Source organism: Fusobacterium varium (assembly GCA_021531615.1).
Taxonomy (GTDB): Bacteria; Fusobacteriota; Fusobacteriia; order Fusobacteriales; family Fusobacteriaceae; genus Fusobacterium_A; species Fusobacterium_A varium_C.
On record JADYUE010000001.1, the window covers coordinates 57,672 to 171,483 of the forward strand.

The following is a 113,812-nucleotide window of genomic DNA, read 5'->3' on the forward strand; positions in this document are numbered from 1 at the left end:
TGTTTTTAAATTATATTTTTCTGCTGTATCCTTTCTTACTGCAAGTCTATAAGTGTTATTAAATGCCCATTCCTCTCCAACATTTACACCAAACTTTTCCTTTATCTCCTTTTGAGAGATTTCAAATACCTCCCTTGAAGTTACTTGAGATTCAAGAGGATTATGTTTAAGCATATCTGAATAAAGAGTTCCTGTATACTCCATATAGATATCAACTTCTCCAGCTTTTAAAGCTCCAAAAGCAACTTGTGTTCCTCCAAGAGCTAGTTTTCTTTCAACCTTATAATCTGTTTTCTCCTCAATTAGATCTGCTAAGATATTTCCTATAATCTCTTGTTCTGTATAGTCTTTACTTGCTACAACTATGGTTTTGTTATTTGTTGTAAACTTGCTAATTCCTGCATTTATAAAAGTATATAGTGTAAGAATTAAAACTGTTGCCATAACACCTTTTTGAAATAGACGCCCTTTTTTACTGCTTTTATTCTTTAGATTTATTCCTTCAGGAACAACTGCTTTTTCAATAATAGATGCTAGCAAATCAATAAACAGTGCTAATAAACAAGCTGGAATTGCCCCTGCCAATATTTGAAAATTATTTGCTGTTCTTATTCCTGAGAAAACAAGGTAACCTAAACCTCCTGCTCCAATAAATGCTGCCATTGTCATAAGTCCAACTGCTGTAACTGCTGATATTCTCACTCCTGCCATTATTACAGGAAGTGCCATAGGAATCTGTACTTTAAATAAAATTTGAAATTTTGTCATTCCTATTCCCTCTGCTGCCTCTATAACTTGTGGATTTATTCCTGAAATACTTGTAAATGTATTTTTTATTATTGGGAGTAGAGAGTATAGAACTACCATAAATACAGATGGAATTACTCCTATTCCTAAAAATGGTATCAAGAATCCTAAAAGAGCCATACTTGGCACAGCTTGAATAACATTTGCCAGTATCATTATAGGTTTATTTACCTTTGAAAAATGACTGATTAATATTCCTAAAGGTACTCCTATTAATATTGCTAAACTTACTGAAAGAATTGTCAAATTCACATGTTCAACAAGAAGTGTCAATATCTGCTCTCTGTTTGCTATTAAATAATTTAAAAAATTCATACATTTGCCTCCTTTTATTTTTCCCTATTTTTGGGTATAAAAAAAACACCATGAAAAGTCATGATGTCTATTAATCAAAAATTACAAAAAATATAAAAACATGGCTTCTCAATCAACGCTGACGAGGTTAGCTGACGGGCTCGGACTGAAAGAGTTGTCCTATTCTCAAATGAGAAATACGCCCCAAAAGGTGGGTCCCCCGCTTTATTTTTAAAATAAATTAAGCGATTTCGTATTTTTTGAAAATTATAACACTAATATTTCAAAAAAGCAAATTTATTTTTATTTTTTACATTTTCTTAACATATATTGTTTATCTTTCATTTTTTAATTATCATTCTTTTTACTTTATAAAAATAGCTCAGGCTCTCTTCTAATTTTTCCATACTCATCTTCAAGCTCATGTTGATGATATAAATAATTTTCATCATCATAATATTTAGCTCCAGTTGGGCATCTTTTTACACATGCACAGCACTTCATACAAATTCCAAAAACATCACTTGGGTCATCAACATTTATTGAGCCTAAAGGGCAAATTGCAATACATAATCCACATCTATCACAAAGATTCATATCTGTTTTTGGTTTAACTTTTCTAATATCTATGGGGTTACCCTTTGAATCTCTTGGTTGATAATAAAAACGAAGTGGAGTTTCTCCTTTTACTTCAACTAATTTTTCTGGATCAAAATCCTTTTCTATAATTTTTTCAACTATCTGCTCAGCAAAATTAGAGGCAATCTCCATATCTTTAATATCTGGTCTCCCAGCTCCCAATATTTTTGAAAATGAATGTTCCCCTATAAAAGCTCCCCCTGCAATTGGTTTCATATTTTTATCTTTTAAAATATCTCTAAGTTCTATTAGAGCATCATCAAAATTTCTATTTCCATATAGAACCACTGGTACAGCTAAAGCTCCATTTCCCTTTAAAATGCCTAAATATTTTAAAAGCAAATTAGGAACTCTTCCTGCTATAACTGGTGTACCAAAAACTACTAATTCTTCTTCTGTAAAACTTTTTTCTATCTCTCTTGTTTTTGGCAAACTAAAATTGTAACTTTCATACTCCACTCCTAATTTTTCAGCAATCTTTTTACCTATATGTGTTACAATTTTTTCTGTTGTCCCTGTTCCTGTAAAATACATACCCCAAATCTTTTTTATCATATGCTCTCCTTATCTTTATTTTTTTAAATCCTCTTCTCCCTTTGAAATCTTTTCAATAGTATCTTTTCTAATCTCCTCTCTTAATGCAGACATATACTCTGAAAAAGTTACTCTATCATTTGCATAAGTTAGATTTAGATCAAATTCATTTTCAGACCATGTTGAAATATCTGAAAAATTATGTTGTATTACAGCTTCTAAACTATCAATCGCCTTATAGATTTTAGCCTCTAAAGTTTTTCTCTCTTTCATCTCCTTGTATAAACTTAACATCTCATCTCTAGTATTTTTAGGTAGAGATTCAACCCAATTATTGAGAAGATTTTCCTCTGAAACCTCATGATCTTTTGTTTTTAAAAAAGTTGGAATATCTCCAGTAAAACACTCACCTAAATCATGTATAATACACATTTGAATTACCTTATTAATATCTGCCTCAGGAAACTCATTTTTCATAAAAAATGCCATTAAAGTCATTTGCCAACTATGTTCAGCAACACTTTCATGTCTCCCCTTTGATGTATAACAATGTCTTGTTGTATCTTTTAATCTCTCTGCTATGGTCAATGCTTGTAATAGTTCTCTTGGACTCATTATATCTCTCCTTTACTTGTAAATTGTTATATATATTATAAGATATAGCAGGTTAAAATTATAGTTTTTTATCAAAAAAATTAATATAAATATAATAAAAATTTTATCAAATAAAATATTGTTAAAAACATTTTTTTATATTATACTTATATTAACTAAAATCATTAAATATTTTAAACTCTGTAATAGAGAGGTGATGCTTATGACATTAATTGTTTTTTGATAGATCAAAGAGCTATTTTGTCATGAGCATTTTTTTATACAAAAATTTCAGGAAAAGGATGATAGTTATGAGCAATCCAATCAGTGATTTATATATAAAGTTTATGGAAAATGCAGACCCTTATTTAAGAAGATACCCATATCTTATAGGAGTGATAGGAGGAGGTTTATTTTTCTTTGGAGCGATTTTTAATTGGAAATGGATTTGTAATCCTACAGGTTCAAAAAGATTTATGAGAACTGTATATGAAATTTTTGGTGAGAGAGGTTTTAGATTTTTTACAGGAGTGTTTGGAGCTATAATAGTGATTTTTTCTTTATCTTTATGGTTAAAAAATTAAGGAGGTCAATATGAATTTAAAATACAGATGCCCAGAATGTGGAACACCTTTAGGTTTTGAAGGTTTATGTTGGAGATGTAGAGCTAAGAAACACAGAGATGAAGTTGATAATTGGAATGATAAAGAGATAGAAGAAAAGATAAATCAAGTGATAAAAAAATTAAAAGTTTCAACAGAAGATAACTTTTATAAAACTGATGAGCGTGATATTTTTCAAGATTTGATGACAAAGGGAATATATGTAGAAGAATTTTCTAAAATAGCTTGTGAAAGAGAGATTTTTTATCCAAGTGAACTATATTATAAAGCAAGTGATGAAGTAAGAGATAAATTAATAGAAAAAATTTTAAATACAAAATCTTCTGATGAGGGAAGTTGCCTTTTACAATGCCTTGCTATGATAGGAGATAAAAAATCACAAGATACTTTATATGAATTAAAAATAAATCCTAGACCTTGGAGAAAAAAACTTTATGTAGATTCAGATATTTATGCTGAAGAAGGTGGTTGGACTTTTGACAGTGATAATAACTATATAAAACTTAATTATGATAAATGTTTCTCTTTTGAAAAGGGAGAGAAAAAAGATGAGAATGGAACTTTTATTGCTAGAAAAAGAGGGGAAAAATGTCCACACTGTGGTGGAGAGATAATAGATATTCTAGTGATAGATGGAAGAGATGAAAGATTTTCATTTTTAGGTTTAGATGGAATTATCACTACAAGTTGTTGTCCTAACTGTGTAACTTTAAGCGAAGGGATTTCAAATAGATTTAATCTTGATGGAACAAATGAGATCTTAGAATATGAGGGAGAAGAGGAAAATTATTTTAGAGATGAGATAATAGATGAGATGGTAAATAATAATTTTGTTGTTTCTGCTAAAGAAAAACCACTATTTTATGGTGCATTTACAGATGATGTAAATACAATCGGTGGATTTGCTAGTTGGGTGCAAGATTGGGAGTATAGAGAGTGTCCAGAGTGTGGAAAGAAGATGAAGTATCTTGCTCAAATACATTGGGATACTATAATGGATAGTGCAGAGGGAACTTTATATATAGAGATATGTCCAGAGTGTAAGATAATTACTATGTTTCATCAACAAACTTAATTTTTAAGGAAACAGTGATAATATGAAAAACTTTGATATAGTGGCTCTTGTGTGTAGAGCAATCGTCATTTATATGATAATCGGCTGTACAATTTTTATTTTAAAACAACTTAAATATAATCTAAAATTTACAGTGATTATCTTTATATCAGTAGTAATTGGTTTAGGACTTATCTGCCTTTACAATTACTTTAAAAATTTTTAAAGTGGAGGTGCAATATGATTAATTTAAAAAAGAACAATTCTCTTGTTAGAAAAATAGGTTTTCTCTTTATTCTTGCTATTTTATTACAAATACCTATATTTTTTATTCATACAATAGTTGATGATAGAGGTTACTCATACAATAATATGGTAGAAGAGATTGGAAATGAGTGGGGAAGAAAACAAACTATTGCAGGAGTTTTTCTTACAATTCCCTTTGATGATAGTGAAACATATTATGATAATTCAGGAAAAGAGGCAAAAAGAAAGATTACAAAAAATTTGGTAATTCTTCCTGATGATTTAAAAGTAAAGGTTTATTTAAAAGATGAAATTAGAGAAAGGGGAATTTATAAGACAACTGTATACAATGGAGATATTATTTTAGAGGGTAGTTTTCCAAGTATAAGAAATTCTGTCCCTGCCAATATTTTTCCATACAATATTGGTATTGGGCTTGGGATAACTGATACAAAATCTATTATGAAAGTTGAGGAATTTATAGTTGAGGGGGAAAATATAGAGCTTGAATCAGGAACAGGAGTTACACAACAGGGGATAAATACTGGAATTTCAGGGACTATAAGACAAAATCTAAATCAAAAAGAGAAGATAAATTTCTCTGTAAAATTAAGCTTAAGAGGTAATGAGGGAATAAATATTCTTCCATTTGGAAAAAATAACCATTTTGAAGTAAGTTCATCTTGGAAAGCTCCAAAGTTTTATGGAATTTTACCAAGTGCAAAGGTAATTGATGAAAATGGATTTAAAGCAGAATGGGAAGTTTCTTCCTTTGTAAGAAATTATAAGCAAAGTTTTGTAGATGGGTTCTATGATATTACAGAGGGAAAAATCGGAGTAGATTTATATGAGGGGGTAACTCATTACAGGCAAGTTATGAGAGCTGTAAAATATAGTATGTTATTTATACTTTTGAGCCTTTTTGTAGTATATATTTTTGAGGTAACAAGCAAAAGATTTACCCACTATGTTCAATATGGAGTGGTGGGATTCTCACTTACAATGTTTTATTTAGTTTTACTTTCAATGTCAGAATATTTTAGCTTTAACTTAGCTTATATCATAGCCACTTTGATGGTGGTAATTCCAAACTCATTGTATATAAAAGCTGTAACTAAAAACAGTAAATATGGAGTTGGAATGTTAGTATTTTTATCTGGAATCTATGCTGTATTGTATTCTATTTTGAAGATGGAGCAATATGCACTTATAACAGGAACACTTTTATTGATGTTAGTTCTTTATGTAATGATGTATATTACTAGAAATATTGAGGTTTTAAAGGAGGATTAAAGTATGGCAAAGAAAAAATTAAGTGAAGAAGAAGTAAAATTCAACAATGAAATCAAAAAAATTGTTTTAGATATTTTAGAAAAAAATAAAAAGCCTATGATTGAGATTAGTTTATCAGATGAGAAACCAAATCTATTCCAAAGTAAATTTGGTGGAGTTCCATACTTACCTAAAGATAAAGAAGTGCCTAAAAATAAAGAAAATGAGCAACTTACTTTACTTGCTCAAATAAATATAGATGAGTTGCCAGAGAATAATATCTATCCTATTGAAGAGGGAATGTTACAATTTTGGATATTAAATGATGATGTACTTGGACTTGATTATGATACAAATTTAGGTGATGGGTATAAAATTATTTACTACAAAGATATTGATAAAAGTGTAACAGAGGAAGAAATTTTAGAAAAATATAAACCTTACAAAGATGAAGATAGTTATTTTCCAGTAGAGGGAGAATTCTCTTTAAGCTTTAAATTGACAGATGGATATTTTTCAGATAGTAATGATGATTTTAGAGAGATAGTAGATAGAGAGATGAAAAAATTTTATGATGAAAATAAAGAGAAATATAGTAATATATTAAAAATATATGATAAGGAAAATCAATTAAATTACTGGGAGATATGGGATATTTTAGAAGAAGATAAGGAAATTGGAGAAAAATTATTTGGAGCAGGACATAAGATAGGTGGATTCCCTGATTTTACTCAATCTGATATTAGAGAAGTCGGAGATTATGAGATACTACTACTTCAAATAGATAGTGATAGAACAGAGAAAAATGAGATTATGTGGGGAGATTGTGGAATTGCTAATTTCTTTATAAGGGAAAAAGATTTAAAAGAGCTTAATTTTGATAAAGCAATATATAATTGGGATTGTTGTTAAGGAGGTATATTATGTTAAAAATTGAAGATATTTTAAGAGAAGATTTTGATTGGGAAAATATAGAAATTGATGAAGATGAGTTTGATGAATTAGAAACAGCTTTAATTATAGATTACTTAAAGAAAAACTCTCCAAAAGAGAGACAACTTTTAGCAATAGATTGGAATTTTGATAATTCTAAAGAAGTTATTAAATGGATAGCAGAACAACCAGATACTGACAAGGGAACAGCTTTATTTTTATATTGGTATATGAATCCTCAATTCTTTAAAAAATATAAAGATAGAGAAGAATGTGAAGAGGAGAGTGATTGGGTTTTAGAAGATTATGATATTGTGGAAACTCTTGAGAAAAATTATATTTCAGGATTTTATAAAAATCAAAAATATGCTTTTAATCCTAAAAATGATGTATATTCTGGCTATGATTGGATAAAGGAAGTTGATGAAGATGAGATGAAAGCTGAGATACCAAAAAAGATGTATATAGCTTTAGAAGGAGAAGTTTTAGAAAGTCCAGGTTGGGGAGAAGGAATACCTGATGAAATTATTCCTATTTTTGATAAACTTTGCGAAGCATTAGATGAAGAGTAGGAGGTAAATTATGAAAAAATTAAATTCTGATTTTGTTTATTTGAAAGATATGTATAATGATGATTATTATCCAAGATTTTTAGTAGATAAAGTAAAAGATTGTATAGTGGAAGTAGTTGAGTTTTTAGAAAAGGAAGAATATGAGGATTTAGAAGAAGTCCAAGAAAAACTTGATGAGATGACAGAAAAAATTAATGATTTGCAAGATGAGTTTGATGAAAATGATAGTGAGATTGAAACAGTGGCAAGAGATAGTATTGGGGTAACTGTTGAAGATATACTTGATTATTTTGGAATAGATATTGATATAGAGGAAGCAATAAGGGAAAGAGATTGGTAAAATTAAATAAAACTTAAAAAGAGGTGATGCTTATGACATAAATTGTTTTTTGAAAATTCAAGAAATGGTTTTGTCATAAGCAGTTTTTATATTTTATAAAAGGTGGTTATATGGAAAGATATAATTTATCAGCAGAGCATCTAGTTAAACTATTATATAGAAAAAAGATTAATAGGGTAACTACCACAAACTCAGAAAACTTTTTTAATAGCCCTATTTTTGCAGAAGTCTTTGGAAATAATTCTTCAAATAATAATTATAAAATAAGTTGGGAAGAGATAAACAGAACAGAAATCAGATTAAAAACCAATCTTCCTAAAGTTTTAAGAAGATATTATCATGAGTGTGGAGATTTTGATATAAATAGATGTTTAAGTAGTATTTTAAATTTAGATGAGATTGGATTTTCTCATGATTGGGAAAGAGAAGCTTTAGAGGATGATGAAACTCCTAAAGATGAGATAGAAAAAACATTAAAAGAGATAGATAATTTTTTAATATTTTGGACAGAAAATCAAGGTGTATGGAATGCAGGAATAAAAAAAGAGGATCTATCTTTGGAAAATCCCCCTGTATATATGACAACTAATGATGATTTATATTCTTGGGAAAAAGTAACAGATGATATTGATACTTTTATAATAGTACAAATCTTAGATAATTTGGAAAGCAGTGGATTTTATTTTTTAACTTTTGATAGTGAAGAGATAGATTATCTTTTACTAGATAAAAAAATCTCAAAAGATGAACTGTTAAAAAATCCATTTAAGATAAAAGAGAGAAATTTAAAGTTTCCCATTTATTTAAACTATGATTATAAAGGAGATAAAATCTATATTTTCCAAATGAAAGATGATAAGTTTGAGAAATGCTTTTTAATAAAGCCAAGTGTAAAAAAAGATGAAACTTCTTATGCTGATAAAATTTTATTAAAAATAGCTGAGATTTTATCTTTTAATGATAGAGAGGTAGTAAAAAAACTAGAAATTATTCTTGAAGACTTTTGCAATTATCTAAGAAATAATATAAATTTCAGATATAATGATAATGAGATAAATGCCCTTTCTAATAGAGAAAAGATTGAATTAAAAGTTGTAGCTATGGTTTGGCTTTTGAGTGAAAGTGGATATATTTGCTATCTTGATTGGAAATGTGAACTAGAAGATTTTCAAATGATTTTTAATGTGATGAAAAAAGTTGGTATAGATGAAAATATCTGTAATATTGAAGATTTAATCCTTGATGAAGATGATGATATAGAGGTTTGGAGTGAAGAGTTTAATAAAGTATTCAGTAAAAAAGATATTTTCATTGGTAATATAGATACTAACTCTGATAGCTACTCTATTTTTCCTGTAAATAAAGAGAATTTTAAAAAATTAAGAGAATTAGGAAATAGAATTAATATGAAGATAGATTTTTTAAATTATTCAGAGGAGGAAAAAACTATGTGGCAGGAGATGTATGAGAGAAATAAAGAGAAATTTAGATGTAAAGTAGATTTAGAAAGTTATTTTATTGAAAAGAAGATAGGAAAAATGGAAGTTGATACTTTAGATATTGAAGAAGTTAATCTGCCTACTGGGGAAATTTTAGCTTGTGATCCATTAGTAGAACTTGGAGAGGTAAGAACATATCTTCAAAAAACTCCTCTTGGAAAATTTCCTGTAAAAATAGCTGTGGTATTAAGTGAAGATTATGGAGATAGATATGCTTGTGTAAAAGTTGAATTTAGTAAAAATAAACCAATAGTTTATGAATTAGCTGTCACAAGAACTGAAGAAGGAATGGACGAGGCTAAGGAAGATGAATATTATGGTTTTGGTGTAGATGCAGGAATGGGTTGTGTAGCAGATAAAAAAGCTCAAGAGGAATATTCAAAATATTGGAAAAAACTTGAAGAGGAAGGGGCAGACAATCCTTATGATGATATTTTTGAAGAACTGTTAGAAGAAAGTTTTAAAAAATTCCCTAAATATCAAAGAGATGGTGGAGATTGGGCTAATTTTATAATTCCTGACAGTGATTTAAATATCCCTGTTTTTGCTTCAGGTTGGGGAGATGGGGTATATCCTTGTTATTTTGGATATGATGAAAAAGGAGAACTTTGTGGATTCTATATTCACTTTATAGATATTGAAAGAGAGTATTCTGACGAAGAGGAGGAATAATTATGTTAGATAAATTATGTGAAAGAAAAGCTGGTTATCTAAGTTTTTGGGTAGGAAATTTTGAAAATATAGAAGATTTTTATAAATATATTCAATCATTTTACTGTATCTTTGAGGAAGATGAAGAGGAAGAAGAGTACAATCCTGAATATAATTTTTTAGAAAAAGATTTTAACAAAGAGTTAGAAAAAATATTTTCAGTGAATAAAAATTGGAGAAAAGATTTTGAAGAGATGTTTGAAGAATATTTTAATAGATTTGAATATGATTTTGGAGTAACATTTGATGAAGATTTTCAAATATGTGGAAATAGTGAAGAGCCAACTGATGAACTAGAAGTCTTATTTAAAGAATGGAAAGATTTAATAGAGCCTGTGAAGAAATTTTTAGGAAAAGACAGATTTGATAAAAAGTATAATTGTTTCTTTGGAATACCCTCTTGTAAATATGGAGGAGCTGTGAAAAAAATCTCTAATGAATGGGGAGAACTTGAGTTTTTAGGAAATGTAGAGGAAGATTTTTATTCAAATGATATAGCTGAAGAATATAATTCTTAATAAAAGGAGAGATAATTTATGAAAGAAAGAGTAAAAAATATTATTAAAAATTGGATTTTAAGAATAGATGAAGAGGAGACTCTTCCAAAAGAGATAATAGCTTTAAATTTTGGACTTTTTGAACCCTATGGAATAGAACTTACTGGCTCAGAGCTTTATAATTTTTATGATGACGACTGGGCTTGTGATGAAGATTTTGAACCTGCTGAAAGAACTTGTCCAGACTTAAATATTCCTGAAGAGATGGATTGGAAAGATGTTTTAGAAATGATTAGTGAAATTTTAGAAGAACTAGTTTCAGAATTAGATGATTTGGAGATATTGCAAGTGCCACATATTACAACAGGTTTTTGTGACAGTGATCTTGTAATTGTAAAGGGATAAAGGAAGTGATAATATGGCAATAATGAGGGATTTAGCAAAGGATTTTGTAGAATTTTTCGATTGTGAATATGAATACTTTCCTAATAATACATATGAAGAAATTATGGAAAAATTTGAAAAATATAGCAAAGAGGGAAAAGAGAAAGGATATTTTCCTGTGATTGTAACTGTTGATGAAACTCTTTTAGAAAGTTTATCTTTCAATATATCAGATAATGAAGAGTTTAATATAGAAGATGTAAGAGATTATAGAAAGAGATATATTTCATCTATTTTTTCAGAGGGTGGAAAAAATATTTTAAGAGATTTAATAGATAGAAGAAAAGCTGAGGCAGAAGATGACGAAATCTCTTTTAGTGAAGATATAATTGGAGAGTTTGAAGAAAGTGAAGAAGAAAAGCTTAATTCTCCAATAGGATTTTTAAATTATAGAACAGATAAGCCTGAAGAACTGTTTATAGTAAAAGTTCCTGTAAAAAATCCTTGGGAGATATTTGCTTGGTTTCCTATGGGAAATTGGAATGAGTGTCCTAGCACATCAGAGCATATGGCAATATCAAGATATTGGTTTAAGAAATTTGGAGCTGTACCTATTACAATAACTCACGATGTATTGGAATATAAAGTTGAAAAAATTATTACTGATAAAGAAACAGCTATGAAAGTAGCAATAGAGATGTATGGATATTGCCCTGATGTAGACCAAAGTTATGAAACTCTTGGACAACTAGCAGGAAGTTTAGTTAATTCTAGTGTATGGTATTTTTGGTGGGATTAGAAGGGAGTTTTATTACGGCTCTGCTCCTATAAAATATGGCAATGATGAAGTTAAAAAATCTATAAAAGAAAATGCAAAAGATTGGATTTTACTTATGCAAATGAGTGAATTAGAAATTGGAGATTATGGATTGTATTTTGGAGACAGTGGAAAAATATATTTTAATATCAGAAAAGAAGATTTAAAAAATAAAAACTTTGATAATGTTTGGTTAATTCTTCAATGCTATTAAACGAGGGAGGGAAGTTATGAAAAGAGCTTTTGAATTTATTGATGAAAAATCTCATAAATTTTGGTGGATAGAAAGTTTGGAAGAAAAATTTGTAGTAAATTATGGAAAAATAGATAGCATTGGAAAATACGAGATTAAAGAGTGGGATAGTATAGAGGAGTGTGAGAAACAAGTTGAAAAACTTATTAAGTCTAAAATAAAAAAAGGGTATAAAGAGATAAATAATTTTGATTTTGAAAATCGTTATTACTTTGATGATATAGAATATGATATAGATTTTCTTACTTCACACCCTAATTTTAGAAAGCATTTTACTGATGAACAACTTTATTGTAATTGTGGAGACGAAGAAACTCCTTTTGGAAGTGATACAGGAAATGATGTTCTTCATATAATAGAGGAGAAAATAAGAAAAAATAAAAATTTTAGTTTTTCAGACTTCCCTAAATATTTAATAGAAAAAGAATGGGGAATGGAATATTTTGAACCTGTACCTATAATTGATGAAAAAACATTTGCAGAGGAATTGAAAATAAAAGATAAAGGTCTAAGCAGAGAAGCTATAATTAATCAAAGTGATGAAGTAGTAATAGCCACAGCCTTTGCACAGATAAAAATAACTGGAAAAATCAATGAAGATTTAAAAGAAAAAGCATTGTTATCTTTAAAAAGAATGAAGCTAATAGCTAAAATTTGTGGTTATGGAGAATCTGAAATTAATAAACAACTATATAATGATTTAGAAAAATTTTGAGGTGGATTATGGAATATATGAGAGAGTTTTTAAAAAATGAAGATAGAAAAAGTTTTGATAATTTTTGGGAAAATAGCCAAAAACTTGTTTGGATAGATTGGAGAGAATATGATGAAGATATAATAAATTATATAGAGGGAGTAATCCAATCTGGAAAACTTTCAGGAAAAAATAAAGATGCTGACAATGAAATGGGATTTGATATATTTATAGAATGGAAAGGAAATGAATATAAAATATCTTATCCTGATAAAGAGGGTTCTGATAGAGATACAACTATTAAAACTTTAAATAAAATTATCCAACCTGAATATGAGATAAGATTATTTATGGAAAGTTTAGGAAATGATACTCTGGCTTTTGTCCCTCTGCTAAAAAGTGAGTGGGAAGAATTAGAAAAAAAGTTTGGAGATGAAAAAGTAAATTATTATTTTTCTAAGATAGATGATGAAAGCAAGATGTTTGATTTAGATATGGACGAACTTTTTAAAATTTTGGATAAAAGAAAAGAGATAAAAAATTTCTTTGATTAGAGGTGGAATATGAAGAAAATATTAATAGATGATTTTGAAATAGAGAAAAATGATTGGGGATATTATTTTACTGCCAATATTGATTTTTTAGGACAAAACTCAGAACTGCTTTTAAACTATGATACAGAAGAAGAGATTTCTGAAGTTGAATTAAAAGATATTTTAAATAAATCTCTAGAAAAAATAAATAATATGCTTGAAAAAGCTGAAAAAAACAGATCACAACTTATGAAACTTTTAAAAGAAAAAGATTATATAAATCTTGCAACTGAATGGGTAGAAGGTGCAGAGGAAGTTGAGGAAGAAGAAAATTGCTATCTTATAGATGACAATAAAGTTTATACTCCAATAACTGAAGAAGATTTTGAAAAGAGTATGAATTTTGGAGAGATTGCAACAGATATTTATTCAGACGGAGAAACAGAGGATATGTCAGTCTATATTACTTTTGAACCTGATTATTTTGCAGGACATTGTATAGAATGTTATATTGATAAAAATGGAAACTTTTTAGTTAATGGATTAGCAGGATAAGGAGGTAAATTATGAAAAAAGAATTACCATTTTTTAAATATCACCCAGACCCTTTAAAAACAGGAACTTTTGAAACAAATGAAACTGTAGTTTGTGATTGTTGTGGAAAAGAAACTGATGTATATTATTCTGGACCTTTTTATTCAGTTGAAGATGTTGAATATTTATGTCCTGAATGTATAGCCAATGGAGAGGCAAGTAAAAAATTTGACGGAGATTTTATAGATATTTATTTTGGAGAAGTTAGTGATGAAAATAAAATAGATGAATTAACTCACAGAACTCCAAGCTATTGTGGTTGGCAACAAGAAATTTGGGTAACTCATTGTGATGATTTTTGTGCTTTTCTTGGTTATGTAGGAGCTAAAGAACTGAAAGAAATGGGAGTTTTAGAAGAAGTTATTGAAAATGGAAGTCCTGAATTTAATGCTGAATGGAGTGAAGAACAGGTAGAAATAATAAAAAATATGGTTGATGGAGGACATGTTCAAGGATATTTATTCAAATGTCTTCATTGTGGAAAACATTTCCTATACTATGATGTTGATTAGAGGTAAAATTTATGAAAAAGTTAATTTTATCAGTTCTATTCTGTTTTGTGAGTTTTTATTCTTTTGGTTACCAAATAGATGAGAATTTTACAGGACAGGTTATTAAAAAATATAAAGATGGACAAGTAGAATCTATTGAAAATTTTAAAAATGGAAAACTTAATGGAGAGTTTAAAGAATTTTTTGAAGATGGAAGTTTGTCTCAAATAGGAACTTTTAAAAATGGTGAAATGAAAAGTATAAGAGTTTTCTATGAGAATGGAAATTTAAAATTTGAGCAAAATTTAAAGGATAGAAAAGGAAGATATAAAGGATATTATCCCAATGGACAACTAGAAGAAGAAGGAGAAGTTTTTCAAGGGGAGAAGATAGGAGTTTGGAGATATTATAATGAAGAGGGAAAACTTTCTTCAGAAGTTACATATTAAAAATAACCCCCTTAAGTTGTAGCCTTTAAGGGGGTTAAGTTATTAGTTAAAGTATTTTTTAATTAAAGCATCATATGTTCCATTAGCTTTTATTTCAGCAAGAGCTTTTTCTACTTTTTCAAGAAGAGCTTTATCATTTTTTCTTAAAGCAATTGCATATTCCTCTTGTTCAGCATCAGCTTCAGCAAGAACTAATCCTGGGTTTTGTTTTACATAGTTTTTAGCTGGTTCAGAATCAAGTACAACAGCTTCAACTTTATCAGCTTGTAATGCCATTATTCCAGCATAAGCAGCATTAAATCTTTCAATATTAACTCCTTCAATTTCACTAACAATAGTATCTCCAGTGAATCCAAGCATAACAGCAACTTTTTTACCTTTTAAATCATCAAAAGATTTTATTGAGTTATTTCCTTCTTTTACTATAATAACTTGACTAGCTGTATAATATGGTTGTGTAAATGATACAGTTTTCTTTCTTTCTTCAGTAGCTGTCATCCCTGCAATAACTAAATCTACTTTTTTCATTTGAAGAGCTGGTAAAAGTCCATCAAAAGACATATCTAAAACTTTTACATCTGCATCCATTACCTTTCCAAGCTCATTAACTAATTCAATATCAAATCCTGTAACTTCCCCTTTATCAAGATATTCAAATGGTGGAAACTCTGCATTTGTTCCAACAAAGATTTTGTCCTTTGCCATAGCTGAAACTGATAAAGATAAAACTAATGCTCCCATAAGTAAACTTTTAACAAATTTTTTCATAATCATTTCCTCCTGTATTTATATATTTATATTGCTTCATTAATTAATGTAGTAAAATTATTTATTTAAAACTTTATCCAAGAACTCTTTTGTTCTTTCATGTTTAGGATTTTCAAAAAGTTCGATTGGTGTAGTATCTTCTAAAATATTTCCTCTATCCATAAAGAAAACTCTATTAGCAACATTTTTAGCAAATCCCATCTCATGTGTTACAATAAGCATTGTCATTCCCTCTTTAGCTAGATCTCTCATAACATCAAGAACCTCTTTGATCATTTCAGGGTCAAGAGCTGATGTAGGCTCGTCAAATAGCATAATTTCTGGTTCCATTGCTAAGGCTCTAGCAATAGCTATTCTTTGTTTTTGTCCTCCAGATAGTTGGTTTGGATAAACAGCAGCTTTATCTTTTAATCCTACTTTTTCAAGGAGAACTAAAGCTTTACTTTCAGCTTCAGATTGTGAGTAACCTTTTATCTTCATTGGAGAAAGAGTTAGATTTTCAAGAACTGTTTTATGAGGAAATAGGTTAAAGTGTTGAAACACCATTCCTACTTTTTCACGAATTTTGTTAATATCTGTATCTACTCCCATAAGATCTTTATTGTCTATATAAATATGTCCAGCTGTTGGCTCTTCAAGTTTATTTAAACATCTTAAAAATGTAGATTTTCCACTTCCTGAAGGTCCTATTATAGCTATAATATCACCTTTTTTAACCTCTGTACTAATATTTTTTAAAACCTCTAATTTCCCATAATTTTTATATAAATTTTCAACCTTAATCACTTACTTTCAACCCCTTTTCTACATTTCTCATAACTTTAGTAAATAATGCTGTTAATACTAGATAGATAAGTCCAACTGCTAATAGTGGCTCAACTCCTCTATATGTTTGGCTTGTAATTATATTTGCTGATCTCAATAGATCTACTCCACCGATAAATCCAACAATTGAAGTTTCTTTTAAAAGAGTTATAAACTCACTTACAAGAGCTGGAAGAATTTTCTTAATAGCTTGTGGTATAATAACCTCTTTCATTGCTACTCCATAAGGCATTCCTAAAGCTCTAGCAGCTTCCATTTGTCCTTTATCTAATCCCTCAATACCTGCTCTTATTATCTCAGCAACATATGCTCCAGAGTTAATTCCAAATGAAAGTCCAGCTATAACAAGGATAGGTGTATCTCTTAAAACTCCAACAAATATTAAGTTTGCTAAGATCATCAATTGTACAACTGCTGGAGTACCTCTAATTATATCTACATATCCAAAAGCTAAAGAAGATATTGGGTTGAACTTTTCCCAACCTTTTTTATGCTTTAATGGATAAAATTGTGAAAGCTCCATAAGTGCAATTAAGATACCAAGGATAATTCCTATCATAGTAGCTAACAGTGTTGTTCCGATTGAAAAAGCTAGACCATTTAAGATATACATGTATCTATCTCCTCCAATAAAAATATCTTTCAGTAAAACTAAGTAATCCATTTGTTTCCCCCTTTATAATAATTAAAATTTTATTACTTGATTATAAAAAAAATGCAACCTCTAAAAAGGCTGCATTAAACTTTTAATAAAAAAATCAATAGAATAAATCTATTGATCACATTTCACTCTATGCTCATGGAATAAAAAATATAAATAGAAAAATTATAATCTATATTTTATACCCAATCTTTTCAAGAAAGTTTAAATTTGATCAACCAATTTTAAAGAATAAGGTTTAGTATTTAATTTTTGATTTTTCCTTATCCTAAATCTCCTGATCATTTTTCCCCTCCTCGTTTGCTTTTTTGATTTGCCTAATTGTACAACCTAAAAAAATAAAAGTCAAGCATTTTTTTAGATAAATTATTTTTATTTATTTAAAAAATAAAAAAATATTTCAATTTAAAGAGGTGGAAGTATTGACTTTTTTGAATAATAATGCTATTATAAAAGACATTAATACTATATTGAAGGAAATTATAATTAAGGACGTGGTAAAATGAGTTACAAATCAAAATTAGATCTTAGACAAACAGAGGTTGCAATAAAGCAAGTAAAGGACTTCTTTGAAAGAGAGTTAGCAAAAGAGCTAAATCTTACAAGGGTATCAGCTCCATTATTTGTTAAACCTGAATCAGGATTAAATGACAACCTTAGTGGAATTGAAAGACCTGTAAGCTTTATAACAAAAGCAGGAGACAAAGCTGAAATAGTTCATTCTTTAGCAAAATGGAAGAGAATGGCACTTCATAATTATAACTTCAATATAGGTGAAGGGCTTTACACAGATATGAATGCAATTAGAAGAGATGAAGATACAGACTTTATACATTCATACTATGTTGACCAATGGGACTGGGAAAAAATTATAGCAAAAGAGGATAGAACAGAGGAAACTTTAAAGTCAATAGTTGAAGGAATTTTTGGAGTTTTAAAAAATACTGAAGATTATATTTGTGGACTTTATCCAGAACTTTCAAGAAAAGTTCCTGAAAAAATTACATTTATAACTACACAAGAGCTAGAAGATAAATACCCTCTTCTTACTCCAAAAGAGAGAGAACATGCAGCAGCTAAAGAGTATGGAGCAATATTTATTATGAAAATAGGTGGAGTTTTAAACTCTGGAGAAAAACATGATGGAAGAGCTCCTGACTATGATGATTGGGAACTAAATGGAGATATTATTCTATATTATGAGCCTTTAGGAATTGGATTAGAACTTTCATCTATGGGAATAAGAGTTGATGAAGATTCTCTAGCTAAACAACTTAAAATTGCTGGTTGTGAAGATAGAAAAACTCTTGAATATCATAGAATGCTATTAAATAGAGAGCTTCCATATACAATTGGAGGAGGTTTAGGACAATCTCGTATCTGTCTATTCTTCCTAGATAAACTACATATTGGAGAAGTTCAAGCTTCTATGTGGCCAAAAGAGGTTCATGAAATTTGTAAAAAATTAAATATTCATCTACTATAATAGAGATATATTATTGCACTTAGACTATTTTTAGTTTAGGTGCAATTTTTTTAAAAATATATCGACACATTCAGATATATAATTATATAATAATTAAAAAATATAAGGAGAGAATAAAGTAATTATGAAAAAAATTGGTTTTATATGTGTTCACAACTCTTGTAGAAGCCAAATTGCTGAAGCTTTAGGAAAATATTATGGAAGTGAATATTTTCAAAGTTACAGTGGGGGAACAGAAGTTAAAGCTCAAATTAATCAGGATGCTGTAAGAATTATGAAAGAGATATATAATATAGATATGGAAGAAACTCAATATTCTAAACTTATTTCTGATCTTCCTAAATTAGATATTGTAATAACTATGGGTTGTAATGTAAACTGTCCATATCTTCCCTGCTCACACAGAGAGGACTGGGGGTTAGAAGATCCTAGTGGAAAATCTGATGAAGAGTTTAAAATAGTTATAAGAAAAATAGAAGAAAAAATTAAAAAATTAATTGAAGATATAAAGGAAAATAAAATTATCACTCTTTAAATAAAGAAAATTATATATTCTAAAAGATATTTTTACTAAGTAAAATTAAACTTATAATATATTTAATAGTTTAAATTAGAAAAAATCTATTGTATAATATAATCAATATAAAATATAGTGAGGTGGAGTATGTTTAAACTTATTAAAAATGTAGAGATTTACAATCCAGAATTTAAAGGAGTTCAAGATATTCTTTTTTGTAATGATAAAATTGTAAAAATTGATAAAAATATCACTTGTGAAGGATTTGAATGTGAAGTAATAGATGGAACAGGAAAAAAAGCTGTACCTGGATATATAGATCAACATATTCATATAACTGGTGGTGGTGGAGAGGGAAGTTTTAAAACTAGAGTACCTGAAGCTCCTCTATCAAAAATTGTTGAAGCTGGAGTTACTACTGTGATTGGAGTGTTAGGAACTGATAGTACAACAAGAAATGTAGAAAATATTGTAGCAAAGGCTAAAGGTTTAAAAGAGGAAGGAATCTCTTGCTATGTAACAACTGGTGCTTATGAATTTCCATCACCTACAATTACTGGAACAGTAAAAAGAGATGTAACTTTTATTGAAGAGATTATTGGAGTAAAACTTGCAATATCAGATCACAGAGCATCATACATTGATGAAGCTATTCTTGAAGATTTAGCTTCTCAAGTTAGAACTGCTGGAATGTTCTCAAATAAAGCTGGAGTAGTTGTTCTTCATATGGGAGATGGAGACAGACTTCTTTCTCAAGTTATGAATGTAATAGAAAAATCAGAAATTCCTATTAAACACTTTTTACCTACACATGTAAATAGAAAGAAAGAGGTTTTTGATTCAGCTATTGAATTTGCTAAAAAAGGTGGATATATAGATATTACTGACTCTTTTGCTGAAGAAGATTATGCTACTGCAGCTAAAGGAGTAGTTATGGCTAAAGAGGCTGGAGTTGATTTAAGCCACATAACATTTAGTTCAGATGGATATGGAAGTTTCTCTGACTATGATGCAGCAGGAAACTTAATTAGAATAGGGGCATCGCCTATCAATGTTCACCAAGCTGAAATCAAAAGACTTATCAATAATTATGGTTTCACTTTAAGTGAAGCACTTCAATTTTTAACAATAAACCCAGCTAAATTCTTAAAACTTTATCCAGCTAAGGGAGTTTTAGCAGAGGGAAGTGATGCTGATATGGTATTACTAGATGAAAATCTTGATATTACAGATGTTTTCGCTCTTGGAAAACAATTTGTAAGAAATAAAAAAGTTATTAGAAAAGGAACTTACGAAGATTAATCAAAAGAAAGATGGTGAAATCTAATGGAAGAAAAGGAAAATATAAATCTTGAAAAAGAGGAGTATAAAAAAGAGTATAATGAGAAAAATTTTCTTGATAAATTGAAGAAAGTTTTAAAAATTATAGGTGTTAAAGGTGTTTATATGCTTTTAATTTTATACAATACTTTACAGAGAAAGGATATTCCACCTAAAGAAAAATCTATAATTATTGGGGCTTTAGGTTACTTTCTTCTTCCATTAGATGCCTTACCTGATATTACACCAATAGTAGGTTATAGTGATGATATCTTTGCTTTGGGAATGGCTATTTTAAAAGTGATGCCTTTTATTGATGATGAGATAAAGAAAAAATCAAAAGAGCAGATAAAAAAATGGTTTAAAATTCCTGAAGTTGAATTAGATCTTTTGATAAAATAGAACTAAAGAAAAGAATAGTTTATATGAAAGAGGACTGTTGCAAATTAAGATACAACAGTCCCTTTTTTTAGTTTGTAATATTGTATTGCAAACTCCACAACCCTTGCAATAATTTATTTTCATATCAGAAATATAAATTTTCTCTGTATTATGTCCACTTTCCTTTGCTCCTTTTATAAATTGTTCACATAAAATATCTGAATTTCCATTTTTTCTTGGACTTGATGATAAAATTAAAATATTTTTCATAGTTAATCTCCTTTTAACTTTAATCTCTATATTTTTACTATATCACTTAGAGTTAACTCTAAGTCAATATTTTTATGTAAAATTTTAAAGAGTATTTGATAATTTTTTAAAAAATATCTAATCTTTTTATAATATTCATTTGTTTTTAAAACTTAAAGTAATTTCTAACTTAATTTTGGTAAAAAATCATCATCTGATTTTTTTAGCTGTTTTTTTACTAATTTTAGGTTTTCCCTTACCTTGTATTTGATAATCTTTTTTGTTATCCTTGTAATTGAAAGATATTTATTAAGTTTTGGAGGAGATAAAATGAGATACTACGATTATTTAATGCCTAGTGTTAATTTCTTTGGACCAGGATGTCTAGAAGTTATTGGAGAAAGAGCTAAAATATTAAATGGTAAAAAAGCTCTAATTGTTACAGATAAATTCTTAAGTTCTTTAAAAGGTGGAGCAGTAGAAAAATCTATTGAATACCTTGCTAAAGCTGGAATTGAAACTGTTGTTTTTGATCAAGTTGAGCCTAATCCAAAAGATGTTAATGTTTATGCTGGAGCTAAAATATACAAAGAAAACAATTGTGATATGATAATTACTATTGGTGGAGGATCTCCTCACGATTGTGGAAAAGGTATTGGAATTGCTGTAACTCATCCAAAGGATATTTGTGAATATGCAGGTATAGAAACATTAGAATTTCCATTACCACCTATTATAGCTGTAAATACAACTGCTGGAACTGCTTCTGAAGTTACAAGACATGCTGTTATCACAAATACTAAGACAAAAGTTAAATTTGTTATTGTGAGCTGGAGAAATCTACCACAAGTTTCTATAAACGATCCTATTTTAATGATTGGTAAACCATCAAAATTAACAGCTGCTACTGGAATGGATGCTTTAACTCATGCTGTTGAAGCTTATGTTTCAAAAGATGCTAACCCTGTAACTGATGCAGCAGCTATTCAAGCTATCAAATTAATTGCTACAAACCTTAGACAAGCTGTTGCTAATGGAGAAAATTTAAAAGCTAGAGAGAATATGGCATATGCTTCATTATTAGCAGGAATGGCATTTAACAACGGAAATCTTGGATATGTTCATGCTATGGCTCATCAATTAGGTGGACTTTATGATATGCCTCATGGTGTTGCCAATGCTATGTTACTACCACATGTTTGTCGTTACAATATGCTTGCTAATCCAGAAAAATTTGCTGATATAGCTGTATTTATGGGAGAAAATGTAGATGGATTATCTACAATGGAAGCTGCTGAAAAAGCTATTGAATCACTATTTAGATTATCTTCAGATGTTGGAATTCCTAAGAGTTTAAAAGAAGCTGGAGTTAAAGAGGAAGATATAGAGATTATGTCTATCAATGCATTAAAAGATGGAAATGCTTTCAGTAACCCAAGAAAAGGAAATGAAAAAGATATAGCTGAAATATTTAGAGCTGCTATGTAATATTATTAATTTAGAGGTTGAGAATCTGATCAGCCTCTTTTTATATTTATAGTGACTATTTTATTCCACTTTGATATAATAAAAATATATTATCTATAAAGTGGTGATAAAATGTTAAGGAATTTTAAAGATGAATTGCTGTTGATTCAAAAAGATTTAATGACTCTTACCAATATGGGGATTGTAATTATTGATATTGAAGGGGAATATATTACTGAAAAAACTAATTATTCAGGGTTTTGTAAACTGTTTCGTAAAAGCTCAAATCTTAGTTTATTTTGTGAAAAATGTGATTTAAAAGCTTTAAATAAGGTTTTGTTATCAAGAACTCCATATATTTATAAATGTCACTCTGGTTTGATTGATGTGATTATCCCTATTTTATATGAAGGAGAGATTATTGGAGCTTTTTTAATTGGACAATTTTTAATTGAAAATAGTGAGGAATTTGAAATAGAAAGAATTTTAAAGGAAAATAGTGAAAAAAATATAGATTTAAAATTACTTCAGGAAAAATATCAAGAGTTGACAGTTATTAGCTTAGAAAAACTTGAAAGCATAATTAGAATTGTAACTTATAGCACCTATTATATAGCTGATTGTATAAAAAATAATAGATGGTTGCATGTAAAAAGTAACATATCTAAAACCAAAATAGAGTTAAGCAATTCTAAAATAGCACCAGTTATAAAATATATAAATGAAAATATCCATGAGAATATATCTTTAACTTTAGGGGCTACCCTTTGCAATATGAGTCAATCTCAATTTGGAAGAACATTCAAAAGAGAAACTGGAAAAACTTTTAAAGAGTATATTTTATTAAAGAAGATAGAAAGAGCTAAGTTTTACATTAAAACTACTGATAAATCTTTTAGTGAAATATCAGATCTCCTTGGTTTTGAAGATAGTAGTTACTTTACAAAGTTATTTAAGAAATATGAGATAATTACACCAAAGGAGTATAAAAATAGATTAAAAAATAATTTATCATAAATAGTAAGTATCTACTTTTCTATTACTAATAAATATATAAAAAGAAAAATTCTATCCTAATATCAACTAAAGCCGTAATTCACTAGAGAATATTAGAATCCCTTAGCGAAATGGAGTTAAGAAAATGCAACGTGTTTGAGACGAAGTTGAGTTCCAAAAATAGAGAAGCTTTTAGCGACTACTATTTTTGAGATGCAGGAGTAGAACTCCTGCGATACCCATAGTGAATAAGCTTAGGGATTCTTTATTCTTTAGTATGAAGGCTAGTTGATATTAAAAATATAAGTTTTGAAAACTAAACTTTAAAAGATAATCTAGTATCATGTAAATTAAACTTTAAACTAGATAATTTTATTTAACTTTTGAATCAAAAACATATTTACCATTTTCTATTTTTAAAACAGTAACTGCTTTTACAGGATTATTATGATCATCAAAAGTTAAATATCCAGTTACCCCATCATATTCAATACCTTTTAAAGCATCTACAACTTTTTGTTTATCAGTAGTTCCAGCTTTTTCAATAGCAGTTTTCATCATATAAACAGCATCATATCCCAATGCAGAGAAAGCAGATGGATCTTCTTTATATGCTTCTCTATAATCTTTTAAGAAATTTTGAATCTTTTCAGATTGATCTTCAATTGAGAAGTGATTAGTAAAATATGAGTTTTCTATTGCAGCATAAGAACTTTTATCAAGAGTTTTAGCTATTCCATCCCAACCATCAGAACCTACAAATATTGAATTAACTCCAACTTCTCTCGCTTGTGTAGCAATTAAAGCTGCTTGTTCATAATATTCAGGAATAAGAATAACATCAGGGTTCATAGCTGCCAATTTAGTAAGTTGAGGTCTAAAATCTTTATCTCCATCAGAATATCCCTCTACTCCCATAACTTTCATGCCCAACTTTTCAGACTCTTCAATAAATGCTTTAGCTATTCCATCTGAATAGTCACTTGAGTTATTTAACATAACAGCTACTGTATCTGCTCCTAATCTTTCTTTAGAAGTGATTGCTAAAACTTTTCCTTGGTATGGATTAGTAAAACAAACTCTAAATACATTCGGTCCAGCTTCTGTAATATCCACTTGAGTTCCAGTAGGTGTAATTAAAGGCATATTATCTTGAACAGCAACCTCAGCCACTGCTAAAGTAGGCTTTGAAGTAACCTCTCCAATTATTCCTGCTACCTTTTCATCAACTAATTTATTGTATGCCATAACAGCTTCAGTAGAATCCCCCTTAGTATCAAGCATTACATATTCTATTTTTTTACCTAAAACCCCACCATTTTCATTTATCTCTTTAACTGCAAGTTCTGCTCCATTAGTAGTTGTAACTCCATAAATTGCCAAAGCTCCTGTTAATGGTGCCATTCCACCAATTTTTATAGTTTCAGGCTTAGCCACCTCTCCAGACTTACCACAACCACCTATTAACATCATAGCTCCAACAATAAACATATTAATCTTTCTCATAATTATTCCCCCTTAATTGTTATTTATATTTATTTTTTTATAAAAAAAAGACAACCTGCTAAGGTTGCCTATCAATCAAATTATTATTCAAATAAACTAATCTTTCTATTTTTAGATAACACAAAATAAACTTATGCTAAAAATAGCTAAAATTAGCTTCCTTTGAAGTATATTTAGATAAAAGACGAAGAATATAATTATTCCATACCCTAACAATATTATTTCTGTATTCAGTTTTAAGCATAAAGAGCAGTAGTGATAACAGTAATAATAAGTTAAGTAGTAATAACATATATTCAACCTCCTTTTAGTTTAATTTTTATCTTGTGTTGAGTATACTTCTATTTTTTAAAAAAATCAAGTATTTTTTTCATTTTTTATTTTTTTAAAAATTTACAGTTCATAAATTCAGTTTTTAAACTACTTCTATAAGTACAAGTTCCCATAATCTTTTTACATTTTATTGATATATAATCATCATAATCAATTCCAAAAGCATGTTCACATTGAAGAACTGGAAACTTCTCTAAATAACTTTCTTTTTCAATTTTTGTAACAATATACTTTTCCATAATATTTTAACTCCTAACTATTTTTAATAACTTAATATACTAAATATTCTTTTCTATGTCAAGTTCTTCTATATAGCTAGTTAAAAATATTAATCTAATAATATTTTTTTATAGAAAAGACTATTTTTTCCTTCCATCTCTTGTAATAGTTACTATTTGCCATGGAATAAATTTTCCACTTGTTTTTAAAGCTTCTACACAAGCTCTTTCAATTCCACTACAACAAGGAACTTCCATTTTTACAACAGTTAAAGATTTTATATTATTTAATTTTAAAATATCTGTTAACTTTTCCTTATAATCTCCTGAATCAAGTTTAGGACAACCTATAAGAGTTATATGATCTTTAATAAATTCATTATGAAAATTTCCATAGGCAAAAGCTGTACAATCAGCAGCTACTAAAAGATTAGCATCTTCAAAAAAATTAGCATTGCTTGGAACTAATTTTATTTGAATAGGCCATTGGCTTAATTTACTTTTTAATAAACTTGAGGCATATATTTCTTCTTCTAACTCATCTTGAGAATTATTTTTAAAAACCTCAATTTTATTTCCTAAACATGAATGATTAAAACTATTTTTAGACTTAGCCATTACAGCTTCTTCATCATATGGAAGGGCTTCTCTCTCTTCAAAAGTTATTGCTTCAGCATGACAACTAGGGAGACAATCTCCAAGTCCATCACAATAATCATCTCTCAATAACTTAGCCTTACCATTAACTAAACCTATAGCTCCTTCATGACAAGCTTTTACACAAGCCCCACACCCATCACATTTTTCTGTATCTATTTTTATAATTTTTCTTATCATAATACTCCTCCTTAAATTTCATAAGAGTATTATAGATAAAAAATCTTTAAAAATATGTTGCAATTGCAACAAAATATCTATTTTAAAATAAAATAATTTTTCTTATAATCAATTAATCCATCTTTTTTCATAGAACTAAGTTCACGAGATAGAGCACTTCTCTCTACAAAGAGATAATCTGCTAACTCCTGCCTATCAAATTTTATAAAAAATGAGTTACTTTTATTTTTTTGTGCCTCTGCTGAAAGAAACGATAGTAACTTTTCTCTTATAGATTTTTTGCTAATATATTCTAATTTTTCAGTAAATAGAATATTCTTTTTTAAAGAAATTTTAAAAATATTGGATAAAAATTTTAAGATCTCATCAGGATTTTTTTCACTATCTATTGAAAAGTTTTTTAGATCTAAAAATAAAATTGTACAATTTTGTGAAGCTTCAACCACTATATTTAAAGAAGTCTTTGAAAGAGCTAAAACTTCACCAAAAATTTCTCCACTTTTAAATTTATTTAAAATATTTCTATTCCCCCAAAAATCCTCTTTTATTATATTGATCTCTCCTGATAAAATTATCCCAATCTTATCTATTTCTTTCCCTATTTCAAAAATAAAATCATTCTTTTTAAATGATTCCTTATAAGAATTAAAAAATTTTAAAACAAAAATAATCTCTTCCTCAGTTAAATTAAAAAATATTGGAAGTTTTTTTAAAAATTCTATTTTTTCCATTGAATACCTCCTAAACAGATTATAACATGTACATCAGTTGCTTGTGCAACATAAAAAAAGATTATACTTAAGATACAAAATTATAGAAGGAGATAAAAATGTAAAATAAAATATTTTCTCTTCCAAAATGAGAAAATTTGCTCTCTTATTAAAGCTTAGATATAAAATATATAGATTTGACTTTTTTTAGAGAAAAATATATAATAATACTTGTGTTAAAAATAAGCCCTCGAAAAAAAAGAGGGCTTTTAATCTGTCAAGAGAAAAATTTTTCAAAAAGTTTTTAAAGAGATAAAAGAGAAGAATTTAACATTCTTCTAACACAATATCTAGTAATAATATAAAAAATAAATTGAAGATAGATAATTTTTTTATAAATCCTAGAACTCAACTTTTATAAGCAGTTGAAGAAGTCAAGTAAAAGTCAAATAAATATTATACATATTTTAAAATAACAATATATATGAAAGATATTTGAATTAATCACAATATATTGTATAATAATGATGGAAATAAAAAAGAAGGGGGCAGCTAGATGCATAAGATAGAAGTTATAAAAAGAAATGGATCTATAGTTGAATTCGATAAAAATAAAATTGAAAGAGTACTTGAAAAAATAGATAAAGAGGTTGAATATCTAGGAAAAGTCTCAATTAAAGAGATGATGGATGACATCATGAAGAAAATAAATGGAAGCACAAGAATATCTGTTGAGTCAATACAAGATATTGTGTTTTATGCTTTATGTGGATATGGGCTTTTTGAACAAGCAAAAGCTTTCCAAACATACAGAACTCAAAGAGCAGAGCAAAGATTCCAAGATGCAAACAGTGTATTTAGACACATGACTGATATAGTTGATATTGGAGATAGAGAGAACAGTAACAAAAACTCAATGTTACCATCAGTACAAAGAGACTTAATTGCTGGAGAATATTTCAGATATATACTTGAAAGAAACATTGATAAGGAACTTTGGTCAGCACATAGAAAGAAAACTATCCACTGGCATGACTCAGATGTTGATACAAAATTAACAAACTGTTGTCTATTTAATATAGAAGATATGCTTAGAAATGGTACTAGAATAACAAATGCTGATGTTTGTCAACCAAACTCTGTTGGAACAGCAATGAACATAGCTATGCAAATAATGGCTAGTATCAGTGCAAGTCAATATGGTGGTGTTTCACTTCCTAATTTCAACGAAGTTTTTGCTGAATATGCTAAGAAAAACTTTAAAAAGAACTTTGTAAAAGCATATAATGATAGATTATCAACTGAAGCTGGATTATCAAAGATTTCAACTGAAGAGATTGAAGCTATATATGGAAAAATCGACTCTGATAATCAAAAATTAAAAGAGGAGAAACCAGTTGAATTTGCAATTGCTAAAGAGAGAACTGCAAAGGATATTTATGATGCTTGTCAACTATTTGAGTACCAAACAAACTCAATTTTAGGATCAGCTTCTCAAACTCCATTTAGTACTATAACTTTTAATATCCCTACTTCTTGGGAGTCTGAAGAGATTATCCTATCTTATTTAAAAGTAAGACAAACAGGGCTTGGAGAAAAACATATACCTGCTATCTTCCCTAAACTTTCATATATGGCAGTAGATGGATACAATTTAAGAGAGGGAGACAAATATTTCTATATAACTAAAGAAGTTTCTAAATGTATAGCTAATACATATTATCCAGATATTTTATTCTATTCTAAAGAGGATTATGATGCTGGTAAATACTATGCAAGAATGGGTTGCAGATCAAGAGTAAACCATGAATATCAAGAAAATGGAAAATATCAACACTATGGAAGATTTAACTATGGAGTAGCTACTTTAAATGTTCCTCAAATCGCTTTAGATGTTTTAAAACAAGAACAACATGATAAGATATCAGGAAATAGACTTGAAAGATTCTTAGAAATTTTAAACAAGAGAAAACATCTTATGAAAAAAGCTATTGAAACAAGATTTAATAATGTTAAACATCTTCAAGCTAAAAAAGCTCCAATTCTTTTCCAATATGGTGGAATTGCTAGACTTGATCCTGAAGATACAATAGAAGCATTATTAAAAACAGATAGAGCTTCTGTGTCATATGGTTTCTTAGGGCTTGATGATGCTGTAAGAATCCTTTCTGATGATAAAGAGAATATCTCAACTCAAGCAGGACATGAGATGGGAATGACTATAATGAAGGCTATTAGACAACAAGCTGATGAGATAAAAGCTGAAACAGGTTTACCAGTATCAGTTTATGGAACTCCTGCTGAAAGCTCAATAGCAACATTCTTCAATAAAGATGTTGAAAACTATGGAGATATTATGCCTGAATGGTTAAGAAAAAGAGAATACTATACAAACTCTTTCCACTTCTCATCAGAGCTTCCAATAGATTGTTTTGATAAGATAGATGTAGAAGCACCATTTATTAAATACTGTAATGGTGGAAATATAATGTATGTTGAAAATGGTGGAAAAACATATAATAGTGATGCTATAATCGAACTTATTCAATATGCTCATGATGCTGGAATTGAGTACTTTGCAGTAAATACAATTTCAGATGTATGTTATGATTGTGGTTACACTGGAGAGATCACATATAATGAAAAAACAGCTAGTTACAAATGCCCACAATGTGGAAATGAAGATGGAATGAAAATGAAAATTCAAAGACGTTGTTGTGGATATATTTCAAACTACAATATAACTCATGCTCTTGAAGGTAGAATGAAAGAGATAAAAAATAGAGCAATCCACGTGAAATAATTATGAAGATAATATCAATAGTAGAAAATGACCCAGTTAATAGTATGACTGGGTTTACATTAACTTTTTATTTTGCAGGTTGTTCTCATGGTTGTAAAGGCTGTTTTTCAAAAAATACTTGGAATTATGACAGTGGAACAGATTATACTCTTGAAACTATTAAAAATATGATTTTAAATTCAAGATGGAAAAATGTAACTTTTCTTGGCGGAGATCCTCTTTTTGAAAAAAATCGTGAGGAAGTTTTAGAGCTAATCCATTTTATTAAGGAAAATACAAATAAAAAAATCTATCTATGGACAGGTTTTCTAAAGGAAGATGTGGAAAAATGGATAGATGTTAAGTTGATAGATTACTTAATAGATGGTAAATTTGAAATTGAGAAGAAAGATTTGAGATTGAGATTAAGAGGTTCGTCAAATCAAAGAGTATTTAAAAATGGAATTGAAATAGAAGTATAAATAGAAAAGGCTGTTAAAGATTGATAATTAAAATATCAACTTTAGCAGTCTTTTTATATGATATAAATTATAGTTTATCTAATTCTCTAGCATATCGCTAGGTTTTGGCAAAGTACCTTTATTTTTAGCGATTATTAGTCAAGTTAGTTGTCTAAACTAAGATTTTAAATACAAAAAGAGCTGAACATTTATTTGCTCAGCTCTTTAAATTTATTTATTAGTCTGGATTTACAACATACTCTGTAAGTTCGTTTACAAACTTAAGTGTCTTATCGTTTTTATCATTAACTGGGTTAAATTCTACTATATCAACAGATGTGATTGAGTAGTTTTTAAATAGATACTTAAATGTTTGGAAGATCTCATCAGTAGTGAATCCATTTCTTACTGGAGTACTTACCCCTGGTGCTAATTCAGGGTTAACTGAATCAACGTCAAAACTGATGTGAAGGTTATCTATTTGTAAGTATTCTCTTATTTCTTCAAGGATATTATCAAGTCCTTTTTGTAGTACTTCATCGTGATAGATTACTTTTACTCCAAGTTGATCAATAATCTCTCTCTCTTTAAAGTCAAGATCTCTTGCACCTAGTATAACAACATTTTTACTATCTATTTTAGCCCCTTCATAGAAACAGTTTACAAGATCTCTATCCCCTGCTCCTTGTAATAGTGCTAAAGGCATTCCATGGATATTTCCAGTAATAGTTGACTCATCAGTATTCATGTCTCCGTGAGCATCTATCCAGATAACTCCAATCTCTTTTTCAAGTGAAACTCCTGAGATACTTCCTAGAGCGATTGAGTGGTCTCCACCAATAACTATAGGTCTATATCCATCTCTTACAGCTTCATTTACTGCAGTTGCAAGTTTTTCACAAGTGTTAAGAATTGTATTCTTATATTTTAAGTTCCATTCATTGAAGTTTTCTTTTTGTTTTTCAACTTCAATAATTTCCATCTCATCAAATGTATCTGGGAATGCTTCACATAATGTATCTGGTCCAAACTCGATTCCAGCTTTGTTTGCTCCTAAGTTCATAGGCACACCAAACATCATGCTCTTCATCTTTTCTGTATATAGGTAGATAGCGTCTTCTTCTTCAATTACATTGATATTAATTAATTCAGGATCTGCCATACCTTGAATATGAAGTTGAGCTTCTTTTAAATCTTCTACATATTCAATAATCTCTTCAGTAATTCTTTCTCCTGGAGTGATAATAGGAATTCCAGGTGGATAAGCCATTATCATCTCTCCACAGATCTTACCAGCACTTTCTTTAAATGGAATAGTGTTCTTTTCACTGTAGAATGCTTCCCTTGGAATTAGAACTTGCTCAGGGATTCCTGGCATTCTAATTATATTTCTCTTAATTTTATTTCCTTTTCCATAGTATCTATTGCTAATATCTTTAAGAGCTGCAATAAATTTATCTATACTTTCATCAGTATCTCCTATTGTAATAAGTCCTAAAACATTATAGAAGTCTGAAAGTTCCATTTGAATATTGTAATCATCAACAAGTAGAGTTTCTAACTCTGCCCCTGTAAGTCCTAATTCTTTAGCTGTAACAGTTACTTTTGTAGGGTCAAAAGCGAATACTCCTTCTCTTCCTACAATCTCTTCACCAAAACAAGACATTCCAGGTATTTTATTTACTTCACTTCTAAATCTTTTAGCAAGTTTAATAGCTTTATCTAAAAGAGCTGTTCCTTCAGTTGCTATTTGTCTTCTAGCACAATCTAATGATGCCATTAAAGGATATGAAGGTGAAGTTGTATGTAATAAACTTAGTATTTGTTGAACTTTATTTACATCAATTCTATCTGAATTTACATGTAAAAGTGACATTTGAGTCATAGCTCCAATAATCTTATGAGTACTTTGAGTACACATATCTGCTCCAGCATCTACTGCTGAAATAGGTAGATCATCATGGAAGTGAAGATGAGGTCCATGAGCTTCATCTACTATTAGTGGAATATCATAGCTGTGAACAATATCAGCTATCTTTTTAATATCAGTAGCAACTCCATAATAAGTTGGGTTGATAATAAGTACAGCCTTAATATCTGGATGTTGCTTTAACATATTTTCAACAGTTTGAGGTCTGACACCATGAGCTATTCCTAACTCCTCATCAATCTCTGGGTTCATATAGATAGGTTCAGATCCACTTAAAATAATTCCTGCTGAAACTGATTTATGAACATTTCTAGGAACAAGAATTTTATCTCCAGCTTTCATTACAGACATAATCATTGCTTGAATTGCCCCTGAAGTTCCGTTTACTGCAAAGAAACTTTTCTTTACACCATAGGCATCTGCTGCCAGTTCTTGTGCTTCCTTTATACAACTTTTTGGTTGGTGTAATCCATCTACCATTTTAAAAATAGTTACATCCATGGAGAAAGGTCCATTCCCCATAAAATCATAAAATTCTTTATCTACTCCTTTTCCTCTTTTGTGTCCAGGAACATGAAATGGAAGAATATCTCTACCAACATATTCATTTTTTAACACTGAGAATAGTGGAGTTTTACTTTGGTCTAGCTTTGACATCTTACCTCCTTATAGTTAAATTTTTTATTTTATATATTTGTAGCATAATGCTATAATAAATATTATCCAAATTCTGTAATTCTTCAAATACGATGTATTGTAAGACTTTTTATAAAATTAGTCAATCATTTTTAATTTTTTTAGGAGAAAAATATGAAAAAAATTTTAATACTTATCTCACAAGGGGTTGAAATCCTTGAGGTATCTCCCTTTATTGACATTTTTGGCTGGAATATGGTTGTAGGAAAAAAGAACACTATAACTACCACAGTTAGCATACATGATATAATATATTGTACATGGAATTTAAAAATTTTTCCACAACTAAATTTAAAAAAAGAGAATATTGATCTTGAAGAGTATGATGCTTTAGTTATACCTGGTGGATTTGGTAAGGCAGATTTCTTCAATGATATGAAAGATTCTATCTTTAAAAATGTAATTCAACACTTCAATGAAAAAAATAAAATAATTGTAGGAGTTTGTACAGGGGTTATTCCCTTAGGAGAGGCAGGAATCTTAAAGGGAAGGAAAGCAACAACTTATCTACTAGATAATGAAAGATATTTCTCTCAATTAGAAAAATATGGAGCTATTCCAATAAGAGAGGAGATTGTAGAGGATAAAAATCTTATCACTTGTTCTGGACCGAAAAATGCTTTAGAAACAGCATTTCTACTTTTAGAAAAATTCAGTGACAAAGAAAATTGTAATATTGTGAAAAAAAATATGTGTTTTTAATATAATTTTTATTTTTTTGTGTTAAAGATTAAAAAAAAGGATGAAATTTATATAAATTTATGTTATTCTTATATTAGGTAGTAAAAATATTATATGAGGTGAAATTTATGAAAATTACTGAAAATGCAGTTGTAACACTAGAATTTAAAGTTTATGATAATGATACAAATGAGCTTTTAGAAGATACAAAAGAAGTTGGTCCTTTCTTCTATATCCATGGAATTGGAGCTTTTGTTCCTAAAGTTGAAGAAACTCTTGAAGGAAAAGAAAGAGGATTTAAAACTGTTATGACTCTTACTCCTGAAGAAGGATATGGAGAATATGATGAAGATCTTATCATGGAAATGAGCAAAGAAGATTTTGCTGACTTTGATGATATCTATGAAGGAATGGAATTTGTTGCTGACATGGAAGATGATGAAACTGGAGAAGAAAGCGAACAAGAGTTCGTTATCACTTCAATAGAAGATGATGTTGTAACTACAGATGGTAACCATCCATTTGCTGGAAGAAACTTAAGATTTGAAGTTGAGGTTACAGGAGTTAGAGAAGCTTCAGAAGTTGAGCTTGAACATGGACACCCTCACTTTGAAGGATTTGAAGACTAATAATTTCAGTTAAAAAAGGGGAAGAAATTCCCCTTTACATTTATAATTAAATTTATTTAGGAGGAAAAGTTTTATGAAAATTGCTTTAGGTGCTGACCACGGAGGATTTGAATTAAAAGAAAAAATAAAAGCACACCTTATTGAAAAAGGATATGAAGTTCTTGATTTAGGAACTCACTCAACTGAATCAGTAGATTACCCAACTTTTGGACATGCTGTTGGACATGCTGTTGTTGATAAAAAAGCTGACTATGGAGTTCTTGTTTGTGGAACTGGTATTGGTATATCTATTGCTGCAAATAAAGTTCCTGGTGTAAGAGCTGCTCTTTGCACAAATACAACTATGGCTAGACTTACAAGAGAACACAACAATGCTAATATATTAGCTATGGGAGGAAGAATTGTTGGTGACGTTCTTGCTCTTGAAATGGTAGATGTTTTCTTAGCTACTGAATTCCAAGGTGGAAGACACGAAAAAAGAGTAGATGCAATAGAAAATATTTAATTAAATTTTAGGAGATGATTTTTTATGGCTACTATATTTACTAAAATTATAAATAGAGAGATCCCTGCAACTATAGTTTATGAAACTGATACAGTATTGGCATTTAAAGATATTGCCCCTGCTGCTCCTATTCATATTCTAGTTGTTCCTAAAAAAGAGATTCCTACTATTAACGATATAACTCCTGAAGATAAAAATATAATAGGAGATATGTATCTTGCTATTGCTCATATAGCTAAAGAGCTTGGAATAGCTGAACAAGGATACAGAGTTATCACAAACTGTAACGAATATGGTGGACAAGAGGTTTTCCATCTTCACTTCCATCTACTTGGTGGTAAAAAAATGGGAGCTCTTGCATAAAATAAAAGAGAAAGAGAGGTGTAAAAACCTCTCTTTAATTATATCTCATCTGTTTTTTCAAAAAAGAACATCTCACTTTTACAATTTTCTTCACATTTATATAAAGTGATGCTCTCTTCTTTTATCTGATTTTTATACTTCTCATTTTTCCCTAATGTTGTAACTTTTAATTTAAAGAATTTCTCCTCTTTTTTACTGATCTCTTCCTCTTCATCATAAAAAATATCAGCTTCAAAATTCTTAGGAGCTATCCCCATAAAATCTCTAAAATCAAATAGACTATTTTCACTTTTCCTATCTTTTAAAATCTCTGTTACAAAATTTCTTATATTTCTTTCAGAATAAGGACTTCTATTGTACACTAAAGCATCTAATCTCTTATTATAAGGTATATTTTTTATACTTGTAATTCCCAATGTAATATGAGCATCAGCCCCTATCATCTTTAATAGACTTAAAGGACGGATATCATTTTTTCCCTTTAACACAACAATAGTTACATCAGGATACAATCTTTTTACTTTGTGATAGTTACACATAATTTTATCATAATTTTTATCACTAATAGTTAAAATTCCAACTCCATTGATAGACATAATCCAAGGATCAATAGAGTTGTATAGATCTAATTTGTAACCAAAAGGAATTGAATTTGATTGGAGAAAATCATCTGTTGTTTTTTCATCGAAGTTAAAATTGTGATATAAGTTCTTTAATTTCTCTATATCAAAATCCCCTAAATTTTTTATTGTAAGTACTCCTCTTACTCCTAAATCATTGGCTAGATACTCTCTATCACTAAAGACAACTGTATTTTTTAGATACTCATATCTTCTTTTACTAAGAAAATATCTTTTTAACTCATCTAACATACTTAAATTTTCTTCTGTATTACTTTTAAATTGTAAAAAAATTAGATAATCAGTCTCAGAATTTCTTAAAATATCTGTTATAGATGTTTTAAAATTTTCTCTATTCACCAATATCATTTTTTTCTCTTTATTATTGATTTTCTCCATAAAAACAACCTCTATCTTCTATTTGATACCTATATATTATCATTTTTTTATGTGAAATTAAACAAATATTTTAAACTATACCATTTATATTAACTTTATGTTATAATAAAAATGGTGATGGAGTATGGAAAATTTAAGGGAATATAAAGAAAAACTAGAGAGAATCGAGGCAAATTGTAGAAATTGCCATGCTAAGATGTGTAATATTTGTCCTAATAATAAGATAAAAACCAAACTTAGAAAAGAGATTGAAAAATTTGAAGGAAGTTCAGAAAAGAAAAGTTTTTTGAAAAAACTGAAAGAGTTTTTCAATTAAAATTTTGATAGAAAATTCTTGAATTTTCTAAGATTTTGCAGTAAAATCCTCTTTAGAATTATATTTCTTAGGAGGATTTTATGAAATTTTTACCAATCTGTTTACTATTTATCTCTAATATTTTTATGTCTTTTGCTTGGTATGGGCATCTGAAAAATACTAAAAGTGCTTTACTTTTTGCAATTATCACAAGTTGGGGAATAGCTTTCTTTGAATATTGTTTTTCAATTCCAGCTAATAGAATTGGAGCTCAATATTTTACAGTAGCTCAATTAAAAATTATCCAAGAGGTTATTACTTTAATAGTTTTCTCTGGGTTCTCTATTTTATACTTAAAACAAGAGTTTAGATTGAACTATATCTATGCTTTTCTTTGTATGATAGGGGCAGTGTACTTCATGTTTAAAAAATAATTGAATTAAGTTTTCTTGATAAGGAGCAGGAGAAATATCTCCTGTTTTTTTATAAACTATTATTAATAATATATAAAGATTGACACAAGGGGTTCACCTTGTTATTATAATAATAGCAATAAAAATAGGTGGTGAAAAAATGAAATTTTTTAAATTTTTAAAGAAAATAATATTTGGAACTATCTTTTTTGTAATAAAAGAGATATTTTCATTTTTAATAAAGGGATTTCTATTTTTAATTATTCTCTTTGGAATTAGTGGAATAGTTTTAAATGAGATATTAGAAAAAGATAGTATAACTTTAGAAAATGAAAGCTATATTGAATTAGATTTAGCTAGAGAATTTAAAGAGAAAAATAAAAATCTTCCAGAGATTTTGAAAAATGAAGATATAAACTTTTATTCACTTCTTAAAACTTTTGATTCTATTGAAAAAGATGAAAAAGTAAAGGGAGTTATACTTAAATTAGATAATTTAGCTTTAAATAGAGGACAGATTGAAGAGTTAAGCGAGAAATTAACTTCATTAAAAGCTAAAAATAAAATGGTGTATAGCTATATGACATCTGTTGATAATAGAAATTATTCTCTTGCTACTAAAAGCAGTGAAATATTTATGCCCCCAGCAATGAGTGCAAATGTAAATATCACTGGATATTATGCTGAAATGATGTACTATAAAAACTTAGCTGATAGATTGGGAATAAAAGTTAATGTAGTCCATGTTGGAGACTATAAATCATATGGTGAGCAATATGTAAAGGATAAGATGTCTCCAGAGTATAAAGAGAATATGGAGAGACTTTTAAATAAGGTCTATGATAATTTTGTAAAAAATATTAGCAAAGATAGAAAGCTAAATGAAAATCTAATTAATGAAAGAATTTTAGCTGGAGATTTGATGGTTTCAGAGCCTTATCAACTGAAAAAGTTGGGAATGGTAGATGAATTGGTGTATTATGAACAACTTAAAGAGTTTTTAGGAAAGAAAAAAGTTGTCCCTTTAGAAAAATATGCTCAATATGTTCAAAATAGTAAAAAAACAAATAGAAAAAATAGTGATAAAATAGCTATTATCTATGCAGAAGGAACTATTTTAATGGGGGAAGAGCCTAGAAATCTTTCTGATCAGTTAACTCCAAATACAATAGTAAATGAATTAGATAAAGCTTTAAAAGATAAAAATGTAAAAGGGATAGTATTGAGAGTAAACTCTCCTGGTGGCTCTGCTTTAGCCTCTGCAATAATTAACAACAAGATCAAGGAAGTTAATAAGGTTAAGCCTGTGTATGTCTCTATTGGGGGAATAGCAGCTTCTGGAGGCTACTATATCTCTGCTGATGCAAAGAAAATTTATGCTGATAAAGGAAGCCTTACTGGTTCAATAGGGGTTGTAAGTTTAATTCCAAATATTAAAGAGTTAATTGGAAAAATAGATATAAATGTAGAGGAACTAAAAAAAGGTGAGTATGCTGATATATACTCTTTGACAAATGAAGTTAATAAAGATAAGTTAGATAAAATATATGCTTCAAACTTAAAAGTCTATGACGAGTTTTTAAATGTAGTTTCAGAGGGAAGAGATCTGAATAGAGAGTATGTTCACTCAATAGCTCAAGGAAAAGTTTGGCTAGGAGAAGAGGCATTTGAATTAAAACTTGTAAATGAAATTGGAGGAATAGAATCTACAATAGCTGGTTTAGCTAATGATCTGAATCTAACTAATTACAATGTTATAGAGATTTCAGAATCTTTAGATTACAATTCACTATTAAAAAAATATGTACCTTTAATGAAATTAAGTGAAAAAATTCAATCAACTTTTATTGAAAAAGAGTTATATTTCAAATCTTTATACTATTTTCCCTATAATATTTAAGTAAAGGTTGAAAATTAGGTATAAATTATGATATAATCAATCGTAAAGAACACAAAACTAGGAGGAAATGATAAATGGTTAGAAAATTAAAAGGTGGAAGAACTAATGGAGCAGGTAGCCAAATGGATATATTAAAACAAGCTCAAGTTATGCAACAACAAATGATGGCAGTTCAAGAAGGATTAAAAGAAAAAGAACTTGTTGCATCAGTTGGTGGAGGAGCTGTTACTGTTAAAGTAAATGGACAAAAAGAACTTCTTGAAGTTAAATTCACTGATGAAGTAGTTAAAGAAGCTGCTGAAGATAAAGAGATGTTAGAAGATTTAGTTCTTTCTGCTGTTAAAGAAGCTATGAGACAAGCTGACGAATTAGCTGAAGCTGAAATGGGAAAAGTAACTGGTGGAATTAATATCCCTGGATTATTCTAATTAAATAGCTATAATAAAATAATGACTACACCTAAAATCTTAGAAATTAAGATAGAGGGTGTAGTTTTTTTATCTCTTCTAAAGGCAGTATACTAAATCTTATTTAGTAAAAACAATTAACAAAAAAAACACCTAGAAACTAATCTAAGTGTTTTTTATAATCCTCCAAGGTTAAATAAAATTTTTATCTCATCTAAAACCCAATTTACATTCCTACAAGGTTATATATTTAGTTTAATTATATCTTATAACCTAAAAAAAATCAACAAAATTTAAATAAAAATAAATTTTAATGAGATTTTCACTTTCTAATCCTCCAAGGTTAGATAAAATATAGTTTTATTATTTACTATGAGCTATAAGAAATTTGAAGTTTTATCATCTTTCATTCCCCAAAACTCTTTATTTAACCATCTGCTTTCACGATTTTTAAAAACTATCAAAGAGTCTCTATCTTTTCTTATCCACTCATTTAACTCATATTGTAATTTCTTTAGTGAACTTGGTGTCAATTCTCCTTCAAAAGTTGAATTTTGTATATGTGTTAAATATTTTTTACAAATTTTAAAAACATTTCTTAAAACCCTTGCTCCTGTTTCGTCCAGTCTTATATCATAAACTAAAATAACATACATTTTTACCACCACATTTTAAATCCATCAAATTTTTTATCTCCTAACAGATGTTTTATCAATTTATAGCACTCTAATTTTATCAAAGTTTGATAACTAACCTCTCTTTTTAACTCCTTATGAGTAATAGTTTGATTTAATTTTTTCTCATACTCCTCTAAAATCTTCTTTCTTCCCTTATCTTTCAAATAATAAAAATTAGAATCCTTTGCAAAATCATCTTCATTTATCATATTTCTATTTAAAAGAGAAAAAATCATTCTATCCACTATTAAAGGTTTAAAAATCTCTGTTATATCTAAGCAAAGAGAAAATCTTCTATCTCCTGGACTATGAAGATAGCTTATTGTTGGGTTCAGTTGAGTTTTATAGATCTCAGATAAACAAGTTGTATAGATTAATGAGTTAATAAAAGATATTAAAGTATTGATCATATTATCTGGTGGACGTTTTACCCTTTTTTCAAAATCTATCTCTTGATTTATTATTTTACTCCAAGTTGAGTAATATACCTTTCTTATATTTCCCTCTATCCCCATTATTTCATTTACCTCTTGAGCCTTATCCAATTCAAGTTGATAACTTTTTATTATCTCCATCTCATTTTTCAGATCTTTTCCTCTACCATTATAGTATCTCAAGTTTCTAAAAATATTATCACTGGCACTTTTTATAATCTCTCTAGCTAACTCTACCCTTTTCTCCCTATCTTGAAAATATTCAACCTGTTTAACCAAAAGTTTTCCAGAGACATTGCTCTCTTTAGGATAGAAACTTCCTGTATAAAATCCATAGTAATTAAAGAAATGAACAGCTTTTTTATTTTGTCCTAAAAAATTTAAACATTTAGTATTTAATGTCACCTCGCCAAAAAGATAGATATCACTTGTCATCTCAATTTTTAAGGCTCTGTCATTAAAATAAATATTATTATCTTTTCTTCTTAATTCCCCATTTGAGAAAATATAATATTTTTCCATATTCCCTCCCCCTTAGATATAACAATACTCAAAATAAGTACATTTTTTACATATCTTTAATTTTTCTAATTTAGGTGGCAATTTTAAATTTACAATCTCTCTTATCTCTAAAAGTATCTCCTCTATTCTTTTTTCATCCTCTTCTGTTAAAAATATCTCTTCCCTCTTTTTTAACTTAGGATAGTCCAATATCCCTTTTTCAATATTTATACCTCTTTTTCTTAAAAAATAGATATAGTATTTCAACTGCCATATTCCTGCTTCTTCAACACTTTTTTGCTTCTTTACCTCATGTAGTATCTTCCATTCTTTAATAAAATCAATATTTACTGTATTGTCTATTAAAACATGTTTTAACTCTCGAGAGTAACTATTTTCATCTATCAACTTTCCAATTATTACATCTTCATTTTCACTTTCCATTTGAATCTCATTTGCAAAAAACCACAGTTTTCTTTTACAAACAAAATAGTAATAAAACATAGTTCCAGATATTTCTCTTTGCATACCCCACCTCACAATTATAGAAATCTATCTTCTATATGTTCAACAGCTTCTTTTTTGCTTACAGAAAATCCCTTTTCAAAAGAGTAATCACAATCTAAAATATATATTTTTTCATATTTTCCTAATTGAATCTCTTTTAATTCACTTGTAAACTTTTTAATATTTTTTATCTCATACCCTTGAATACTTAAAGTCAGATCTCTAATCTCCATTTTAGCAAATAGTTTTTCTTCCTTTGAGTTATTCTTTTGATCAATAATCTCTAAGTTTTCATCTATTCTATCTAGATTTTCCTCATAGATATTTTTAGGAATTACCATAAAACTCTCTATATTTCTAAATTCTTTTTCTACCTCTTGCTTTTCTTTTTCATATGGTCTTATGAGTTCTAAATATCTTAAAGTATCCTTAACTTTTTGATAATATTCAGTATTTTCTAAATTTTCCAAAGTATATAGTTGTGATACATACTCCATTTTGCTATCTTCATCTAAATTTCCATCTATCTTTTCTAATATTAGATTTTTAGATTTTTTATATATTTCTTTATCTATAACATAGCCTATTCCTGTATTTTTTTGTTCTTTATCTCCTAAGAAAACAAAACAATTTGCTTTTTCCTCTTCAAGTTTTCTATTTCTATAACATCTTCCCATTCTTTGGAAAAGTCCATTTAAATCAGATAATTCTGTAATTAAAATATCAAAATCTATATCTAATGAGGCTTCTACAACTTGAGTTGTAATCCATATTCCATAATCTTTACAATGTTTATCCCCTAATTTTAAAATCTCTTTCTCTTTAATTTTTCTATCTCTCTTTATATATTTACTATGGAAAAGATTGATTTTTCCCTCATCTGGAAGTTTCTCTTTCAACTCACTATAAACCCTTTGAGCCTCTTTCACTGTATTACAGATAACTAAAACCTTATTCTTGTTAAACTTAGAGATTATAAAATCTGTATCTATAAGATCTTCAATAACTTTTACATTGTGTCTTAAAGGTAGATCTTTCTTTGTAAAGTTTGGAGATACTTCAAACTTAATCCCCTCTTTAGACAATAACTCCTCTACAATTTTAGGGAAAGTAGCTGTCAATATAGCAAATTTACCACCCATTTTTGTAATATATTTTAACCCCTTTATTACATAGGCTAATAGATCTGGAGAGTACATCTGTATCTCATCTAAAACCACTTTAGAATATGCAAGAGTAGCTAATTTAGGCTCAAAACCTTTATGTCTGTAAACAAAATCAAAAATCTGATCTAAAGTACAAATTGTAAGTGGTAGAGATAGTTGTTTTGTTCTCTCATAATAGGTATCTAACTCTTTTGAATAATCAATCTCATCTTCATTTAAAGAATCTTCATAATATTTTTCTTTAGTTTCAGAGTGCAACAATCCTACTCTTTCATCAATTTTTTCCTCTTTTATTATTCCAAATTTTACTCTATTATAGATAGCATTTATTGCTGTTTTTAAAGGCAGAATAAAAAATCCCTTTGTATCCCCTATCCACAATAACCCTGCCTCTGTTTTTCCCATTCCTGTTTGAGCTATTGCAATTACATTCTTTTCTCTCTTATCTATCATATACTTTTGCAATTCGTTCCAATTGGCATTAGGATTATGTGTCTGCCACTCTTTTAACATCTCATCTAATTTCTCTAAAAGAAAGTCATTTTTTCTCTCTATTTGAACTTTATCTCCTGCACTACTTGCATAATCTATTCTATTTAACAATCCTTTAATTAAAACATATTTATCAAAAACCTCATTTTTAATATCACAATCTTTATCTGAAGGGTTACCAATTGTAATCCTATTTCCAAATCTAAAGAAATCTGATGCCAACTCCTCAACTTTAAGATTTTGTAATTTATCATATTTAAAGTCTTTTAATTGCTCTCTTAAACTATTTAAATTGCTTTTTAAAATTTCAGCAGCATTTTCTGGAATCGCTCTTTCATGATGATAAGCTACTGCATTTGCTACTATTCTTACAAAATTTTCTGCTTTATCAATTGCAGTATCTTCCTCTGCTCCTTCTTCTAAATATCTCTCCTCTACTTCATCACAAATATCATCCCCAGGTAAAAAACATAAACTAAAAATACCATGAGGTAAAATTTGAGATTCTCTTCCCCCTGTTATTCTCTTTTGAAATGAAACATTCATCTTTCCAAGATCATGATACAAACAAGCTAATTTTAACATATAGAAAATATCCCAATTCAAAAATAAATTGGGATATATCTCTTGCAGTGTATTTAAATTTTTTAAAAGCTTATCTGTATGTTCTTGAATAGTCTCTCTAGGATTTGATTTTGCTAAAAATTCTCTATTCATAAACACCTCTTAAAATTTCTATCTAAGCTAAAAAAACCATATATCTATCTTCATCTATTGTAATAGCTCTTCTTCTTGAAGCAACTATATTAGATACATAATGAACTTTGACTTTATTCCACTTTCTAAAAAATTTAGGACTTTTTGCACTTCCATAATTCACTGAAACATAATCTTTAGTTAAATTATACATAGTACCTTTATATTGAATTGTATCTACACTTCCTTCAACAAAGACTTTTTTCTTATCAATTATTTCAACTGGAACATAAGCTCTATAATCTCTATCTATTCTTAAATTCTCATCTTTTATTCTCTCTTCTGATATTTCAACTATTTTTACTTCATCTACAACTACAAGATCTTCTCTTCTTCCTAAAGATATATACTCTCTAGGAGCTTTAAAAGCATTAAAAATCTCTTCTATCAGATTTTCATCTTCTGGAACAATATGAATTACTAATTCAACATCAGAAAGCAATTCTACATTTGATACCCCTCTTGAGATTCCATACTCTCCAACCTTTATTTGATGTCTTGAAGCATCAAAAGTCATACCATTTTTAAATTCATATCTTGTTGCCAGATCATTTACTTTAGAATGATACTTCCCTTGAACACTAATTTTCATAGGCTTATACTCTATATAATTACAAGTATTATGAACCATTCCAATTACTGTGGAATAAGGTGGTAGAGGGTAAGTTTCTTTTAATTGAAAACTTGTAGGCAGTTTATAGTTAACTAAATTTTGTTTTAGTTTCAATCTAATTGATTTCATAATATTCTCTTACCTTTGCTTTTAATTGTTCAAAGAATTTAGGAATAGTTGTAGAATTTAAAATATCTTTAATCTCTTGAGTATTATCAAATTTACCTTCAACAACTCCACAAGAAGTATCTTTTCTCATATTTTCAAATATTCCAGAATCTATATCTTGTACTAATATCTTATTCTCTTTAACTTTTACTAGATTTTCAAAAATAGGATTTTTAATATCATATACTCCACCTATTACAAATAAAGGAGCTAAATTTTCTCTTCTTCCTCTTATATCTCTATATAAAAAGGCTATTGTATCTAATAATTTTTCTACTCTTCTTGATTTTTCCTCTTTTGATAACTCAATATTATCATTAGTATCTATTCCAATTTGATCTAAATCTATAGCCACAGTATAAACATAATATGATTTATGAATCTCTGCTTGAGCTATATTCATATTTTCATTTAATCTATCTGCAAGACCTTTATTTGTTAAAAAATCTAAATCCCCTTTAAATGTCTCTGTTGAAACGGCATTAGATAATCTAACTATAGCTGAACGTTTTTTTCCTGTGCTTCCTTTCTCAGTTTTTAAATAACCAAAGAAATCTAACTCTGGATAATCAGTAATTGTTGTTTTTGAAGAAAATTGTACTACTTTTTTATCTCCTGATCCCATAGCTTCTACTTCTGCCTTAATTTCTCCCAATTGCTCAACTATATTATATCTTATAGCTTGTCTTGAAATATATGTATATTGACTTCCATTTCCCCTTGATAATTTTTTCAATGCAGCTACGTTTCCTATTCCCTCTCCATAGTTTGCACTTTCTGCTTCAAAAACAATAGTCATTGTTAAACCTTTTGCTAACATTACTCCTCTCCCCCTTCAACTTTATCATCTTTATTTTCTTTTTTCTCTTCAAACTCTTTAGCTAACAATCCTGAAACAAATGAGTAACCAAGTTCTTTAAAATCCTCTTCGCTTCCCATCATCTCTAATATAACCTTAGGAACACTTTCATCACAGTATAGGTAACAATTTAGTATAGTATCCATTGTCATTGTAATATTATTTGTTTTTATACCATTTAAAAGTCTATAACAGATTCCTGGTAATTTATGATCACTACCTTTTGCTTCATATCTTTCTTTTAAAGTTTTTCCAGCTGCTCTAGCTTTTGATAATATATTTATCTCTTTATTTTCCATATATCCTATCCCCTTTAACATTCTGAAATTTATTTTAATTGTTGCAAAAATTGCAAAAGAATTTAGATAGATACTATCCCCTGCAACTTTAGAATAGATAATCCTATGAATTAGATTAAATAGATTTTCATTATTTAACAATTTTTTGGTTATCTCATCAATTAAACTATAAGATTCTCCATTAAATTTATATGTGATAGACTCTAATAATTGAATATCATTTTTAGAATTAATCATAACTCTTATCATATTTTTAGATAAGATGTTAAAATAATATTTCTCATTTTCAAATCTAACTAATTGAATATCTTCCAATTCATATTCCATATCTTTTTGTAACTCTCTATTCAGAACTTTATATATTCCAGCTAAAGAAGTTTCACTATAAATATCCTCTTTAATTTTACTGTTTATTCTGATTAATTCTGAAATATTAGTATTAGCATTTATAAAGATACCTGTTCCATAAACATAAGAAAAACCTACTGGAACACAACTATATACAAGTCTACAAATTGGACACATAGCAATATCATTTGCAAAATTCCAAACATGTGAAGGTTTTCTAGCAACATCAAAACCTGTATTAACTAAAAAGCTAAAATCATTGTCTAAATTTTTTATTTCTCTATTACAAACAAAACAATTATACTTATATTTCTTTTTATCACTTTCAATATATTCATTTATAGGAGTAACAAAATAGTTTTTAAAATCTTTATAAATATCTTTCTCTTTAGTTTGTCTATATAAAAAACTTACTCCATCCCAACCATTTTTTATAATATTGTATATAAGGTTTTTTCCACAAATATATTTTTTCCCACTTGGAGAGTTAAAATACTCTATAATTTGCTCTATCTTATTTAAAGTTTCTTTTATCTCTTCTAATCTGTCCTCTATTTTTTCTTTTTTCTTTAAAGTTATAGTTTTTAAGTTTTTTTCCTCTTCAATAGGGTCAATATCACCAGAGATAAAGTCATATGCTGCTACATAACTATTACTTTTTAGATATTTTTTTAAAACCTCTTTTATATAATCATTTATCTCAGCTAAATCCTTTTCATCTATCTCTTTATTTTTAAAATATTCTAGTCTATTTGAAAAAGATGTGATTTTATACCAAGAAAGAGTTTTTTCATAAACTTTAATCAAATAGTTAAAATATTTCTCCTCAAAATTTTCCAATTCCTTAGAGTCAAAATAGATAGCTTCAGAATCTACTCTTAAAGATGGACTTTTGCTATTTTCTAAAATATTATAAAGTCCTACTACTCCTGCATTGTATTGCCAGTTATTTATCTCTATTCTTATTTCCAAAATCTCACCCCCCTTATTTAATCTAAGTCTAGCATTCCAAATCCACTAGGACATTTGCTTCCTATTCCTGCTCTATAAAAGTAATTTAATATCTTCTTATCTCCCTTTATAGTTATTCGTCCATTTGTGGCAGGAAATTTAATTTTATAAAAGGATATTATATTTATTTTAGACTTCTCTACCTCTATTTCAATATTTTCTAACTCTTTAATTGAAAATTTATCCTTTAAAGAGTAACAAAGATTTCTTTTTAAAACTTCAATTCCTTTTTCATCTAATTCATGAAACCACTCTTTTTTCTTCTCTCCCTCTTCAATTTGCTCCCTTATTACTATCGGAGAAAGAGTTTTAAAAGTTGCTCTATTCTCTTTAATCTCTTTTTCTTGCAATTTTACAATATTTTTTATTTGAAACATATTTTTACCTAAATTAAATTGTATATGATTTCTTTTAGCAATGTTAAAAGCATTATAAAAATGAACTCCATCTATGATAGAATCAAAACTTAAAAAAATAGCAAAGATATTATTAGTTAAATTAATTTGATTATTTTCAATTTTTTCCATTGGAAAATAACAAGCAAAAGTCATATCCTTTGGTTTAAATTCATCATAATATTTCTTTTTTATCTCTTCACTATAATTTTCTAAAGATTTTTTTATAAAGCTCAGTATACTTCTTCTATAATCTAAGTAAACAAAATTCTCTTCTAAGATACACTCAATTTTTAATCTCATTTTCTTTCCCTTCTTTATTTCTTTTCTTTATAATATGTTCAATATGAGTATGATACATTTTTTAAAAAAAGCAAGTACTTTTTTTAATTTATATCAAAATTAAAAATTTAATAGAAACAATTGGATTAAAATCTATAATCAACAAACTCTTTATTTTCTTTTTCAGCTAATATTTTTAAATCCTCTACAAATTTTTCCACCATTGAATGAACTACTTTTTCCTGCTCTATCATCTTGTAATTAGCAGCAGTTTTATGCCCACCACCAGAAAGTTTACTGATCTCTCCAAGAGATTTTGCAATATCTCCTACATCTATATCCTCTCTACTCCTAAAGCTCACTGTCCCATAGGGATTTATAAAAACAACTATATCTGCTTCATCTCGAGATAAAATCTCGTGGCTAAATAGTGATTGATATTTTCTTTCAAATCCATAAAATATCTTTAAATATTTCCCATCATATTTATAATCAAAGGATCTATTCATATTTCCTTTAGCATATCTATTATAATCTTCATTGTATATTTCAAAAGCTATCTCCATTAACTCTTCAATTTTATCTAATTCAAAATCTCTTTCACTTAATTTTTTATATAAGAATTTAGGAGAAAATATTTTTTCAAAAGCATTTACCATTAAAGCCCCTCTTCTCTCTAGTGAATCCTCTGGTAACTTTGCCCATTGAAAAATATCCCATAATTTGACTATATTAGTAAACTCCTTAATTTTTTCAAAGTTACTTATTTTTTGTGAATCAAAATTTTGTAACTCTTCAAACCATCTTAAACTAAGAGTAGCTCCAGATTCGCTATCATTCCAATAATTGATGATATTTTTTAAATCAATCTCCTCTTTATATAATCCAGGCTTATTAGTTAAGTGGTGATCTATATATATTATCTCTGTTCTTTCAAGAGTTTTTTTCTTTTTTTCTACATATTCTTTGCTTAACATGGCTCTATCAACTATATAGATTCTGTCCTTTATTCCAATAGGAAGTATATCTACTGCCCTATCAAACATTCTCTCTGTTTCATCTGAACTAGGATTCATTGAAGATATAACCAACCAGCAAAACTCACAATTTGAAATAGAACTTTCACATTTTTCTATAACTTTTGCTGCTACTAATCCATCTGCATCTCCATGAGTTAATATTATTCTTTTAGGTTGCTTCATAAATTTCTTTTCTGATAATCTTAATATATCCATAAACCTTTCCCTCCAAACAAATTATAGATAAATAAATTGGTAATATATTAGCTGAGAGGTATCTCTAGCTTAATCTTGGCATTCTTCCCTTTTATCTCAGATTTTAAAATATTTCTTTATATCTAAACTCTATAAACTAAACTGGGCTAAAATCTAAATCACTAAAAAATTAATTTCTAAAAACTAAAATCTAATAACTGAAATCTATATTTTTTAGGCCTCTATATTTTAAGTTCTCTTAACTCTAATAAGGCACATATCTCTTTCTATTATCATATCTTTTAAATTTTTTAGGTGTATATTTTTTATGTTTTTCTAAATCAGACAACATATATACAAAAACTCTCTGATTAGGCTAATTTAAAGAACTTCAATATATTACCAAATATTTTATTAAATATATCTTAATCTAGTTCAATATCAAGATTATGTTTTACATTGGCTATATTTATCTGAGTATTAATTCTCTCCATAAAATTCTCACGAGCCTCTCTCTCCTTTGACAACTCTCCTTTTAAATCAAAAGCTTCTTCAATAATTGGATTGTATGCTTCCCTTCTCTCAGCAAGTTTTTCAGAAATAGCCGTACTTCCCAATGATTTTGTAGAACCATATAGAGTTTTTTCTAACTCTTTAACCTCTATCTCTTGAGTTTCTGTTAATTCCTCTCTTTTCTCTGAAATCATTTTAATATTATTTTCTAGTAAAGTTATGATAAAACTATCTGATTTTTTTACTCTCTCAAGAGCCTCAGCAATAGTAAGTTTAATATCTCCAACCTCTACAAAAGTTACAGCATTAAATTGTAAAATAGCCTGTCTGATCTTATTTCTATTTTTTACTAACTGCTTATAACTTTGATAAAGAGCTTTGACATCATCTAAATATTTTTTCCCCTTCTCCTTATCATATCTAATAGACGTATCTGCACAAAATAGTTCTGTTCTATATAATTCTTTTTGTTTCTTTTCAATTTTTTTATTATATAACTTAACTTCTCCTAACCATTCCATAACAGTTTTTTCCATTACCTTCACCTCTTAATATATTTGTAAGGCACAAAGCAAAATGATAATTTTTTCAGCTTAAAATGATAAATATATTTTATAGCAAAATGATAAAAATAAATGTCAAAAAATATAAAAATGGTAGGTTTTCAAACCTACCACATTTTTTATTCAGCTGCTTTTATGTAATTTAATCTTTTTTCCTCTATTAATTTTTCAAACTCATCTAAATCCTCAAGAGTAGCAAGGTTCTTTATAAAACTTCTTGCCCTGCTCCTATCAGATAAATATTTGGCTCTTTCTTTATTTTTCTCCTGCCATTTTTTATTTGCTTCAGTTTGCTTTACTGCCATTCTATTATCACCTCATTATTAATATTATTACTAATGCAGTTATAAAAGTAATAATACCTGCAAGTTTAAAAAAGTTTTTATTTTCTCTTTTCATGTGTTATAATAGTTTTGAGGAGGGGAGTTTCCTACTCCCCTGAAGGCTTTTATCTTAATAAATAAATTATTATTACTATCGTAATATTGTTTATTATTAAAGATAAAAGAATTGTTTTATGTAGAGTTGGCAAAGATTTTAGCAGGTCTGCCAACTCTTTTATTATGCTCCTCAATCCTATGTACCTCCTTCCTCTTAAGATATTTATATTATACTACGCATAGTAATAAAAGTCAAGAAATTTTTTATTTTTTTCATAAAAAAAAGAGGCTTCTAACCTCAATTTTTTACTGCTTTTTAATCTTATTTTTCTTGCATTGTTCGAGAACTTCTCGAAGCTGTTCAGGAACTTTTAAACCTGAGTTTATAGCATTTTCTAATATTGAAAGCCCTTCATTTGCTATATAAAAAGAAATTGTTACAAACCTGCAGTTATACTGTATATTAGTCAAATTTAAGATTATATCTAATCTATAAGCTATAACTACTATACAAAGCATTAAGATTTTTTTTAAAAATCCTTGAAACCCTTTTTTGCTATTTGTTTCAGCTCTAATTATAGATTTTATTAAACCCGAAATATAATCAATACTCATAAAAATTAATAAGCATACTATCATTTTATCTTCTCCTCCTGTGATTAAAAAGATAAAAGATACTGCCATTCCTATAAGAATTGTTCCTTTATTATAAAAAATACTTAAAACATCTTGAAATAATGTTATAAATATTTGCCACATTTCACTTAATGTCATTTTATCCCCCTTTAACCCACTGAATTTAATAATTTCTCCAGTATATTAAACCACCAATCTGAAATTGCTAATTCAGGAAATAAAGAAGCTAGAACACACATAATTAAAGCCGTTATAATTACTATTGTGATTGCCTTTGAATATATATTTATTTTTTTCTCTATTATCTCTTGCTGTTTATCTCCTGATTTTGATTTTTTATGAAATATATCTAGGAGCTTACCAAACAATAGAATTATCCCTTCTTTCATTTTTTAATACTCCCCTTTAAAAAATTTTATTTCTCTTTCTCTTCTTTTTTGAAGAACTGGAAGAACTTTTCCCCCGCCTCTAACCCACTTTCTGAACTCTGCTTCTATTTCTATCATAGGTGCTAAAGCATTTATTTTTTTAAGAAGTGTACTCTTTTTAAAGGCTTCAGCTCCAACATTGAAAGCAAAAGAGATTAAACTATCGTATTCATGTTGTTTCAAAGATATTTTTACAGATGTTTCTACAGCATTTTCAAAATGCTTTAAATCATTCTTTAGAAGCTCTCTCGAATGCTCTTTAGTAATAATCATTCCCGGAACAACATCTTTTCCTGTATGTCCTACACCTATTGTAAGAACACCTGCAGGACAAATATAAGCCTTTAATTTTTCTCCCTCTTCATTAATTATAAAATTTATCCCTTTTTCACTTATTTTCATTCTTGCCTCCTACTATTTGACATCAATAAATAATCGTCTTATAATATGTGTAATATACAGTTTGCCACAGGTGGAAGATATCATATTTTTAATTTTACTATTATTAATAAATTATAAAGAGGTGATGCCAATGAAGAAAGTTCTAAACTTTATCATATCAGCATTTAATCTTATGGCAAGTTTCATCACTATTTTTATCTTCTACAACGGTCACGGAAACAAGTTTAACTTGTGCCTGTGGCAAACTGTATATTTTTAATTATAAAAAATTATTTTTTTAACTTCGTAATTTTAGTTTTAAGGCATAAAAAATTAAAGTTAAACTTTATCATCTTCTTTCTTTTCGTATTTATAAGCTAAATTTCTTTCATACTCTACAATTTTAACTCTTGTTTGAAAACTATCAGCATGAGAAAGATGCCCCAAAATACTAGCAAATACATTTTGAAGTTTTTCTATAGTTATTTCTCCATTTTTATATTGCTCAGCTACTTTCTTTATATTCTTTTTTTCTCTTTTCCAAGTACTTTTTCTTACTTTTATAAAATCTGCATAATGTATATATCCTACAAATTCAACTCCCATTTTTACAGGAAATATTCTTGTCTTATCATTTAAAGAAAGTTTTAACTTTTCTTCCAAAAAAGTAATTATTTTCTTTAAAATTTCTTGCAGCTCTTTTTTATCTTCTGATAAAATTAAAAAGTCATCCATGTATCTTATATATTTTTTAACTTTTAATTCTTCTTTTACATAAATATCAAGCTGATTCAAATAGACATTAGCAAATAATTGTGAAGTTAAATTCCCTATTGGCAAACCTCTTTCTTTCGTATGAATATCTAATATTTGCCTAATAAGCCATAATAATTTTTTATCCTTAATTTTTTTCCTTAAAATTCCATATAAAATTTTTAAATAAACACTATCAAAATATTTACGAATATCACATTTCAAACAATATAATTCTTTCCCTTGAACTTTTGCAGCATGAAGCCAATTTTTTAATTGTTCACTTGCTTTGTGTCCACCTTTTCCTTTTCTACAGGCATAGGAATGCTCATAGAATTGTGCTTCAAACAAAGGCTCTATTATATTATTAACTGCATGTTGTAATACTCTATCTTTAAAAGGAAGTGCTTTTATTAACCTTACTTTAGGGACATATACATAAAATTCTCTATATTCTCCCTGCCTATAAAGCCCCCATATTAATTCATTTTGAAGTGTTATTAGATTTTCTTCGATATTCATTGAATATTCTAAAACTTCCTGCCTAAATCTTTTGCATTTTCTTGCTTTTAAATAAGCATCATATATATTTTCAAAATCATATATCTGTTCATATAGATTATTAACTCTTTTCATTATTTCTCCTATTTTTTATTGGAAGTAGACCCCTTTCAGCAAACTTACTAAGATTCTACTTCCCTTTTACTCTTTGTCCTTATCGGACGGGACAAGGCTCCTGATTCTCTGTAATCTATGCTTAATAGTCCTTAAACTATTAAATCAGGTGTATATATACAGTCATCACAGGCAAGACGGCAACCGACATTAGTATTAACATTCCATAGGTAATTATTACAATTAACCGCACGGGAACCACACGAAACACCATCATTCCAATTACCGCCATTTAGAGCATTACCCCATATTTATGTAAATTTTACTTTACATCTTTTTAGTTTGCTTTTGTATTTTTTATCCAAGTACCAAGCATTCCACCAATTTCTGTAAGCATTTTACTTGCTACTTCATAAGCCTTTGGACTTATGTATTTAAAATCAAAAGCTAGTCTGATAAGATGTTTTAAATGAAACAACTCTACATCTGCTTCATATAAAACGGCTCTTTTTTTGTCCACCATTCCCGCCTTGAGCAATTTCTTGCTCAAGGCGTATATTGTATTTTTTGTTTCTGTGACCAAAGCAAATTTCTCACTTTGAGGATACTTTTTTAAATATCCATACATTTGTTTCTCAAAATCATATACTTTTTGTAAAATTGTTAAGTTTTCAATCACTCCGCTTTCGCTCCGTTCCGTTTCAGATTACAGAGAATCACAGGCAAGACGGCAACCGACATTAGTCCTAACATTCCATAGGCAATTATCACAATCAACCGCACGGGAACCACACGAAACACCATCATCCCAATGACCGCCATGAAGTGTTACACCCACATCATTATTAAATGCAGTGTAATGTGCTCCTTTCTTAACTTCTGTTCCATTTTTGAAACCCCAACTTCCCCCACCTGTAGTTTGAGTTGAATAAGCAATATCTTTTCCTACTTCCCAAACATTTCCTGTGCAATCTTTTAACCCATAAGAAGATACAGCTTTTGCTATTATACCTGTTTTATTTCTTCCGCTATTTGTTGTTTTAGTCCAACCATAATCATTTGAATCATCACGACCATTAGGAGAACCATCAGCTACTGAACAAAACTCTAAATAGCTTAAAGGGAATTTTTTTAATTTTCTTGCTATTTTCTCATGCCAATCCCAATACATAAGACCTTCAGATCCAGTCATAGGTGTAGCATTATACTCTGAACGATAATTTGTAGATGTTAAATATATATCTACCCACTTACCTATTGAAGCACAATATACCATTCCTTCAGGAGAACTCTTTGGTCTATGAAGTAAAGTCCATGCAGAAAAAGGTAAAATTCCTTGATAAATATTATCTTCCCATCCAGCACCCCAAGCTGTTCCTGAACTATTTATAGGTTCTAAAGTATCTGCTTTTATTCTTCTTACATCTCCATAATGGAATCCACCTATTTTACGACTGTTTTCTGCATTATATCCCACTGGGAAAGTTGAATTAAGAGATATTTTATATTCTTCATCATTCTTACTACCTCTATCGCAACAATAAATATAATAATCTTTCCCTACTGCAAAACTTCCTGAATCTAAATTTGCACTATTAAGAGTGATATCTCTTTCTGTTTTAAATATACTTTCACCAACACAAATTATTGTATCTTTTAAAATTTTAAGCCCGGCATCTCCTACTACTTGAATATAGTCTTTCTGTAAAGCCTGTAATCCTACTAAATTTGATATTACAGCAGTTGTTAGTTTTGCCCTGCTGTCAACTTTTGTTATGTCATTTACTAAATATCTTGACATTTACATCAACTCCTTTATCATACTTGTGATTTCTTCTACTGTCAATCCCAATTTTTCAGCCTCTTGATGTCCTCCTGATAATTCTATAAAGTCTTCAGAAGGAACTTCTCCTGTTATTTTATACATGTCATTTTCTTTTCTTGTTTCTTCTGTTTCTGGTATTAACATAGGCTCAATAGCATAAATTTTTGGTAATTCTCTTTCTGTTTTTGGAATTATAAAATATCCATCTCCTTTTTCTAATATTGGAAGTCTAAAAATATCTTCTGCTTTCAATTTTTTTAAACGAATTACCCATTCCTTCCTATCAATTAGATTGTTCAAAGCCATTTCATGTAAATTATGCACATCTCTTTTTGTGTTTAAAATTTTAGGTATTCCTACCATGTTCATCATCTCCTTTTATCCTAAATAAAAATCTCCTAAATATCCTGCTCCAAGTGTTGCTTCTCTTGGATCTAAATTCAAATAATTTTCTATCACTTCTAATCTTGAAGCTGCTTCTGAATTTTTATTTTCAATTTTTAATAATCTTTTCTCTATCTCCTCTTTGTATTTATTAAAATTTTTAATAGTTACAAAAGCAGATAAATCTATAAAAGCTTCTATCTCTGCATCAGTTGTTACCTGAATAACCACATCTATAATTATTGCATGTGGATTTTCATTTTCTGCAGGAATATTGTCATATTTATCCATTGCATTGGTATAAAGAAATAGAATTTCTTTCCCATCTTTCCCACTTGCAAAAATACCTATTTCTTTAAAAGGGACTTCAGAGGTAAAGCCTTTATTAGTAAATTGTATTTCTATAACTGTTTTTGCTCTTTCTTCCTCTATTACTTCATGATTAGAAATTTGTGCATCAATAACTTTTTTCTTTAATGCTGTTAAAAATCTTATTTCATCTTCATTTGCTATTGTTCCACTTCCTATTTCTACCCTTGTTATTTTTAAAACTTCAGATAAATTACCATTTATCCGATTTATTAATTGTTCTCCTGCTTTTGTTAATTTAAACTTAGGAAAATAACTCATAACCACTCCTCCGTCATCTTATCTCTATTATTTTGCTCAAAGCTAAACCACTTGCATAATTAATATTTCCATTTACATGAACCGTTCTATCTATATCAAAATCCGCTCCTATCTCAATGATTTTTGATATTCCTACAGCAGAAGCAACTTTTATTTCAGTATTTTCTTCTGAAAATCCAAGCTCCCAATACATTCTTGCCCCAGCCTCACAAATTTTATTAAGGTTTGGAAATTTATTTATTTTAGAAAAATCCATATTCACATCAACTTTAAAATACTGACTAGCTACTTCTCCTTTATATCTAGTTTTAAAGTCTATTACTTCTGCTCCAGAAAGCTGTCTTGCAATATCTAGCAAAAATTCTGTAGTAGGAAGCCCTGACACTGCCATCCTTTTAGAAACAAGAGCTTTTCTATACTGTTCGTCATCTCTTCCATTTCTACTCTCTTGGTATCGAACTCCTAAAAAATCTAAAAAGATTCCTTTAGCTTTCATTAATGAGGTTTGTCCTTTTAAGCACTCAATTAAGTCATTTAAGTAGTCAACAACAGGTTCAAGACTTTTATAAATTTTTATATTATTCTCTTTTTGAAAGTGTAAAGGAAGACCTTCTATTACTTCGTTTATCATTATCCTCACTCTCCATTTGCTTTTGAACGCTCATTGAAAGCTAATTGTAAAGATGTTTTATATTCATTTTCAGTACTTCTTTTAAATTTCAAATCAAAGTCATAATATTTATACCCTTTTCCACAAACCCAATCAGATATAAAAACTCCTGTGCTTAGTTTTACTCCTAATCCTGCATTATTTATATATTCTTTCAAAAGTTCTCTTATTGCTACTTCGTCAGGACTTTCTATTGTCAACTTATAATCAACCAATACATCTATTGGTCTATCAAATCTTATTTTTTCGGTTTTACCTTCAACTGAAGTTTTAACATCAACTTCAATGCTTCCTTTAGTATCAGGAGTATGAATATGTTTATAAATAGCTTCTGCTATTTCTTCCTTTATTCCTCCATCTACTACAAGCCATATACTTTTAGGATCTAACCCATTTTTATCTGTTTCCATAGTGTTGTTTCTTATTCCATTACAACTCTTTACTCCAGCAAGAGCTCTTACTGCTGCTATAACAGGTTCAAGAGCCCATTCTCCTTCAGTATTCCCTGAAAGATATCTATTAAGATAATCAAAGTCATTTTCTTGAGTAAGTCCACCCTCTCCAAGTTCTCTATTTTGAATATTTACAATTCCTGCTGGAGCTGATAAAACTCTTGTTATAGAATTTTCTTTTATGTTTCCCTCTTCTCCTGTAAGAACAGCTTTAAATAATACTGTTTTTTTCTTAGTTGAATTAATATCAAATTGTTGTATATTTTCAAACTGTATTCCTTCTGCTGTTTCAATTAGAATGTCTTTTTCTTTTACACTAACATAACTATTAGCAGTAATTTCACAATTAAGAAAAGCATAAGATCCTTGACGGCGAGGAAAACTGTCTAGTAAATCATCTAACTCATTATCTTGTGCATTATATAAATTAAGCCCTTTCATTATAGAAATAATTTTATCTTCCAAATAAGATGCTACTGTTATAAATGGAGCTACTATTTTATAGTAATCTGATGTTTCTGAAGCATTAAAATCTTCCCCCCAACAATCTTTACTCTTTGCTTTTTCTTGAGCCATTTCCATTAACCCATTAAATCCTTTTGTTTCCAATTTATTCACAATACCACCTCCTGCTGTATATTTTTATATTTTTTATGCTGAAAATAAAATACAGCTGTTATTACTCTATTTTTTTCTGATATTATTTCATAATATAAATCTTCAAGTTCTTTTCCATACCAAGAAAGTGTTTTTTCTTTTATATGTTCCATTTTATATTTTGCATCATCTATTCCATTAATAACAGTTATATTAAGTCCTAAATTTTCATTATAGTAACATTCATTGCTGTATATCTTTAAAGAATTAATCCATCGCTGTAAAAACTCTTCCATTCCTGTAACCTTTTCTCCAAATTGAATATCTCCATCTTTCATTCTTAAACTTTTCATTATTTTGCCCCCGATGTATCTCTACCTTCTGCATCTGTATGTTTATGTCCCGCAAAGTCTATTCCTCCAATAGTTGCTACTTTGGAAGCTAAACTTTCTAAAATATTTACTACCTTAGCAGTTATCTTTTGAGTTACTGTTAAATTTCCAGTGATATTAACATCTCCTGTGATATTAGTATTACCTGTTCTTGTGATATTCCCTGTTTGGTTTATTTCTCCTTCCTCAAGCCTATCTCCTATAATCTTTATTGCTTCAGGAAAACTTCTTGCATCTTGCATACTAGGAACTGTAAAAGGAATAGCAAAACAACTATTTAATGAATTTCTTTTTATTGTATCCATTTTTTCTTTATTCCCTTGACTTATATATGACGAAATATCAAAAGTTGTTATAAATGCTGGAACAATATTCCCGGTATTTATTTTCCAATCAATATAATTTATTTCATCACCAAATAGGCACATTGGAACATTACGAAGAACAGGAAGAGAAATTCCGTTCGGCTTGAATAAAGGTTTAAGATCTACAAATCTATTATTTCTCACAGCTTGAACTTCACATAGAATAATACTTATATTTTCCATTACAACACCTTAACCTTTAAATTCATAATCCAACTATCTTTTAAATTGATTTCTATCTCTCTTACTTGTGCTAACCCTGTAAAAGTATCACTTACAATATTTACAGTATCCCCTTTTTTTATATAATGAATCGGGAAACATTTTATGTCATAATCATATTCTTTAGTAGTGGTTGCTGTAAGTTGTGGTTTTTTGCTTGTCCATTCCACATTTCCCTCTTTGTTGTCACTTGCTACATCTATTTCAGATTCATTTACAAGTTTCTCTGAAAATGTAGGATTTTCAATAAGTCCACTTCCAAAACTCAAACTTATAATTTTTTCTTTAAGTTCTTTATGATAAATATACAAATCATTTGATTTTAATATCATTTTACTTTCAGCATCTTCTACAAGCTCTTTTATTTCCTGAAAGGCTTTATTATAACAGGTATAACCATTTGTATAAATTTTGTCGTTTAAAAGCTCCATATTTATGATATTTATCCCTGCTGATTGACAAACTTTTTTTAAAGCATCTGATATTCTCACATTCCCATCAATAGAAAGAGATATTATTTGACTTGTATTTTTACTTCTCTCAGAACAAAGAAGTTCTTTAATAATATCACCACCGTCTCTATATTTATTTGTTTTTATAACCTCATAAATTCCATATTCTCCTACATCATCTGCATAACCAAAGTTTAATTTTACTTCACTGCCTACTGCAATATCTTGTGATAAATTATAAATATAAAATCTTCCTACACCTATTTTTTTATCATTTCCTGATTTTATTTCAGCTTGAAACTTTAATCCACCATTATTTTCATCATTAATTGTTTTCCCGTTTACTACAAGAAAAGAATTTCTAGGAAAAAGAGGTCTTAAAGCTGTTATTCTCTGCATCTTAAACCTCCTTCACAAGCATTTCTATTTCATCTATATTATCATAAGTTATTTTTTTATAAATTCGGTCTTTAGTATTAGCAATTATATAAGCCTTTGGAAACTTTTCATTAAAGTTTCCTCTCTCATCAGCTAATTTATTAAACCATAAAGGTATCCCAAAACTTACAGGTTCAGCATAACAAATAGGATTTAATTGATTATCATATAAATCTATGTAAATCCTCCTATCATAAAAGTTCATTTTAAAATCAAAAATAAATTCTTTTTTATTTATTACTATTGAAGTTCGATAAGGTATCGAACCTTTTATAATATTAAATTTAAAATTCATATTACTCCCCTCTTAACTTTATGCTTTCACTTGCAAGTTCTCCCTCCCATTCTTGTTTTCCTGTTCTTATTTCAGTTTTTTCAGAAATAAGTGGTTTCGCAGCAATGGAAGGAGCCGGAATAAATTCTAGATGTGCATATTCCATTTGTGTGAATGAAATTGTTATTTCAATATATGTATAAGTAGTGATGTTTTTACTTACACTTGTTATCCCTAAATTACTATACAACTTATCTATATATAGACTTACAGGTTGCCTCTTTTTTACTAAAGATATTATCTTTTCATAGATTCTATCTTTATCTGCTCCTGTTATTTGTGCTTTTATAGAAAATGAAGAGGGATTGTTAGAAATATTATCTGTTTTATTTGAACCATCATCTAGTTTTGTTACAGGAATTTCTGAAGATAAATCTTCAGAAAATTCATTTGTCAATTCCAAAGGAATACCTTCTAAAATAACAGTTTGTGCCGTCAAATATTTTTTTACAGGCTCTATTTTTTCCGTTACACTTGATATCAGGCTTCTAATTGAAAAATCCATCTATATCAACCCCTCTGCTATTTCTCTTTCTTCTTCAAATTTCTTTATTTTTTCAATTATTAAATTACCTATTCTATTCCAATCAATTTCATTCCCTGAGGTATTTATATTAAAATTCAAGTTATAAATATTACCTGATTTTGTTTTTACCTTTGAATAATTTTCATTTTCTTTTTTGGTTAGTACCCTTTCTCCCTCATGCAGTTCAGCAATATAATTATCTTTAGGAACATATGAAAGTCCTGTTTTGTGACTTCCATCTATTTCAACTTTTCCTTCAGGTTTTTCTTTGTTATTATCATTTTCTTCTTCATTATCAAAGCCAAACCATTTTTTTACTTTCTTTACTGGAGAAAGTTCTGCTATTTTTTCCCCTAGATTCTTAAAACTATCAACAGCTGATTGTATGCTTTCTTTTAACCCTGTAAAGAAAGCTGAAAAAGCATTTTTTACATTTTCTATTATTCCTAAATTACTATCCCAAGCTCCCCAAAAAGCTCTTAATCCATCAAAAATTATTTTTCCCGGTATAAGAAAATTAAATATTCCACTGTATTCAGAAAATTTTAAAAATAAATCTTTTACTCCATCTTTAAAAGCTTTTAAAACTCCTGTAAAAACATTAAAAGCCCCTTTGAATATCCCTACTACTTTATCCCAATTCCTGTATAAAGCTACTCCTGCTGCTATTGCAAGTCCTACTCCTATTACAATAGGATTAAAACTTAATCCTGCAAGAGCTGCTTTTAGCACTCCTATCATATATGCAACTTTTTCTATTACAAATAATCCTGTAATAGCTGAAACCATTGGAATTAAAACTTCTTTCCATTTAATGCAAAAACTTATAATTTTACTTCCAATACTTACAGTTTTTTCAATGCTTCCTGCAAGATTTTCTGCCCATTTTGTAAAAGTTCCGTCTTCTTGCCACTTAACCAAGAGATCTGCAAGAGGAACTAAAACTTTATCCCGGATAATTTGAAAAGGAGAATTTTTTATAACATTTCCAAATTCATCTATTCCTGCAACAGTAGAAAGCCCTGATTTAAAAACACCTTTTATTGTAGAAATAGCTCCTTTAAAGGTCTTTGCTTGTTTCTGCATAGCTCCACCAAATTTGGAATTCATCAGTTCAAATAAAGCCTTGTTAAATAAATTAATGTCTTTTATTTGCCCCTGATTATTAAACATTTCTCCATATCCTTGCGACTTTGCAAAATCCCCAATCATGTTCTTAGTTATTCCAAATTCTTTTAATCTTTCAAGTTCTCCCGTTCTACTGTCTGCTAGAGCTTCCACAGCTTGTTCAAAAGGTTTGTTCATAGCTGAAGCCATATCACCAATCATTTCAATATAGGTTTTTCCTGTAGACTTTAAAACTCTGTCCCCTTCCATTCCATAAGATTGCATTTTGGTTAATCCACTAATAATTTCTTCAGTTTCAAAAGGAGTTCTGTTTGCAAGTCTACTCCCCCAAGCAAGTTTTTTTTGTGCTAAAGTTGAATCTTTTAAAACAGTTTCAAGAGTATTTCTATATTGCTCTATATTTGAAGCCCCCTCGAAAGCTGTTTTAATAGTAAGCCCAGCTCCTAATACTCCCATCATTCTCTTTAAAGTTCCTGTAAGAGTATTAGCTTTTTTTTGAGCTTTCTCAAATACTTTTGTAGAATATGCTGAGAAAGATTGAAACCCTTTTTTCATGTTTCGAGTAAGCCTAAATTTCATTATAAATCTGTCCAACGATCTTGTTGTTCTATTAAAAGCATTTATTCCTACTTGTTGAATTCCTAAAAAAGCATTTTTAAAAGTCCCTGATACTTTATACCCTTTTGTAATAAGTCCTGAAGCATAACCCTCTATTTTCCTGAAAGGATTTTTTATAATATTACTCAAATTTATTTTAAGAGGATCTTTCAAAAGTTCTTCAGTTTCTTTATATGATTGTTTTATTTTTTTTAATGCTTCCGTTCCATTTCCACTAACATTAAATTTTAAAGTTAATCCTTTAAGCACCTTTTCCAGCCTCCTCTATTTCTTTATTTCTTCTTTTTACCCAATCATTCCATGCCATAGTTAAGAGCTCTACCTCTTCTATGCAGAGCTCTTCTATGGATTTTCTATAATAATTTATCCTTGTTGAAAAAGATAAATCAAATCTATTCTGTAGCTGTTTCCGCCTCTCTTCTAGCTCTTTCTGTGAATAAAAAGGGAGTTACTTGGAATTGTGAAATAAGTTGAATTATTTCTTTCATGGCATCATAATCTAATTCAAAGAAATTAGTATAACGAGCTTCCTCTGGTAAAGCTATGAAAGTTTTTAATATCTTCTCAGTAGCTTTCAAATCTTCTTTTTCATTTTCAAGTTTATCTGCTATTTGTAATGCAACTCTTTCTATTCTGAATTTTACAGTTTCTACTTCAAAATTCTTTGAAAATATTTCTTTTTCAAACTCTAATGCTCCTAAACCTTCAGGCTTGAAATTCACATTTGAAAAGTTTTCTAATATTTCAGCTATTTTTTTCTGTTGTTCTTCTCTTGTTTTTTTGCTCATTATACTAAAGCCTCCTTGCACCCTGCACAATTTAATGTAAATTCTCTTTGATCTGTATCACCATCATTTGCTAGATCTCCCTTATTCACTCCAATTTCTGCCAAAACAATTCCTCTTGAATATTCTGAAACAGAACTATCTTTAAAATATCCTGCACCTAAAATTCCTGCTTCTGCAGCTGTAAGAAGAACAAGTTCATCTTGTGTGCCTGTTTCTACTGTAACAGTTATTGTTAAATTAGGATCTGCTGTTTTTATAACTCTTCTTTTCCCAGAAAGAGATTTTTCAGATAATTTTGTTCCTTCTCCAGCTGGAGTTATATTTATGCTTCTTGGTTCTTTTATTGTATATCCATTAAATATAAGTGTTTTTTTACTTAAATCTACACCCATTTTATTACCTCCTACTTCTTTTTATTTTTCTTTACTGCCTTATAAATAATTACAGTTGAAATTCCTGCAGCATAACTGCATAACATTAAAAATAATGTTTGTAGCATTTTTTCCTCCTTTTAATTTCCTTTATTTACTGTGTCATAAGTTTGTTTTAATGTTAAATCAATAAAGTATGCCCACCCTTTAAGTCTGAATAGCACATTTGGTTTTATTGTTCTTGCCATTCTTTCCTCTTTAGTTTGTGATACTGGAGTTACTTTATATTCATAAATTCCATTTTCTTTAGCAATAATATCCTTAGCTCCTAGTTGCTCCATGATAGAAGTTATTGTTTCTTCCATTCTTGTATATCCCTCTTCATCTTGTGGGAAACCTTTAAGAATAAGCATTTTTTGTAGTGCTTCATTAAGATTTACAATCATGCAGTCTAATGCAGTTGTTTCATCAAAATAAGTTCCATCCATAGCTTTTCCACCATTTGCTACTATATATCCTTCAGAAGTTCTTTTTTCAACGAAAGTGATATTGTTTTTAGTAAGTTCTTGCTTTTTTCCACCTGTAACATCTGCACTTACTCCTGAAAGTTTAACCATACTACATTTATTTCCCGCTCCTGCTGTAATTACAGCCCCAGCATATGCAGCTGATTTATATTCTCTATCCTCTCCATCTGCTGTTTTACTATTATAAATAAGTTGTGCTCTTTCTGATTTTGCTTTATCTGCATTTTCTAAAGGATATGTTGCTGTTTCTGCAATATATACTCTTCTTTCAGAAACTAAAACTGCTCTTAGCTCCTCAACTATTTTTGCTGTATCCATTATAGTTATTAGACAATACCAACTTTCATTCAACACTTCATTGATAGCTGTTTTTAATTTAGTAGCATAAGTAGAGTCATCATCTTCGCCTTTCTCTACTCCCATTACTGCAAAAAAGTCAGGCTTTAATATATTTCCACTTCCATCTGTTTGTGATAAAAATGTTTCAACAGCTTTATAAATTTTAGTATTGTTTCCAAATTTTTCAGCTACTTCTTCAAGAGTGGCACAATATGCAAAATCTACATTCTTTTCATTTGTAACAATAAGAGTTTTATTTAAATCAGCTACAGTCAAAGCTATCTCTTTATCAACTGTTATTTTCACAGGTTCTCTATAATCCATTTTATTCCTCCTCAATAATTATTTTTTCTTTATTTGCTATAAGTTCTATAACCTCTGCAATTTCAATTTTTCTTTCTTCTGTTAAATTCATATATTCAAAAGTAACATCAAAGGAAGCTCTCCTCTCATACTTATTTTGAATTTCTTCTCTTAAGTTTTTTATTTCAGAAAATTCTACTATTCCTACATCTATATTTCTCCACTCTTTCCTAAGTATGAAAATTATTAGTTCTAAAAGTTTTTGTGTTTTTATAAACTCTCCCGAAATACTATCCTCATATACATCAAATTGAATTACAACAGTTTCTCTATACCGTCTTTTTTCTCTATTGCTATTATCTGAAGAATTATATTTTCTCTCAGAGTATGCAAAAAAATCTTTTGCTTTTTTAGAAATAACACAATAAGTTGCATAAGGTTTTTTAGGAGGCTTTTTTTCTGAGTAAGCTGGGATAATATTAATAACCGACATAGAATTAAGTAGTTTTATTATTTGTTCAATCATCTTTATCGCTCCGCCTTAAAATATAAAATTTAAGATCTGCCACATAAGAATAGTCAGCTTTCTGAATTATTTTCCATTCAACCTCATCTATGATAATAAGATCTCCTAGTTTTAAATTTTCTTTTGTCCTTAAATCCATATCTTCAAGAGTTACTATACCCTGAGGATAATTTTTTAAGTCATTCAAGGAAACTGGCATATATACAGCCTGTATTATTCTTTCTGTAGTAGTCCCTTCAATATACTCTCCTTTTATCCATTCTCCTTCAGTCGTTTCTTTAACTTTTACCTCTGTAAGAATATGTGCTGGAATGAATACATTTGTCATTTTTACACCTCTTTAAAATTACTCAAATATACAATTTTTCCTGTTTTTGAAGTAATTTGATACCTAATAGATTTAATTAAAAATCTATCTTCTATCAATGTTTTATCGTTGTTACTTCCTTCTTTTAACTTTGCTTTAAGAGTTTTAGGACTTAAAGGTTCTGCCCAATTTGTAGCTGTAGCAATACTCTGTATAATAAGCCCTCTTATATACTCTCCTATCTGCATAAGAGCTTTTCTTCCTGTTATTTGCCCTTCAAGAATATCATTTACCCTTGCTTCAATATAATTTGAAATAGCTTGTGAATTACTTTCGATAGCATTCCTCATAAAAGGACGGGGAGGAATATGCTTAGTTCCAAATTCATTATAAACAGCATATTCAAGTATAGTTGTTTTAGGATTATCTCCCTTTAAATCTCCATCTATACCTAATATTCCAACCTCTACCATATATAAAGCCATGTAGTCTAATTCATTCATTATATCTACTAGGTTACTCATACTCTTACTCCAAATAAATCTATTATTCCTCTTCTAAAATTTTCAGATTGCTGGATTTTATCAAAATAACTATATGAAACATCTTTTAAACTGAAACTTTTCAAACCGCTTTCATTTGCAAGGTTTTCTTTTAGAGTGGAAAAAATAAACATTTGAATATCCAAAGGAAGAACATCATACCCTGCTATATAAGTTACCTCTAAAAATTCTGATTGACAAAATGGAGCTGTTAAAACCAACCTATGCTCATCTACTCTAAAAGATAACTCTTCATTAAGCCACAGAGCTTTCGATACCTGTTCGACAGGCTTCCTGTTAAGATATACGACATTTGTATCGACTCCTTGAATAAACTCTGTTTTTTCGCATTTTACGAGGTCATAGCCTATTGCTCTTTCAATCCGTGAAATTATACCCTCTATATAAAATTCCAATAGCTTATCATCTGTTATTCCAGTTAATTTTTTTGCCAATTCTTTATCATAAAAATCTTCAGGTCTTTTCATTTTATTTTCTCCTATATTTATACAGAAGAGGGAAAATTCCCTCTTCTATATTCTAAGATGTTTTATTTTTTACTATTTGGAAGTTCTCAGGAAGAACTACTCCAAATCCTAAACCTTTTTCCATGTAGTATGCAGTCCATCCTTTACCTGTAAGCTGATCTTTTATAGATAGATTCATCTTTGGATTAGTTATTCCAAGCATTCCACCTTTAAAATCTCCAAAGACCATGAAAGGTTCTCCATCTCCAGCCTCCGCCATAGTTTTTAATCCTGAACCTGCAGAGTCTATAATTACAACAGGTCTTGAAAGTAGTTTTCTTTCTCCACCATTTTTCAAGTCAATTAGTTGTAATCTTCCATCTTTATCTTTTAATAATGTTAAAGCTGTCCATGTTTCTCTTCTCATGTACCACTTTGCCTTTGATGAAATTTCATCTTTTGTATTTCCAAAAAGAGTTACAAGTGCATCTATTTTTCCAGCCTCATCTAATGTTGTTAAATTCCATTCCACTTTTGCAATGTCATCTTCATTTAAAATTCCTTTTGGTTGTTTTGTTCCTGTTCCACTGAACATAGTATTTGCTATTTTTAATGCCCAAGCATATTCCACTCTGTCCATTAAGAAAGCAACATATCCAACATAGTTAGATGCCATCAATTTATTAGAAATTTTTGGAAGTGCATAAATTTGGTGCATTGCAATGTTTACATCTTTTAATTTAACTCCGTCAGTTTCATTTCTTGTGTCTTCTTCTCCTACCCAAGCGACTTCAGGAAGAGAGATCTCTTCTCTGTCAAGGTCAAGAGAATTATCTGTAATACTGATTATATTTAAATCATTTACTACAGGATTGACTTCTTGTAATCTTTTAAATATTCCTAAAAGTTGATGTGCTTTTACAGCTGCTTTTGTTCCTTCTCCTGTTGTTGTTGCTGGTGTTGCAAATTTTAATACTGTTTCAGGTGTTATTTGCTTTAATTTTCCACCATTTTCAACGATTGAATTGTATGCAGCCATAAATTCATCAGCAAAAGAAACTTGTGCTTTCGTAGGTGTGAAGTCTGCTTTTAAACCTTTAATAACATTATTAATTTCATTAAATTGTTCATTGAAAGCATCTTTCACTTCTTCTGTAAGAGTTTCTTTTATAGCTGAAAATTGTTGTTCCAGCTTTGAAATTTTACCCGGTAAGGCTTTTATTTCTTCATCTCTTTCAGCTGAAAAAATTTCTTTTTGCATTGCTCCTATAAGTGCTGCTATAAATGTTTGTTGTTCTTGTAGTGTCATTTTATCTTCTCCTTCATTATCATTAAATACTTTTGTTATTTTACTGCCATGAACTGCTCCCTTTGGTGTAATAGAACCTTCGTAAGCAGTAAATTTTTTTATTTCGTAAAACCAGCTTGTTCTGCCGTTTTGTGTTATTTCTTTGCTTTCTCCGTCTTCTATATCTCCACCTGCAGAAAGTTCAAATTTCGCTCCTTGATTTTTCATTAAATCGTAAAGAGCATAGGCTTCTTTATTTATAACATTTCCATTTTCATCTGTTGTAAGCTGTAATTGAGCTTCTATCTTAAATCCTTCATCAGTTTCTATCCCTTTACAAGTTCCGACAGGAATATTGTTACCTCTATGGTTATATAATAAAAGCATTATTTTCCCTTCATTTGCTTTCATACTCCCTTTTATAAACTTATAATAACCATGTGCAAGATTTTTATGATTATAATTTACTAAAAGACCTTCAAAGCAACCTTTTTTGTCTTGCTTTTCCTTAAATTCTTCAAAATCAACCGAAAAATCAATTGTTTTATTTTTTAAATCATCTTCATTCTCTTTTCCCATTTCTCCCTCCTATCTGTATATTTGTAGGCAACTACATCTAACTGTTTCTGAAGCTGGTAAATCAGGATCATGTGGACACTCTGCATATATCCCACTCCCTAAGTCCCATTTCTCATTAATTTTTATCCATTTGTTATTTAAAACTTTGTGATTTTCCCTATCCATTTCTTTCCCACCAATATGCACCCAGCCTTTTTCTTTCATTCCTGAAGCTTTTGAAGTTTTAAAAGACACTTGATTTATTGAAGAAGATGTTTCTGTTCGTGCTATTGTACTTGCTCTATATTCACTCATATTTTCCACAGAAGACATTATTTCCTTAACTAAATCTTTATGCGACCAACCTTCCCTCTGTGCCTGTACAATGATCTTGTTAAGTTTGTCTTTCGTTGTGTTAGTCATCATCTTTGCTTTTTTCAAAGCGTTTTTCTTATTAAAGTCCTCTACGAAATAGTCACGAACACCTTTTATAACCTTTTCAGAAAGTTTTTTATTATAAGCATTTTTAAATACTCCTATTGTTTCATCAAGGTTATATAAATAAATAACTTCTAAAACATCCTTAAATTTTTTCTGAAGATATTTATAGTCAATATCAATAACTACTTTCACTTCATCAGCAAATTTACTTCCATTATCTTTTTTTATCTTTTCAGAAAAATCTATAAAAACTTTTTTTAATTTCTTTTTATTTCTTATAGATAATTTCTTTTCTAAATTTTTAAAAAGTCTGATATGTTTTTTATATTTTTTCATTAAATATCATCTTCTTTTTCCATTTCTGTATCTATTACTTCCAAAGTTTCGTCAAGAGTAACATCTCCAGCACTAACCAGTATTACATCTCCTTTTTTTCCTAAATCTTCCAATTCAATATCAGTCATTTTTGAAAGAAATTTTCTGTATTCATTAATTGTTACCCGATTTTTAATCGGTTCAAGATTTTTTATAACCTCGCTTATATCTTCTTTTAATTCATCTATTCCTGTAAGGTCATAATCTATAAACTCTCCTTCTTTCAAATAATCTCTCAGTAAATAGTTCAACCACCCTTTAAGATTATTAAAAAAAGGAATTATCTCATCTTTATACAGTTCTTTTTTGGCATGTCTCCTATTTTGATAAGTAGACTCTCCTCCACCTACAAGCTCTGCTGGAACTCCTGTAGAAATAGCTGTTCTTTCATATGCTTTTTGTTCACCTGCATTCCAATCTGTATCAATAGGAGCACGAGAAGTATCCTGATATTTCAAACCTGAACCTAGTACCAAAGGTTTTCCTGCATGATTAGAGCCTCCATTACTTGCTGTATATTTATCTGAAATTTCTTTTCTATCTTCCTTGTCAACATATCCTTCTGTTGATAATATTCCCCCCGGCTTTCCAAGATTTTTAGCTAAGCTCCAGTTCCACTCCCAAGCCTTTTTTACATAAGCTCCCCAAATTGCAAAAGCATTATGTTTACTATATCCTAATGTTGTCCCTTGCCCTGAAACTCCATCTTTTACATTTGAATAATTTGGACTTCTTATCCACATAAAATTTTCTAATTCTTCTCCTGATATGTTTCTATGAGGATTCATAATTTCAATTCTTGAAATATTGTTTCCTTCATAATGGACAGTAAAATTATTAGGATTATGTATATATAAGTCAGGACAAAAATTAGAAAGCCCTTTTACAACTTCCAATAAAACTCCATTATCATATCCTTCATACCAAACAAGAAAATAATCTATAAAATCATTGAATGAAGTATTCTTATTTATCATCTTAAAAAGATTTACAAGAGTATGTTTAGTTAATTTTTCTTTTCCTTCATTTGATTGCTTATATACAGAAAACTCAATGTTCTGACAGGCTTTTATTTTCTTTTTCATAGCAATCATAAATGCTCCTTGCTGTGAAATTGTTGCCATGTATTCAGAACTGTCAAAAGAAGATTCTCCACCATACATAACAGAGCACATCTTTTTAAATAACCATTGTTTAAAAAAATTCATTTTATATTCTCCCTAGTACACATACTTTCCTTTTTTCATATCCCGTTCAAAAGCATATCTTGTTGCATCAATCGTATGATTATTTTTATCTTCTAAACGAGGTAAAGGATTTCCATCTTTATCTGTTGCATAATCTATAATTTGAAATTCTTTTGCTATATTTGGAGTTCTTGCTGGATCTATTACTATTGCTTCTAAATCTCCAAGCCACTTCTCTCCATACTCAACAGAGCCTTTTCCTTTTGTTGCCCCCCAAGCTGATAATTCATGTTCTCTTAAATCATCAATAGACTTAGGTTCTGAACTGTCACAAGTTATCGGTTCTTCATAACCTTTGCTTAAAATATACTCAGCGACATTTTTATTACTTCTCTTAACTCCATAATATTCATCAAGAGCATAAATAATTTTTTTCTTTTTAGAATATCCCCATCTTACAAAAGCAACTGGATCGACTCCATATCCCCAGTCAAGTCCCTGCCTAACAATAGAAATATTATCTAAGTCTTCTTTTGTTATCTGCCTTATCTGAAGATTAGGGAAAGGTATGATCCCATTTCCTATTGCCTCCCCTAAATATTCATGTCTATATTTAAGTTCATTTCTCTTTTTCAAATTCTCAGCATCTTCTAAAAATTGTTCAGAAATATGTGGATTGTCCAAATATGTAGAATGATGTACATAGGTATTGTCATCAGTTCCACCAAAGCTATATTTTTTATTTACCCAATGTAATTTGCTTTGAGGAGGATTATAAGAAAAGAAACCTTTATATTTCAACCCATTTTTTAATTTTCCTCTTGTTATTGATCTAATAACTGTTTCAACTTCTGCTTCTGTCTTAAACTCTGCAAGTTCTTCAAACCAATAAAGTGCAAGAGGAAAATCTGCAAGTTTAATTGATTTACTTTTTTGAGGATCGTCAACCCCTAAAAATATAATCTTATTACCTCTTTCTACATAAATTATTTCTAAAGGACTTGCTTTAAATTTAAAATACTCTTCTACACCTAAGAATTGAATCGCCCATTTTATCTGTTCGTAAACAGTTCTGCTTAATGTTTCCCCAACCTTTCTGAAACATACTGCACTGACAGGTTCAAGAATAATGCTTAGAACTATGAATATAGCTATATGAGAAGATTTTGCAGAACCCCTTCCACCTTTAAGAACATATCTTGAATATAATGATTCTTTCCAAAAAAGCCATACTTCATAAAAATTTTTATTCAGAAGTTCCGATATTCTTTTCTGCGGTCTTTTTAAGACTTTCATAAGTGATGTCATCTATAATCAACACTCCTCTAATTTCCTCTTCTTGTTGTTCGGCTTCTTCTTTTTCTTTTCTCTGCCCTAAACTCTCTAAAACCTTTGATACTTTTAAAAGAGCATCTGCTGTTTTAGGATCTAATAGCTTATTTGGATTTTCTGAGATTTCTATCAATAACTTTTTATGTGATTCATCTATAATCCCTGCCATATCCCCGGCATTGAAATTAGCCATTTTTTTACTTTCTTTAAAACCTAATTCATCATTCCCTATCCAACGATAAATCGTACTTTTGCCTATATTCAATTCTTTTGCTATTTCTACTGCTGTTTTTCCTTGTGCATATAAGGATTTTGCCTTTCTTTGCTCTAATGTAAGCTCCATTTTTTCCACCTCGCAATAGTTATACATTGTTCTTTAAAAAAAATTTTGGATATTTTGGAAACTTTGGATATATGTATAAAATTATTTTGAATTTTTTATCAATCATTTGATGAAACATTTTAATTTATTACATAATTTATTATTTTTTCTTACTTTAATCAGAAGGTATTCAAAAGGGAATCGAAAGGTTTTCTAAAGAATATTAAAGATATTTTTTGTAAATATTTATATTATAAAGAGTAATTCAAAAGATATTTGAAAGGAAATCGAAAGATTAAAAAAAGTATTCTTAGAACAATGTTCCTTGAATACTTTCTTCTTTTAATTGGTATATACTTTTTATTGTAGTATGCTTTTTAAACAATTCTATGCTTTCTACACTTACAAGCCAACTTCCTTTTGTTTTTCCTGCACCTTTACTATATCTTCCACCAAGTCGTCCATCTCTGAGCATATTATAAATAGTTTCTACTGAAACACATAATTTTTTTGCAGCTTGATTTGTTGTTATAAATTCTGCCATAGCATCACCTCATTATAATTATATACTTTTTTTATAATGATGTAATAAAGATTTTATTTTATCATGCAATACCACTCTGCTCTTTCTGATGAGCAACCAAAAAAGGATCTTTTATATTTTTTTATTTCAAATTTTACTGCAGGAAAATTTTCTTTTATTAAATGTTGAAGATTGTTATTAAGGCTTCCAAAAATCATAAATATATTATTTTTTCCTAAATTACTTTTTATAAAATTTACAAGCCTAACATCATCTTTTTCTGTCCAATCTCCTTCATAGTTAAACCCTTTTTTACCTTCAGCACCTGTTTCTAAAAGATATGGAGGATCTAAAAATATAAAGCTGTTTGAAAACTGCCATTTCTCGTTAAAAAACTCTGTTTTTATATCTAATTTTTTTAATACTTCAAGATACTCCTTTAATCTTTTTATTTTCTGCTCAGAATAAAAATTTGAAGAAAGAGATTTACTTTTTCCAGCAACTCCTCCTAAAAGAATTAAAACTTCTCTTTCCTCTTCAGTTACATTCTCTATTAGTTTTAAGTAATTTTCTTTTAATTTTTTAAAAGTTGCTTTATCTGTATTATAAATATTCCGTGTAGAACTTAAAGGAATATTTTTATATACTTCAACTACTGCTTTTTCAAAAAGAGTGAAAACTCTATTTTTTTCATTTAATTTTATTAAATATTCCATTTTTGTATCTTTTACATTTGTAAAAACATCTGCTCCTACATCAATATATAAATTTGCTGGAACTTCCAAACCTCCTGCAAACAGATCTACAAACTTTTTTTTCTTACTTTTTTCAAATATTTCTTTAATTTCTTTATAAAATTTACCTTTATTTCCCATATAACTAAAAACTTTTTTTATCTTCATTTTCCCTCCTGCAATTTTGCATAAAAAAAAGCCCGGAGTTCTAACCTTTTTTGATTAGAACACCGAGCCCAATGCTACAAAGTGTATTATTTATTTCTACCTAATATAACTACTTTTTTTCGTGCTTCAACTATATAACCATTTTTTATTTTCACCTCTCCCCAACCTTCATGCTGTCTAAGTTCTTCCATAATAAACTCTTCATTTTCTTTAATTTTTTTCTGTTCTTTTAGCATAGCTCCATATCCTCCTTTTTTCAAGTCCAAGTTTTATTTAAAAACATACTTTTATATATAAATATCTTTATATTATATATGTTTATCTATAACAATGCTGTAAAAAAAATATACATCAGTCAGCCCTAAAATAAAGACTGACTTTTGTATATCTTTTTTAATCTTCGTGCTTCTGAAGCATAAACTGCATAAAAAGTTGCCTTTGAAATTCCCATTTTCTGAAAAATTTCTTCATTTGTCAGATTAAAATTTCCTCTTATAATTTCTTCCAACTTTTCAAAATTTTCTTTTCTTATTCTCACACACTTTTTATAAACACTTGCTTTTCTTTGCCTTTTCGCTTTGAGCAGCTTATTTTTTATTTCTACATCTTCAGCTTTTAAAAGACTAAGAATATAATCCCTTTCCTGTTCTGTAAGAATAATTTTCATTTGCTTACAGCTCCTCTTAATTTAGATAAAATCCTATGCTTTTCAGCATTTATCCACTGTCGTGTACATTTAAGTTCTCTTGCTAATTGACTTTCTCCATGCACTTTAAAGAAGATAGCTCTTAAAAGTTTTTCTTCATCAGGAGTACAATACCTCTTCAATATATCATCTACATAATCTTTTAAAATAAATCTATTAATTTCTCCTAAACTTCCTTTATCTTCTAAATCTGCTTCTCTTTCTAATTCATAATCTCCTTTGCTGCTCATTCTTTTTAAAGCGATTATAGTTTTTTCATTTAGATGATTTATTCTAAAAAATTCTTCCTCTGTTCCTTCAAATTTCTGTAATTTTTTATGCAAAAATATTAAATTATGGCTTGTTCTATATGTGTTTTTATTTACATATCTATCTATTGATTGTCGTACCCAATAATAAGCATAGGTAGAAAATTGAGTTTTTGATTCTACATCATATTTTTTTAAAGCTTCTAAAAGTCCTAATATTCCCTGTTGGAAACCATCTTCAGTATTTCCATACTGAAGATTAACAGTTCCAATAACCCAAAGATTATATTTAATTATTTTGTCTCTTGCTTCAAGATTTCCTTTCCTATACTCTAAGATTAACTTTTTAGTTTCTTCCCATGATAATCTTTTTTTAGTCCAATGTTTTAATTCAGCAACCATATTGCTCATCTTCCTGTGATTTTGGAGAACTTATTAAAAAATATTTTATTTTTTTCTTTCTGAATAAAAATCTAAATATAGCTCTAAACATATATCCTCCTATAATGCTTTTTTAGATAATACTATCTTCTCTCTAGCTGTATTAATTTTTAATGCAATAGATTGCTCTGATGTTCTTAATGTAGATCTTTTACTTTCAATCTCTTTTTTCTTTGCTCTTAATTTTTGTACTTCAGCCTCAGCTTCCTGAATTGCAAAACCTAACATTTTTTCTTGATATTCTAGTGATTGCTTTTCTTTTTGATTTTTTTTCTGAAGATTTTCCTCCTCTTCCAATAATCTTTTATAGTTATTTATCAAAACTTCCAGCATCTCTTTATTTCCTGTTAAATCCAAACCATAATCAACTTTATATAAAGTTACTAAATTATTTTCACTTATTACAAAAGTAAGCATAGTTTCTTTTTGAATATAATATGATGCTTTTTTATGTATTCCATAAGTTCCTGTTGTAATAAATTCTGCTGTTAGTAAAAGCCCTTGAAGTTCCCTTTTTACCTCTTCAATATCATCTTGATGAGTATTCTTCCAGCCGTCATAATTAATGTCAGTTACCATTACACCTCGTACTCTATTAAAATAACGAACTATTGCATGTTTTGTTATATTGATATTTTTAAACTCTTCCATAAAGATCCTCCTACAAATAAAATTTATCCTCTATAATCATTGCTATTACTTTTCCTACTGCTGTTCCTACTGCAACTGCTATTCCTATTCCTACATAAAATCCAAACATTTTATTCCTCCTCTATAACTGTAAAATCATCTTTATCTACCCAGCTCCATTCAAAAGCATCAATATTTTCATATCCTTTTAATATTTTTACTCCTGTAAAGCCATCTCTTTCTATTTCTTCTTTTAATGTTATTCCACTTTTATGAGTAGAGCCTGAATTAGTCATTAAAAAATCTCCATCTTCTGTATCTACTCCTATTATCATTTCTTCTTTATCAGCCCAATAACCTATTTTTATTTTCTGACCTAGCCTAATTCTTTTATATTCAAGTTCTTTTACAACTTCAATTTTTCCTTTTTTTGCCATTTAACCCTCCTTTTTTATAAATTATCCAAATTCATAACATTTAAAATAACAGTGTTTTTAAAACCATTTGTCTCTTTTAAAAATTCTTTCCAATTCTGTATAACATTACTATCAATTTTAATATTATTATCTATGTAAGAGATTAGCTCTCCTACTCCGGTTCTCCCATCCTCATATAAAAAATGATAAGCAATTAAATATTGCTTTTTCCCACTTATTTTTGTTTCTTTTGCAGCCATCTCTTTATTCCCTCCAAAACATTTATAATCTTAGTTGCTTCTCTCTTAGAAAGAGCTGAAGGTGGTACAGAATAACCTATATTTCTTTCAATGCAGTCCTTCAACCTTTGGTATGCATTTGTCTTGTATATTTCATCAGCTAAATGGTTTATTCTGCTAAGCTGTGCAGGAGTAAGCCCTGTTTCTTTTTTATATAGCTTTATTAAAGTTTCAATCATTTTTTTGGCTTGTTGGAAGCTCAATTCTTTTGAGCTCCCAACATTAAACATTCCTTTCAGCATTGCCCTATAATCTTCTTCAGACATTCTGATTTCAGCTTTAATAACATGAATTTTCTTTATTTGCCCCTCGCTTATTGGATACATATTATCCCTCCGCATTTACTATACTAAGTGGAAGATATACTTTTTTCCCTTGCTCATCTTTATAATAAGCCTCTATGAATGTACTTGTTTTTGTTGGCTTATAGGCTTCTTTAATAATTTGAACTCCATCTTTTAACTCTTCATCATTAATTTTTTCTGCTATTCTTTCAAGTTCCAAAACTCTTGAAGCCTTTAAGTTTCCATTTTTATCTTTTTTCAATAAAAGATTTATAAGTTCTTCCAGTTCTGCTTTTTCCCCTGCAGTAACTTTAGAAATATATCCCTTTACTTTCTCTATCCCTGCATGAACTGTATCATCAAAGTTATCTGTTACTCTATGTCCGATTGTTATCGTAAGCCCTTCTGCTGTTGTGAAAGTGTGAGTTTGCTGATTTTCTTTAACTCCAAATAGCTCTGCTTTCATTTCAAGAGCAGTTTTAAAGTCTTCATACACAGCTTTTTTTACTTGTGAAAGCATTTCAGAAACACCTTCTAATTTTTTAAAGTTTCTTTCTACTGTTTCTGCTACAAGATTTTTATAAGTTTCTCTTGCTTCAGCTTTTCTTTTTTCTTTCTCTCTTTCTTCTTTTTTTATCTCCTCAAATAAAGCCTTTTTTTGTTCTGTTGTTAAATTTTTTAAATCTACCATCATTTTAATTTTCCTCCTCATCAACTTTTACTCTTGCTATTAAAGAATCAACTTCTGCCAATCTTCCTGTAATAACTGCCACTTTTTTCTCTGCAGTTTCTCTTACTATTTTTATCTGTTCCTTTAAATTCTTTTGTTTATTCAAAAGTCCTGTAAATTCTTCTTTTGTAACTCTCATGTTATCTCCTTTAAATTAACACTTTTTAAATCAGCACTATTAAAAGCAACACTATTTATCTGCAAGTTTTTCATTTATTTTTGCTACAATTTTTTTAATATCACTGTCTATCTCAAAATATTTTTTCTTGTTTTCTTTTGTATAAACTCCTTTATTTAATGCAATTATTACATCTTTCCTTTTAATAACGAGCTTTGAAAGCTCGTTTAATTCTGTATCTATAAGAACTGCCTCTTCTCCAAAATCTTTTACTAAAATATCCTTTGCTGTATCCTCTAAAGTTATATTTCTCATATTATCCCTCCTACATTATTGAAAGCATTGTGATTGCTGCTTTTATATACTCTATTGTGATTCTACCTTTTGTATCTGCAAAATTTTCAGGTCTTGAAGCTATATCTGAAGCTAAGCTCAAAAGATTTGAAAGCTGTCTTGCAGATCCTTTTACAGTAAGATTTATATAATTTATCATTTCAGTAATTTCTTTATCTTCATAAAGATCTACTTCACTGCCTAAAAACTTTGTTACAATAAGTCTTATATCTTTGATATCTAAATCTTTTAAAGACATATTTATTACAGCTCTGCTGAATAAATACTCATATTCTCCTCTTTGTGAGCATATTTGCTGTTTCAATTTTTCTGTTCCTGCAATTACTACTCCAATTCCTGTTTGGTCTGCTATACTTCTTACAATATCAATCACTTTCGGTTTTAAGTGTTCTCCCTCATCAATAATTAATATTGTTTCAGTAAATTTCAGCATATCTTTTATATCTTCCTTTAAGTTTTCCATTCTGCCATGATAATCAAGTTTTAATTCTCTAGCAATTTTTCTAATCATAGTTACATCAGTTATATTGTTTTCAGCAGTTATAAAGATACATCTTCCTTTATAGCTTTTTACATATTCCTGTAAAGCATGAGTTTTTCCTATTCCTGCTCTTCCAAAGATATAGGCAATTTTTGCACTTTCAAGCAATCTTTCTCTTACATTTGAAGCCACATATTTTTGAATCATGTCTATTGTGTAGAAAACTCTTTTCTTTACTTCTGTATCTGCAGAAAACTTAATTCTTTTCATAGTAGTTTTATGTCTATCTAAAAATGCCTGTACTTTTTCAGCAAGAGCCTTCATATCTCCTTTATAAGTACCATTTCTAAATTCTGAAAGTGTACTTGTTCCTATACTCATTGCTTTCGCTACTTTGGAATAGCTGAAACCATTATTTTCTACAAATTGCTCTAATTCTCTTCTTAATGCGTCCATTTTTCTCCTCTCTAATCAATCGGTTGATATATTCCATTACCAAGATATATTTCTTTTTTATTTTTCTTAACTTCAATATATTTATGTTCTTCTTTTCTTTCGTAATTGTATTCAATAACTCCTGTTTCTTCTCTCTCCTCCTCTCTGATGTTAATAATTTCTTTTTCAAGTTTTGCAATCTTTTTAAGTCTGTTTTTCTTAGCTTTGATTGAATCAATATCATTACTCCAACCAGCTGTTTCAAGTTTTTCAGCCTTACATAAAAACTCTCCAGTTTCTAAGTACACATAAACCATTCTTAAATCATGTGGATCAAATTTAATTTTAACTTTTTCCCTTTGATGAAAATACAAGTTCTCATGTACATAAGTATTTCCAAGATATTCAATTCCGTTCTGCTGAACTGTTCTTATTTCTTCATAAAGGAATAACAGTCTTAATTTCTCATCAGAAAGCATTTTTCTTTGCCCTGCAGGATTTTCTTCATTGAAAACTTCCAAAGGTGTTCTATTATTCATTCCTTTACCTCTGTGAGCTTTAAGCCCGGCTTGTCTTCTTAAAGCATAATATCCGTGATTTTTATAATTTATGAAATTCTGAATTTCTGCTTCAAGTTCTTCCTGCTCTAATATCATTCCTTTAGCAATTTTATCCATTGCAAAGGATCTCATTCTTTCAGGTCTTTCAACTATATTTCCACCTTTATAAGTAATAGAAGCCTTTGTGAAAGTTTCTTTGAAGTCTACAAACCATCTTTCTATATGCTTACTTTGTGCATTATAAGGAAGTGCATGGGATACTTCTAAGCCTAAACTTGAATAAATACCATCAAGTTCATCTGTTCCTTTAAGAACTTTTGATTTATAAGCTTTCCCGTTATCTGTAAACAGCTGTTCAGGAACTCCATATTTTTCAATCCCTCTTTTAAGAGCTATCGCTATACTTTCAGTTGTTTCTGTCCATGAAAGTGTCCAGCCTGTAATAAGTCTGCTTTTTACATCAATCCATACTATCAGTTTTGGAGAGCCGTAATATCTTTCTCCGTTAGCTTTCTTTTTATTCCCTCTATAACACATCATTTCTAAGTCATGCCCGTCTGACATCCACACTTGCCCGGCTTTTATATCATCATATCCCCTTACAACATAAGGAGTATAAGTATCTTTGAACTCTTTACTTCCCATTCTTGCCTTATCTTTTTCAATGTTTGTCATGTCATTTTTTATGTAATTTCTCATAGTTCCGTAAGAGATAGCTTCTGTCCCAAACATTGCTACAATTCTTTCATAAACAAACATCATATTCGGCTTATTTTTACTCTTATAAAGCCCTCTTATAGCTTCCAAAACCTCTGCATCTATTCTTCTCATTCCCTTGTTAGCTCCATGCCCGGAACTAAGTGCCAAAGGATTAGTTTTATTTTTCAAATATACTCCGAACCATCTTCGTAAAGTAGGAACACTCAATTTTTTTATTACTTCCATCTGCTGTGGAAATTCTTTTTCTGCAGTTGCCACAAATTCCTCTATTATTTCTCCTTTACTGCCTGAAAGTATACTGTATCTTTCCTCCAGCTTATTGCATAAAATGTATCTTGCCCATGCTGTTCTCTGATTCCAAAGTGGAAGTTCATCTATTGCATTTGCTTCTATTTTAGCTACTGTTCTTATTCTTTCAGGTTTAACTGTAACTGCAGTAAGAGTTTTTAAATAGTTATCTACATCTTCAGCAAGATAAAAATTTTTATGTGTTCTGCCTACTTTTCTTTTTACCACCTGCCATTTTTCTTTTTCTGCCAGTCTTAAAACTTGTGTTCTGCTCTTTCCAAGCAGCTTTTCAAGTTCTTTACCTTCATATTCTTTAACCATAAAAGCCCCCTATTTAAAAGACTTTTACCCCAAGAAATTCCTCAATTTTCTTCTCTGTTTCAACATCTCTGTTCACATTAAGTCTTTTTACAATCCTTATTATCTTATTGATGTCTATATCCAATGCCTCTGCTAAGTCTGAAAGTCTTGTATCCTTTTCAAGTAAAATCTTTTGAAACTTTTTATACTCTTTATCCCTATTTTTTATATAATCAGGTGTTTTATTTATAAGTTCCCAAACTTCAGGTTCTCTTTCTTTAAGTTCTCCATTCACGAGCTTTTTCCAATCATAAAGGCTCAGATTTAAAGCTCTTTTCAGTGAGGCTAAAGTCATTTCAGCATCTATTAAACCTTTTTTCAGCTCTGTCATTCTGAAAAGATTATCTCTGTATGCTTCTACTCTTTTCTCTAGTTCTGACATTTCTCTATCTCCTTTTCTAATTTTTCACACATTCTTTTATACCCTTGTTGCCCTCTTAAACTTTCTAATAATTCTTTTAATTGTTCAACTTTTGCCATAGCTTTATTCCTCCCTTTGTGGTATAATTCAGCTAAGGCTTATATATAAGCCCTCGCTGATGGCAGAGATAAGAAGAGAACGACCAATTCAAGCATCTTATCTTTGCTTTTTTATTTTTCTTTGTAATAATCATATCCTGCTCTTTTATAAAACTGTCTAAGGGAAAATACTGTTTTAATTCCCAAATACTCAACAGCTCCTTTCTCATCTCCTTTTTTAATCATTTCAAGAGCTATGCTGTGTCTAATGTCATTAAAGCTGTAAACTTGTCCTAAAACTTCCTTTGTATGTCTTCTCAGCCAATACCTAGCAGTCTGTGGCAATTCTTTTTCTTCTCTTTTTAAAAGAGTAAAAATATAGTATTCCAAGTAGTTTTTCTCTGTATAATCTGTTATTTCTGTTGCCAGTTCTTTTGTTATCTCACAGCCTTTAAGTTCCCAAGTATTATTTTTTAGGTTTAGATCTTTCACTGTAAGATCCATCACTTCATCTACAATCATTCCCGTTTCAATAACTATCTTATAAATAAGTCTTTCCCTCGTTGGAACTGAAGAAACTAAAATGTTCAACTGCTCCATTGACAAGAATTCTTTTGTTTTAAATTTTCTTTTATATTTTCTTATGTTTTCTGCAATGTCTATTCCCAGTATCTCAGTAAAGAAAAATTCTAAAGCATTTAATTTAACAAGAACTGTATTTACATCTAAAAGTTTTAAATTGTTATCTAAATATCTGATAATATCATCTCTTTTGATGTTAATAACTTCTTTTCCTGTAATTTCTAAAAATTCCTTAACTGTTTTATAATATGTTTTTTGAGTTGATATACTGTATCCTCTGAACTGCATCTCTGTCTTCAAGCTCAAAAGGTCAAAATAGAACTTTTCAAACATCTTTTTTATTCTTCCTCCATTGTGTCTATTATTCCATTGACACACTCTATTATTTCTCCTATTTTTTCTTCCATTGCTTTTAATCTCTCATCAACTGAATCAAGTATCTGTATTTTTTCCTCCAGCTTTTCAAGAAGTGTGATTTCTTTCTCACTGTCTTCATTCATTTTTTTAAATGTTTCTTGTCTGTCAACTAAGATTCTTTCAATTTTATCCAGCTTTTCATCAGTTATTTTTATCTTTGTTATCAATGCTTCAGAACTTACTGGTAACATTTCTCTTCTGTGAAACTTTGTTATAAGCACCCTTGCAAACTTTCTGAATTTCTTAGCTTTTTCAGTTCTTGCAAGAAGTGCAGCTTCATAAATCCCCTGCTCATTGAAAAATCTTTTCTCCCTGTTTTTTACTATCCCTCCCTCTAGATTCTTTACCTTTCTTAGAAAAGAAAATTCCTCTGTTAAAAGTTCAGGATTTCTTGTTAATAATTTTTTAAAAGCCTCTTGATTGGTTCCTATTGCAGTAATAACTTCTTCTACATCCATTATTAATTCATTGTCCTGTGAATAAAGCTGTATGTCCTGCTCCTCAAACTTAACTATTTCTAATTTTTCCATTGCTCTCCTTCCTTGTTTTTCCTTCTCCAATAAGTTATAATTATGTAAAGTGGCTCTATAAGGAGGACTATTGGAGAAAAAAAGTTTTATTATAAATGAATTAAATTCAATCTTAGAAAAGATTAATCTTTATTGTGATAAAGAAAAATATAAAATTCTATTTACTGTTAATAACGGATTTATTAAAGCTGATTTATATTTAAGTATTAGCGATTCAAAACCTAATGATATAGACTTATTGCCACCATACTTTTGTGAAAATCAAGAGCTTACATTAGATATGTGTAGATATAAAGCTCTTTTCACAACACCAAAAGGAAAATTCCCGCTTATATCTTCAAATGATGTTTTAGCACTAAAAAATGTAACTTTTTTTAGTAATGGGAAAACTTTTAATTTACCTTGTTTTTTATTATTTGTAGATAAAATTATTGGTGTAAATATAGTCAGTTCTGATTTTACTATTTAATTTTTATAGATAGAGCCACTATTTTTAGTAGTAAGGTTTGTAATTACTATCATTTCTTTTCAAAAGTTCTATATATTTTGTTTGTGCCATTCTTACTTTTCTCATAAATTCTCTCACTTTTTCTTTATTTATATCGCCTTCCATCAATTTTTTATAATTTTCATTTAATTCATTTCCAATATTTGCTATTTCTATATCTATATTATTTTCAATATTGGAATTTATCTCCTCTCTTATTTCAATTTTTATTTTAATCATTCTTTTCTCCTTTTTGGAATTTATGGCACTTTACAGAGTGGTTGCCAAACTCCTCGCTTATACTTGTTTTTCCTTCTCCAAAAAGTTATAATTAAAAGAAAACTTTTGGAGGTATTCTGTGAAAAACAAACCATCTCTTATAGAGACTGCAAAACTCTTACAAGAATATTTTAAATATAATCAAGGTATTTCATTTGGAAATATCGACTCAACAAACCCTTTAAAAAGTAATGAAGCACATCTTAAAAATATGAAATTACTTTCTTTTTTTGGTGCTATAAAAAATTTTCATGGTTCTTTTTTACCTAATGGAAACCAATTAAATTATTTTATAAAGTATAAACTTACTGTAAAAATTATTACTATGCTATGCCCTATCATAGTTGGAATAATTACTTTTTTAGCTACTTTAATATCTATATTAGATTTTTTTATATCCCACTAAGCAAGAATGTTCTTCAAAAAATTTTATTCCATTTTTTTCTATTAAATATTCAAAGTCTTCTACTCCATTTATCACAAAAGAAGAACTACGAATATATTTTATAAATACAACTACTTCTATTTTTCCTTTTAATTCTTCGTTATATTCCTGTATTCTTGTCTTGTAATAATCTTTCAAGGGAGTTTCTAAGTCTGTTTCAAGTATGATTTCTCCCTCTTTTAAAGATACTATTTTTTTTATATCCTTTTTGGAAAGTTTACCAGTTCCCTCAAATTCAAGTTTAAAGTTTCTCCGTTCACTTTTTATTAACTTTATTAGTAAATAAAAGTAAAAACAGGTTTCTAAACAATCCGCTATCAATTTAAGTTTTTCCATCTTTCAAGCCTCCTTTCCTCATTTATGGCACTTTACAGAGTTATTGCCGAACTCCTCGCTTGTAAAATTATTTTTTAAAGTTTGTAATTTTAAATTTAAGCTGTTTTTATTTGTTAACTTCTATCATTCCTCCTTTATTTTTTGATACTTTTTTATAAAATATTATTTTATATTTTTTTATCATTTGATTGTAAAAAATAAAGATACTTTTCTGTAAATCTGTATCCACGACAATGATTTACAATTTGTATCACAGATAAAAAAATGGTATAATAAATTAAGTGTAATATTTATATTCTTGTTAAACTTTAAGTATAACTTATCTTGTCCTTAGTATATACTAAAAGTTTAACATTGTCAAATTTTTTTTAGAAAGGAGTTGAACTTTATGTATAACTTAGCCCAAAATATAGCTAATATAAGGATTAAAAAAATGTATACACAAAAAGGGCTTGCAGATGCTTTAGGAGTAAGTAAAGGAACAATTACAAGCTATGAAGCAGGAGTAAGAGTTCCTCCTATTGATAAATTAGAAGAAATGGCTAAATTATTTAATATTAAAATTACAGATTTTTTTGTTGATAATATTGAAAATATTAATTTTTTTGAAAAGTGTTCTACTAATAGTAGGATACCCATTGTTTCTCATGCATCAGCAGGAACTGGAAAAGGTACTTTTGAAGGAGATGAAATTCTTGATTATTTAGAGCTACCTGATAAAATAGGAAAAAAAGGAGATTTTGGAACTTATGTTATTGGCGATTCGATGTCTCCTAAAATTTTAGATGGAGATATTGTTTTTATAAAAAAGATGGATAGTCTTGATGATGGAGATATTGGTCTATTTAAGTTAAATGAACAAATTTTTATAAAAAAGTTCAAATACAATCCCTTTACAGAAGAAACATTTTTAATGCCTATTAATAAAGAATATAATATTATTCCAATAAAATCTTCAGATGATTTTTCTGTAATAGGTAAAGTTATTTGTAAGTTAGATTATAATTTTTAGTGTTCTATTTCAACTAGGGGACTATTTGTCCCCTAGTTGATTTTATATTGATTTTACTAGGTTTTTGATAAATATCTATATTTTTTATCTGTAATTTTTCAGGATTTTTTATAATTTTTAGTGTTCTATTTCAACCAGTCATTATTTGATAACTGGTTGATTTTATATTGATTTTACTAGGTTAGTATAGTTTTTATAAGAATATATACTTTTTATCTGAAGTTACTTATACCATTTTTGCCTTGTGAACAGTCTTATCTTTTCAGGCTGTTTTTTATTTTTCTTGATTTTAACAAGGTTTATAAACACTGTTCAAAGGCTTCTGCAAAAATGCCGTTTTTCTCCTGATGCACACTGTCAATTTTTCCAAAAAATAAAAAAAGAATGTAAAAAACCTTTTCTCGAACAAGGTTCCGAACATTCTCGAACATTCCCACGATTTTTCATTTACACTGTCCACATTCCTATTTTTTTCCCATTTTTTCCCGTAATATTTTCATTTTGTTTCAGTAATTTTCACAGTGTTATTTTCCTATAAATCCCTATTATATCTAGCTTTCTTTAATATTCTTTTTATTTTTTCTCTTTTATCATATCATATTACCCCCCACACCTGTTCCTGATAAGGAATTTACAATCCTCCAAGGTTAAATAAAAACAAGCATTTTCTAGCTCTTTAATCCATGAGGGAGAAGATTTACAATCCTCCAAGGTTAAATAAAAACGGATTAAATGCTGCTATGTTAGCTTGTCCTATTACTATTTACAATCCTCCAAGGTTAAATAAAAACGAATATAGAATAGATATAAGATTGTCAAGTAAAGAAATTTACAATCCTCCAAGGTTAAATAAAAACCTTCATCTATACCACCAGAGCCATTTCTATTTTTAAATTTACAATCCTCCAAGGTTAAATAAAAACCAAATAAATGAAATTATAAAGAAGAGAAGAAAAGAACATTTACAATCCTCCAAGGTTAAATAAAAACTTTTACCAACAGAGTAAATATTTACTTCTCTGTTATCATTTACAATCCTCCAAGGTTAAATAAAAACCATACAAATATATCCCATCTTCCTTGCTCTCTAACTTATTTACAATCCTCCAAGGTTAAATAAAAACAGTTTCTTTATACAGAGGAGTTCCACCTTCAACTGTATTTACAATCCTCCAAGGTTAAATAAAAACGAGAAAATGTTAAACCTTCTAGCATGGCTAACGATCTATTTACAATCCTCCAAGGTTAAATAAAAACTTTGACACTCCATTTTTATAATTCCTTCATCATCAATTTACAATCCTCCAAGGTTAAATAAAAACAGATACTCTAACTATCCTTTAACTTATAATACCTTTTTTTATTATTATTGTCTACTTAAAAATTTATAAAAAATTTTTTTCTATTCTTTTTTCTTTTATAATAAAAAAATATTTAAAAGCTATAAATTAAAATTGCTTGTCTATCCTTAACTTTTTTTACATTATCAAAGGTTGACAATAAAAAAGCACCCTTATCAAAGGACTTAGGTGCAATCAACTATTATTAATTATAAAAATTAGTTAATTTTATCAACTAAAGTTTTTCCAGGTTTAAATTTAACTGTTTTCTTAGCTTCAATTTTGATTTCTTCTCCAGTTTTAGGGTTTCTTCCAACTCTTTCAGCTCTTTCAACAATTTCAAATTTTCCCCATCCGATAAAGTTTAATTCTTCTCCTGCTGCTAATGTGTTTTCTATAGTTGTAAGGAAAAGATCAACTTTTCTTTCAGCCTCAGCTTTAGATGGGAATGCTCCTGTTTCAAATAATACTTTTGCAAAATCTTTTTTTGTCATTATATATATCCTCCTAAACTTAACTTAAAAATTTGCGCGTTCCTATTTTATATCATAAAATACAGATATTTTCAAACTTTTTTTAAAATTTTTCAATATTTTTTTGAATTTTACACAAATAAATAGTACAATGTATTAGAACAGAAAAAAATTTGTTTAAAATGAGGTAATTTTATGAAAAAAAGAGGTTTTGTTTTATTTTTTTTATCATTAATATTTTTTTCTTGTAGCCGAGTAAACTACAAAATTGATGATGAAAAATATAGAGCTGTTGGAAAAGATTCAAGAATTAAATATATTATTTTACACTATACAGCTACTAATAACGAAGTTGGAATTAGAGCTTTAACAGGTCCTAATGTTAGTGCTCATTACTTAGTAACTTCTATAGATAAAGAACCTACATATGCCTTAGTTGATCATAATGAAAGAGCTTGGCATGCTGGTATAAGCGAGTTTGGTGGAAGGAATAATATAAATGATACTTCTATTGGAATAGAAATTGTAAATATCGGAATAAGAAGTGTACCAGGGCAGCCTAAGACTAAAGGTTTTTTTAGACCTTACAATGAATATGTTCCTTTTACTGAAGGACAAATAAAAAAAGTTGCAGCATTGGTAAAAAAACTTTCTATTCAATACAATATCAACCCAAGATTTATTTTAGGTCATTCAGATGTAGCACCTACTAGAAAAATTGATCCAGGTCCAAAGTTCCCTTGGAAAAGATTATACAAAGAGTATGGCATAGGTGCTTGGTATAATGAAAGTGACAAGGTTAAATTTATGAATGCTGAACTATTTAAAGTTACTCCTATCCCAGAAATAAAAGCTGAACTTAGAAGATATGGATACAAAATCAATAATACAGATGAATGGGATGAAGAAAGTAAAAGAGTAGTTTACAATTTTAAAGCACATTTCAATCCTGATAATTTAAATGATACTATGGATTTAGAAACTTTTGCTATAATTAAAGCACTAAATAAAAAATATAGATAATTCTATAAAATTTCCTTGTATTAATCAACAAATAGTGGTAGAATAAGCATGTAGTAAAACCTTGATATAAATTAAACACTAAGTTTTTAACACTTTTCAAAAATTTTAGGGTTTGTTTTGTTCTTAATGGTTTTAGTTCTAAAATTTTTGGAGGTGCATTAAATATGCTAAAAGGAACTGTAAAATGGTTTAACAAAGACAAAGGATTCGGATTCATTTCTGGAGAAGATGGAAACGATTATTTCGTTCACTACTCTAACATCAATGCAAAAGGATTCAGATCTCTAGAAGAAGGACAAGCTGTTACTTTCGAAGTTACTGAAGGAAACAAAGGTCCAGTTGCTTCTAACGTAACTGTTGCATAGTTTAAACACTGAAGAATATAGGGTACTGAAATTCAGTACCCTATTTTTTATAATTGGAGGTAACTATGAAAAAAATACATATAAAAAAAGATAAAAGAGCTAACAATATAATTAATCTAGCAGTTAAAATATTTCTTTTTCCTCTATTTTTTTTCGGACTAATTTTAAGATGTTACGACAAAATCTTTAAAAAGAATAAAAGAAGAGAAAATATCATAGATATTTGGTAGTAGTTTCTTTACAAAATAAAAGTAGTATGTTATACTTTCATTATGTGTGCATGGGTGGCGGAATGGTAGACGCGTAAGGTTGAGGTCCTTATTGGTAGTTTCCAGTGAGAGTTCAAGTCTCTTCCCGTGCACCATTTAGATTTCAATAAAAAGTCTTTATAATATAAACAAACATATATGTTTAGAACAAACTTTCATAATTTTTGAAAGTTTTTTTATTTTATAACCATATTTAACTATTCTATCTTTTTCCTTTTTCCAAACTTATTTAAGTATTTTAATCTTTTTAACTTATCTATTTTTATTTCTTTGATTGATTATCACCTAAGTTTATAAAAAAATACACCCTCCATCTCAATTACCTAAGACTTTGGGTGTAATATATAAGCTCTTTTATATTAATCTTTATCATATTCATTTATAAAGTTTTTTAATTTTTTCTTGATTCTCTGTATAGTATTATCCACTGATTTAAGCTCTCTACCAGTTTTTTCTGCTATCTCTGTATAAGTCATCTCTGCAAGCATATATTCAAAAATTTCATTCTCCATTTTACTTAGATGAGTTTTTAAATATTCATTTAAATATCTCATCTTCTCTTTTCCTAAGTAAATCTCTTCTGGATTATAAAAAGCAAAAGAACGATTTTCATATGTTACATCAAGATCTTCATCACTTTCATTTGTATTAGACATTGCTAAATTTAAAATCCTATTTTTTCCTGAATTTGAATTTTTTATAGCAGTTATAATTTGACGTTTAATACATAAAATAGCAAAAGTAGAAAAAGAAGCTTTTTTTGATTCATCATAGGCATTGATAGCTTTTAAAAGTCCTATTCTTGCCTCCTGTAATACATCCTCCTTATCAGCACCATAGAAAAAATAATTTTTTGTTTTTAGTAGAATCAATTGTTTAAATTCTCTAAAAATTTGTTGCATAGCATCTTCATCACCATTTTTTGCTGCATGAATAGTTTGAATGTTTATCATTTCTCCCTCCTAAAAATATTTTTTAGTCCTGACTGTAGAAATTGATAAAATCCTTACCCAGTATATAAGATTGTTTTACGTGTATATTATATAAAATTTTAAATTTTTTGCAATAGTAAAAAACAATTTTTTTATGGTAAAAAGATACTTATAATGTTTTTCATGTAAAAAGCCTATCAAATAAAAGTATCTAACAGGCTTTTTCACAACAGATAAACTCAATGAATATCAAAAAATTATTTTGCTTCGTTGTATAATTCTTCTAATCTTTGTTGAATAGCTTCATCTTCAAGATATTCATCATAAGTCATCATCTTATCTACTATTCCATTAGGAGTGATCTCTATAATTCTATTTGCTACTGTTTGAATAAACTCATGGTCATGAGCACCAAATAATAGAGTTCCTTTAAAGTTGATAAGAGCCTTGTTTAAAGATGTAATTGATTCAAGATCTAAGTGGTCATTAGGGTTATCAAACATAAGAACATTGGCATTTGTAAGCATCATTTTTGCAAGCATACATCTTACCTTTTCTCCCCCTGAAAGAACTGTACAACTTTTTAAAGCTTCCTCTCCAGAGAATAGCATTCTTCCTAAGAAACCTCTTACAAAAGAATCATGTTGATCAGGAGAGTATGGTCTTAACCAATCAATTAGATTTAGATCTTTATTTTCAAAGAATTTACTATTATCTTTTGGCATATATGCTTGAGAAGTTGTAATTCCCCAAGTATATGATCCTGAATCTGGTTCAATCTCTCCAGATAAAATTGATAAAAGAGTTGTTTTTACAAGGTCATTTTTAGCTAAAAATACTACTTTATCACCTGTATTGATTGTAAATGTTAAATTGTCAATTAATTTAACTCCATCTACTGTTTTAGAAAGATTTTCTACTTTAAGAAGGTTATTTCCAGCTTCTCTCTCTTGTTTAAATTCAATAAATGGATATTTTCTGTTAGAAACTTGCATATCTTCAAGTTGAAGTTTATCAAGAAGTTTCTTTCTTGAAGTTGCTTGTTTAGATTTAGAAGCGTTAGCACTGAATCTAGCAATGAACTCTTGTAACTCTTGTCTTTTTTGTTCAAGTTTTTTATTCTTAGCTGATAGAAGTTTTACCATTAATTCATTTGATTCATACCAGAAATCATAGTTTCCAACATACATTTTGATTTTTCCATAGTCAATATCTGTAATATGAGTACAAACTTTATTTAAGAAGTGTCTATCATGTGAAACAACAATTACAGTAGTATTGTCTAAGTCCATAAGGAAGTTTTCTAGCCATGTTATAGCTTTGATATCAAGTCCGTTTGTAGGCTCGTCTAGAAGTAAAACATCAGGTTGTCCAAATAAAGCTTGAGCAAGAAGAACTTTAACTTTTATAGGCTCACTTAATTCTTTCATAAGTTTGTGGTGGTCAGCAATATCAACTCCAAGTCCCATTAAAAGAGTTTCAGCTTCAGTTTCAGCTTCCCAACCATTAAGTTCAGCAAACTCTCCTTCAAGTTCAGCAGCTCTTATTCCATCTTCATCAGTAAATTCACTTTTAGAATAGATTTCATTTTTTTCTACAATGATATCCCAAAGTTTTTTATGTCCCATAAGTACAACATTTAAAACTTCATCCTCTTCATGAGCAAAGTGGTCTTGTTTTAATACTGCCATTCTTTTATTTTTATCAAAAATTATCTCTCCCTCTGTAGGTTCTAAAGCTCCAGAAAGAATTTTTACAAATGTAGATTTTCCAGCTCCATTAGCTCCAATAAGTCCGTAACAGTTTCCAGGAGTAAACTTTAAGTTTACATCTTCAAAAAGCTTTCTTCCAGAAAATCTCATACCAAGATTACTAGTTGCGATCATTTAAAATATATCCTCCTACTAAAAAATATTTATTAATTAAAAAATTAAATTTCTCATCAATACAAAACTACCATATTATAACATTTTATATTAATAAAGGCAAATTAAATGAAAAAACTAAGGATAATTAAATTTGAAAAAAACAAAAAGTATGATAGAATATAATGTAAAAATTTAAAGATAGCGAGGAGTCATGGCAACATTATTTGATAAAGTAAATATAAAAAATTTAAAATTAAAGAATAGAATTGTACTTCCACCATTAGTAAGATTTTCTATGGTGGGGACAGATGGTTTTGTAACAGATAAAGTAGTTGAATGGTATAGAGATGTTTGTGCTGGGGGAGTGGGATTAGTTATTGTAGAAGCTTCAGCCGTAGCAGAAGATGGTAAATTGAGAGATAATCAATTAGGAATATGGGATGATAAATTTATAGAGGGGTTAAAAAGAATAGCCGATACTTGTCATGAATATAGTGTTCCAGCTCTAATTCAACTTCATCATGCAGGTTTTAAAGAGAGAATAAAAGATGTGCCAGAAAGTTTACTTGATGATATATTAGAAAAATTTAAATTAGCTTTTGTTAGAGCTAAAAAAGCAGGTTTTGATGGAATAGAGATTCATGGAGCACATACATATCTAATTTCTCAGCTTAATTCAAGAATTTGGAATCTGAGAGAGGATAAATATGGTGGAACTTTTGAAAAAAGAATGTTTTTCTCTAAAAAGTTAATTGAGGATACAAGATACCTTTTTGATGATAATTTTATTTTAGGTTATAGAATGGGTGGAAATGAGCCTGAACTTCAAGATGGAATAGAGATAGCAAAATATCTTGAAAAATTAGGAATAGATCTATTACATGTTTCAAGTGGAACTCCTAACCCTGATATGAAACAAAAGGAAAAAATAGATATACCTGAAGATTTCCCTTTAGATTGGGTAATATATATGGGAACAGAGATAAAAAAAAGGGTAAATATTCCTGTTATAGGTGTTAGAAAAATAAAAAAAGAGAGAGAAGCTAGTTGGTTGATAGAGAATAATCTTTTAGATTTTGTAGCAGTTGGAAGAGCTATGATAGCAAGACCAAACTGGGCAGAGATAGCAGAGAAGGAGTATAAAAGAAGAGATGCAAATAAAGAGTGTTGATATCTTCTGTGAGATAATTGATAATTTTGGAGATATTGGAGTAGTTTATAGAGTTGCAAAAGAACTAAAAAAAATATATAATAATCAAGTAAAAATAAGGGTTATCTTTAATAGAATAGATGAGTTTTTAAAGATAAATCCCTCAGCAAAAAATTTAGAAATTCAAGAGATAGATGGTATTTGTTACTGTCCCTATGAATATATTAAAAAAAATATGTGTACATTTTCTACTGCAAATGTTATAATAGAAGCCTTTGGATGTACAATACCTGAAGAGTATATGAATGTGGCATATAACAATTCAGATTTGATATTAAATCTTGAATATCTTTCAGCTGAAGATTGGGTAGAGGACTTTCATTTGCAAGAATCTATACTTGGAAAAGGGAAGCTTAGAAAATTCTTCTTTATGCCTGGATTTACAGAAAAAACAGGTGGAATTATCACAGATTCTCTATATTTAGATAGAATTACTAAAGTAAAAAACAATTTATCTGAATACAGAAAAAAATATTTAAAAAATATTGATAACTATGATAATAAACTGATAGGAACAATATTTACATATGAAAAAAACTTTGCTCCTTTGATGAGAGATTTGAAGAAATTAGATAGAGAAGTAGCTCTATTGGCAATGGGAGAAAAGACACAAGAGAGCTTTAAAGAATTTTTTAAAAAAAATTTTGTAGAAAAGCTTGGAAATATTTATAAATATGGTAAAATAGAGATAGAGTTCTATGATTTTTTAAGCCAAGAAGAGTATGAGGAGCTTATAAATGTGGTAGATTTTAACTTTGTAAGAGGGGAAGACTCTTTTATAAGGGCAGTTCTTACAGGAAAACCATATTTGTGGCATATTTATTTTCAAAAAGAGTTCATTCATATGGACAAATTACAAGGATTTTTAGATAAATACAGGGAACAAGTTCAAGGAAAAATTGTTGACGATATATTGTCAGATCAAGAAAAGCTTTTTAAAGATTATAATTTTAGAAATGAAAATACTTTAGATGAGGGGAAAGAGGAGTTCTTTAATTTCTTCAATAACCTTAATGAAATAGAGAGAGTAAACTCTCTATATAAAGATTTTCTTATCTTAAACTGTAATCTTATAAATAAAATAAAAGATTTTATAGAGAAATTTTAGGAGGTCAAAAATGAAAATAGCTCAAGAACTAAGAGCAGGAAGCACAATTAAAATCGGAAACGATCCATTTGTAGTTTTAAAATCTGAGTACAACAAATCAGGAAGAAACGCTGCTGTGGTAAAATTAAAAATGAAAAACTTATTAAACGGAAACATCTCTGATGCTGTTTACAAAGCAGATGAAAAAATGGATGACATCAGACTTGATAAAGTTAAAACAGTTTACTCTTACAACGATGGAAGTTTCTATGTATTCTCTAACCCAGAAACTTGGGATCAAATCGAACTTAAAGAAGAAGATTTAGGAGATGCTATCAACTACTTAGAAGAAGGAATGGAACTAGACGTAGTTTACTACGAATCAACTCCAGTTGCAGTAGAATTACCTACTTTCCTTGAAAGACAAATCGAATACACTGAACCAGGACTAAGAGGAGATACTACTGGAAAAGTTATGAAACCAGCTAGAATCAACACAGGATTTGAAATTCAAGTTCCTCTATTCGTTGAGCAAGGTGAATGGATTAAAATCGATACAAGAACTAACGAATATGTAGAAAGAATTAAAAAATAGTTTTTAGTTTAAAAGGCTGTCAATGACAGCCTTTTTCTTTTATACAAGTTTTAAAAACATATCTACATGAGGTATTCCATCTTCATCATATCTCTCTGAAATCTCTTCAAATCCTAAAGAGTGATAAAAATCTCTAAGATAGTATTGAGCACCTATTGTAATATTTTCATTAGGAAAACTATTTTTTATAACTTCAATAGATTGTAAAAGTAACTCTCTAGCATATCCATTATGTCTATAATCTTTATCAACTAACACACGCCCAATAGATGGAGTATCATAAGAAAGATTTTTAGGTATAACCCTTGAATAACATATTATTTTATCTTTCTCCTCATCTTTAGCAAAAATATGGTAACATTTTAAATCTTTATTGTCAAAATCAAGATAAGGACAATTTTGTTCTACTACAAAAACCTCTTGCCTAACTTTCCCAATCTCATAAACTTCTAAAGCGGTTAACTCTTCAAATTTTTTTATATAAAATTTCATACTCACCCTCCTATAATTTTAAGCTACAAATATTATACATAAAAAAAATGACTAAATCAAAAAAATTTGACTTTAAATCAATGATGTGGTAATATAATTGTAAGCATTATAATAATGTAAAAACAGGAGATGATGTAAATGGAATTAAAAGGATCAAAAACTGAAAAAAATCTTATGACAGCATTTGCAGGTGAATCAGAGGCGAGAAATAAATATACTTATTATGCATCAAAAGCTAAAAAAGATGGTTATGAACAAATCTCCAAATTATTTGAAGTTACAGCTAACAATGAAAAGGAACATGCTAAACTTTGGTTTAAAATTTTAAAAGGTGGAGAAATTCCTTCAACATTAGAAAATCTTTTAGATGCAGCTGAAGGTGAAAACTACGAATGGACTGATATGTATGCAGGATTTGCTAAAACAGCAAGAGAAGAAGGATTCACTGAAATAGCAAGACTTTTTGAAGGAGTAGCTAAAATAGAAAAAGAGCATGAGGAAAGATATAGAAAATTATTAGCTAACATTAAAGAAGAAATGGTATTCCAAAGAGAAGAAGTAGTAGCTTGGGAATGTTTAAACTGTGGACACATTCACTATGGTAAAAAAGCTCCAGAAGTTTGTCCAGTATGTGCTCATCCAAAAGCTTATTTTATGTTACAAGAAAAAAATTATTAATAAATATACTTAAACTTTTGAAAAGCACTCACATTTAGAGTGCTTTTCTTTATATTCTCAATAATTAACTTAAAATAAATTTTCGTTAAAATTGTTCGGAAGTAGACTAAAAAAGTATAGGTATCTAGTAAAAAATAAAAAATACTTTAATTTTTTTATAAAATGTATTACAATAATAAAAAGATAAAAAAGTTACATTTTAATTATGGTAAGCTAAAAAAATCAATATATAAAATATGGAGGAAACAAATGGAAAAAGTTTATCAAGGAAAGACTAAAGATGTCTACAAGTTAGAAAATGGGAATTTTTTATTAGAGTTTAAAGATGACTGTACAGGGAAAGATGGAGTATTTGATCCAGGTGAAAATACAGTTGGTTTAAAAATTGAAGGAATTGGAAAAGCAAACTTAAAAATGTCAGTTCATTTCTTCGAAATTTTAAATAATAGAGGGTTAAAAACTCACTATATAAGTGCCGATCTTGATAAAGGAACTATGGAAGTAGTACCAGCTAAACCATTTGGAAAAGGATTAGAAGTAATTTGCCGTTTTAAAGCTGTTGGAAGTTTCTATCGTCGTTACAATGAATACATTACTGAAGGAGCAGATTTACCAGCATATGTAGAAACTACATTCAAAAACGATGCTTTAGGAGATCCATTAGTGACTAAAGATGGACTAGTTGATTTAGGAGTTATGACTGCTGCTCAATATGAATCTATGAAAGAAAGAACACAAGAAATTTCTACAATAGTTAGAGATGTATTAAAAGAAAAAGGATTAGATCTTTATGATATCAAATTTGAATTTGGTATTGATAACAATGATGAAGTTATCCTTATAGATGAAATTGCATCAGGAAACATGAGAGTTTACAGAGATGGTGTAATCGTAGATCCTATGGAATTAACTAAAATATTCTTAGGAGAATAATTAAAAGCAATATCTGTTTGGGACTGTGATAAGCAGTCCCTTTTTAATTTTTTGCTATTATCCAAATTAAAAATCTCCCTTTTTTATTGATTTTTAACTATCTTTAAGGTATAACTTTAGTAGGAAATTATTAATGTAATGGAGGATAATATGAAAAATATACATTCATTTTATTTTAGCCCAACACACACAACAAAAAGATCAGTTCAAGGGATTGGAAAAGGATTTGAAGGTGAAGTTATTGAACATGATTTGACTTTTGCTTGTGATAGTGATGAGGAGTTTAATTTAGGGGAAAATGATATAGCTATTGTTGGAGTTCCTGTGTATGCAGGTAGAGTCCCTGAAATAGCTGCTAATATTTTAAAAAGAGTTCATGGAAATAATACTCTAGCTGTGGCAGTTGTAGTTTATGGAAATAGAGCTTTTGAAGATGCTCTTTTAGAGTTGAAAAACATATTAAAAGATAATAGTTTCTCTGTAATTGCAGGGGGAGCATTTATTGGTGAGCATTCATATAGTAAAAAAGTAGGAGCTAAAAGACCAGATAACAATGATATTGAAATTGCTATTAATTTCGGTAAAAAAATTGATGAGTTAGTAAAAGAGGGTAGTTATAAAAATGATATAGATGTTCCAGGGAACTTCCCATATAGAGATGGAATGCCTAAAATGAACTTTGCACCTATGGCAAATGATAACTGCATCTATTGTAGAAAATGTTGGTCTGTATGTCCAGTAGGAGCTATTGATCAAAGAAAACCAGATATTGTTCAAGTTGAAAAGTGCATAAGATGTTATGCTTGTGTTAAAGTTTGTACTTTTGATGGTAGAGAGATACCTAATAACCCTCTTGGAAAGATTATAAATTTCTTAGAAACAACTTGTATGGATAGAAAAGAGCCAGAATTATTTTATTAAAATAAAGCTTTTTTAGAGAATTTAATATTATGGTATTTTTTAAATAAAGTTGATAAAAAAGGTTTAGTATAATCACAGTTTTGTCACAATTCCATTGTATAATACTATTAAAATTATATTTTAGGAGGAAATTGTGGAAGATTTATTGTATAAACGTATATCTCAAGATCAAGCTAAAGAGATGATGGACACTTTAGATGATTATATTATCTTAGATGTGAGAACAGAATTAGAATTTAAATATGGACATATTCCAAATGCTATAAATATTCCTAATGAAGAGATAGGACACTTTGATCCTTTAAATTTAGAGAACAAAAGCAAACCTATTTTTGTTTATTGTAGAAGTGGGCATAGAAGTCTACAAGCATCTGCAAAATTAGCTTTAATGGGTTATGATAATATATATGAATTTGGTGGAATTATCACTTGGGAATATGAGATAACTAAATAAGAGAGAGCCGAAGAAACTATTTTTTCTTCGGCTTTTTTGATTACAAATTATATTTTTTATAAGCATTAGTATATTTTATTTTAAACCACTCTCTCAAGCTTTGAGGCTCAAGAATCTCAATCTCATCAAGAAAATATGCAAAATAACGTTTTGCCTTCTCCTCAGAGCATTGAAACTCATAAAATTCATTATTTTTTGATATAATTTCAGGTCTATTTATATTAAGAAGCTTTAAAATTCTCTCTCCCTCAGGAGTTAAAATAGCTTTTATCTTCTTATCTTGTGATAAAAATGGATCAAAATTAAGAATAACTTTCTCTACAAACTCCATATCTTCCCAAACTTGTACCTCTCTAGTTATAAAAACTGTATCTATATTATAAATATGATAGTTCCTATATTTATTTTCTAAAAAATCATAGCAAAATAGATAATTTGCCAATTCTAACTTTGAACTTCCTATAAAAAATGGAAGAATAGTAACCTCTCTCTTATCATTGAAGTGTATCTTAACTTTCCTTTTCTCCTTTATTCCAATCTCTAATCTCTCAATAACTGATTTAAAAACAAATAACTCTCTATTTTTTCGAGATTGATTTGTATATTTATGTAGAAGTTTTCTAAAAAAATCAGCCTCTATCTGAATATTTTTTTCACACAGAAAATCGTAATAAATCTTAAAATTACTTTTATTTAGATTAAACTGAATAATATCTTTTTCTCCATCAAAAATTGTATCATCATTTAATCTTTCCTCTCTCATATGCTCAAATATATAGTTTAAAAGATAGTTTTTAGTTACCTTAAAAGTTTCACAATCTGACTCAAGAATTTTAATAATGTTTTTAGGAAGAGTAACCCTAATTTTTTTCTCCATAATTAGCACCTTCTTTCTGTAATTTTATCATCTTCTATTTTAACATATAAATTGCTAAAAGGTACATATTACTTTAAATATTTAGCAATATATGGTATATTGAAAGGTAGATAACAATTTTTGTTTAATAAAGGAGTACAAAATAATGAAAAATTTTATCAAAAAATTAAAGGAGAAAATTCTATTAGGTAAAAAAATAGATTTTAAAGAAGCTAAAAAATTAATTGAGATAAAAATAGATGATAGTGAAAACTTAAATGAACTATTTTCTTCAGCTGATGAGATACGTGAAAAGTTTTGTGGTAATAGTTTCGATCTTTGCACAATTATCAATGCAAAATCTGGAAAATGTAGTGAAGATTGTAAATATTGTGCTCAGTCTAGCCATTTTAAAACAAATACCAGCGTATATCCTCTAGTTAGTGAAAATATAGCCCTTGAAGAGGCTAAAAAAGTTGAAGCAGAGGGAGCACATAGATTTTCTCTTGTAACAAGTGGAAAGGGAATCTTAGATAATAGTGAAGAACTATATAAATTAGAAAATATCTATAAAAAATTAAAAGATGAAACTACTCTTTCTTTATGTGCCTCACATGGAATTTGTAGCAAAGAGGTATTATCTAAATTAAAAAAAGCAGGGGTTACAACTTATCACCACAATCTTGAAGCTTGTGCAGATTTTTATCCTAATATTTGCTCAACACATACACATGAAGATAGAGTTAAAACTGTTTTAGCTGCTAAAGAGGCTGGTTTAAAAGTGTGTAGTGGGGGTATTTTAGGTTTAGGTGAAACACCTATTGATAGAATAAAACTTGCCTTTGAGTTAAGAGAATTAGACATTGACTCTGTACCTATCAATATTTTAACCCCTATACCTGGGACACCTCTTGAAAATTCTCAAGAGATTGAACCACTTGAACTTGTAAAAACTATGGCAGTATTTAGATTTATTCTACCTAATAAAGCTTTGAGATATGCAGGGGGGAGAGTAAAACTTAGAGAGTTCCAAAGTCTAGGAATAAGAGCTGGAATAAATTCAGCTTTAACAGGAAACTTTTTAACTACAACAGGAAATACAATTGAAAGTGATAAAAAAATGATAAGAGGCGAGGGATATGAAATTAAGTAAAGGATACTTTGTAATAGGAACAGATACAGGAATAGGAAAAACTTATGTAAGTACTCTTTTATTTAAAGGAGTTAGTAAAATAGGTGGAACTTACTATAAGCCAGTTCAAAGTGGAGCTTTTGAGATGTTTGGTAAATTAGTATCTCCAGATGTTGAGTTTATGTGTGAATTTAATAAGATACCATATAATAGTGAGATGACTACATATCTTTTAAAACCAGAGGTTTCTCCACATTTAGCTGCTGAAATTGATGATGTTGAAATTGATCCAGAGAAAATTAAAAGTGATTGGTTGGAATTAAAAGAGAGATATAGTACAGTTATTGTAGAGGGAGCAGGGGGATTGTATGTTCCTATAATAAGAAATAGATTCTATATGTATGATCTGATTAAAATGTTAGAAACACCTGTAATTCTAGTTTCTAGTAATCGTGTAGGAACTATTAACCACACTATGATGACTATAAATTGTTTAAAAAATATGGGTATCAAAGTACAAGGAATAATCTTTAATAAGATAGAGAAAAATTTTGATAGAACTGGATATGAAAATGATAATATAAAAGTTATCCAAGATATGAGTGGTATTAAAAATATGATGATTTTAGATTTTGAACAGGAAAGTTTTGATCAAGAGGAATTGATTAGATTTTTAGAATTAAGAGAGGAAGAAAAATAATGAAAGAATTAACAGAACTTCAACAAAAAGATTTACAATATATTTTTCACCCTTGTTCACAGATGAAAGATTATGAAAATCTTCCCCCAATGGTGATAAAAAAAGCTAAGGGAATATATTTAGAAGATGAACTAGGTAATAAGTATATGGATTGTGTTTCTAGCTGGTGGGTAAATCTTTTTGGACACTGTAATGATAGAATAAACAAAGTTATTTGGGAACAGATAAACAATCTTGAACATGTACTTTTTGTTAACTTTTCTCATGAGCCAGCTATTGAGTTAGTTGAAAGATTACATAAAGTTGTACCAAAAGGAATAGATAAATTTTTATTTGCTGATAATGGTTCATCAAGTATTGAAATGGCATTGAAATTAAGCTTTCAATATCATCAGCAAACAGGGTCAAAGGAGAAGAAAAAATTTGTCTCTTTAGTAAATGCTTATCATGGAGAAACAATAGGAGCTTTAGGGGTAGGAGATGTTGATATATTTACCTCTACATATAGACCTTTGATAAAAGAGGGGATAAAAGCTAAAGGACCAGATTGTTTCTATTGTCCTTTTAAGAAAAATTTTGATTGTTGTGAAGCTGAATGTTTCAGTGATATGGAAAATATTATTGAAAACAATCATAAAGAGATAGCTGCTGTTATAATTGAACCTATGGTACAAGGGGCAGCAGGAATGAAGATATACTCTCCTAAATATATAAAAAAATTGAGAGAGATTACAAAAAAATATAATATTCATCTTATAGCCGATGAGATTGCTATGGGATTTGGAAGAACAGGAAAGATGTTTGCTATGGAACATGCTGGAGTTAGTCCAGATATAATGTGTATGGCAAAGGGGCTTTCAGCAGGTTACTACCCTATGTCAATTATCGGTATAACTAATGAGATCTATGATGCTTTCTATTGTGACTATTTAGAGGGAAAATCATTTTTACATTCTCACACATATTCTGGTAACCCTATTGGTTGTAGAATTGCTGTGGAAGTTTTAAAAATATTTGAGGAAGAAAAGATTTTAGATGTTGTTGCTAAAAAAGGAGAGTATCTGAGAAAAAAAGCTACTGAACTTTTTGCTAATCATCCAAATGTTGGAAAGTATAGACAAATAGGTTTAATAGGTGCTTTGGAGTTTGTTAAAAACAAAGAAACAAAAGAACTTTTTGATTCAAAAGAGAGAGCAGGTTATGAAATATATAAGATTGCTCTAAAAAAAGGAGCATTATTAAGACCTCTAGGAAATATAATCTATTTTATGCCACCATATATAATAACTGAAGAGGAAATTGATAAAATGCTTATGATTTGTAAAGAGTCTATTGATGAGTATTTAGCTAGAAAAAAATAACATTTGTTAATGCTCAACTATTTATATATAAAGAAAATATTTAAAAAGAAAAATACTATCATAATATCAACTAAAGCCGTAATTCACTAGAGAATATTAGAATCCCTCAGCGAAATGAAGTTAAGAAAATGCAACGTGTTTGAGACGAAGTCGAGTTTTGCATTTTCAACGGAATGAGCAATAGGGATTCTTTATTCTTTAGTATGGAGGCTAGTTGATATTAAAAATATAAGTTTTGGAAATTAGACTTAAAAAAATAACCTAGTAATATAAAAAAATTGAACTTTAAATTAAATAATCTTTTTTTCTAATCAAATCTCCATTTTAAAATTATTAACCCCTATTGAATTAGCATAACCAGTTCCCCATTTAACTAATGATTCTAAAATAGGTATAAGAGTTTCTCCATGTTCAGTGAGAGTATATTCAACTTTTGGAGGAACCACAGGGTATACCTTTCTATTTATCAACTTATCCTCTTCCAATTCACGAAGTTGCCTTGTTAACATTCTCTCATTTATACTTGGAATAAATCTTTTCAATTCACTATGTCTAGCCACTTTATTTATGCTTATGTAATATAAAATAATTGGTTTCCATTTTCCACCTACAATATCTAATGATGGTAGGAATAATTACTATACCTGTTGAGATAGAGTATTTTGGAAAGAAAGTTACTATTATTAGAAATCTTTTGACTTTTATATTTTCATTTATTGTAGCAGGAGTAATGGGAGTGATATTATGATAAAAAAATTCTTAAATAGATATAAATTCTTTGTTATTCTTTTAATAGTCAATCTAATTTTACTTTTTGCAGCTCCAGAAATTGGAAAAAAATCCTTTAAGATAACTTATGATAATCTTCTAGAGATGTTAGGAGTAATTCCACCTATTTTTATATTATTGGGAATTTTAGATGTATGGTTAAAAAAGGAAACTATGATTAAATATATGGGAAAAGAATCTGGAATTAAAGGGTTATTACTCTCTTTTATAATTGGTGCAACAGCAGCAGGACCTCTTTATGCAGCCTTTCCAGTTGCTGGTATTCTTTTAAAAAAGGGAACAAGTATATTTAATGTTCTTATCTTTATTGGAGCTTGGTCAACTATGAAGATACCTCTATTAATATTCGAATCAATTGCTTTAGGTTATAATTTTTCAATGTTACGTTTAGGAATTAATATTATTGGTATACCTTTAATAGCTTTTATAATAAATCTATTTTTAAAAGAGGAAGATAGAGAGGAGATATATCAATTAGCTCAAGAAAAAAACATTTAATTTAAAAGGACTAAATAAATCCCTTAATGATTTACTTAGTCCTTTTTAGCTATAATTACTCCAAGGAAACTATACCCCAAAATTTATCTTTAAAAAATATAAGGATATTTTTAATATCTAAGGGATTAAATTTAACTGTTACTGTTTCCCCTTCAAAATCTTTCAATCTTTCGTCACTATATATTAAATTATTAACCCTTATTGAGTTTCTAGTTACCTTCCTATTAACTTCCTGTAAAAAAATATCAAGATTCCTAATATAATTTAGACTTTCTAAAGAATCGTTATTATATATAAAATTATATTTAGGATTTTCAAGATAGACATATGAATTTAAAAACTCCTTTAACTCTTCATAAGATAATCTTTTCTCTCTTTCAGAATAAAATTTTTCAATATCTTCTATAAGATAATCTATAAATTTTAGTATCTCCTTATTCTCAGTAAAATATTCTGAAACCTTAATTCCTAATGTATCATAGATATTTTTTAGTATCTTTTTATTACTTATATTTTCAGAAGAGACTAAAATATCTTGTGGCTTGATATATTTATTATTAAAAATAGAGATCTTTAATAGTGTCTCTCTTATAAAAGCAAGTAACACATATAAATTTGATTGGGTATAATTTAATTCAAAACTTATAGGTTTCATATCTGCCACATCTAAAGATATAAGAAGCTGAGGGACAATTTTTTCATCCTCATTATCAGAAACTAAAATATATAGTGGTATCTCTAAAATCAAATATACTAAATTTTCTTTCTTTATTTTTTTCAAATGAAAAGAGGTAGTTTTATTAAAAAAACCATCAAGATTACTAACTATTCTATAAAAAGTTGGATAACTTATATTATATTTTGAAGATAGCTTTTTTACAAAAATAGAGTATAGTTGTGAAATCTTTGTTTCCTCACACTCACGACAAAACTCCTCTATAATTTTAATCCCTTTATTATCTACTTTTCTAAATGAATCTTTGTCGGTACGCTGTTTTTTATCTAACCCCAAAACTCCATTTTTTTTATAAGCATTAACCCATCTTTTAAGAGTAGCATAAGAGACCCCACTCTCCTCTTCGATAGTTTTTAACTTTTTTTCTTTTCTTAAAAAAGGCTCAATTATTTTGAAACGCTGTATCTGTAATTCTTTTTCTTTCTCCAATTTTTTGACTTCACCACACTTAAATAAATCATAGTATTAATTAGATAATACTATATTTATCAAAAAAAATCAACTTATTCTAATATAACATCTTCTAATTTAAAAAAGCTCATTTTATTCGAAAAAAACTTGACATTTTTTTAAAAAAAGATTATTATCAGAAATATAAAACAAAAACTTAAGGAGGAAGAAATGAAAATTTTTGCAGAAGTACAAAAAGTTGGAAAAGCTTTAATGACACCAGTTGCAATTCTTCCAGCAGCAGGACTATTTCTTGCTTTTGGAAATAAACTACAATATCCTTTAATGGAGCAAGCAGGACAGGTAATTTTTAGTAACCTTCCTTTACTTTTTGCAATAGGAGCAGCTATCGGTTTAGTTGGAGGAGATGGAGTTGCAGCTCTATCAGCAGTAGTAGCTATATTGATTATGAATACAACAATGGGAATTGTGTCAGGAGCAGCAGCAGGGTTAGCAGCTGGAGATGCCTCTTATGCTATGGTATTAGGGATTCCTACTCTACAAACAGGAGTGTTTGGAGGACTAATAGCAGGGGTTATAGCTGCTATCTGTTATAATAAATTTTATAAAACTGAATTACCTCAATTTTTAGGTTTCTTTGCTGGAAAGAGATTAGTTCCAATAGTTACAGCAATAATTGCTTTTTTAGTAGGTTTAGCAATGCCAATTATATGGCAACCTGTACAAACAGGGTTAGCTCATCTTTCATATCTTGCAAATGAAGTTAATACAAATGTATCAACTTTTATCTTTGGAGTAATTGAAAGAGCTCTTATTCCTTTTGGACTTCATCACATATTCTATGCACCTTTCTGGTATCAATTTGGTGAGTATACAAATAAGGCTGGAGAGATAGTTAATGGAGATCAAGCTATTTGGTTTGCTATGCTTAGAGATGGAGTTACTAATTTTTCAAGTACAACATATCAAGGAGCAGGAAAATTCTTAACAGGAAAATTTGTATTTATGATGTTTGGTTTACCAGCAGCAGCTCTTGCAATGTATCAAGAAGCTAGACCTGAAAATAAAAAAATTGTAGGGGGAATTCTTTTCTCTGGAGCTTTAACAGCATTTTTAACAGGGATTACAGAACCATTAGAGTTTTCATTCCTATTTGTAGCTCCTATTCTTTATGGAATTCACTGTATTTTTGCAGGACTTTCATTTATGTTAATGAATCTATTTAATGTAAGAATAGGTATGACTTTTTCAGGAGGGTTTATTGATTATATAGCTTTTGGAGTTTTACCAGGTACAACAGGTTTTGAAACTAATTGGTATATGGTAATTATTGTAGGACTATGTCTATCAGTAATCTACTATTTTGGTTTCAGATTTGCAATTAGAAAATTTAATCTAATGACTCCAGGAAGAGAAAAAGTTGAGACAAGTGAAGTTAAAAATGAAAAAGAGATTAAAAGTGATGAACTTGCAGTAGGGGTACTTGAAGCATTAGGTGGAAAGGATAACTTAATCTCTCTAGATGCTTGTATCACAAGATTGAGAGTAGAGGTAAAAGATACTAAAAATGTTAATGAGAATGCTTTAAAATCTCTAGGAGCTTCAGGGGTTTTAAAAGTGGGAAGTAACGGTGTTCAAGCTATTTTTGGAGCAAAGGCACAATTTATATGTAACGATCTTAAAAAAATAACAGGTATTTAAAAAAGGCTATAAGGGAAAAAGGGATTAGAAATAGAAAAAGAGTTGAAAAATCGAAAATGATTTAACAACTCTTTTTTATTTATCTCTCTACCCAATTAAATATACAATCTCTTGTTTTTTCAACAATCTCCTCATAACTCATGTCCTTTGGTTCAATTCTTTCAAAGAATCTAATCTCTACATTAGATGATTTAGGGAATTTAGAGTTTGAAGGGAATGCCTCAAAAGCTCCTTTAATTCCGAAAGGAACAATAGGTATATTTAACTCTTTAGCCAGTATAGCAAAAGCTTTTTTAAATTCTAACATCTTACCATCTCTAGTTCTAGCTCCTTCAGGGAATATAGCTACACTTTTTCCACTTCTCAATACCATAGCTAGAGTTTGAAGAACCTCTCCTAAATTTTTATTAATATCAACTAATATTACATTTGAATTCTCTCCAAGAGTTTTCATATACCCTTTTGAGAAATGTTTTACCTTAGCTAGATAATAAACATTGTTTAACACATTTGTAGGGACAACATGGTTAAACAAGAAAGCATCTAAGAAACTTTGATGATTTCCTGCATAGATAACAGGGTCAGTTGTAATATTCTCTGCTCCCTCTTTTTTAACTCTAATATACAATTTGAAAACTATCCATAAAATAGCTTTACCTATCTTTGTAACAATATTAGATTTTGGAAGCTCAACATCAATATCTTTATTTAGATACTCTTTCCAGTTTACCTCTTCAATTACATTTTCTCCTCTATTCTCCTTAATATATTCAGCTAATTTTTCAACTGTGGAGTTTTCGATTATAAGCTCTTCAGATGCTTTAATTCCAAATGTGCTTTCTAAATATGTTAAAAGTTCAACCATATCTAGTGAGTCCGTTCCTAAGTCTAGCTCAATATGTGCAAAAGGAGTTACAGGTTTTTTCTTAACTTTTACAAGATAATCTTTTAACATTGTATACTCTTCAAATTTTGGCTCTTCAATTACAATATTTTCATTATCCTTACCTTTTAACATCTCAGGTATCATAAATCTTCTAATTTTACCTATCTTAGTTTTTGGCATCTCCTCTTGAACAATTCTAATATCAAGAATTTTTTTGTAGTTAGGAGCTTTTCCATTATATGAGTCAATAACTCCCCATTTTAAAGTTTCCTTAATATTAGTAACTTTTTCCTCAGAGATCTTTTGGAAGTTAGGATAGATAACAGCTGTTAAAACTGAATCAATTTCAGCTACAACAATCTCTTGAATCAAGTTTGTTTTTCCCATTATCCATTGTTCTATCTCAATAGGGTTGATATTTTTACCATTAGATAAAACTATCATCTCTTTTTTTCTACCTGTAACATATAGGTAGTCATTTTTAATCTCTCCAAGATCCCCTGTGTGTATCCATCCATCTCTATCAATAGTTTCAGCAGTAGCCTCAGGTCTTTTGTAATATCCCTTCATTACATTTCTACCTCTAGCTATAATCTCTCCATCATCAGCTATTTTAACTTCAATTCCTGGTAAAATCTTACCTGCTGATCCTGGCATAATTTCATTTAACGGAGTAAAAGAGATCATAGGAGCAGTTTCAGTCATTCCATAACCTTCACAAATTTTTATACCTAAAGTAAGAAAATCTCTAGCAATTTTAGGATCTAATTTAGAACCTCCAGATACAAAAAATCTTAAATTTCCACCAAAATTATCATGAACTTTTTTAAATATCTTTCTACTAAAACTTATATTATTAATTTTTTCAGCTAGTTTAAATATACCTTTTGTTACTTTACTAGCATTTATTTTTTCCATAATTTTTTGATGTAGCATCTCCCAAAGTCTTGGAACACCTATCATCATAGTTACCTTATATTTTTGGAAGGCATCTACCATAGCTTGAGATGACATCTCTTTTAAAAATACAATAGTTGCTCCCTTAGCTAAAGGAATAACTCCTGATCCCAATAATGGAAAGATATGGTGCATAGGAAGAAGTGCTAAAACAATATCTTCTTGAACAAACATATTGTATTTATCAAGCCCTTCAACATTTATTAAAATATTATCAAATTTCAGCATTACACCTTTAGGATTTCCAGTAGTACCTGAAGTATAAAGCATAAGAGCCACATTTTCAGGAGCTGGAGCATTAATTACAAGCTCACCATCAAACTCTTTATCTGCTATTTCATCAACAACAGCTATCCCTAAAGTTTTTCCTGAAATTTCAAGAGCTTTTTGCACTTTTGGAAGATTTCCTTGAGATGTATAGATATATTTTGAGTCAGAATCATTTATATAGTAAACTAACTCCTCTCCACTAAGTGAAGCATCTAAACAAACACAAGTTCCTGATTTGTCCCATGTTCCTAAAAAAGAGTAAAGAAGCTCTGGTCTATTTTCCATAAATATTATAACCTTATCTTCATTCTCAATAGGAAACTCTTGAGAAAAGATCTTAGATTTTACAATAGCCTCTTTATAACTAATTTCTTTCCCATCATAAATTATTGCAGTTTTATTATAATCTTTTACAAACTTCAAAATATTCCCCCTAAAAATTACAAATGTTTTTACTATATTCTACCATTTACTACATAAAATTACAAATGTTTTTTATTGGAGAGATTACAAGCTATCTATTTCTACATTTAAAATCATTAATTTAGAAAATACACTAAATAATGATGATATTCTTATCTCTTTAATCCCTTTTAAGTATTCAGGAATAAACACTTTTATTCCATCAACTTCAATAATTTTATACTCAAAATTTTTATCTTTTAATTCTTGCATATCTTTTATGAATTCACCCTGAATTACATCACGACAGCCAGCTCACCCAAAGCTTTGAATCTCTTTTTTCAAAACAATTCCAATAAAATTGTTTTTCTTCACATATTTTATTACTTTTTCTTTAATCTCTATCATCTCTACCTCCTTTATTCTTTATTAAAATAGTATAGTTTTATTTTACCATTTTTTTTGAGAATTTTGAACTCTATCTCTTTAAACTATTGATACTAAAAGAAAAATAAAGTATAATAGTAGAAAAGAGATACATTTATTCTAAATTTATACTCAAAAAAATTTAAACAGGGGAAGAAATAATATATTACCTATGAAATAAAAAATTATTTTCATATACTTGAAGTGATAAAATATTTTATTTCAAAAATAGGGTTTACATATTTTAATTTTTGTATTATAATATATTGTTGAAAATTTATAAGTTTTAAAGGAGAATGAGATGGGAAGATTAATTGGAACTGTTTCAAGAGGGCTTCGTGCTCCTATTATTCATCAAGGAGATAAAATTGAAGATTTTGTTGTAGATGCTGTTTTAGCTGCTGTTGAAAGTGATGGAATCACTTTAAGAGACAGAGATATCGTAGCAATGACTGAGTCAATTGTTGCAAGAGCACAAGGAAACTATGCTTCAATAGATGACATTGCAGCTGATGTAAAAGCAAAATATGGAGATAACACAATAGGTGTAATATTCCCTATTTTAAGTCGTAACAGATTTTCAGTATGTTTAAAAGGAATAGCAAAAGGAGCTAAAAAAATAGTTTTAATGTTCAGCTATCCTTCTGATGAAGTTGGAAACCATTTTATTGATATGGAGCTTTTAGATGAGAAAGGTGTAAACCCTTGGAGTGATATTCTTACTGAAGCTGAATTTACTGAAAAATTTGGAAAACCTCTTCATGAATTTACAGGAGTAAACTATATTGAATATTACTCTGAACTTATTAAAGAACAAGGAGCAGAAGTAGAAGTAATTTTTGCTAATAACCCAACAGCAATCTTAAACTATACTGACTGTGTACTTAACTGTGATATTCATACTCGTTTCAGAACTAGAAAACTTCTTAGAAAAGCTGGAGCTAAAATTGTATTCGGAATGGATGAAATTTTAACTTCTTCTAATAATGGAAGTGGATACAATGCTGATTACGGACTATTAGGTTCAAATAAAGCAACTGAAGATAGTATCAAACTTTTCCCTCGTGATTGTATGGATACTGTTGCTACTATCCAAAAAATGTTCCTTGATAAAACAGGAAAACATATTGAAGTAATGGTTTATGGAGATGGAGCATTTAAAGATCCAGTTGGAAAAATTTGGGAACTTGCTGACCCAGTTGTATCACCAGGATATACTGCTGGACTTGAAGGAACACCAAACGAAATTAAATTAAAATATCTTGCTGACAACGATCTTGCAGGACTAACAGGAGAAGAATTAAATAAAGCTGTTGCTAATGCTATTAAAAACAAAGATGCTGATCTTAAAGGACAAATGATAACTCAAGGAACTACTCCTAGAAGACTTACTGACCTTATTGGATCACTTTGTGACTTAACTTCTGGAAGTGGAGATAAAGGAACACCTATTATTTTAATTCAAGGATATTTTGATAACTATATAGATGACTAATATTTTTTATACTACATCCAACATCTTAGGTAACTGAGATGAAGGATGTAGTTTTTTTATTATTAGTTATTGCAATCTGCTTCCTGTCAAGTACTCTATTTAATTATCAACATTTTTTTCTTTAAATTTCCTGTATTCTATTTGACTTCTATTCCCTAAATTTTGAGATTATATTAATTATCTATTTGTTTTTTCTACCAACACTATTTGACAAAGAGCCTTAATAGCTGAGTAGTTACAATTAATTAGTAATTATTATTAAACTTTTAAATAAATAAATTTTATCATAGAAAGTACTAATTTACAGAAATAAGTTCACACCCTCAATTTTTAGCTGATTTTTTATTTTTTGTAATCACATAGCTGAGTAGTTACGTCTTTTTTATATAAAATAAAAAAAGACCCAAGCCCATTTTTTTGAGCTCAAGTCTTAAAGTTTAATTTATAGCTAAGTAGCTACTTTTTTTTAATTATAGGATATAAATTTTTATATAAGTTATTTTTCTTCTCTTGTAGTTGTTGGAAGAATTCCTTCTACTTCTGAATGAGGTCTAGGAATTACATGTACAGATATTAATTCTCCAACACGTTGAGCTGCTGCTGCTCCTGCATCTGTAGCTGCTTTAACTGCTCCAACGTCTCCTCTAACCATTACTGTAACTAGTCCTCCACCAATGTATTCTTTTCCTACTAGATATACGTTAGCTGCCTTTACCATAGCGTCTGCTGCCTCAATTGATCCTATTAATCCTTTTGTTTCGATCATACCTAATGCATCATATTTCATAATTTTATCCTCCTGTTTTTTACTTTTATTTTTATTATTTATTTATAATTATGTTTTTTTATTTTTCTTCTAAAATTGTAATTCTACTTTTTGAATTTAAACCAAAAGCATTTGCTTCTTCAACATCTAAATGGCACTCTAAAGCTGAGGTAGTTGTTACTCTTACTATTGTATTTTCTAAAATTCCTCCTCTTTCTCCAGTAACTTTTATTGCTACTTTGTCTCCATCTTTTACACCGAATTTTGTTGCATCTTCTGGAGTCATGTGAATATGTCTTTGAGAAACCATAACTCCCTCAGATAAATATATGCTTCCTTTAGGTCCTACAACAGTTATTCCTGGAGTCCCTGTTATATCTCCTGAAAGTCTTACTACTGACTTTACTCCTAATTTTATACAGTCTCCTGCTGATACTTCTACTTGAGTATATTTTCTTTCTGGTCCTAAAACTCTTACTTTTTCTATACAACCTTTAGGTCCACAAATAGTAACTGTTTCTTTACAAGCAAATTGTCCTACTTGTGATAAATCTTTTATTTTCTCAAAAGAATAATCTTTTCCAAATAAAGCTTCAACATGTTCTTTTGACAAGTGTATATGTCTGTTTGAAATTCCAACAGGAATTGTTTTATCCTGTTTCTTTCTTTCTTCTATCAATCTAAAAATCTCTTCTAATAACTTTTCTAAATTTGGTGTTTCCATTTCTTACCCCTTCATTGAAGCAACTATTTGATCTATTAATCCTAATAACTCTTCTTTACCTAAGCTATTAATAGTCTCCTCAATATTTTCAAATCTTTCTTTACATTGATTTTTAACTTCAACGTTATGACTCATACTATTATTTAGTTTTAATTCATTACTTTCAATTAAACCATAAGCCACTCTTTTTAAGTTTAAAAGATGAAGTGGAGTTACGTTTTCTGAAACAGAACTTCCTCCCCATGTTCCACAACCTAATGTAAACGCTGGCATCAATCCTGTAGTTGCTCCTGTTCCTCCTTGAGAACCTCCTGCATTTACTAAAATTCTTGATGCTGGTTTTTTAGCAAATTTTCTAACTACATTTTTATCCTCTGTATGAATACTCATTGTATGTCCAATTCCATTTTGAAGTAGTTCTATACTTAATTCACATGCTTCATGCCAATCATTAACTACATAGAATCCTAATACAGTTGTAAGCTTTTCATATGATAATGGATATCCAGGTCCTACTCCATTTTGTCTTCCAACTAAAACTTTTGTTCCTTCTGGCACACAAATTCCAGCTTCTTTTGCAATATATTCAGCTGCTCTTCCTACAAATTTTGCATTCATTGCATGTCCTTGTTTAAATAATAGCTTACATACTTTAGCTGTTTCATCTTCGCTCATAAAGTATGCTCCTTGCTTTCTTAACTCACTGATTACTTCATTTTCATTACATTTTTCACAAACTATTGATTGTTCTGAAGCACATATAGTACCATTATCAAAAGTTTTACTTGCAATAATTCTTTCTACTGCTTTTTGAACATTTGCTGTTCTTTCAATATAAGCTGGAGAGTTTCCTGCACCTACTCCTAATGCTGGTTTTCCAGAACTATAAGCAGCTTTTACCATTCCTGGCCCTCCAGTTGCAATTATCATAGCAACTTCTGGAGCTTTCATTAATTCATTTGTTGCTTCCATAGTACAAATTTCTACACAGTTGATAATATCTTCTGGAGCTCCTGCTGCTATAGCTGCTTCTTTCATTAATCTTGCAGCTTCTCTAGTACATTTTTGAGCTGATGGATGTGGTGAAAATAAAATAGCATTTCTTGATTTTAGAGCTATTATAGATTTATAAATAGCTGTAGATGTTGGGTTTGTTGAAGGTACTATTCCTAGAACAAGTCCCATAGGTTCTGCAACTGTTAATGTTTTTTTCTCTTCATCCTCTTCTATGATATCTACTGTTTTCATATCTTTTATAGCTTCATAAACCATTGTAGATGCCATATGATTTTTAAATTCTTTATCTTGAACCTTTCCAAAACCTGTTTCTTCAACTGCCATTTTTGCTAAATAAAATCTATTTTCTTCAGCAACTCTTACCATATTTTTTAAAATACATTCAACTTGTTCTTGAGTATATTCAGCCATTTTTGCTGCTGCAATTTTTCCTCTTCTTGCAAGGTCTCTTGCTCTTTGAATTGATTCCAAATCCTTATCAAATTCCATTATTCTTCACCTCTTAAATTATAAAACTCTAGTATTCTATTTATTAAATTTTCCTTATTAAGTTTTGAAATTGTTCTGTTACTTAAATTTAGTTCTTGATATTCTTTCAGCAATTTTCTTAGTTCTGAAATTTTTAATATATTTAATTTAGAAATTATTTCCTCTTTTTTATTCTCCCTTAAATATTCCTCAATATCTTTTCTAGTAAACTTTTTTTCTTCGATTGCTATTTCTATCTTTTCCTCTTCAACAATTTCCAGATTTTCTACTTGAGAATCAGCTTCTAAACTATCACTAAATATTTCATCTTCACTTTCTGTTTCTTCAATTTTTTCAACAACTATCTCTTTTTCTAAGACCTGTTCTTTAACTTCTACATCAGTTATATTTTCATCAGTTATATTTTCTTTTATCTCTTCTTTTTTTTGTCCAAATTCCATTATAGCTTTTAAATCCTCATGTGGTCTCGGGATAATATGTTCAGAAATTAAGAACTCCTCACCTAAAGTTTTTACTGCTGCAACACCTGCATCTACAGCTGCTCTAACTGCTCCTACATCTCCATTTACTATTATTGTAACTAGTCCTCCACCAACATAAACTTTTTCTAAAATTTGAACATTTGCTGATTT

The 113,812-nt window shown here is 28.9% G+C and carries 134 protein-coding genes, 1 tRNA gene, 1 pseudogene and 1 CRISPR repeat array (2 of these 137 only partly in view); of the genes and pseudogenes, 52 read left to right on the forward strand and 84 right to left on the reverse strand.

Translation table 11 applies throughout. From position 1 onward, the window contains the following. The 3 genes from I6E31_00230 to I6E31_00240 form a co-directional block, all read right to left on the reverse strand. Positions 1-1,122: the 5' portion of an ABC transporter permease subunit gene (locus I6E31_00230; protein MCF2638389.1), read on the reverse strand. It extends 462 nt beyond the left edge of the window; only the first 1,122 of its 1,584 coding nucleotides appear in the window; the start codon lies at positions 1,120-1,122; the stop codon falls past the left edge of the window. 348 nt (positions 1,123-1,470) lie between these two features. Then, positions 1,471-2,295 (reverse strand): EFR1 family ferrodoxin, encoded by an 825-nt coding sequence (locus I6E31_00235; protein MCF2638390.1) that lies wholly within the window; start codon positions 2,293-2,295, stop codon positions 1,471-1,473. 15 nt (positions 2,296-2,310) lie between these two features. Then, the gene (locus tag I6E31_00240; protein MCF2638391.1) at positions 2,311-2,889 is read right to left on the reverse strand and encodes an HD domain-containing protein; all 579 of its coding nucleotides are present in this window, start codon (positions 2,887-2,889) and stop codon (positions 2,311-2,313) included. A gap of 290 nt (positions 2,890-3,179) precedes the next feature. Between I6E31_00240 and I6E31_00245 the strand changes: the two genes are divergently transcribed. The 16 genes from I6E31_00245 (at position 3,180) to I6E31_00320 (ending at position 14,830) form a co-directional block, all read left to right on the forward strand. Next, entirely contained in the window at positions 3,180-3,452 is a 273-nt protein-coding gene (locus tag I6E31_00245; GenBank protein ID MCF2638392.1) for an immunity 17 family protein, read from the forward strand. Positions 3,453-3,462: 10 nt separating this feature from the next. Then, positions 3,463-4,566 (forward strand): hypothetical protein, encoded by a 1,104-nt coding sequence (locus tag I6E31_00250; protein ID MCF2638393.1) that lies wholly within the window; start codon positions 3,463-3,465, stop codon positions 4,564-4,566. A 219-nt stretch (positions 4,567-4,785) separates the two neighbouring features. Further along, positions 4,786-6,084: a cell envelope integrity protein CreD gene (creD, locus tag I6E31_00255; protein MCF2638394.1), complete on the forward strand. Its 1,299-nt coding sequence runs from the start codon at positions 4,786-4,788 to the stop codon at positions 6,082-6,084. Positions 6,085-6,087: 3 nt separating this feature from the next. Further along, positions 6,088-6,975, forward strand: coding sequence for a DUF1963 domain-containing protein (locus I6E31_00260; GenBank protein ID MCF2638395.1), 888 nt, complete (start codon positions 6,088-6,090; stop codon positions 6,973-6,975). A gap of 11 nt (positions 6,976-6,986) precedes the next feature. Then, positions 6,987-7,568 carry a DUF4274 domain-containing protein gene (locus tag I6E31_00265; GenBank protein MCF2638396.1) on the forward strand — a complete coding sequence of 194 codons (582 nt, stop codon included), beginning with the start codon at positions 6,987-6,989 and terminating at the stop codon, positions 7,566-7,568. Positions 7,569-7,575: 7 nt separating this feature from the next. Continuing rightward, positions 7,576-7,908, forward strand: coding sequence for a hypothetical protein (locus I6E31_00270; GenBank protein MCF2638397.1), 333 nt, complete (start codon positions 7,576-7,578; stop codon positions 7,906-7,908). A 1,538-nt stretch (positions 7,909-9,446) separates the two neighbouring features. Next, complete coding sequence (locus I6E31_00275; GenBank protein MCF2638398.1) at positions 9,447-10,079, forward strand: DUF4241 domain-containing protein; 633 nt, start codon at positions 9,447-9,449, stop codon at positions 10,077-10,079. A gap of 2 nt (positions 10,080-10,081) precedes the next feature. Next, positions 10,082-10,636, forward strand: coding sequence for a hypothetical protein (locus I6E31_00280; GenBank protein ID MCF2638399.1), 555 nt, complete (start codon positions 10,082-10,084; stop codon positions 10,634-10,636). 18 nt (positions 10,637-10,654) lie between these two features. After that, on the forward strand, positions 10,655-11,020 hold the full coding sequence (locus I6E31_00285) for a hypothetical protein (GenBank protein ID MCF2638400.1): 366 nt from the start codon (positions 10,655-10,657) through the stop codon (positions 11,018-11,020). Between the two features lie 13 nt (positions 11,021-11,033). Further along, entirely contained in the window at positions 11,034-11,798 is a 765-nt protein-coding gene (locus I6E31_00290) for a DUF4253 domain-containing protein (protein MCF2638401.1), read from the forward strand. Beyond that, on the forward strand, positions 11,767-12,030 hold the full coding sequence (locus tag I6E31_00295) for a DUF1963 domain-containing protein (protein ID MCF2638402.1): 264 nt from the start codon (positions 11,767-11,769) through the stop codon (positions 12,028-12,030). The genes I6E31_00290 and I6E31_00295 overlap by 32 nt, the downstream gene beginning before the upstream one ends. 16 nt (positions 12,031-12,046) lie before the next feature. Then, positions 12,047-12,784, forward strand: a complete 738-nt coding sequence (locus I6E31_00300; GenBank protein MCF2638403.1) for a WGR domain-containing protein — start codon at positions 12,047-12,049, stop codon at positions 12,782-12,784. A gap of 8 nt (positions 12,785-12,792) precedes the next feature. Further along, the gene (locus tag I6E31_00305; protein MCF2638404.1) at positions 12,793-13,317 is read left to right on the forward strand and encodes a hypothetical protein; all 525 of its coding nucleotides are present in this window, start codon (positions 12,793-12,795) and stop codon (positions 13,315-13,317) included. A gap of 9 nt (positions 13,318-13,326) precedes the next feature. Next, complete coding sequence (locus I6E31_00310; GenBank protein MCF2638405.1) at positions 13,327-13,851, forward strand: DUF2262 domain-containing protein; 525 nt, start codon at positions 13,327-13,329, stop codon at positions 13,849-13,851. A gap of 11 nt (positions 13,852-13,862) precedes the next feature. Next, complete coding sequence (locus tag I6E31_00315; protein MCF2638406.1) at positions 13,863-14,402, forward strand: CbrC family protein; 540 nt, start codon at positions 13,863-13,865, stop codon at positions 14,400-14,402. An 11-nt stretch (positions 14,403-14,413) separates the two neighbouring features. Then, positions 14,414-14,830, forward strand: coding sequence for a hypothetical protein (locus I6E31_00320; protein MCF2638407.1), 417 nt, complete (start codon positions 14,414-14,416; stop codon positions 14,828-14,830). 42 nt (positions 14,831-14,872) lie between these two features. Here the strand turns inward: I6E31_00320 and I6E31_00325 are convergent, their stop codons facing one another. The 3 genes from I6E31_00325 to I6E31_00335 are packed head-to-tail and all read right to left on the reverse strand — an operon-like array spanning position 14,873 to position 17,087. Further along, the gene (locus I6E31_00325; protein MCF2638408.1) at positions 14,873-15,598 is read right to left on the reverse strand and encodes a basic amino acid ABC transporter substrate-binding protein; all 726 of its coding nucleotides are present in this window, start codon (positions 15,596-15,598) and stop codon (positions 14,873-14,875) included. Between the two features lie 57 nt (positions 15,599-15,655). Next, positions 15,656-16,384, reverse strand: a complete 729-nt coding sequence (locus I6E31_00330; protein ID MCF2638409.1) for an amino acid ABC transporter ATP-binding protein — start codon at positions 16,382-16,384, stop codon at positions 15,656-15,658. Further along, a complete protein-coding gene (locus I6E31_00335; protein ID MCF2638410.1) occupies positions 16,377-17,087 on the reverse strand; it encodes an amino acid ABC transporter permease in 711 nt (236 codons plus the stop codon). The genes I6E31_00330 and I6E31_00335 overlap by 8 nt, the downstream gene beginning before the upstream one ends. A 499-nt stretch (positions 17,088-17,586) precedes the next feature. Here I6E31_00335 and I6E31_00340 point away from each other — a divergent pair, with 499 nt between their 5' ends. The 4 genes from I6E31_00340 (at position 17,587) to I6E31_00355 (ending at position 20,809) form a co-directional block, all read left to right on the forward strand. Next, positions 17,587-18,570 (forward strand): aspartate--ammonia ligase, encoded by a 984-nt coding sequence (locus tag I6E31_00340; protein ID MCF2638411.1) that lies wholly within the window; start codon positions 17,587-17,589, stop codon positions 18,568-18,570. Positions 18,571-18,694: 124 nt separating this feature from the next. Next, positions 18,695-19,105 (forward strand): arsenate reductase ArsC, encoded by a 411-nt coding sequence (locus I6E31_00345; protein ID MCF2638412.1) that lies wholly within the window; start codon positions 18,695-18,697, stop codon positions 19,103-19,105. A 129-nt stretch (positions 19,106-19,234) separates the two neighbouring features. Further along, on the forward strand, positions 19,235-20,389 hold the full coding sequence (locus I6E31_00350) for a beta-aspartyl-peptidase (GenBank protein MCF2638413.1): 1,155 nt from the start codon (positions 19,235-19,237) through the stop codon (positions 20,387-20,389). 24 nt (positions 20,390-20,413) lie between these two features. Continuing rightward, complete coding sequence (locus I6E31_00355) at positions 20,414-20,809, forward strand: DUF1232 domain-containing protein (GenBank protein MCF2638414.1); 396 nt, start codon at positions 20,414-20,416, stop codon at positions 20,807-20,809. Here the strand turns inward: I6E31_00355 and I6E31_00360 are convergent. Continuing rightward, positions 20,789-21,058, reverse strand: coding sequence for a flavodoxin family protein (locus tag I6E31_00360; protein ID MCF2638415.1), 270 nt, complete (start codon positions 21,056-21,058; stop codon positions 20,789-20,791). The two genes, I6E31_00355 and I6E31_00360, sit on opposite strands and share 21 nt — an antisense overlap. A 309-nt stretch (positions 21,059-21,367) precedes the next feature. Between I6E31_00360 and I6E31_00365 the strand changes: the two genes are divergently transcribed. Then, positions 21,368-22,525: an iron-containing alcohol dehydrogenase gene (locus I6E31_00365; protein MCF2638416.1), complete on the forward strand. Its 1,158-nt coding sequence runs from the start codon at positions 21,368-21,370 to the stop codon at positions 22,523-22,525. A gap of 111 nt (positions 22,526-22,636) precedes the next feature. Continuing rightward, complete coding sequence (locus I6E31_00370; protein ID MCF2638417.1) at positions 22,637-23,521, forward strand: PocR ligand-binding domain-containing protein; 885 nt, start codon at positions 22,637-22,639, stop codon at positions 23,519-23,521. 351 nt (positions 23,522-23,872) lie between these two features. Here the strand turns inward: I6E31_00370 and I6E31_00375 are convergent, their stop codons facing one another. The 4 genes from I6E31_00375 to I6E31_00390 form a co-directional block, all read right to left on the reverse strand. Further along, the gene (locus tag I6E31_00375; protein MCF2638418.1) at positions 23,873-25,006 is read right to left on the reverse strand and encodes an ABC transporter substrate-binding protein; all 1,134 of its coding nucleotides are present in this window, start codon (positions 25,004-25,006) and stop codon (positions 23,873-23,875) included. Positions 25,007-25,383: 377 nt separating this feature from the next. Further along, the gene (locus tag I6E31_00380; GenBank protein ID MCF2638419.1) at positions 25,384-25,578 is read right to left on the reverse strand and encodes a hypothetical protein; all 195 of its coding nucleotides are present in this window, start codon (positions 25,576-25,578) and stop codon (positions 25,384-25,386) included. Positions 25,579-25,698: 120 nt separating this feature from the next. Continuing rightward, entirely contained in the window at positions 25,699-26,394 is a 696-nt protein-coding gene (locus tag I6E31_00385; protein MCF2638420.1) for a 4Fe-4S binding protein, read from the reverse strand. 77 nt (positions 26,395-26,471) lie between these two features. Further along, positions 26,472-27,125, reverse strand: a complete 654-nt coding sequence (locus I6E31_00390) for a Crp/Fnr family transcriptional regulator (protein ID MCF2638421.1) — start codon at positions 27,123-27,125, stop codon at positions 26,472-26,474. Between the two features lie 535 nt (positions 27,126-27,660). On the opposite strand from I6E31_00390, the gene nrdD reads away from it, so the two are divergent. Beyond that, positions 27,661-29,907, forward strand: coding sequence for an anaerobic ribonucleoside-triphosphate reductase (nrdD, locus tag I6E31_00395; protein ID MCF2638422.1), 2,247 nt, complete (start codon positions 27,661-27,663; stop codon positions 29,905-29,907). A gap of 2 nt (positions 29,908-29,909) precedes the next feature. Further along, positions 29,910-30,368 carry an anaerobic ribonucleoside-triphosphate reductase activating protein gene (gene nrdG, locus I6E31_00400; protein ID MCF2638423.1) on the forward strand — a complete coding sequence of 153 codons (459 nt, stop codon included), beginning with the start codon at positions 29,910-29,912 and terminating at the stop codon, positions 30,366-30,368. 217 nt (positions 30,369-30,585) lie between these two features. On the opposite strand, the gene I6E31_00405 is transcribed toward nrdG, so the two are convergent. After that, positions 30,586-32,934 carry an aminotransferase class I/II-fold pyridoxal phosphate-dependent enzyme gene (locus I6E31_00405; GenBank protein ID MCF2638424.1) on the reverse strand — a complete coding sequence of 783 codons (2,349 nt, stop codon included), beginning with the start codon at positions 32,932-32,934 and terminating at the stop codon, positions 30,586-30,588. A gap of 153 nt (positions 32,935-33,087) precedes the next feature. On the opposite strand from I6E31_00405, the gene I6E31_00410 reads away from it, so the two are divergent. The 4 genes from I6E31_00410 (at position 33,088) to I6E31_00425 (ending at position 35,151) form a co-directional block, all read left to right on the forward strand. Beyond that, on the forward strand, positions 33,088-33,675 hold the full coding sequence (locus I6E31_00410) for a DJ-1/PfpI family protein (protein MCF2638425.1): 588 nt from the start codon (positions 33,088-33,090) through the stop codon (positions 33,673-33,675). A 107-nt stretch (positions 33,676-33,782) separates the two neighbouring features. Then, positions 33,783-34,283, forward strand: a complete 501-nt coding sequence (locus I6E31_00415; protein ID MCF2638426.1) for a peptidylprolyl isomerase — start codon at positions 33,783-33,785, stop codon at positions 34,281-34,283. Positions 34,284-34,356: 73 nt separating this feature from the next. Then, positions 34,357-34,788 (forward strand): ribose 5-phosphate isomerase B, encoded by a 432-nt coding sequence (gene rpiB / locus I6E31_00420; protein ID MCF2638427.1) that lies wholly within the window; start codon positions 34,357-34,359, stop codon positions 34,786-34,788. A 24-nt stretch (positions 34,789-34,812) separates the two neighbouring features. After that, entirely contained in the window at positions 34,813-35,151 is a 339-nt protein-coding gene (locus tag I6E31_00425; protein ID MCF2638428.1) for a histidine triad nucleotide-binding protein, read from the forward strand. 38 nt (positions 35,152-35,189) lie between these two features. Here the strand turns inward: I6E31_00425 and I6E31_00430 are convergent, their stop codons facing one another. Beyond that, entirely contained in the window at positions 35,190-36,170 is a 981-nt protein-coding gene (locus tag I6E31_00430) for a hypothetical protein (GenBank protein ID MCF2638429.1), read from the reverse strand. A gap of 124 nt (positions 36,171-36,294) precedes the next feature. On the opposite strand from I6E31_00430, the gene I6E31_00435 reads away from it, so the two are divergent. From I6E31_00435 to I6E31_00450, 4 genes are all read left to right on the forward strand, one after another. Beyond that, positions 36,295-36,486 carry a hypothetical protein gene (locus tag I6E31_00435; GenBank protein ID MCF2638430.1) on the forward strand — a complete coding sequence of 64 codons (192 nt, stop codon included), beginning with the start codon at positions 36,295-36,297 and terminating at the stop codon, positions 36,484-36,486. Positions 36,487-36,566: 80 nt separating this feature from the next. After that, complete coding sequence (locus tag I6E31_00440; GenBank protein MCF2638431.1) at positions 36,567-36,899, forward strand: DMT family protein; 333 nt, start codon at positions 36,567-36,569, stop codon at positions 36,897-36,899. Positions 36,900-37,038: 139 nt separating this feature from the next. Beyond that, on the forward strand, positions 37,039-38,778 hold the full coding sequence (gene sppA / locus I6E31_00445) for a signal peptide peptidase SppA (GenBank protein MCF2638432.1): 1,740 nt from the start codon (positions 37,039-37,041) through the stop codon (positions 38,776-38,778). A 74-nt stretch (positions 38,779-38,852) separates the two neighbouring features. Then, positions 38,853-39,206 (forward strand): YbaB/EbfC family nucleoid-associated protein, encoded by a 354-nt coding sequence (locus I6E31_00450; protein ID MCF2638433.1) that lies wholly within the window; start codon positions 38,853-38,855, stop codon positions 39,204-39,206. Positions 39,207-39,562: 356 nt separating this feature from the next. Here I6E31_00450 and cas2 read toward each other — a convergent pair whose 3' ends face one another. From cas2 to I6E31_00730, 56 genes and pseudogenes are all read right to left on the reverse strand, one after another. Then, positions 39,563-39,841: a CRISPR-associated endonuclease Cas2 gene (gene cas2, locus I6E31_00455; GenBank protein ID MCF2638434.1), complete on the reverse strand. Its 279-nt coding sequence runs from the start codon at positions 39,839-39,841 to the stop codon at positions 39,563-39,565. Between the two features lie 2 nt (positions 39,842-39,843). Further along, positions 39,844-40,818, reverse strand: coding sequence for a type I-B CRISPR-associated endonuclease Cas1 (cas1b, locus tag I6E31_00460; protein ID MCF2638435.1), 975 nt, complete (start codon positions 40,816-40,818; stop codon positions 39,844-39,846). Between the two features lie 12 nt (positions 40,819-40,830). Beyond that, positions 40,831-41,325 carry a CRISPR-associated protein Cas4 gene (cas4, locus tag I6E31_00465; protein ID MCF2638436.1) on the reverse strand — a complete coding sequence of 165 codons (495 nt, stop codon included), beginning with the start codon at positions 41,323-41,325 and terminating at the stop codon, positions 40,831-40,833. A 14-nt stretch (positions 41,326-41,339) separates the two neighbouring features. Further along, a complete protein-coding gene (cas3, locus tag I6E31_00470) occupies positions 41,340-43,679 on the reverse strand; it encodes a CRISPR-associated helicase Cas3' (GenBank protein ID MCF2638437.1) in 2,340 nt (779 codons plus the stop codon). 22 nt (positions 43,680-43,701) lie between these two features. Further along, positions 43,702-44,460 carry a type I-B CRISPR-associated protein Cas5 gene (gene cas5b / locus I6E31_00475; protein ID MCF2638438.1) on the reverse strand — a complete coding sequence of 253 codons (759 nt, stop codon included), beginning with the start codon at positions 44,458-44,460 and terminating at the stop codon, positions 43,702-43,704. Then, a complete protein-coding gene (cas7i, locus tag I6E31_00480) occupies positions 44,447-45,319 on the reverse strand; it encodes a type I-B CRISPR-associated protein Cas7/Cst2/DevR (GenBank protein MCF2638439.1) in 873 nt (290 codons plus the stop codon). The genes cas5b and cas7i overlap by 14 nt, the downstream gene beginning before the upstream one ends. Continuing rightward, complete coding sequence (locus tag I6E31_00485; protein ID MCF2638440.1) at positions 45,319-46,977, reverse strand: hypothetical protein; 1,659 nt, start codon at positions 46,975-46,977, stop codon at positions 45,319-45,321. Before I6E31_00485 ends, cas7i begins: the two co-directional genes overlap by 1 nt. A 17-nt stretch (positions 46,978-46,994) precedes the next feature. Beyond that, positions 46,995-47,714, reverse strand: coding sequence for a CRISPR-associated endoribonuclease Cas6 (gene cas6, locus I6E31_00490; GenBank protein ID MCF2638441.1), 720 nt, complete (start codon positions 47,712-47,714; stop codon positions 46,995-46,997). A 125-nt stretch (positions 47,715-47,839) separates the two neighbouring features. Further along, entirely contained in the window at positions 47,840-48,928 is a 1,089-nt protein-coding gene (locus I6E31_00495; protein MCF2638442.1) for a hypothetical protein, read from the reverse strand. Positions 48,929-49,332: 404 nt separating this feature from the next. After that, positions 49,333-49,956 carry a hypothetical protein gene (locus I6E31_00500; GenBank protein ID MCF2638443.1) on the reverse strand — a complete coding sequence of 208 codons (624 nt, stop codon included), beginning with the start codon at positions 49,954-49,956 and terminating at the stop codon, positions 49,333-49,335. Between the two features lie 146 nt (positions 49,957-50,102). Continuing rightward, positions 50,103-50,288, reverse strand: coding sequence for a hypothetical protein (locus tag I6E31_00505; protein MCF2638444.1), 186 nt, complete (start codon positions 50,286-50,288; stop codon positions 50,103-50,105). 381 nt (positions 50,289-50,669) lie between these two features. Next, positions 50,670-51,137 (reverse strand): phage holin family protein, encoded by a 468-nt coding sequence (locus I6E31_00510; protein ID MCF2638445.1) that lies wholly within the window; start codon positions 51,135-51,137, stop codon positions 50,670-50,672. Between the two features lie 11 nt (positions 51,138-51,148). Continuing rightward, positions 51,149-51,388 carry a hypothetical protein gene (locus tag I6E31_00515; GenBank protein MCF2638446.1) on the reverse strand — a complete coding sequence of 80 codons (240 nt, stop codon included), beginning with the start codon at positions 51,386-51,388 and terminating at the stop codon, positions 51,149-51,151. A gap of 3 nt (positions 51,389-51,391) precedes the next feature. After that, a complete protein-coding gene (locus I6E31_00520; GenBank protein ID MCF2638447.1) occupies positions 51,392-51,829 on the reverse strand; it encodes a lysozyme in 438 nt (145 codons plus the stop codon). Positions 51,830-52,147: 318 nt separating this feature from the next. Further along, on the reverse strand, positions 52,148-53,197 hold the full coding sequence (locus I6E31_00525) for a group II intron reverse transcriptase domain-containing protein (protein MCF2638448.1): 1,050 nt from the start codon (positions 53,195-53,197) through the stop codon (positions 52,148-52,150). A gap of 316 nt (positions 53,198-53,513) precedes the next feature. Beyond that, on the reverse strand, positions 53,514-53,855 hold the full coding sequence (gene avd / locus I6E31_00530) for a diversity-generating retroelement protein Avd (protein MCF2638449.1): 342 nt from the start codon (positions 53,853-53,855) through the stop codon (positions 53,514-53,516). A gap of 27 nt (positions 53,856-53,882) precedes the next feature. Beyond that, positions 53,883-54,977 carry a hypothetical protein gene (locus I6E31_00535; protein ID MCF2638450.1) on the reverse strand — a complete coding sequence of 365 codons (1,095 nt, stop codon included), beginning with the start codon at positions 54,975-54,977 and terminating at the stop codon, positions 53,883-53,885. Continuing rightward, the gene (locus I6E31_00540; protein MCF2638451.1) at positions 54,978-55,364 is read right to left on the reverse strand and encodes a hypothetical protein; all 387 of its coding nucleotides are present in this window, start codon (positions 55,362-55,364) and stop codon (positions 54,978-54,980) included. Between the two features lie 15 nt (positions 55,365-55,379). Continuing rightward, positions 55,380-56,015, reverse strand: coding sequence for a hypothetical protein (locus I6E31_00545; protein MCF2638452.1), 636 nt, complete (start codon positions 56,013-56,015; stop codon positions 55,380-55,382). Positions 56,016-56,028: 13 nt separating this feature from the next. Next, on the reverse strand, positions 56,029-56,646 hold the full coding sequence (locus I6E31_00550; protein ID MCF2638453.1) for a hypothetical protein: 618 nt from the start codon (positions 56,644-56,646) through the stop codon (positions 56,029-56,031). A gap of 5 nt (positions 56,647-56,651) precedes the next feature. After that, a complete protein-coding gene (locus I6E31_00555) occupies positions 56,652-57,755 on the reverse strand; it encodes a baseplate J/gp47 family protein (GenBank protein ID MCF2638454.1) in 1,104 nt (367 codons plus the stop codon). Continuing rightward, on the reverse strand, positions 57,752-58,087 hold the full coding sequence (locus I6E31_00560; protein ID MCF2638455.1) for a hypothetical protein: 336 nt from the start codon (positions 58,085-58,087) through the stop codon (positions 57,752-57,754). The genes I6E31_00555 and I6E31_00560 overlap by 4 nt, the downstream gene beginning before the upstream one ends. After that, positions 58,087-58,674, reverse strand: a complete 588-nt coding sequence (locus I6E31_00565) for a hypothetical protein (GenBank protein ID MCF2638456.1) — start codon at positions 58,672-58,674, stop codon at positions 58,087-58,089. Before I6E31_00565 ends, I6E31_00560 begins: the two co-directional genes overlap by 1 nt. After that, positions 58,646-59,564: pseudogene (locus tag I6E31_00570) on the reverse strand (hypothetical protein). The gene I6E31_00565 and the pseudogene I6E31_00570 overlap by 29 nt, the downstream one beginning before the upstream one ends. Position 59,565: 1 nt before the next feature. Then, positions 59,566-59,898, reverse strand: a complete 333-nt coding sequence (locus tag I6E31_00575; GenBank protein ID MCF2638457.1) for a hypothetical protein — start codon at positions 59,896-59,898, stop codon at positions 59,566-59,568. Position 59,899: 1 nt separating this feature from the next. Next, on the reverse strand, positions 59,900-60,442 hold the full coding sequence (locus tag I6E31_00580; protein ID MCF2638458.1) for a hypothetical protein: 543 nt from the start codon (positions 60,440-60,442) through the stop codon (positions 59,900-59,902). Further along, positions 60,443-62,458: a hypothetical protein gene (locus tag I6E31_00585; GenBank protein ID MCF2638459.1), complete on the reverse strand. Its 2,016-nt coding sequence runs from the start codon at positions 62,456-62,458 to the stop codon at positions 60,443-60,445. 143 nt (positions 62,459-62,601) lie between these two features. Beyond that, a complete protein-coding gene (locus I6E31_00590) occupies positions 62,602-62,997 on the reverse strand; it encodes a hypothetical protein (protein ID MCF2638460.1) in 396 nt (131 codons plus the stop codon). Next, entirely contained in the window at positions 62,997-63,389 is a 393-nt protein-coding gene (locus I6E31_00595; GenBank protein MCF2638461.1) for a hypothetical protein, read from the reverse strand. The genes I6E31_00590 and I6E31_00595 overlap by 1 nt, the downstream gene beginning before the upstream one ends. Positions 63,390-63,508: 119 nt before the next feature. Then, positions 63,509-64,558: a hypothetical protein gene (locus tag I6E31_00600; protein ID MCF2638462.1), complete on the reverse strand. Its 1,050-nt coding sequence runs from the start codon at positions 64,556-64,558 to the stop codon at positions 63,509-63,511. Position 64,559: 1 nt separating this feature from the next. Then, complete coding sequence (locus I6E31_00605) at positions 64,560-65,063, reverse strand: hypothetical protein (protein ID MCF2638463.1); 504 nt, start codon at positions 65,061-65,063, stop codon at positions 64,560-64,562. Continuing rightward, positions 65,056-65,391: a hypothetical protein gene (locus I6E31_00610; protein ID MCF2638464.1), complete on the reverse strand. Its 336-nt coding sequence runs from the start codon at positions 65,389-65,391 to the stop codon at positions 65,056-65,058. The genes I6E31_00605 and I6E31_00610 overlap by 8 nt, the downstream gene beginning before the upstream one ends. Before the next feature lie 2 nt (positions 65,392-65,393). Then, the gene (locus I6E31_00615; GenBank protein MCF2638465.1) at positions 65,394-65,894 is read right to left on the reverse strand and encodes a hypothetical protein; all 501 of its coding nucleotides are present in this window, start codon (positions 65,892-65,894) and stop codon (positions 65,394-65,396) included. Further along, complete coding sequence (locus tag I6E31_00620; GenBank protein MCF2638466.1) at positions 65,891-66,400, reverse strand: hypothetical protein; 510 nt, start codon at positions 66,398-66,400, stop codon at positions 65,891-65,893. The genes I6E31_00615 and I6E31_00620 overlap by 4 nt, the downstream gene beginning before the upstream one ends. Positions 66,401-66,452: 52 nt before the next feature. Beyond that, positions 66,453-68,246 carry a phage major capsid protein gene (locus I6E31_00625; GenBank protein MCF2638467.1) on the reverse strand — a complete coding sequence of 598 codons (1,794 nt, stop codon included), beginning with the start codon at positions 68,244-68,246 and terminating at the stop codon, positions 66,453-66,455. A gap of 9 nt (positions 68,247-68,255) precedes the next feature. Next, on the reverse strand, positions 68,256-69,002 hold the full coding sequence (locus I6E31_00630) for a hypothetical protein (GenBank protein ID MCF2638468.1): 747 nt from the start codon (positions 69,000-69,002) through the stop codon (positions 68,256-68,258). Next, positions 69,002-70,249 carry a phage portal protein gene (locus I6E31_00635; GenBank protein MCF2638469.1) on the reverse strand — a complete coding sequence of 416 codons (1,248 nt, stop codon included), beginning with the start codon at positions 70,247-70,249 and terminating at the stop codon, positions 69,002-69,004. Before I6E31_00635 ends, I6E31_00630 begins: the two co-directional genes overlap by 1 nt. A gap of 12 nt (positions 70,250-70,261) precedes the next feature. Continuing rightward, a complete protein-coding gene (locus I6E31_00640) occupies positions 70,262-71,536 on the reverse strand; it encodes a PBSX family phage terminase large subunit (protein MCF2638470.1) in 1,275 nt (424 codons plus the stop codon). Beyond that, positions 71,475-71,903: a helix-turn-helix domain-containing protein gene (locus I6E31_00645; GenBank protein MCF2638471.1), complete on the reverse strand. Its 429-nt coding sequence runs from the start codon at positions 71,901-71,903 to the stop codon at positions 71,475-71,477. The genes I6E31_00640 and I6E31_00645 overlap by 62 nt, the downstream gene beginning before the upstream one ends. Before the next feature lie 289 nt (positions 71,904-72,192). Then, positions 72,193-72,426 (reverse strand): helix-turn-helix domain-containing protein, encoded by a 234-nt coding sequence (locus tag I6E31_00650; protein MCF2638472.1) that lies wholly within the window; start codon positions 72,424-72,426, stop codon positions 72,193-72,195. A 53-nt stretch (positions 72,427-72,479) separates the two neighbouring features. Continuing rightward, positions 72,480-73,307: a DNA adenine methylase gene (locus I6E31_00655; GenBank protein MCF2638473.1), complete on the reverse strand. Its 828-nt coding sequence runs from the start codon at positions 73,305-73,307 to the stop codon at positions 72,480-72,482. 86 nt (positions 73,308-73,393) lie between these two features. Further along, complete coding sequence (locus I6E31_00660; protein MCF2638474.1) at positions 73,394-73,543, reverse strand: hypothetical protein; 150 nt, start codon at positions 73,541-73,543, stop codon at positions 73,394-73,396. 125 nt (positions 73,544-73,668) lie between these two features. Further along, on the reverse strand, positions 73,669-73,974 hold the full coding sequence (locus tag I6E31_00665) for a hypothetical protein (protein ID MCF2638475.1): 306 nt from the start codon (positions 73,972-73,974) through the stop codon (positions 73,669-73,671). After that, on the reverse strand, positions 73,971-74,672 hold the full coding sequence (locus I6E31_00670) for a sigma-70 family RNA polymerase sigma factor (GenBank protein ID MCF2638476.1): 702 nt from the start codon (positions 74,670-74,672) through the stop codon (positions 73,971-73,973). Before I6E31_00670 ends, I6E31_00665 begins: the two co-directional genes overlap by 4 nt. A gap of 90 nt (positions 74,673-74,762) precedes the next feature. After that, positions 74,763-75,353 carry a hypothetical protein gene (locus tag I6E31_00675; GenBank protein ID MCF2638477.1) on the reverse strand — a complete coding sequence of 197 codons (591 nt, stop codon included), beginning with the start codon at positions 75,351-75,353 and terminating at the stop codon, positions 74,763-74,765. Between the two features lie 110 nt (positions 75,354-75,463). Further along, complete coding sequence (locus I6E31_00680; GenBank protein MCF2638478.1) at positions 75,464-75,769, reverse strand: hypothetical protein; 306 nt, start codon at positions 75,767-75,769, stop codon at positions 75,464-75,466. 14 nt (positions 75,770-75,783) lie between these two features. Further along, on the reverse strand, positions 75,784-76,008 hold the full coding sequence (locus I6E31_00685; GenBank protein MCF2638479.1) for a hypothetical protein: 225 nt from the start codon (positions 76,006-76,008) through the stop codon (positions 75,784-75,786). Further along, on the reverse strand, positions 75,984-76,373 hold the full coding sequence (locus I6E31_00690; protein ID MCF2638480.1) for a DUF1018 domain-containing protein: 390 nt from the start codon (positions 76,371-76,373) through the stop codon (positions 75,984-75,986). Before I6E31_00690 ends, I6E31_00685 begins: the two co-directional genes overlap by 25 nt. 1 nt (position 76,374) lies before the next feature. After that, positions 76,375-77,022, reverse strand: coding sequence for a DUF3164 family protein (locus I6E31_00695; protein ID MCF2638481.1), 648 nt, complete (start codon positions 77,020-77,022; stop codon positions 76,375-76,377). Between the two features lie 4 nt (positions 77,023-77,026). After that, the gene (locus tag I6E31_00700; GenBank protein ID MCF2638482.1) at positions 77,027-77,200 is read right to left on the reverse strand and encodes a hypothetical protein; all 174 of its coding nucleotides are present in this window, start codon (positions 77,198-77,200) and stop codon (positions 77,027-77,029) included. 51 nt (positions 77,201-77,251) lie between these two features. Further along, positions 77,252-77,494 (reverse strand): hypothetical protein, encoded by a 243-nt coding sequence (locus I6E31_00705; protein ID MCF2638483.1) that lies wholly within the window; start codon positions 77,492-77,494, stop codon positions 77,252-77,254. Between the two features lie 10 nt (positions 77,495-77,504). Then, positions 77,505-78,470, reverse strand: coding sequence for an AAA family ATPase (locus I6E31_00710; GenBank protein ID MCF2638484.1), 966 nt, complete (start codon positions 78,468-78,470; stop codon positions 77,505-77,507). 11 nt (positions 78,471-78,481) lie between these two features. Continuing rightward, the gene (locus tag I6E31_00715; protein ID MCF2638485.1) at positions 78,482-80,338 is read right to left on the reverse strand and encodes a transposase; all 1,857 of its coding nucleotides are present in this window, start codon (positions 80,336-80,338) and stop codon (positions 78,482-78,484) included. A 13-nt stretch (positions 80,339-80,351) separates the two neighbouring features. After that, on the reverse strand, positions 80,352-80,759 hold the full coding sequence (locus I6E31_00720; GenBank protein MCF2638486.1) for a hypothetical protein: 408 nt from the start codon (positions 80,757-80,759) through the stop codon (positions 80,352-80,354). A 209-nt stretch (positions 80,760-80,968) separates the two neighbouring features. Next, positions 80,969-81,751, reverse strand: coding sequence for a phage integrase N-terminal SAM-like domain-containing protein (locus I6E31_00725; GenBank protein MCF2638487.1), 783 nt, complete (start codon positions 81,749-81,751; stop codon positions 80,969-80,971). Between the two features lie 5 nt (positions 81,752-81,756). Then, positions 81,757-82,365, reverse strand: coding sequence for a hypothetical protein (locus I6E31_00730; protein ID MCF2638488.1), 609 nt, complete (start codon positions 82,363-82,365; stop codon positions 81,757-81,759). A 70-nt stretch (positions 82,366-82,435) separates the two neighbouring features. Between I6E31_00730 and I6E31_00735 the strand changes: the two genes are divergently transcribed. Continuing rightward, positions 82,436-82,834, forward strand: a complete 399-nt coding sequence (locus tag I6E31_00735) for a hypothetical protein (GenBank protein MCF2638489.1) — start codon at positions 82,436-82,438, stop codon at positions 82,832-82,834. 24 nt (positions 82,835-82,858) lie between these two features. On the opposite strand, the gene I6E31_00740 is transcribed toward I6E31_00735, so the two are convergent. Further along, a complete protein-coding gene (locus I6E31_00740; GenBank protein MCF2638490.1) occupies positions 82,859-83,092 on the reverse strand; it encodes a hypothetical protein in 234 nt (77 codons plus the stop codon). A 118-nt stretch (positions 83,093-83,210) separates the two neighbouring features. Between I6E31_00740 and I6E31_00745 the strand changes: the two genes are divergently transcribed. Next, the gene (locus I6E31_00745) at positions 83,211-83,537 is read left to right on the forward strand and encodes a hypothetical protein (GenBank protein ID MCF2638491.1); all 327 of its coding nucleotides are present in this window, start codon (positions 83,211-83,213) and stop codon (positions 83,535-83,537) included. Here I6E31_00745 and I6E31_00750 read toward each other — a convergent pair. Continuing rightward, positions 83,514-83,912, reverse strand: a complete 399-nt coding sequence (locus I6E31_00750) for a hypothetical protein (protein ID MCF2638492.1) — start codon at positions 83,910-83,912, stop codon at positions 83,514-83,516. The two genes, I6E31_00745 and I6E31_00750, sit on opposite strands and share 24 nt — an antisense overlap. A gap of 388 nt (positions 83,913-84,300) precedes the next feature. Between I6E31_00750 and I6E31_00755 the strand changes: the two genes are divergently transcribed. Continuing rightward, on the forward strand, positions 84,301-84,924 hold the full coding sequence (locus I6E31_00755; protein MCF2638493.1) for a LexA family transcriptional regulator: 624 nt from the start codon (positions 84,301-84,303) through the stop codon (positions 84,922-84,924). A gap of 629 nt (positions 84,925-85,553) precedes the next feature. Next, positions 85,554-86,246: a CRISPR direct-repeat array (repeat unit 30 nt; unit sequence ATTTACAATCCTCCAAGGTTAAATAAAAAC). Between the two features lie 236 nt (positions 86,247-86,482). Here I6E31_00755 and I6E31_00760 read toward each other — a convergent pair. Beyond that, the gene (locus I6E31_00760) at positions 86,483-86,758 is read right to left on the reverse strand and encodes an HU family DNA-binding protein (GenBank protein MCF2638494.1); all 276 of its coding nucleotides are present in this window, start codon (positions 86,756-86,758) and stop codon (positions 86,483-86,485) included. 174 nt (positions 86,759-86,932) lie between these two features. On the opposite strand from I6E31_00760, the gene I6E31_00765 reads away from it, so the two are divergent. From I6E31_00765 to I6E31_00780, 4 genes are all read left to right on the forward strand, one after another. Further along, positions 86,933-87,760 carry an N-acetylmuramoyl-L-alanine amidase gene (locus I6E31_00765; GenBank protein MCF2638495.1) on the forward strand — a complete coding sequence of 276 codons (828 nt, stop codon included), beginning with the start codon at positions 86,933-86,935 and terminating at the stop codon, positions 87,758-87,760. A 164-nt stretch (positions 87,761-87,924) separates the two neighbouring features. Continuing rightward, positions 87,925-88,125 (forward strand): cold shock domain-containing protein, encoded by a 201-nt coding sequence (locus tag I6E31_00770; GenBank protein ID MCF2638496.1) that lies wholly within the window; start codon positions 87,925-87,927, stop codon positions 88,123-88,125. A 65-nt stretch (positions 88,126-88,190) separates the two neighbouring features. Then, a complete protein-coding gene (locus tag I6E31_00775; protein ID MCF2638497.1) occupies positions 88,191-88,355 on the forward strand; it encodes a hypothetical protein in 165 nt (54 codons plus the stop codon). A gap of 48 nt (positions 88,356-88,403) precedes the next feature. Then, positions 88,404-88,489: transfer RNA gene (locus I6E31_00780), tRNA-Leu, on the forward strand. 264 nt (positions 88,490-88,753) lie between these two features. Here I6E31_00780 and I6E31_00785 read toward each other — a convergent pair. Then, the gene (locus I6E31_00785; GenBank protein ID MCF2638498.1) at positions 88,754-89,347 is read right to left on the reverse strand and encodes a sigma-70 family RNA polymerase sigma factor; all 594 of its coding nucleotides are present in this window, start codon (positions 89,345-89,347) and stop codon (positions 88,754-88,756) included. Positions 89,348-89,583: 236 nt separating this feature from the next. After that, entirely contained in the window at positions 89,584-91,212 is a 1,629-nt protein-coding gene (locus I6E31_00790) for an ATP-binding cassette domain-containing protein (GenBank protein ID MCF2638499.1), read from the reverse strand. A gap of 193 nt (positions 91,213-91,405) precedes the next feature. Between I6E31_00790 and I6E31_00795 the strand changes: the two genes are divergently transcribed. From I6E31_00795 to efp, 3 genes are read left to right on the forward strand one after another with little or no spacing between them, the layout of a single operon-like run. After that, entirely contained in the window at positions 91,406-92,365 is a 960-nt protein-coding gene (locus tag I6E31_00795) for an NADH:flavin oxidoreductase (GenBank protein MCF2638500.1), read from the forward strand. Continuing rightward, complete coding sequence (gene earP / locus I6E31_00800; protein ID MCF2638501.1) at positions 92,346-93,512, forward strand: elongation factor P maturation arginine rhamnosyltransferase EarP; 1,167 nt, start codon at positions 92,346-92,348, stop codon at positions 93,510-93,512. Before I6E31_00795 ends, earP begins: the two co-directional genes overlap by 20 nt. A gap of 10 nt (positions 93,513-93,522) precedes the next feature. Next, positions 93,523-94,086, forward strand: coding sequence for an elongation factor P (gene efp / locus I6E31_00805; protein MCF2638502.1), 564 nt, complete (start codon positions 93,523-93,525; stop codon positions 94,084-94,086). Positions 94,087-94,125: 39 nt separating this feature from the next. Here the strand turns inward: efp and I6E31_00810 are convergent, their stop codons facing one another. Next, the gene (locus I6E31_00810) at positions 94,126-94,578 is read right to left on the reverse strand and encodes a GNAT family N-acetyltransferase (GenBank protein ID MCF2638503.1); all 453 of its coding nucleotides are present in this window, start codon (positions 94,576-94,578) and stop codon (positions 94,126-94,128) included. A 138-nt stretch (positions 94,579-94,716) separates the two neighbouring features. On the opposite strand from I6E31_00810, the gene I6E31_00815 reads away from it, so the two are divergent. The 4 genes from I6E31_00815 to I6E31_00830 all read left to right on the forward strand — a co-directional run bounded on the left by I6E31_00815 (position 94,717) and on the right by I6E31_00830 (position 97,564). Beyond that, entirely contained in the window at positions 94,717-95,256 is a 540-nt protein-coding gene (locus tag I6E31_00815; protein ID MCF2638504.1) for a rubrerythrin family protein, read from the forward strand. 249 nt (positions 95,257-95,505) lie between these two features. Continuing rightward, on the forward strand, positions 95,506-96,189 hold the full coding sequence (locus I6E31_00820) for a phosphoribosylaminoimidazolesuccinocarboxamide synthase (protein ID MCF2638505.1): 684 nt from the start codon (positions 95,506-95,508) through the stop codon (positions 96,187-96,189). Positions 96,190-96,339: 150 nt separating this feature from the next. Continuing rightward, the gene (locus I6E31_00825; protein MCF2638506.1) at positions 96,340-97,110 is read left to right on the forward strand and encodes a 4Fe-4S binding protein; all 771 of its coding nucleotides are present in this window, start codon (positions 96,340-96,342) and stop codon (positions 97,108-97,110) included. 181 nt (positions 97,111-97,291) lie between these two features. Continuing rightward, positions 97,292-97,564 (forward strand): rhodanese-like domain-containing protein, encoded by a 273-nt coding sequence (locus I6E31_00830; GenBank protein ID MCF2638507.1) that lies wholly within the window; start codon positions 97,292-97,294, stop codon positions 97,562-97,564. A gap of 40 nt (positions 97,565-97,604) precedes the next feature. Here the strand turns inward: I6E31_00830 and I6E31_00835 are convergent, their stop codons facing one another. Beyond that, the gene (locus tag I6E31_00835; GenBank protein MCF2638508.1) at positions 97,605-98,441 is read right to left on the reverse strand and encodes a WYL domain-containing protein; all 837 of its coding nucleotides are present in this window, start codon (positions 98,439-98,441) and stop codon (positions 97,605-97,607) included. A 145-nt stretch (positions 98,442-98,586) separates the two neighbouring features. Between I6E31_00835 and bioB the strand changes: the two genes are divergently transcribed. From bioB to bioA, 3 genes are read left to right on the forward strand one after another with little or no spacing between them, the layout of a single operon-like run. Next, positions 98,587-99,573 carry a biotin synthase BioB gene (gene bioB, locus I6E31_00840; GenBank protein MCF2638509.1) on the forward strand — a complete coding sequence of 329 codons (987 nt, stop codon included), beginning with the start codon at positions 98,587-98,589 and terminating at the stop codon, positions 99,571-99,573. After that, positions 99,560-100,252, forward strand: a complete 693-nt coding sequence (gene bioD, locus I6E31_00845) for a dethiobiotin synthase (GenBank protein ID MCF2638510.1) — start codon at positions 99,560-99,562, stop codon at positions 100,250-100,252. Before bioB ends, bioD begins: the two co-directional genes overlap by 14 nt. Continuing rightward, entirely contained in the window at positions 100,252-101,613 is a 1,362-nt protein-coding gene (gene bioA, locus I6E31_00850) for an adenosylmethionine--8-amino-7-oxononanoate transaminase (protein ID MCF2638511.1), read from the forward strand. Before bioD ends, bioA begins: the two co-directional genes overlap by 1 nt. Before the next feature lie 311 nt (positions 101,614-101,924). Here bioA and I6E31_00855 read toward each other — a convergent pair whose 3' ends face one another. Then, entirely contained in the window at positions 101,925-102,227 is a 303-nt protein-coding gene (locus tag I6E31_00855; GenBank protein ID MCF2638512.1) for a winged helix-turn-helix transcriptional regulator, read from the reverse strand. A gap of 130 nt (positions 102,228-102,357) precedes the next feature. On the opposite strand from I6E31_00855, the gene I6E31_00860 reads away from it, so the two are divergent. After that, a complete protein-coding gene (locus I6E31_00860; GenBank protein ID MCF2638513.1) occupies positions 102,358-102,900 on the forward strand; it encodes a permease in 543 nt (180 codons plus the stop codon). Positions 102,901-102,955: 55 nt separating this feature from the next. Here I6E31_00860 and I6E31_00865 read toward each other — a convergent pair whose 3' ends face one another. Further along, the gene (locus tag I6E31_00865) at positions 102,956-104,065 is read right to left on the reverse strand and encodes a Mu transposase C-terminal domain-containing protein (protein MCF2638514.1); all 1,110 of its coding nucleotides are present in this window, start codon (positions 104,063-104,065) and stop codon (positions 102,956-102,958) included. A 192-nt stretch (positions 104,066-104,257) separates the two neighbouring features. Here I6E31_00865 and I6E31_00870 point away from each other — a divergent pair, with 192 nt between their 5' ends. Then, the gene (locus I6E31_00870; GenBank protein MCF2638515.1) at positions 104,258-105,748 is read left to right on the forward strand and encodes a PTS transporter subunit EIIC; all 1,491 of its coding nucleotides are present in this window, start codon (positions 104,258-104,260) and stop codon (positions 105,746-105,748) included. A gap of 79 nt (positions 105,749-105,827) precedes the next feature. Here I6E31_00870 and I6E31_00875 read toward each other — a convergent pair whose 3' ends face one another. Then, positions 105,828-108,284 (reverse strand): AMP-binding protein, encoded by a 2,457-nt coding sequence (locus I6E31_00875; GenBank protein ID MCF2638516.1) that lies wholly within the window; start codon positions 108,282-108,284, stop codon positions 105,828-105,830. An 84-nt stretch (positions 108,285-108,368) separates the two neighbouring features. After that, positions 108,369-108,536 (reverse strand): hypothetical protein, encoded by a 168-nt coding sequence (locus I6E31_00880; protein ID MCF2638517.1) that lies wholly within the window; start codon positions 108,534-108,536, stop codon positions 108,369-108,371. 454 nt (positions 108,537-108,990) lie between these two features. Between I6E31_00880 and I6E31_00885 the strand changes: the two genes are divergently transcribed. Next, entirely contained in the window at positions 108,991-110,184 is a 1,194-nt protein-coding gene (locus tag I6E31_00885; protein MCF2638518.1) for a coenzyme F420-0:L-glutamate ligase, read from the forward strand. A 496-nt stretch (positions 110,185-110,680) separates the two neighbouring features. Here the strand turns inward: I6E31_00885 and eutM are convergent, their stop codons facing one another. The 4 genes in view from eutM to I6E31_00905 are tightly spaced (at most 55 nt apart) and all read right to left on the reverse strand, a layout consistent with a single transcriptional unit that may run on beyond the window. Further along, positions 110,681-110,974 carry an ethanolamine utilization microcompartment protein EutM gene (eutM, locus tag I6E31_00890; protein MCF2638519.1) on the reverse strand — a complete coding sequence of 98 codons (294 nt, stop codon included), beginning with the start codon at positions 110,972-110,974 and terminating at the stop codon, positions 110,681-110,683. A gap of 55 nt (positions 110,975-111,029) precedes the next feature. Beyond that, the gene (locus I6E31_00895; protein ID MCF2638520.1) at positions 111,030-111,674 is read right to left on the reverse strand and encodes a phosphate propanoyltransferase; all 645 of its coding nucleotides are present in this window, start codon (positions 111,672-111,674) and stop codon (positions 111,030-111,032) included. Between the two features lie 3 nt (positions 111,675-111,677). Then, positions 111,678-113,180 carry an acetaldehyde dehydrogenase (acetylating) gene (locus I6E31_00900; protein ID MCF2638521.1) on the reverse strand — a complete coding sequence of 501 codons (1,503 nt, stop codon included), beginning with the start codon at positions 113,178-113,180 and terminating at the stop codon, positions 111,678-111,680. After that, positions 113,180-113,812 carry the 3' portion of a BMC domain-containing protein gene (locus I6E31_00905; protein MCF2638522.1) on the reverse strand. The gene runs 69 nt beyond the window's last position, so 633 of the gene's 702 nt are visible here — the last part of the coding sequence; its start codon lies off the right edge, out of view; the stop codon is at positions 113,180-113,182. Before I6E31_00905 ends, I6E31_00900 begins: the two co-directional genes overlap by 1 nt.

What these genes read in the sequence shown, in the direction of transcription:
- I6E31_00235 (MCF2638390.1), bottom strand. Translation starts at nt 2,295, where the DNA reads ATGATAAAAAAGATTTGGGGTATGTATTTTACAGGAACAGGGACAACA.
- I6E31_00240 (MCF2638391.1), bottom strand. Translation starts at nt 2,889, where the DNA reads ATGAGTCCAAGAGAACTATTACAAGCATTGACCATAGCAGAGAGATTA.
- I6E31_00245 (MCF2638392.1), top strand. Translation starts at nt 3,180, where the DNA reads ATGAGCAATCCAATCAGTGATTTATATATAAAGTTTATGGAAAATGCA.
- I6E31_00250 (MCF2638393.1), top strand. Translation starts at nt 3,463, where the DNA reads ATGAATTTAAAATACAGATGCCCAGAATGTGGAACACCTTTAGGTTTT.
- creD (MCF2638394.1), top strand. Translation starts at nt 4,786, where the DNA reads ATGATTAATTTAAAAAAGAACAATTCTCTTGTTAGAAAAATAGGTTTT.
- I6E31_00260 (MCF2638395.1), top strand. Translation starts at nt 6,088, where the DNA reads ATGGCAAAGAAAAAATTAAGTGAAGAAGAAGTAAAATTCAACAATGAA.
- I6E31_00265 (MCF2638396.1), top strand. Translation starts at nt 6,987, where the DNA reads ATGTTAAAAATTGAAGATATTTTAAGAGAAGATTTTGATTGGGAAAAT.
- I6E31_00275 (MCF2638398.1), top strand. Translation starts at nt 9,447, where the DNA reads ATGGAAGTTGATACTTTAGATATTGAAGAAGTTAATCTGCCTACTGGG.
- I6E31_00280 (MCF2638399.1), top strand. Translation starts at nt 10,082, where the DNA reads ATGTTAGATAAATTATGTGAAAGAAAAGCTGGTTATCTAAGTTTTTGG.
- I6E31_00285 (MCF2638400.1), top strand. Translation starts at nt 10,655, where the DNA reads ATGAAAGAAAGAGTAAAAAATATTATTAAAAATTGGATTTTAAGAATA.
- I6E31_00290 (MCF2638401.1), top strand. Translation starts at nt 11,034, where the DNA reads ATGGCAATAATGAGGGATTTAGCAAAGGATTTTGTAGAATTTTTCGAT.
- I6E31_00300 (MCF2638403.1), top strand. Translation starts at nt 12,047, where the DNA reads ATGAAAAGAGCTTTTGAATTTATTGATGAAAAATCTCATAAATTTTGG.
- I6E31_00305 (MCF2638404.1), top strand. Translation starts at nt 12,793, where the DNA reads ATGGAATATATGAGAGAGTTTTTAAAAAATGAAGATAGAAAAAGTTTT.
- I6E31_00310 (MCF2638405.1), top strand. Translation starts at nt 13,327, where the DNA reads ATGAAGAAAATATTAATAGATGATTTTGAAATAGAGAAAAATGATTGG.
- I6E31_00315 (MCF2638406.1), top strand. Translation starts at nt 13,863, where the DNA reads ATGAAAAAAGAATTACCATTTTTTAAATATCACCCAGACCCTTTAAAA.
- I6E31_00320 (MCF2638407.1), top strand. Translation starts at nt 14,414, where the DNA reads ATGAAAAAGTTAATTTTATCAGTTCTATTCTGTTTTGTGAGTTTTTAT.
- I6E31_00325 (MCF2638408.1), bottom strand. Translation starts at nt 15,598, where the DNA reads ATGAAAAAATTTGTTAAAAGTTTACTTATGGGAGCATTAGTTTTATCT.
- I6E31_00335 (MCF2638410.1), bottom strand. Translation starts at nt 17,087, where the DNA reads ATGGATTACTTAGTTTTACTGAAAGATATTTTTATTGGAGGAGATAGA.
- I6E31_00340 (MCF2638411.1), top strand. Translation starts at nt 17,587, where the DNA reads ATGAGTTACAAATCAAAATTAGATCTTAGACAAACAGAGGTTGCAATA.
- I6E31_00345 (MCF2638412.1), top strand. Translation starts at nt 18,695, where the DNA reads ATGAAAAAAATTGGTTTTATATGTGTTCACAACTCTTGTAGAAGCCAA.
- I6E31_00350 (MCF2638413.1), top strand. Translation starts at nt 19,235, where the DNA reads ATGTTTAAACTTATTAAAAATGTAGAGATTTACAATCCAGAATTTAAA.
- I6E31_00355 (MCF2638414.1), top strand. Translation starts at nt 20,414, where the DNA reads ATGGAAGAAAAGGAAAATATAAATCTTGAAAAAGAGGAGTATAAAAAA.
- I6E31_00360 (MCF2638415.1), bottom strand. Translation starts at nt 21,058, where the DNA reads ATGAAAAATATTTTAATTTTATCATCAAGTCCAAGAAAAAATGGAAAT.
- I6E31_00365 (MCF2638416.1), top strand. Translation starts at nt 21,368, where the DNA reads ATGAGATACTACGATTATTTAATGCCTAGTGTTAATTTCTTTGGACCA.
- I6E31_00370 (MCF2638417.1), top strand. Translation starts at nt 22,637, where the DNA reads ATGTTAAGGAATTTTAAAGATGAATTGCTGTTGATTCAAAAAGATTTA.
- I6E31_00375 (MCF2638418.1), bottom strand. Translation starts at nt 25,006, where the DNA reads ATGAGAAAGATTAATATGTTTATTGTTGGAGCTATGATGTTAATAGGT.
- I6E31_00380 (MCF2638419.1), bottom strand. Translation starts at nt 25,578, where the DNA reads ATGGAAAAGTATATTGTTACAAAAATTGAAAAAGAAAGTTATTTAGAG.
- I6E31_00385 (MCF2638420.1), bottom strand. Translation starts at nt 26,394, where the DNA reads ATGATAAGAAAAATTATAAAAATAGATACAGAAAAATGTGATGGGTGT.
- I6E31_00390 (MCF2638421.1), bottom strand. Translation starts at nt 27,125, where the DNA reads ATGGAAAAAATAGAATTTTTAAAAAAACTTCCAATATTTTTTAATTTA.
- nrdD (MCF2638422.1), top strand. Translation starts at nt 27,661, where the DNA reads ATGCATAAGATAGAAGTTATAAAAAGAAATGGATCTATAGTTGAATTC.
- nrdG (MCF2638423.1), top strand. Translation starts at nt 29,910, where the DNA reads ATGAAGATAATATCAATAGTAGAAAATGACCCAGTTAATAGTATGACT.
- I6E31_00405 (MCF2638424.1), bottom strand. Translation starts at nt 32,934, where the DNA reads ATGTCAAAGCTAGACCAAAGTAAAACTCCACTATTCTCAGTGTTAAAA.
- I6E31_00410 (MCF2638425.1), top strand. Translation starts at nt 33,088, where the DNA reads ATGAAAAAAATTTTAATACTTATCTCACAAGGGGTTGAAATCCTTGAG.
- I6E31_00415 (MCF2638426.1), top strand. Translation starts at nt 33,783, where the DNA reads ATGAAAATTACTGAAAATGCAGTTGTAACACTAGAATTTAAAGTTTAT.
- rpiB (MCF2638427.1), top strand. Translation starts at nt 34,357, where the DNA reads ATGAAAATTGCTTTAGGTGCTGACCACGGAGGATTTGAATTAAAAGAA.
- I6E31_00425 (MCF2638428.1), top strand. Translation starts at nt 34,813, where the DNA reads ATGGCTACTATATTTACTAAAATTATAAATAGAGAGATCCCTGCAACT.
- I6E31_00430 (MCF2638429.1), bottom strand. Translation starts at nt 36,170, where the DNA reads ATGGAGAAAATCAATAATAAAGAGAAAAAAATGATATTGGTGAATAGA.
- I6E31_00435 (MCF2638430.1), top strand. Translation starts at nt 36,295, where the DNA reads ATGGAAAATTTAAGGGAATATAAAGAAAAACTAGAGAGAATCGAGGCA.
- I6E31_00440 (MCF2638431.1), top strand. Translation starts at nt 36,567, where the DNA reads ATGAAATTTTTACCAATCTGTTTACTATTTATCTCTAATATTTTTATG.
- sppA (MCF2638432.1), top strand. Translation starts at nt 37,039, where the DNA reads ATGAAATTTTTTAAATTTTTAAAGAAAATAATATTTGGAACTATCTTT.
- I6E31_00450 (MCF2638433.1), top strand. Translation starts at nt 38,853, where the DNA reads ATGGTTAGAAAATTAAAAGGTGGAAGAACTAATGGAGCAGGTAGCCAA.
- cas2 (MCF2638434.1), bottom strand. Translation starts at nt 39,841, where the DNA reads ATGTATGTTATTTTAGTTTATGATATAAGACTGGACGAAACAGGAGCA.
- cas1b (MCF2638435.1), bottom strand. Translation starts at nt 40,818, where the DNA reads ATGGAAAAATATTATATTTTCTCAAATGGGGAATTAAGAAGAAAAGAT.
- cas4 (MCF2638436.1), bottom strand. Translation starts at nt 41,325, where the DNA reads ATGCAAAGAGAAATATCTGGAACTATGTTTTATTACTATTTTGTTTGT.
- cas3 (MCF2638437.1), bottom strand. Translation starts at nt 43,679, where the DNA reads ATGAATAGAGAATTTTTAGCAAAATCAAATCCTAGAGAGACTATTCAA.
- cas5b (MCF2638438.1), bottom strand. Translation starts at nt 44,460, where the DNA reads ATGAAATCAATTAGATTGAAACTAAAACAAAATTTAGTTAACTATAAA.
- cas7i (MCF2638439.1), bottom strand. Translation starts at nt 45,319, where the DNA reads ATGTTAGCAAAAGGTTTAACAATGACTATTGTTTTTGAAGCAGAAAGT.
- cas6 (MCF2638441.1), bottom strand. Translation starts at nt 47,714, where the DNA reads ATGAGATTAAAAATTGAGTGTATCTTAGAAGAGAATTTTGTTTACTTA.
- I6E31_00495 (MCF2638442.1), bottom strand. Translation starts at nt 48,928, where the DNA reads ATGGATATATTAAGATTATCAGAAAAGAAATTTATGAAGCAACCTAAA.
- I6E31_00500 (MCF2638443.1), bottom strand. Translation starts at nt 49,956, where the DNA reads ATGGAAAAAACTGTTATGGAATGGTTAGGAGAAGTTAAGTTATATAAT.
- I6E31_00505 (MCF2638444.1), bottom strand. Translation starts at nt 50,288, where the DNA reads ATGGCAGTAAAGCAAACTGAAGCAAATAAAAAATGGCAGGAGAAAAAT.
- I6E31_00510 (MCF2638445.1), bottom strand. Translation starts at nt 51,137, where the DNA reads ATGACATTAAGTGAAATGTGGCAAATATTTATAACATTATTTCAAGAT.
- I6E31_00515 (MCF2638446.1), bottom strand. Translation starts at nt 51,388, where the DNA reads ATGAAAGAAGGGATAATTCTATTGTTTGGTAAGCTCCTAGATATATTT.
- I6E31_00520 (MCF2638447.1), bottom strand. Translation starts at nt 51,829, where the DNA reads ATGAAAATAAGTGAAAAAGGGATAAATTTTATAATTAATGAAGAGGGA.
- I6E31_00525 (MCF2638448.1), bottom strand. Translation starts at nt 53,197, where the DNA reads ATGAAAAGAGTTAATAATCTATATGAACAGATATATGATTTTGAAAAT.
- I6E31_00535 (MCF2638450.1), bottom strand. Translation starts at nt 54,977, where the DNA reads ATGTCAAGATATTTAGTAAATGACATAACAAAAGTTGACAGCAGGGCA.
- I6E31_00540 (MCF2638451.1), bottom strand. Translation starts at nt 55,364, where the DNA reads ATGGTAGGAATACCTAAAATTTTAAACACAAAAAGAGATGTGCATAAT.
- I6E31_00545 (MCF2638452.1), bottom strand. Translation starts at nt 56,015, where the DNA reads ATGAGTTATTTTCCTAAGTTTAAATTAACAAAAGCAGGAGAACAATTA.
- I6E31_00550 (MCF2638453.1), bottom strand. Translation starts at nt 56,646, where the DNA reads ATGATAAACGAAGTAATAGAAGGTCTTCCTTTACACTTTCAAAAAGAG.
- I6E31_00560 (MCF2638455.1), bottom strand. Translation starts at nt 58,087, where the DNA reads ATGAAAAGTTTAAGAATGAAAGATGGAGATATTCAATTTGGAGAAAAG.
- I6E31_00565 (MCF2638456.1), bottom strand. Translation starts at nt 58,674, where the DNA reads ATGGAAAATATAAGTATTATTCTATGTGAAGTTCAAGCTGTGAGAAAT.
- I6E31_00575 (MCF2638457.1), bottom strand. Translation starts at nt 59,898, where the DNA reads ATGAATTTTAAATTTAATATTATAAAAGGTTCGATACCTTATCGAACT.
- I6E31_00580 (MCF2638458.1), bottom strand. Translation starts at nt 60,442, where the DNA reads ATGGATTTTTCAATTAGAAGCCTGATATCAAGTGTAACGGAAAAAATA.
- I6E31_00590 (MCF2638460.1), bottom strand. Translation starts at nt 62,997, where the DNA reads ATGAGCAAAAAAACAAGAGAAGAACAACAGAAAAAAATAGCTGAAATA.
- I6E31_00595 (MCF2638461.1), bottom strand. Translation starts at nt 63,389, where the DNA reads ATGGGTGTAGATTTAAGTAAAAAAACACTTATATTTAATGGATATACA.
- I6E31_00600 (MCF2638462.1), bottom strand. Translation starts at nt 64,558, where the DNA reads ATGGATTATAGAGAACCTGTGAAAATAACAGTTGATAAAGAGATAGCT.
- I6E31_00605 (MCF2638463.1), bottom strand. Translation starts at nt 65,063, where the DNA reads ATGATTGAACAAATAATAAAACTACTTAATTCTATGTCGGTTATTAAT.
- I6E31_00610 (MCF2638464.1), bottom strand. Translation starts at nt 65,391, where the DNA reads ATGACAAATGTATTCATTCCAGCACATATTCTTACAGAGGTAAAAGTT.
- I6E31_00615 (MCF2638465.1), bottom strand. Translation starts at nt 65,894, where the DNA reads ATGAGTAACCTAGTAGATATAATGAATGAATTAGACTACATGGCTTTA.
- I6E31_00620 (MCF2638466.1), bottom strand. Translation starts at nt 66,400, where the DNA reads ATGAAAAGACCTGAAGATTTTTATGATAAAGAATTGGCAAAAAAATTA.
- I6E31_00625 (MCF2638467.1), bottom strand. Translation starts at nt 68,246, where the DNA reads ATGGGAAAAGAGAATGAAGATGATTTAAAAAATAAAACAATTGATTTT.
- I6E31_00630 (MCF2638468.1), bottom strand. Translation starts at nt 69,002, where the DNA reads ATGAAAAAATATAAAAAACATATCAGACTTTTTAAAAATTTAGAAAAG.
- I6E31_00635 (MCF2638469.1), bottom strand. Translation starts at nt 70,249, where the DNA reads ATGAATTTTTTTAAACAATGGTTATTTAAAAAGATGTGCTCTGTTATG.
- I6E31_00640 (MCF2638470.1), bottom strand. Translation starts at nt 71,536, where the DNA reads ATGACATCACTTATGAAAGTCTTAAAAAGACCGCAGAAAAGAATATCG.
- I6E31_00645 (MCF2638471.1), bottom strand. Translation starts at nt 71,903, where the DNA reads ATGGAGCTTACATTAGAGCAAAGAAAGGCAAAATCCTTATATGCACAA.
- I6E31_00650 (MCF2638472.1), bottom strand. Translation starts at nt 72,426, where the DNA reads ATGGCAGAATTTATAACAACAAATCAAGCTGCAAAAAAATTATGTGTT.
- I6E31_00655 (MCF2638473.1), bottom strand. Translation starts at nt 73,307, where the DNA reads ATGAAGATAAAAAAAGTTTTTAGTTATATGGGAAATAAAGGTAAATTT.
- I6E31_00660 (MCF2638474.1), bottom strand. Translation starts at nt 73,543, where the DNA reads ATGCTAAAAGAACAGAAAAAAATTAAAGAAAATGAAGAGTTTATTATG.
- I6E31_00665 (MCF2638475.1), bottom strand. Translation starts at nt 73,974, where the DNA reads ATGAAAATTATTCTTACAGAACAGGAAAGGGATTATATTCTTAGTCTT.
- I6E31_00670 (MCF2638476.1), bottom strand. Translation starts at nt 74,672, where the DNA reads ATGAGCAATATGGTTGCTGAATTAAAACATTGGACTAAAAAAAGATTA.
- I6E31_00675 (MCF2638477.1), bottom strand. Translation starts at nt 75,353, where the DNA reads ATGGAAGAGTTTAAAAATATCAATATAACAAAACATGCAATAGTTCGT.
- I6E31_00680 (MCF2638478.1), bottom strand. Translation starts at nt 75,769, where the DNA reads ATGGCAAAAAAAGGAAAAATTGAAGTTGTAAAAGAACTTGAATATAAA.
- I6E31_00685 (MCF2638479.1), bottom strand. Translation starts at nt 76,008, where the DNA reads ATGGCTGCAAAAGAAACAAAAATAAGTGGGAAAAAGCAATATTTAATT.
- I6E31_00690 (MCF2638480.1), bottom strand. Translation starts at nt 76,373, where the DNA reads ATGTATCCAATAAGCGAGGGGCAAATAAAGAAAATTCATGTTATTAAA.
- I6E31_00695 (MCF2638481.1), bottom strand. Translation starts at nt 77,022, where the DNA reads ATGGTAGATTTAAAAAATTTAACAACAGAACAAAAAAAGGCTTTATTT.
- I6E31_00700 (MCF2638482.1), bottom strand. Translation starts at nt 77,200, where the DNA reads ATGAGAGTTACAAAAGAAGAATTTACAGGACTTTTGAATAAACAAAAG.
- I6E31_00705 (MCF2638483.1), bottom strand. Translation starts at nt 77,494, where the DNA reads ATGAGAAATATAACTTTAGAGGATACAGCAAAGGATATTTTAGTAAAA.
- I6E31_00710 (MCF2638484.1), bottom strand. Translation starts at nt 78,470, where the DNA reads ATGGACGCATTAAGAAGAGAATTAGAGCAATTTGTAGAAAATAATGGT.
- I6E31_00715 (MCF2638485.1), bottom strand. Translation starts at nt 80,338, where the DNA reads ATGGTTAAAGAATATGAAGGTAAAGAACTTGAAAAGCTGCTTGGAAAG.
- I6E31_00720 (MCF2638486.1), bottom strand. Translation starts at nt 80,759, where the DNA reads ATGTCAGAACTAGAGAAAAGAGTAGAAGCATACAGAGATAATCTTTTC.
- I6E31_00725 (MCF2638487.1), bottom strand. Translation starts at nt 81,751, where the DNA reads ATGTTTGAAAAGTTCTATTTTGACCTTTTGAGCTTGAAGACAGAGATG.
- I6E31_00730 (MCF2638488.1), bottom strand. Translation starts at nt 82,365, where the DNA reads ATGGAAAAATTAGAAATAGTTAAGTTTGAGGAGCAGGACATACAGCTT.
- I6E31_00740 (MCF2638490.1), bottom strand. Translation starts at nt 83,092, where the DNA reads ATGATTAAAATAAAAATTGAAATAAGAGAGGAGATAAATTCCAATATT.
- I6E31_00750 (MCF2638492.1), bottom strand. Translation starts at nt 83,912, where the DNA reads ATGGAAAAACTTAAATTGATAGCGGATTGTTTAGAAACCTGTTTTTAC.
- I6E31_00755 (MCF2638493.1), top strand. Translation starts at nt 84,301, where the DNA reads ATGTATAACTTAGCCCAAAATATAGCTAATATAAGGATTAAAAAAATG.
- I6E31_00760 (MCF2638494.1), bottom strand. Translation starts at nt 86,758, where the DNA reads ATGACAAAAAAAGATTTTGCAAAAGTATTATTTGAAACAGGAGCATTC.
- I6E31_00765 (MCF2638495.1), top strand. Translation starts at nt 86,933, where the DNA reads ATGAAAAAAAGAGGTTTTGTTTTATTTTTTTTATCATTAATATTTTTT.
- I6E31_00770 (MCF2638496.1), top strand. Translation starts at nt 87,925, where the DNA reads ATGCTAAAAGGAACTGTAAAATGGTTTAACAAAGACAAAGGATTCGGA.
- I6E31_00775 (MCF2638497.1), top strand. Translation starts at nt 88,191, where the DNA reads ATGAAAAAAATACATATAAAAAAAGATAAAAGAGCTAACAATATAATT.
- I6E31_00785 (MCF2638498.1), bottom strand. Translation starts at nt 89,347, where the DNA reads ATGATAAACATTCAAACTATTCATGCAGCAAAAAATGGTGATGAAGAT.
- I6E31_00790 (MCF2638499.1), bottom strand. Translation starts at nt 91,212, where the DNA reads ATGATCGCAACTAGTAATCTTGGTATGAGATTTTCTGGAAGAAAGCTT.
- I6E31_00795 (MCF2638500.1), top strand. Translation starts at nt 91,406, where the DNA reads ATGGCAACATTATTTGATAAAGTAAATATAAAAAATTTAAAATTAAAG.
- earP (MCF2638501.1), top strand. Translation starts at nt 92,346, where the DNA reads ATGCAAATAAAGAGTGTTGATATCTTCTGTGAGATAATTGATAATTTT.
- efp (MCF2638502.1), top strand. Translation starts at nt 93,523, where the DNA reads ATGAAAATAGCTCAAGAACTAAGAGCAGGAAGCACAATTAAAATCGGA.
- I6E31_00810 (MCF2638503.1), bottom strand. Translation starts at nt 94,578, where the DNA reads ATGAAATTTTATATAAAAAAATTTGAAGAGTTAACCGCTTTAGAAGTT.
- I6E31_00815 (MCF2638504.1), top strand. Translation starts at nt 94,717, where the DNA reads ATGGAATTAAAAGGATCAAAAACTGAAAAAAATCTTATGACAGCATTT.
- I6E31_00820 (MCF2638505.1), top strand. Translation starts at nt 95,506, where the DNA reads ATGGAAAAAGTTTATCAAGGAAAGACTAAAGATGTCTACAAGTTAGAA.
- I6E31_00825 (MCF2638506.1), top strand. Translation starts at nt 96,340, where the DNA reads ATGAAAAATATACATTCATTTTATTTTAGCCCAACACACACAACAAAA.
- I6E31_00830 (MCF2638507.1), top strand. Translation starts at nt 97,292, where the DNA reads ATGATGGACACTTTAGATGATTATATTATCTTAGATGTGAGAACAGAA.
- I6E31_00835 (MCF2638508.1), bottom strand. Translation starts at nt 98,441, where the DNA reads ATGGAGAAAAAAATTAGGGTTACTCTTCCTAAAAACATTATTAAAATT.
- bioB (MCF2638509.1), top strand. Translation starts at nt 98,587, where the DNA reads ATGAAAAATTTTATCAAAAAATTAAAGGAGAAAATTCTATTAGGTAAA.
- bioD (MCF2638510.1), top strand. Translation starts at nt 99,560, where the DNA reads ATGAAATTAAGTAAAGGATACTTTGTAATAGGAACAGATACAGGAATA.
- bioA (MCF2638511.1), top strand. Translation starts at nt 100,252, where the DNA reads ATGAAAGAATTAACAGAACTTCAACAAAAAGATTTACAATATATTTTT.
- I6E31_00860 (MCF2638513.1), top strand. Translation starts at nt 102,358, where the DNA reads ATGATAAAAAAATTCTTAAATAGATATAAATTCTTTGTTATTCTTTTA.
- I6E31_00870 (MCF2638515.1), top strand. Translation starts at nt 104,258, where the DNA reads ATGAAAATTTTTGCAGAAGTACAAAAAGTTGGAAAAGCTTTAATGACA.
- I6E31_00880 (MCF2638517.1), bottom strand. Translation starts at nt 108,536, where the DNA reads ATGCAAGAATTAAAAGATAAAAATTTTGAGTATAAAATTATTGAAGTT.
- I6E31_00885 (MCF2638518.1), top strand. Translation starts at nt 108,991, where the DNA reads ATGGGAAGATTAATTGGAACTGTTTCAAGAGGGCTTCGTGCTCCTATT.
- I6E31_00895 (MCF2638520.1), bottom strand. Translation starts at nt 111,674, where the DNA reads ATGGAAACACCAAATTTAGAAAAGTTATTAGAAGAGATTTTTAGATTG.
- I6E31_00900 (MCF2638521.1), bottom strand. Translation starts at nt 113,180, where the DNA reads ATGGAATTTGATAAGGATTTGGAATCAATTCAAAGAGCAAGAGACCTT.